This is a genomic window from Vibrio sinaloensis (assembly GCF_000808535.1).
In the GTDB taxonomy this organism is placed as follows: domain Bacteria; phylum Pseudomonadota; class Gammaproteobacteria; order Enterobacterales; family Vibrionaceae; genus Vibrio; species Vibrio sinaloensis_D.
Window position 1 is genome coordinate 403700 of sequence record NZ_JWLV01000001.1, and the last position, 115343, is coordinate 519042.

General features: G+C 46.2%; 97 protein-coding genes and 1 pseudogene (2 of these 98 running past the window's edge). 41 read left to right on the top strand and 57 right to left on the bottom strand.

What is annotated here, in order from left to right; translation table 11 throughout:
• Positions 1 to 2493: the 5' portion of a M16 family metallopeptidase gene (locus RJ47_RS01785; protein WP_052237894.1), read on the bottom strand. It extends 261 nt beyond the left edge of the window; the window shows 2493 of its 2754 coding nt (coding positions 1–2493); its start codon is at positions 2491 to 2493; the stop codon falls past the left edge of the window.
• 155 nt (positions 2494 to 2648) lie between these two features.
• On the opposite strand from RJ47_RS01785, the gene RJ47_RS01790 reads away from it, so the two are divergent.
• A complete protein-coding gene (locus RJ47_RS01790) occupies positions 2649 to 2990 on the top strand; it encodes an ArsR/SmtB family transcription factor (protein ID WP_039480822.1) in 342 nt (113 codons plus the stop codon).
• A gap of 86 nt (positions 2991 to 3076) precedes the next feature.
• On the top strand, positions 3077 to 4135 hold the full coding sequence (gene arsB / locus RJ47_RS01795; protein WP_039480825.1) for an ACR3 family arsenite efflux transporter: 1059 nt from the start codon (positions 3077 to 3079) through the stop codon (positions 4133 to 4135).
• A 55-nt stretch (positions 4136 to 4190) separates the two neighbouring features.
• On the opposite strand, the gene RJ47_RS01800 is transcribed toward arsB, so the two are convergent.
• The 14 genes and pseudogenes from RJ47_RS01800 to RJ47_RS01860 form a co-directional block, all read right to left on the bottom strand.
• Entirely contained in the window at positions 4191 to 6248 is a 2058-nt protein-coding gene (locus RJ47_RS01800; protein ID WP_052237895.1) for an EAL domain-containing protein, read from the bottom strand.
• A 303-nt stretch (positions 6249 to 6551) separates the two neighbouring features.
• The gene (locus tag RJ47_RS01805) at positions 6552 to 6947 is read right to left on the bottom strand and encodes a GFA family protein (protein WP_038141108.1); all 396 of its coding nucleotides are present in this window, start codon (positions 6945 to 6947) and stop codon (positions 6552 to 6554) included.
• A gap of 24 nt (positions 6948 to 6971) precedes the next feature.
• The gene (locus RJ47_RS01810; RefSeq protein WP_005472427.1) at positions 6972 to 7820 is read right to left on the bottom strand and encodes a mechanosensitive ion channel family protein; all 849 of its coding nucleotides are present in this window, start codon (positions 7818 to 7820) and stop codon (positions 6972 to 6974) included.
• 194 nt (positions 7821 to 8014) lie between these two features.
• On the bottom strand, positions 8015 to 8482 hold the full coding sequence (locus tag RJ47_RS01815; protein WP_039481642.1) for a DM13 domain-containing protein: 468 nt from the start codon (positions 8480 to 8482) through the stop codon (positions 8015 to 8017).
• Between the two features lie 78 nt (positions 8483 to 8560).
• Positions 8561 to 9790 carry a peptidase T gene (gene pepT / locus RJ47_RS01820; protein ID WP_039480828.1) on the bottom strand — a complete coding sequence of 410 codons (1230 nt, stop codon included), beginning with the start codon at positions 9788 to 9790 and terminating at the stop codon, positions 8561 to 8563.
• A 116-nt stretch (positions 9791 to 9906) separates the two neighbouring features.
• Positions 9907 to 10467, bottom strand: a pseudogene (locus RJ47_RS21620) (IS1595 family transposase); the annotation flags it as partial.
• Positions 10468 to 10676: 209 nt separating this feature from the next.
• Positions 10677 to 11987: a BatD family protein gene (locus RJ47_RS01825; protein ID WP_039480831.1), complete on the bottom strand. Its 1311-nt coding sequence runs from the start codon at positions 11985 to 11987 to the stop codon at positions 10677 to 10679.
• Positions 11984 to 13729 (bottom strand): vWA domain-containing protein, encoded by a 1746-nt coding sequence (locus RJ47_RS01830; RefSeq protein WP_039480834.1) that lies wholly within the window; start codon positions 13727 to 13729, stop codon positions 11984 to 11986. Before RJ47_RS01830 ends, RJ47_RS01825 begins: the two co-directional genes overlap by 4 nt.
• Positions 13722 to 14813 carry a vWA domain-containing protein gene (locus RJ47_RS01835; protein WP_039480837.1) on the bottom strand — a complete coding sequence of 364 codons (1092 nt, stop codon included), beginning with the start codon at positions 14811 to 14813 and terminating at the stop codon, positions 13722 to 13724. The genes RJ47_RS01830 and RJ47_RS01835 overlap by 8 nt, the downstream gene beginning before the upstream one ends.
• Positions 14806 to 15357, bottom strand: coding sequence for a DUF4381 domain-containing protein (locus RJ47_RS01840; RefSeq protein WP_039480840.1), 552 nt, complete (start codon positions 15355 to 15357; stop codon positions 14806 to 14808). Before RJ47_RS01840 ends, RJ47_RS01835 begins: the two co-directional genes overlap by 8 nt.
• The gene (locus tag RJ47_RS01845) at positions 15358 to 16320 is read right to left on the bottom strand and encodes a DUF58 domain-containing protein (protein WP_039480842.1); all 963 of its coding nucleotides are present in this window, start codon (positions 16318 to 16320) and stop codon (positions 15358 to 15360) included. It lies immediately after the preceding gene.
• A gap of 12 nt (positions 16321 to 16332) precedes the next feature.
• On the bottom strand, positions 16333 to 17316 hold the full coding sequence (locus tag RJ47_RS01850) for an AAA family ATPase (protein ID WP_039480845.1): 984 nt from the start codon (positions 17314 to 17316) through the stop codon (positions 16333 to 16335).
• 65 nt (positions 17317 to 17381) lie between these two features.
• Positions 17382 to 18698 carry an anaerobic sulfatase maturase gene (locus RJ47_RS01855; RefSeq protein WP_039480848.1) on the bottom strand — a complete coding sequence of 439 codons (1317 nt, stop codon included), beginning with the start codon at positions 18696 to 18698 and terminating at the stop codon, positions 17382 to 17384.
• Positions 18699 to 18793: 95 nt separating this feature from the next.
• Positions 18794 to 20311: an arylsulfatase gene (locus tag RJ47_RS01860; RefSeq protein ID WP_039480852.1), complete on the bottom strand. Its 1518-nt coding sequence runs from the start codon at positions 20309 to 20311 to the stop codon at positions 18794 to 18796.
• A gap of 127 nt (positions 20312 to 20438) precedes the next feature.
• Here RJ47_RS01860 and RJ47_RS01865 point away from each other — a divergent pair, with 127 nt between their 5' ends.
• The gene (locus tag RJ47_RS01865) at positions 20439 to 21308 is read left to right on the top strand and encodes a LysR family transcriptional regulator (protein WP_039480855.1); all 870 of its coding nucleotides are present in this window, start codon (positions 20439 to 20441) and stop codon (positions 21306 to 21308) included.
• A gap of 243 nt (positions 21309 to 21551) precedes the next feature.
• Here the strand turns inward: RJ47_RS01865 and RJ47_RS01870 are convergent, their stop codons facing one another.
• Entirely contained in the window at positions 21552 to 22760 is a 1209-nt protein-coding gene (locus tag RJ47_RS01870) for a NupC/NupG family nucleoside CNT transporter (protein ID WP_038188795.1), read from the bottom strand.
• A 520-nt stretch (positions 22761 to 23280) separates the two neighbouring features.
• Between RJ47_RS01870 and RJ47_RS01875 the strand changes: the two genes are divergently transcribed.
• The gene (locus RJ47_RS01875; RefSeq protein ID WP_038214216.1) at positions 23281 to 23724 is read left to right on the top strand and encodes a hypothetical protein; all 444 of its coding nucleotides are present in this window, start codon (positions 23281 to 23283) and stop codon (positions 23722 to 23724) included.
• Positions 23725 to 23800: 76 nt separating this feature from the next.
• On the opposite strand, the gene RJ47_RS01880 is transcribed toward RJ47_RS01875, so the two are convergent.
• The 9 genes from RJ47_RS01880 to RJ47_RS01920 form a co-directional block, all read right to left on the bottom strand.
• The gene (locus tag RJ47_RS01880) at positions 23801 to 24382 is read right to left on the bottom strand and encodes a hypothetical protein (RefSeq protein ID WP_039480858.1); all 582 of its coding nucleotides are present in this window, start codon (positions 24380 to 24382) and stop codon (positions 23801 to 23803) included.
• 12 nt (positions 24383 to 24394) lie between these two features.
• Complete coding sequence (locus RJ47_RS01885; RefSeq protein WP_039480861.1) at positions 24395 to 25708, bottom strand: transglycosylase SLT domain-containing protein; 1314 nt, start codon at positions 25706 to 25708, stop codon at positions 24395 to 24397.
• Positions 25709 to 25734: 26 nt separating this feature from the next.
• Positions 25735 to 26499, bottom strand: a complete 765-nt coding sequence (locus tag RJ47_RS01890; RefSeq protein WP_039481644.1) for a hypothetical protein — start codon at positions 26497 to 26499, stop codon at positions 25735 to 25737.
• Entirely contained in the window at positions 26489 to 27790 is a 1302-nt protein-coding gene (locus RJ47_RS01895) for a hypothetical protein (RefSeq protein WP_039480864.1), read from the bottom strand. Before RJ47_RS01895 ends, RJ47_RS01890 begins: the two co-directional genes overlap by 11 nt.
• An 18-nt stretch (positions 27791 to 27808) precedes the next feature.
• The gene (locus RJ47_RS01900; RefSeq protein WP_039480867.1) at positions 27809 to 29206 is read right to left on the bottom strand and encodes a hypothetical protein; all 1398 of its coding nucleotides are present in this window, start codon (positions 29204 to 29206) and stop codon (positions 27809 to 27811) included.
• Positions 29188 to 30366: a hypothetical protein gene (locus RJ47_RS01905; protein WP_039480872.1), complete on the bottom strand. Its 1179-nt coding sequence runs from the start codon at positions 30364 to 30366 to the stop codon at positions 29188 to 29190. Before RJ47_RS01905 ends, RJ47_RS01900 begins: the two co-directional genes overlap by 19 nt.
• On the bottom strand, positions 30366 to 31082 hold the full coding sequence (locus tag RJ47_RS01910; RefSeq protein WP_039480875.1) for a hypothetical protein: 717 nt from the start codon (positions 31080 to 31082) through the stop codon (positions 30366 to 30368). Before RJ47_RS01910 ends, RJ47_RS01905 begins: the two co-directional genes overlap by 1 nt.
• 11 nt (positions 31083 to 31093) lie before the next feature.
• Positions 31094 to 31990: a hypothetical protein gene (locus RJ47_RS01915; protein WP_231565924.1), complete on the bottom strand. Its 897-nt coding sequence runs from the start codon at positions 31988 to 31990 to the stop codon at positions 31094 to 31096.
• Between the two features lie 603 nt (positions 31991 to 32593).
• A complete protein-coding gene (locus RJ47_RS01920; protein ID WP_039480878.1) occupies positions 32594 to 33313 on the bottom strand; it encodes a carbonic anhydrase in 720 nt (239 codons plus the stop codon).
• 278 nt (positions 33314 to 33591) lie between these two features.
• On the opposite strand from RJ47_RS01920, the gene RJ47_RS01925 reads away from it, so the two are divergent.
• From RJ47_RS01925 to RJ47_RS01950, 6 genes are all read left to right on the top strand, one after another.
• Positions 33592 to 34017, top strand: coding sequence for an antitoxin Xre/MbcA/ParS toxin-binding domain-containing protein (locus RJ47_RS01925; protein ID WP_005472201.1), 426 nt, complete (start codon positions 33592 to 33594; stop codon positions 34015 to 34017).
• Positions 34017 to 34466 (top strand): RES family NAD+ phosphorylase, encoded by a 450-nt coding sequence (locus tag RJ47_RS01930; RefSeq protein WP_039480881.1) that lies wholly within the window; start codon positions 34017 to 34019, stop codon positions 34464 to 34466. The genes RJ47_RS01925 and RJ47_RS01930 overlap by 1 nt, the downstream gene beginning before the upstream one ends.
• Positions 34467 to 34742: 276 nt before the next feature.
• Positions 34743 to 35189: a hypothetical protein gene (locus RJ47_RS01935; RefSeq protein ID WP_039480884.1), complete on the top strand. Its 447-nt coding sequence runs from the start codon at positions 34743 to 34745 to the stop codon at positions 35187 to 35189.
• Between the two features lie 64 nt (positions 35190 to 35253).
• A complete protein-coding gene (locus RJ47_RS01940) occupies positions 35254 to 35889 on the top strand; it encodes a LysE family translocator (protein WP_039480885.1) in 636 nt (211 codons plus the stop codon).
• Positions 35890 to 35928: 39 nt separating this feature from the next.
• Positions 35929 to 36375: a GNAT family N-acetyltransferase gene (locus RJ47_RS01945; RefSeq protein ID WP_039480888.1), complete on the top strand. Its 447-nt coding sequence runs from the start codon at positions 35929 to 35931 to the stop codon at positions 36373 to 36375.
• A 70-nt stretch (positions 36376 to 36445) separates the two neighbouring features.
• The gene (locus RJ47_RS01950) at positions 36446 to 36970 is read left to right on the top strand and encodes an AAA family ATPase (protein ID WP_039480891.1); all 525 of its coding nucleotides are present in this window, start codon (positions 36446 to 36448) and stop codon (positions 36968 to 36970) included.
• Positions 36971 to 37034: 64 nt separating this feature from the next.
• Here RJ47_RS01950 and RJ47_RS01955 read toward each other — a convergent pair whose 3' ends face one another.
• The 6 genes from RJ47_RS01955 to RJ47_RS01980 all read right to left on the bottom strand — a co-directional run bounded on the left by RJ47_RS01955 (position 37035) and on the right by RJ47_RS01980 (position 45114).
• Positions 37035 to 37580 (bottom strand): lysozyme inhibitor LprI family protein, encoded by a 546-nt coding sequence (locus RJ47_RS01955; RefSeq protein WP_231565925.1) that lies wholly within the window; start codon positions 37578 to 37580, stop codon positions 37035 to 37037.
• Positions 37581 to 37884: 304 nt separating this feature from the next.
• The gene (gene tdh / locus RJ47_RS01960; protein ID WP_005473627.1) at positions 37885 to 38916 is read right to left on the bottom strand and encodes an L-threonine 3-dehydrogenase; all 1032 of its coding nucleotides are present in this window, start codon (positions 38914 to 38916) and stop codon (positions 37885 to 37887) included.
• 79 nt (positions 38917 to 38995) lie between these two features.
• Positions 38996 to 40189, bottom strand: coding sequence for a glycine C-acetyltransferase (locus tag RJ47_RS01965; protein WP_005473712.1), 1194 nt, complete (start codon positions 40187 to 40189; stop codon positions 38996 to 38998).
• Positions 40190 to 40401: 212 nt separating this feature from the next.
• The gene (locus RJ47_RS01970; protein ID WP_039480894.1) at positions 40402 to 42726 is read right to left on the bottom strand and encodes a putative bifunctional diguanylate cyclase/phosphodiesterase; all 2325 of its coding nucleotides are present in this window, start codon (positions 42724 to 42726) and stop codon (positions 40402 to 40404) included.
• Complete coding sequence (locus RJ47_RS01975) at positions 42723 to 43655, bottom strand: transporter substrate-binding domain-containing protein (protein ID WP_039480898.1); 933 nt, start codon at positions 43653 to 43655, stop codon at positions 42723 to 42725. The genes RJ47_RS01970 and RJ47_RS01975 overlap by 4 nt, the downstream gene beginning before the upstream one ends.
• Before the next feature lie 58 nt (positions 43656 to 43713).
• A complete protein-coding gene (locus RJ47_RS01980; protein ID WP_039480899.1) occupies positions 43714 to 45114 on the bottom strand; it encodes an aminotransferase class V-fold PLP-dependent enzyme in 1401 nt (466 codons plus the stop codon).
• A 762-nt stretch (positions 45115 to 45876) separates the two neighbouring features.
• Here RJ47_RS01980 and RJ47_RS01985 point away from each other — a divergent pair.
• The gene (locus RJ47_RS01985; RefSeq protein ID WP_039480902.1) at positions 45877 to 46824 is read left to right on the top strand and encodes a LysR family transcriptional regulator; all 948 of its coding nucleotides are present in this window, start codon (positions 45877 to 45879) and stop codon (positions 46822 to 46824) included.
• A 2-nt stretch (positions 46825 to 46826) separates the two neighbouring features.
• Here the strand turns inward: RJ47_RS01985 and RJ47_RS01990 are convergent, their stop codons facing one another.
• The 3 genes from RJ47_RS01990 to RJ47_RS02000 all read right to left on the bottom strand — a co-directional run bounded on the left by RJ47_RS01990 (position 46827) and on the right by RJ47_RS02000 (position 48531).
• Entirely contained in the window at positions 46827 to 47183 is a 357-nt protein-coding gene (locus tag RJ47_RS01990) for a hypothetical protein (protein WP_005473658.1), read from the bottom strand.
• A 141-nt stretch (positions 47184 to 47324) separates the two neighbouring features.
• The gene (locus tag RJ47_RS01995) at positions 47325 to 47708 is read right to left on the bottom strand and encodes a cytochrome b562 (protein ID WP_038136418.1); all 384 of its coding nucleotides are present in this window, start codon (positions 47706 to 47708) and stop codon (positions 47325 to 47327) included.
• A 79-nt stretch (positions 47709 to 47787) separates the two neighbouring features.
• Positions 47788 to 48531, bottom strand: a complete 744-nt coding sequence (locus RJ47_RS02000; RefSeq protein WP_039481650.1) for a phosphatase — start codon at positions 48529 to 48531, stop codon at positions 47788 to 47790.
• Between the two features lie 155 nt (positions 48532 to 48686).
• On the opposite strand from RJ47_RS02000, the gene RJ47_RS02005 reads away from it, so the two are divergent.
• The 5 genes from RJ47_RS02005 to RJ47_RS21365 all read left to right on the top strand — a co-directional run bounded on the left by RJ47_RS02005 (position 48687) and on the right by RJ47_RS21365 (position 55956).
• Positions 48687 to 51566 (top strand): HD domain-containing phosphohydrolase, encoded by a 2880-nt coding sequence (locus RJ47_RS02005; RefSeq protein WP_039480905.1) that lies wholly within the window; start codon positions 48687 to 48689, stop codon positions 51564 to 51566.
• Between the two features lie 362 nt (positions 51567 to 51928).
• Positions 51929 to 53431 (top strand): glucose-6-phosphate dehydrogenase, encoded by a 1503-nt coding sequence (gene zwf, locus RJ47_RS02010; protein ID WP_038136413.1) that lies wholly within the window; start codon positions 51929 to 51931, stop codon positions 53429 to 53431.
• The gene (gene pgl, locus RJ47_RS02015) at positions 53428 to 54144 is read left to right on the top strand and encodes a 6-phosphogluconolactonase (RefSeq protein WP_039480908.1); all 717 of its coding nucleotides are present in this window, start codon (positions 53428 to 53430) and stop codon (positions 54142 to 54144) included. Before zwf ends, pgl begins: the two co-directional genes overlap by 4 nt.
• Before the next feature lie 35 nt (positions 54145 to 54179).
• Positions 54180 to 55628 (top strand): decarboxylating NADP(+)-dependent phosphogluconate dehydrogenase, encoded by a 1449-nt coding sequence (gene gnd / locus RJ47_RS02020; protein WP_039473728.1) that lies wholly within the window; start codon positions 54180 to 54182, stop codon positions 55626 to 55628.
• A 190-nt stretch (positions 55629 to 55818) separates the two neighbouring features.
• Complete coding sequence (locus RJ47_RS21365; protein WP_005473628.1) at positions 55819 to 55956, top strand: hypothetical protein; 138 nt, start codon at positions 55819 to 55821, stop codon at positions 55954 to 55956.
• Positions 55957 to 56022: 66 nt separating this feature from the next.
• Here RJ47_RS21365 and RJ47_RS02030 read toward each other — a convergent pair whose 3' ends face one another.
• Entirely contained in the window at positions 56023 to 57783 is a 1761-nt protein-coding gene (locus RJ47_RS02030; RefSeq protein WP_039480911.1) for a sigma-54-dependent Fis family transcriptional regulator, read from the bottom strand.
• Between the two features lie 243 nt (positions 57784 to 58026).
• Here RJ47_RS02030 and RJ47_RS02035 point away from each other — a divergent pair, with 243 nt between their 5' ends.
• Entirely contained in the window at positions 58027 to 59547 is a 1521-nt protein-coding gene (locus RJ47_RS02035) for an aldehyde dehydrogenase family protein (RefSeq protein ID WP_005473641.1), read from the top strand.
• Between the two features lie 29 nt (positions 59548 to 59576).
• Here RJ47_RS02035 and RJ47_RS02040 read toward each other — a convergent pair whose 3' ends face one another.
• From RJ47_RS02040 to RJ47_RS02050, 3 genes are all read right to left on the bottom strand, one after another.
• Positions 59577 to 59789 (bottom strand): hypothetical protein, encoded by a 213-nt coding sequence (locus tag RJ47_RS02040; RefSeq protein WP_038136403.1) that lies wholly within the window; start codon positions 59787 to 59789, stop codon positions 59577 to 59579.
• 125 nt (positions 59790 to 59914) lie between these two features.
• Positions 59915 to 60676: a sulfite exporter TauE/SafE family protein gene (locus RJ47_RS02045; RefSeq protein ID WP_039480915.1), complete on the bottom strand. Its 762-nt coding sequence runs from the start codon at positions 60674 to 60676 to the stop codon at positions 59915 to 59917.
• A gap of 89 nt (positions 60677 to 60765) precedes the next feature.
• Positions 60766 to 61599 (bottom strand): DUF6279 family lipoprotein, encoded by an 834-nt coding sequence (locus RJ47_RS02050; protein ID WP_039480918.1) that lies wholly within the window; start codon positions 61597 to 61599, stop codon positions 60766 to 60768.
• A 259-nt stretch (positions 61600 to 61858) separates the two neighbouring features.
• Between RJ47_RS02050 and RJ47_RS02055 the strand changes: the two genes are divergently transcribed.
• On the top strand, positions 61859 to 62203 hold the full coding sequence (locus tag RJ47_RS02055; RefSeq protein WP_038136396.1) for a DUF3316 domain-containing protein: 345 nt from the start codon (positions 61859 to 61861) through the stop codon (positions 62201 to 62203).
• A 49-nt stretch (positions 62204 to 62252) separates the two neighbouring features.
• Here RJ47_RS02055 and RJ47_RS02060 read toward each other — a convergent pair whose 3' ends face one another.
• Complete coding sequence (locus RJ47_RS02060) at positions 62253 to 63173, bottom strand: endonuclease/exonuclease/phosphatase family protein (RefSeq protein WP_038136394.1); 921 nt, start codon at positions 63171 to 63173, stop codon at positions 62253 to 62255.
• A gap of 197 nt (positions 63174 to 63370) precedes the next feature.
• Here RJ47_RS02060 and RJ47_RS02065 point away from each other — a divergent pair, with 197 nt between their 5' ends.
• Both RJ47_RS02065 and RJ47_RS02070 read left to right on the top strand, forming a co-directional pair.
• Positions 63371 to 65848, top strand: a complete 2478-nt coding sequence (locus RJ47_RS02065; protein WP_039480922.1) for a cache domain-containing protein — start codon at positions 63371 to 63373, stop codon at positions 65846 to 65848.
• A 160-nt stretch (positions 65849 to 66008) separates the two neighbouring features.
• Entirely contained in the window at positions 66009 to 67607 is a 1599-nt protein-coding gene (locus tag RJ47_RS02070; protein WP_197058120.1) for a BCCT family transporter, read from the top strand.
• Positions 67608 to 67627: 20 nt separating this feature from the next.
• Here RJ47_RS02070 and RJ47_RS02075 read toward each other — a convergent pair whose 3' ends face one another.
• Entirely contained in the window at positions 67628 to 68017 is a 390-nt protein-coding gene (locus RJ47_RS02075; RefSeq protein ID WP_038136390.1) for a DUF6559 family protein, read from the bottom strand.
• Between the two features lie 436 nt (positions 68018 to 68453).
• On the opposite strand from RJ47_RS02075, the gene RJ47_RS02080 reads away from it, so the two are divergent.
• From RJ47_RS02080 to RJ47_RS02090, 3 genes are read left to right on the top strand one after another with little or no spacing between them, the layout of a single operon-like run.
• On the top strand, positions 68454 to 69113 hold the full coding sequence (locus tag RJ47_RS02080) for a TetR/AcrR family transcriptional regulator (protein ID WP_039480928.1): 660 nt from the start codon (positions 68454 to 68456) through the stop codon (positions 69111 to 69113).
• Positions 69100 to 70410, top strand: a complete 1311-nt coding sequence (locus RJ47_RS02085) for an efflux RND transporter periplasmic adaptor subunit (protein WP_038136386.1) — start codon at positions 69100 to 69102, stop codon at positions 70408 to 70410. The genes RJ47_RS02080 and RJ47_RS02085 overlap by 14 nt, the downstream gene beginning before the upstream one ends.
• The gene (locus RJ47_RS02090) at positions 70407 to 73508 is read left to right on the top strand and encodes an efflux RND transporter permease subunit (RefSeq protein ID WP_039480930.1); all 3102 of its coding nucleotides are present in this window, start codon (positions 70407 to 70409) and stop codon (positions 73506 to 73508) included. Before RJ47_RS02085 ends, RJ47_RS02090 begins: the two co-directional genes overlap by 4 nt.
• A gap of 46 nt (positions 73509 to 73554) precedes the next feature.
• Here RJ47_RS02090 and RJ47_RS20665 read toward each other — a convergent pair whose 3' ends face one another.
• A complete protein-coding gene (locus RJ47_RS20665; protein ID WP_052132461.1) occupies positions 73555 to 74562 on the bottom strand; it encodes a YadA C-terminal domain-containing protein in 1008 nt (335 codons plus the stop codon).
• 194 nt (positions 74563 to 74756) lie between these two features.
• Between RJ47_RS20665 and RJ47_RS02100 the strand changes: the two genes are divergently transcribed.
• Positions 74757 to 74975, top strand: coding sequence for a DUF6500 family protein (locus RJ47_RS02100; protein ID WP_038136381.1), 219 nt, complete (start codon positions 74757 to 74759; stop codon positions 74973 to 74975).
• A gap of 44 nt (positions 74976 to 75019) precedes the next feature.
• Here the strand turns inward: RJ47_RS02100 and RJ47_RS02105 are convergent, their stop codons facing one another.
• The 3 genes from RJ47_RS02105 to RJ47_RS21370 all read right to left on the bottom strand — a co-directional run bounded on the left by RJ47_RS02105 (position 75020) and on the right by RJ47_RS21370 (position 79883).
• Positions 75020 to 78139, bottom strand: a complete 3120-nt coding sequence (locus RJ47_RS02105) for an efflux RND transporter permease subunit (protein WP_039480932.1) — start codon at positions 78137 to 78139, stop codon at positions 75020 to 75022.
• Between the two features lie 9 nt (positions 78140 to 78148).
• Positions 78149 to 79294 carry an efflux RND transporter periplasmic adaptor subunit gene (locus RJ47_RS02110; RefSeq protein ID WP_039480934.1) on the bottom strand — a complete coding sequence of 382 codons (1146 nt, stop codon included), beginning with the start codon at positions 79292 to 79294 and terminating at the stop codon, positions 78149 to 78151.
• 436 nt (positions 79295 to 79730) lie between these two features.
• On the bottom strand, positions 79731 to 79883 hold the full coding sequence (locus tag RJ47_RS21370; RefSeq protein ID WP_005476051.1) for a hypothetical protein: 153 nt from the start codon (positions 79881 to 79883) through the stop codon (positions 79731 to 79733).
• A 143-nt stretch (positions 79884 to 80026) separates the two neighbouring features.
• Between RJ47_RS21370 and RJ47_RS02115 the strand changes: the two genes are divergently transcribed.
• Positions 80027 to 80512, top strand: coding sequence for an HAD family hydrolase (locus RJ47_RS02115; protein ID WP_039480936.1), 486 nt, complete (start codon positions 80027 to 80029; stop codon positions 80510 to 80512).
• Positions 80513 to 80538: 26 nt separating this feature from the next.
• Here the strand turns inward: RJ47_RS02115 and RJ47_RS02120 are convergent, their stop codons facing one another.
• The 4 genes from RJ47_RS02120 to RJ47_RS02135 all read right to left on the bottom strand — a co-directional run bounded on the left by RJ47_RS02120 (position 80539) and on the right by RJ47_RS02135 (position 84501).
• Positions 80539 to 81147 carry a YitT family protein gene (locus RJ47_RS02120; protein WP_038136373.1) on the bottom strand — a complete coding sequence of 203 codons (609 nt, stop codon included), beginning with the start codon at positions 81145 to 81147 and terminating at the stop codon, positions 80539 to 80541.
• Positions 81148 to 81311: 164 nt separating this feature from the next.
• The gene (locus tag RJ47_RS02125) at positions 81312 to 82670 is read right to left on the bottom strand and encodes a GGDEF domain-containing protein (RefSeq protein WP_005476116.1); all 1359 of its coding nucleotides are present in this window, start codon (positions 82668 to 82670) and stop codon (positions 81312 to 81314) included.
• A 2-nt stretch (positions 82671 to 82672) separates the two neighbouring features.
• Entirely contained in the window at positions 82673 to 83671 is a 999-nt protein-coding gene (locus tag RJ47_RS02130; protein WP_156143291.1) for an ABC transporter substrate-binding protein, read from the bottom strand.
• A gap of 179 nt (positions 83672 to 83850) precedes the next feature.
• On the bottom strand, positions 83851 to 84501 hold the full coding sequence (locus RJ47_RS02135) for a Qnr family pentapeptide repeat protein (protein ID WP_039480940.1): 651 nt from the start codon (positions 84499 to 84501) through the stop codon (positions 83851 to 83853).
• Positions 84502 to 84819: 318 nt separating this feature from the next.
• On the opposite strand from RJ47_RS02135, the gene RJ47_RS02140 reads away from it, so the two are divergent.
• Both RJ47_RS02140 and RJ47_RS02145 read left to right on the top strand, forming a co-directional pair.
• Positions 84820 to 85296 (top strand): peptide-methionine (S)-S-oxide reductase, encoded by a 477-nt coding sequence (locus RJ47_RS02140; protein WP_039480943.1) that lies wholly within the window; start codon positions 84820 to 84822, stop codon positions 85294 to 85296.
• Positions 85297 to 85352: 56 nt separating this feature from the next.
• The gene (locus RJ47_RS02145) at positions 85353 to 86228 is read left to right on the top strand and encodes an AEC family transporter (RefSeq protein ID WP_039480946.1); all 876 of its coding nucleotides are present in this window, start codon (positions 85353 to 85355) and stop codon (positions 86226 to 86228) included.
• Here the strand turns inward: RJ47_RS02145 and soxR are convergent.
• On the bottom strand, positions 86223 to 86666 hold the full coding sequence (gene soxR, locus RJ47_RS02150) for a redox-sensitive transcriptional activator SoxR (RefSeq protein WP_038136366.1): 444 nt from the start codon (positions 86664 to 86666) through the stop codon (positions 86223 to 86225). The genes RJ47_RS02145 and soxR overlap by 6 nt on opposite strands.
• A gap of 215 nt (positions 86667 to 86881) precedes the next feature.
• On the opposite strand from soxR, the gene RJ47_RS02155 reads away from it, so the two are divergent.
• From RJ47_RS02155 to RJ47_RS02200, 10 genes are all read left to right on the top strand, one after another.
• Positions 86882 to 88159, top strand: a complete 1278-nt coding sequence (locus RJ47_RS02155) for an HD-GYP domain-containing protein (RefSeq protein WP_039480950.1) — start codon at positions 86882 to 86884, stop codon at positions 88157 to 88159.
• A 17-nt stretch (positions 88160 to 88176) separates the two neighbouring features.
• A complete protein-coding gene (locus RJ47_RS02160; RefSeq protein WP_039480953.1) occupies positions 88177 to 89769 on the top strand; it encodes a bacteriohemerythrin in 1593 nt (530 codons plus the stop codon).
• A gap of 218 nt (positions 89770 to 89987) precedes the next feature.
• A complete protein-coding gene (locus tag RJ47_RS02165; protein WP_052237896.1) occupies positions 89988 to 91151 on the top strand; it encodes a glycosyltransferase family protein in 1164 nt (387 codons plus the stop codon).
• A 27-nt stretch (positions 91152 to 91178) separates the two neighbouring features.
• Positions 91179 to 92381 (top strand): glycosyltransferase, encoded by a 1203-nt coding sequence (locus RJ47_RS02170; protein ID WP_039480956.1) that lies wholly within the window; start codon positions 91179 to 91181, stop codon positions 92379 to 92381.
• A complete protein-coding gene (locus RJ47_RS02175) occupies positions 92378 to 93535 on the top strand; it encodes a glycosyltransferase family 4 protein (RefSeq protein WP_039480959.1) in 1158 nt (385 codons plus the stop codon). Before RJ47_RS02170 ends, RJ47_RS02175 begins: the two co-directional genes overlap by 4 nt.
• A complete protein-coding gene (locus RJ47_RS02180; protein WP_052237897.1) occupies positions 93535 to 95322 on the top strand; it encodes an ABC transporter ATP-binding protein in 1788 nt (595 codons plus the stop codon). Before RJ47_RS02175 ends, RJ47_RS02180 begins: the two co-directional genes overlap by 1 nt.
• 3 nt (positions 95323 to 95325) lie before the next feature.
• The gene (locus tag RJ47_RS20670; protein WP_052237898.1) at positions 95326 to 97545 is read left to right on the top strand and encodes a phosphotransferase; all 2220 of its coding nucleotides are present in this window, start codon (positions 95326 to 95328) and stop codon (positions 97543 to 97545) included.
• Positions 97546 to 97956: 411 nt separating this feature from the next.
• Complete coding sequence (locus RJ47_RS02190) at positions 97957 to 98268, top strand: helix-turn-helix domain-containing protein (RefSeq protein ID WP_038136351.1); 312 nt, start codon at positions 97957 to 97959, stop codon at positions 98266 to 98268.
• A gap of 235 nt (positions 98269 to 98503) precedes the next feature.
• The gene (locus RJ47_RS02195; protein WP_231565926.1) at positions 98504 to 99658 is read left to right on the top strand and encodes a substrate-binding protein; all 1155 of its coding nucleotides are present in this window, start codon (positions 98504 to 98506) and stop codon (positions 99656 to 99658) included.
• Positions 99651 to 101441, top strand: coding sequence for a GGDEF domain-containing protein (locus RJ47_RS02200; RefSeq protein ID WP_039480965.1), 1791 nt, complete (start codon positions 99651 to 99653; stop codon positions 101439 to 101441). The genes RJ47_RS02195 and RJ47_RS02200 overlap by 8 nt, the downstream gene beginning before the upstream one ends.
• Before the next feature lie 42 nt (positions 101442 to 101483).
• Here RJ47_RS02200 and RJ47_RS02205 read toward each other — a convergent pair whose 3' ends face one another.
• Positions 101484 to 101678, bottom strand: a complete 195-nt coding sequence (locus RJ47_RS02205) for a hypothetical protein (RefSeq protein ID WP_005474617.1) — start codon at positions 101676 to 101678, stop codon at positions 101484 to 101486.
• A 389-nt stretch (positions 101679 to 102067) separates the two neighbouring features.
• Here RJ47_RS02205 and RJ47_RS02210 point away from each other — a divergent pair, with 389 nt between their 5' ends.
• From RJ47_RS02210 to malE, 3 genes are all read left to right on the top strand, one after another.
• On the top strand, positions 102068 to 103864 hold the full coding sequence (locus RJ47_RS02210; RefSeq protein WP_039480968.1) for an alpha-amylase family glycosyl hydrolase: 1797 nt from the start codon (positions 102068 to 102070) through the stop codon (positions 103862 to 103864).
• Positions 103861 to 105714, top strand: coding sequence for a maltodextrin glucosidase (malZ, locus tag RJ47_RS02215; protein ID WP_039480971.1), 1854 nt, complete (start codon positions 103861 to 103863; stop codon positions 105712 to 105714). The genes RJ47_RS02210 and malZ overlap by 4 nt, the downstream gene beginning before the upstream one ends.
• A gap of 183 nt (positions 105715 to 105897) precedes the next feature.
• Positions 105898 to 107076 (top strand): maltose/maltodextrin ABC transporter substrate-binding protein MalE, encoded by a 1179-nt coding sequence (gene malE / locus RJ47_RS02220; protein ID WP_038136334.1) that lies wholly within the window; start codon positions 105898 to 105900, stop codon positions 107074 to 107076.
• Positions 107077 to 107169: 93 nt separating this feature from the next.
• On the opposite strand, the gene RJ47_RS02225 is transcribed toward malE, so the two are convergent.
• Positions 107170 to 108066 carry a LysR family transcriptional regulator gene (locus RJ47_RS02225; RefSeq protein WP_039480974.1) on the bottom strand — a complete coding sequence of 299 codons (897 nt, stop codon included), beginning with the start codon at positions 108064 to 108066 and terminating at the stop codon, positions 107170 to 107172.
• A gap of 149 nt (positions 108067 to 108215) precedes the next feature.
• On the opposite strand from RJ47_RS02225, the gene RJ47_RS02230 reads away from it, so the two are divergent.
• On the top strand, positions 108216 to 109847 hold the full coding sequence (locus RJ47_RS02230) for a glycoside hydrolase family 13 protein (RefSeq protein WP_039480977.1): 1632 nt from the start codon (positions 108216 to 108218) through the stop codon (positions 109845 to 109847).
• A 60-nt stretch (positions 109848 to 109907) separates the two neighbouring features.
• Here the strand turns inward: RJ47_RS02230 and RJ47_RS02235 are convergent, their stop codons facing one another.
• The 6 genes from RJ47_RS02235 to RJ47_RS02260 form a co-directional block, all read right to left on the bottom strand.
• Positions 109908 to 110699, bottom strand: coding sequence for a LytR/AlgR family response regulator transcription factor (locus tag RJ47_RS02235; RefSeq protein ID WP_039480980.1), 792 nt, complete (start codon positions 110697 to 110699; stop codon positions 109908 to 109910).
• A gap of 317 nt (positions 110700 to 111016) precedes the next feature.
• Positions 111017 to 112054, bottom strand: coding sequence for a sensor histidine kinase (locus RJ47_RS02240; protein WP_039480983.1), 1038 nt, complete (start codon positions 112052 to 112054; stop codon positions 111017 to 111019).
• Positions 112054 to 113322 carry a hypothetical protein gene (locus RJ47_RS02245; RefSeq protein ID WP_039480986.1) on the bottom strand — a complete coding sequence of 423 codons (1269 nt, stop codon included), beginning with the start codon at positions 113320 to 113322 and terminating at the stop codon, positions 112054 to 112056. Before RJ47_RS02245 ends, RJ47_RS02240 begins: the two co-directional genes overlap by 1 nt.
• Entirely contained in the window at positions 113323 to 114090 is a 768-nt protein-coding gene (locus RJ47_RS02250) for an outer membrane lipoprotein-sorting protein (RefSeq protein WP_039480989.1), read from the bottom strand. It abuts the gene before it with no gap.
• Complete coding sequence (locus RJ47_RS02255) at positions 114083 to 115342, bottom strand: ABC transporter permease (protein ID WP_039480992.1); 1260 nt, start codon at positions 115340 to 115342, stop codon at positions 114083 to 114085. Before RJ47_RS02255 ends, RJ47_RS02250 begins: the two co-directional genes overlap by 8 nt.
• Positions 115330 to 115343, bottom strand: the 3' end of a protein-coding gene (locus tag RJ47_RS02260) for an ABC transporter ATP-binding protein (RefSeq protein ID WP_038188603.1). The gene runs 670 nt beyond the window's last position; 14 of the gene's 684 nt are visible here — the last part of the coding sequence; the start codon falls outside the window, past its right edge; the stop codon is at positions 115330 to 115332. Before RJ47_RS02260 ends, RJ47_RS02255 begins: the two co-directional genes overlap by 13 nt.

A 115343-nucleotide genomic window follows, 5' to 3' on the forward strand; every position in this document is an offset into this window, starting at 1 on the left:
AAGCTCGGTAACCACTTTATCGACGGCGACTTCAATTTTACCGATATCATCAGGGGCCACTTGCGCCTCAATAAACCAATCCGTGCTTGGCTCTTGGTCTACTGCAACCGAATACGCGTCAGGCGCGTAGTCTAATCCTAGTTCTTCACGAACGTAGCTCGTGAGTCGTCTAGACAATAAGCGCTGAATCATATCATCCACAAACGCGGTTTTGGCGCTGCTTACCTGTGCGTTAGGGTTGACCACACGAAGCAGGTAAATGCCGTTCTGTTCATTGTGGATAGCCAAGTCGACACGAGGCGCCCAATCCTGATTGTAGTGTGCCTGATAGCTAGGCGCCGGCACCTTTTCTAATGGGATAGAGGCAATAAAATGCTTCAGCAGCGGTGTCACCTCTTCTGGCTTCATGTTTGCCACGATCACAAGCTGAAAACCGCGATCTTTCGCAAACAGCTCATGGTGAACTTGGCGAATTTGCGCTTCATCAATCGCAGCATAAGCAGGTGCCGTCAGGAAGTAGTGGCTACTTGTCGGTTGGTAGCTGTTGCGGTTAATGGCACGCTCCCATTGACCATATGGCGTCGCTAGATAACGCTCCTGATTGTCATACGTCTCCTGCTGGAGAACACGAATTTGCCTTGGTTCCACATTGATGTTGGTCGAGATGTTATAAATCACTTTCAGCGCATCAGCGAGTTTATCTTTCGCCGCTCCCATCTCGATACCGTGATGGGTGAAATTAATAAACGGATAAACCTCTAAGTTGTTCTTGGTTAGAAATGCATCAAACTGAATGCCAGTAAACTCCCCAACACCACTTCTCACCACAACGGGGATTGCAAGCTGAGCAGCAGCAAATAAATCCGGGTTTAGCGCGGCTTTCCCCCCTTGACTCGCATAGACAATGTTAACGGTTTCTAGCGTCGTAGGATCATTCTCGAGCCTAACTTGAATGCCGTTAGAGAGCGTCCAAATGTGATCGCCAAACTCGTCGGTTTGTTGAGATAATATCGAGCCCGTTTGCGAAGGTTCCACCAGTTCTTTTGCCGTAGGCAGGAGCGCAACGGGTGCAGTGCCTGGCTGTTTAAGCGCTTTACGAAGTAAAGGAATTTGCTCTGCAAGTTGATCCACTGCCTCTTGCTCATCCGCGCCAAAAATCACAGAGTAGTCACTTGTTAACAGTGACTGAACCTGTTCATTGACTCGTTCTAAGCTAGCCAGAGCAATAAGCGCTTGTAAGCTTTCTTGGTAATCTTGCTTAGACTGACTGCTTTGCTGGGTAGAAATTCCCCTTACGCGATCTTCAGCAAAGGTAATTGCATCCCGCTTACTCCAGTTGTAATCGAGATCATCGACCAATTGCTGATAGTAAGCCAAGGAAGTGTCTAGCTCTTCCTGAGTCACGCCGAAGTCCCGCAGTGAGGCAAGCGTTGCAACGAACTTGTCTTGCACCTGCTGACGAAGCTCCATATTAAAGGCGACAGAAAATAACGCATTGCGTTGATAGTTCATGTAGTAGGGAGTAATCGCCATACTCTGAAGTGGGATGGCCGCTTCTTGATATACCGAGGTCATGCGTTGTTGCATGATTTGTAGGGCAATCTCATCCAGCCATGACGCAAGCAACTCTTCTCGCGTTTCTACTTTGGCTGGCGCTCGATTCATAACCAAGCTTAAACTCGGTGCCTCAAACTCGCCTACCGTGTCGGTATAGTCAGTAAATGCGAGTGTTGTTACCTCGATGTGGTTGTCACTTACCGATGCTTTTTTTTCCCACGTAGAGAAGTGTTTACCAAGTAACTGCTTAGCCTGCTCGACCGTTACATCGCCTGTAATAACAACTTCAGTAAACTGAGGCTGATACCATTTGGTGTAGAAAGCGCGGATTGACTCAGCCGTCGCTTCATCGACTGACGACTGATTGCCGACAGGGTCAAGGTTTTCTAGGCTCGTCTCTGCAATCAAGTGATCGTAATACTTTTCCGCTAAACTTTTGTGTTCAGGGCGGGTCCGACGAATTTCTCCTTGAATCACACCCTTCTCTTTGTCGATTTCCGTTGCTGACAAGGTTAACCCATCGGCAATGTCGCGAAGCCACAATACGCCTTCATCAAGCTGATTCTTGTTCGGCAAATCAAGCTTATAGACGGTTTCGTAATAACTGGTGTAGGCATTGATGTCAGCACCAAAAGTTAAGCCCGCTTTTTCAAACAAGTTAATCACGTCATTGGAGCTGAAGTTCTTACTGCCGTTAAACGCCATGTGCTCTAGAAAGTGGGCGTATCCGCGTTGCTCTGCAGTTTCATGTGCAGAGCCGACATGAACGTACATACGCAAAGAAACAGGTTCACTGGTGGTTGGATAAATGTGGAACTTTAGCCCGTTGCCAAGCTCTCCTTTCGTCCAATTGGTGTCAGGTTGGATCGGTGTCGTCATTTCGGGTTGAGAGCAACCGACCAAGATCAATGAAAAGAACAATAGAATAATTCGCATAGCCATACTTCTGTTGGTGATTTGCTTTGAAATATAACCCAAACAACTGTTTTTGTTTATAAAATTCAGATCATTTATAGAACATTACCCGCAATTGCAGCAAATGATGTTTGGTGATAATATTAATCGCAATTCGACGATAGACTATCTATATTATGTCCCGACAATGTAATCTCACCAATCAACAGGCGCTCGCATCAACACAAGCGCAACTCGAACAAGAAGCACAGCTCGCTATGCAAGCAAAGGCGTTGTCGCACCCTGCTCGCGTTCGAATCCTAAAAATACTGTGCACACTCGATAAACTCGGTGGTTGCCTCAATAGCGATTTGGTCTCTGAACTTGGCTTAGCTCAATCAACGGTCTCAGAACATCTTCGAATTCTCAAGCAAGCCAACTTTATTCATGCACAGCCCAACCCACCCAAGGTGTGCTATCGCGTGAATCGAGAAACGATCAGCCAGTTCAACCACTTGTTCGACGCTATTTTTAATTAATCTGACATCTCCTTGGCGTATAACGGTTTTCATCAAAGCAGAATGAAGATATCGCCATTCGACGATAAACGAAACAAGGCAAGATTATGACCACACAAGCATTAACCGAGAATGCCGCAAACAATATGAGTTTTTTGGATCGTTACCTAACCGTCTGGATTTTCGTAGCCATGGCGTTAGGCGTTGCGATTGGCGTCTTTTTCCCTGCAGTGGCGCAGTTAAATGAAACGCTATCAGTAGGCAGTACCAATATACCGCTGGCGATTGGACTCATCCTGATGATGTACCCGCCACTTGCAAAAGTGGATTACTCATTGCTAGGGAAAGTAAAGCAAGATAAGCAAGCCATCGCGCTTTCTCTTATCATGAACTGGATTGTCGGCCCTATCTTGATGTTTATTCTGGCGATTACGTTTTTGGGTGATCACCCAGGTTACATGGTCGGGATTATTTTGATTGGCTTGGCGCGCTGCATCGCCATGGTTTTGGTTTGGAATGATATCGGAGGTGGCAACAAAGAGTATGGCGCAGCGCTAGTCGCGATTAACAGCGCTTTCCAAATTGTGACTTACAGCTTTATGGCATGGCTATTCATCACAGTATTGCCTCCTCTTTTCGGGTACCAAGGGTTCGCTGTCGATATTTCTATGGTTGACATCGCGCAAAGTGTGTTGATTTATCTTGGCATTCCCTTTATCGCTGGCTTTTTGAGCCGTAAGATTCTGGTCAGTCGAAAAGGCGAACAGTGGTACAACGAAGTGTTTATTCCGCGAATTTCGCCAATCACTCTTATCGCGCTTCTTGCGACTATCGTTCTGATGTTCAGTTTAAAAGGCGATATGATCGTTGAACTTCCGATGGACGTCCTGCGTGTCGCTTTACCACTGGCCATCTACTTTGTTGTGATGTTCTTCGCCAGCTTCTACATCGGCAAAAAACTGGGTATCGACTACGATAAAAACGCCTCTATTGCGTTCACCGCAACAGGAAACAATTTTGAACTGGCCATCGCCGTGTCGATCGCGGTATTTGGCATCAATTCCGACCAAGCGTTCGCAGGGGTGATTGGTCCACTGATTGAAGTGCCTGTGTTGATTGCGCTGGTAAATATCGCCTTAAGATTGAAAGCCAAGTACCACCAATAAAAAGCGAATGTGATGAGAGGAGCTCAGTGCTCCTCTTTAACAACTTGATGATGCATTAGCATTGATGGCCGTCACACGAATCCATCAGTTCGCACACCTCTTCTAACGGCATCGGTTTGTAAAAGTAGTAACCTTGAATCAAAGAAATACCTTGCTGAGTCACGAAGTCTAACTCTTGCTCTGTTTCGACGCCTTCAACAACCGTTTTTGCCCCCGTTGCTCGAACCAACTCTGTGGTTAAGCGAAACAGCTCTCGGCCTTTCTCCTGCGTCAAGTTCACAACCAAAGATCGGTCAATCTTGACCTTATCAAACTCGTACTTACACAGATAACCGATCGACGAATACCCCGAGCCAAAATCGTCAAGCGCGATTTGAATACCAAGCTCACGAAGTGATTTCAACACACTACTCGTCGCTAACTCATCTTGAATCAGTAGCTCTTCGGTGATTTCAAACTCCACCTGAGTAAAATCAACATCGCTCTGTTCGATAAGTTTACTCACACTCGCAGCAAATCCGTTGACTAAAAACGTTTCAGGAGAAACGTTAATTGATACTTTAAAGTTAGGGTTACTCGCAAGATCTCGCACTTCATAGAGCGCTTGCTTGATCACCCACAAATCCAGTTCAGATGTCAGCCCCAACTTGTTAAAGTAAGACAAAAAGGTCGGCGGAGTAATCACTCCATCGTGACTACGGTGCCTTACCAAGACTTCCATCGAGCAAACACACGAGTTTTTAATGTCGTACTGAGGTTGATAGTAAAGTACAAAATCGCCATTTTGCTGCAAGTCTCTGATTGCCTTTTGCGCCACAAGATTACTGCTGACGTGCGGGAACAAGCCATTTACACTGCGCCCGCTTCCGACCTCCTCGTAGTTGAAAAAGTCATCACAAGTCTCTTTCGAAAACAACCTGTTTGAGCCAGCCACTTGATCCATCTGCTTAAAGAACGGCAAGTAGATTGCCATACCAATCACTATGATCGCGACTTGAAGAATGCTCGCGGCAATATCGCCACTTGTCGCAAGATACCCACTCAACAGTGGAGGCGTCATCCAACTGATAAATTCAGAAACCGGTGCCACCCAACCCATCGAAATCGCAAAGTAAGCGAGCAAGATTCCCGTGATCGGCGCGAGCATGAATGGAACAAGCAGCACCGGGTTAAAGATGACGGGCAAGCCGAACAGTACAGGTTCATTAATGTTAAACACACTCAAAACCAGTGCTGCCAAAGCCAGTGCGCGATACCCTCTATTTTTGGCAAAGAACAACATGCAAAATACCAAACTGAGCGTATTGCCCGCCCCGCCGATACCCGCGTAAATGTCGTAAAAGTTACTGGTGAGAATGGGCAACGGCGTACCAAACTGCGCATTCATCTCAAAACTTGATTGAGTAAGTGCATACAGCTCAGATTTGTATGGCGAGAAAATAATGTGCCCATTGATGCCAATCGACCAGAACAGATTCCTTAGGAACTCATACCAAATCGCGTCAAACAACGAGTGTGTATCTAGAGTTGGCAACAAGCTTTGGATATACGAGTTGGTTTCTAGCCAGTAGCCAACCGCATAGCCCGCGCAAACATACAAGGTGACCAGCAACAATGTGCCCAATACAAGGTTGAGTGACTGATCGACAACATTTGGCAACTCCGAACGGATGATCCAATTCTTAGAGATTAATCCCCTCACGCTAAACGCTATTAATGCAGGAGTGATGATCGCCAAAGGATAGTTGGATGGCAGCACAGAGCCCGCATGCAGCAATCCCCACTCGTTACACAAGATGATGTAAATAAGCAAAGACGGAGTAATGACGGTGGTGCGGGACAGACGATGGAGACGCGCCAAAAAGTCTGAAAAATAGACAAGCAGCAAGATCGGAAACATTTTCCAAACTAAGGTGCTCACAAACAGAACATGGCTGCCGATTTTTTCAAACCCGATGACGTTTAACCCATTGCCAATCAACATACTGAATGCAGAAAGCAAGGAGACTGGCAGCAACATTACAAATACATTACACAAGCCATTTAAGTACGCGTTTTCTGATACTCGCACGAAAAACGCATACATGGGCTTGTTATCAAACAGGAACTTCATTGACTAAGCCTAAGGTCAAATCACAGTTTACGACATGCTCCCGTCTATGAGTTACCCTACCAAATCGGTCTAACTGCCCATTTTGATAGCTCACCCACGGGTGCGTTTCTGCCCTCTAATCAAGAGCAAGGCTTATATAAGTAGCGAGTCCTTAATTGTAATTATTCCTGAGCACTGCACGAAGTGAGCGCTGCGCAAATATCAGATATAAGCAACCAGGCGCACCATACTCGTTTTCAATCATCAGATCGAATCATAGTTTCTATCGTAACAACAAAACTCACCTTTGCTGAATCGATATAGCTAGCGGTCAGCGGGATGATTAACCCCATCGTGAGTGACGACGTCACCAATATCGAACGGGTTAACACCCTCAAGGCACCCTAGGTTATAACCGAACTCATCGGGTGCCGAGCGTCTTTGATGATGGGTGTAAATACCGCAGTGTTTACAGAAGTAATGCTTAGCAGTATGAGTGTTGAATTGATAAAGCTGAAGCGCCTCTTCTCCTTTGAGAATTTTGATGCCGTCGAGCTTAACCGACGCAACAATAGCCCCTCGACGTCGGCACATAGAGCAATCACAACGCCTTGGTTTCTCGACACCATTAGGCAATGTCAGCTCAAGCTCCACACTGCCACAATGACATGTGAGCAAATGCTTCTCTTTGATTTCCGTTGGACCAATTTTCTTGAACATCCTTGTTCTCCTTAGCCAGTCTTATTATTCGTCGGTTTCTTTGGGAAACCTTTCTTCATAAAGCGCCATAAAATCAGCACGAATGTCCTGCTCTAGATGGGTCGCTTTATCGGTTGGACAAAACAGCATGAAATGCACAATCTGCTCACCCGTTGCTCCACTAGTAATGTGGATATGTGGCTCAGAGCCAGGCAAGTCAACGCCTGCATGCTTTTCGATCACCGTGTTGTACCTTTTCGCTACGTCGCTGAAATAGCTGATGTGCCCGTCGATTTTCTCCATGATGTCAGGAATCATTGGGTATAGATTGACAAAAGACGGCACAATAATTGAGAAATCATGGTAGACATAACGCTTCATGAAATTGAGATTTTTAACTGGGTAGGTGAAGAACATGCTGTTTGGCAGCGTTGCCGTTTTGCCGGTGTAATGGTAGTGACCGTGATATAAGTCGATTTCTTGGATAACCGTCGCCATCATATTATGCTCAATGACTTCACCACATATTTTCCCCACCTCAATCCAGTCGCCAATTCGGAATGAACGAGAGCTGGCTCTTTGAATCGAGCCCGTAAAACAGAGAATGATCTCTTTCGATGCGACAACAATAGCAACAGCAATGGCCGTCACCGATAAGGCAAATTCATTAATCTCAGATTGCCAAAGGACAAATAACAGTAAAACGGTGAGGACAAACGAGCCATTCTTGGTTCTCGACATCCAATGACGCTGCTTTTCAGAAACAAAAGCGACATCGCCTCTGATTTTCCATAATATGGTTCGGCGAACCAATACTACCAACACCACAATCAGTGCGGTAAAGACCAATTTATGAGTGAGAAGAAAATCAATAACGACCTGTACTTTCTCCATACTCGCTCCCTCTCTAATTATGATTAAAGGGGCACATAGCCCCTTTAAATTATTCGTATTTCAGAAAGGTAACTTCCCACACATCACCACTCGGGTCTAGTGCAATATGCCAATATTGTCGAATGGTTGGCGCACTTTCACTCCCAATGATGTACTCGGTAGTGTCTAACAAGCCAAACGGAATAGCGGCTTAATCATTTATAGCGGGCAGAGGTAATAAACTGACCAAACGTTTCACACCACACAATAACCGTGTTGTAGTTGGCCGTTTCTACACTTTCAGGGATCGGTAACGAAAAACGATCGAAGGTTTTAACATCGCCAATTTGCACCATGGTGGATTTGTTTTGCAAGAAAGCCTGTTCTGTTTCAATGAACAGTGGCGAAAGGTAGAGCTTGTAATCAGGGCCAGGGGCAAGTTTGCCAACAAAACCAATATGGTCATCACTGATGGAGACGGATCCTTCTCCCCAATGCAAAAAATCGCTGTCTTGTCTGTCGCGTTGAAACGTTCCAGTGTACAACGCGTTGTTCGTTACGCTTTGTACTTCGTGCATCGCGGGGGACTGAGGTTGGGTAAGGATAGGCAGCGCGTAAATACCAAGAGCAAAGCCTATCCCACCAACAAGTAGGTGGCTGGCAACAAGTAAGATCCGTTTCATCATTATCGTGTTCATTTCCAATGGGCCTAAATTTAATGTACACGATAATCAACAAGATATCAGTGTTGCACCAAGTAATTATTGATAGCGCAACGCGGTTTTCTCTGCCAATGTGACAATGACTTGCACCGCTTGCTCCATCCCTTCAATACTGATGAATTCATGAATGCCGTGGAAGTTGTACCCGCCGGTGAAAATATTCGGGCATGGTAGCCCCATAAATGAAAGTCGAGCGCCGTCGGTGCCGCCACGAATAGGTTTAATTTGAGGCTGAATATCACAGGCAATCATCGCCTCTTTAGCGAGCTCAATAATGTGCGGATGAGGCTCAACCATCTCCTTCATGTTGAAGTAACTGTCAGTAAGTCGAAGTTCCACACGTCCTTTTTCTAACTTTTCGTTAAGTTCTGCGACCTTTTGCTCCATGAACTTCTTGCGCTTTTCTAAGCCGTCTCGCTCAAAATCACGAATGATGTAACCCAGTTCACTGCGAGCAACGGACATTTCCGCAGATTTTAGGTGATAAAAGCCCTCGTATCCTTGGGTTGTTTCTGGAGTTTCATCGGCTGGCATCATAAGTTGAAACTGAGCCGCGATATTCATAGCGTTGACCATTTTATCTTTCGCGGTTCCAGGGTGAACATTGGTGCCATAGCAGATCACATCCGCGCTGGTCGCATTGAAGTTTTCAAACTCCAACTCACCAACAGGTCCACCATCAATGGTATAAGCCCACTGCGCACCAAACTTTTCAACATCAAACAGGTTAGCGCCGCGTCCAATTTCTTCATCTGGAGTGAAACCGATGCAAATGTCACCGTGAGGAATGTCAGGATGAGCGATCAATTCGGCGATCGCAGAGATGATTTCCGCGATACCCGCTTTGTTGTCTGCGCCCAGTAGCGTCGAACCATCTGTCGTGATCAAATTGTGCCCATGTAACTTGTGCAGTTCTGGATACTGAATCGGTGAGAGCACCTCATCGCCCTTCCCTAGCGCGATATCTCCCCCTTGATAATCTTCGATAAACTGAGGATTCACATTCTCACCCGAAGCATCAGGGGCGGTATCCATATGAGCGACAAAGCCAATTGCAGGCACCTCGTAAGCTACATTACTGGGTAGTTTTGCCATTAGGTAGCCGTTTGAGTCGAGCGAAACATCCGCCAGACCTAACTCAATGAGCTCCTGCTTTAAGAACTCTGCAAACGTATATTGGCCTGGGCTGCTTGGGCATTCTAGATTATTCGGGTTCGATTGAGTGTTAAACGTGACGTAGCGTAAAAAGCGTTGAACAAGTTCATTCATAGCAATATCTCTAACTTTTATGGTTTTAGTTCGTAATCTGGCCCCCATCCTACGCCTAATGTTTTAGAAGATTTTGCTATAAATCAGGTTTTAAGCGATCAGCAACCGTTACGCAAAAGGGAATGCTTTAGGTTTTTCGTCACCACTCCATGAGATCTCTTATCCTTTTTTTGGTTCCACTGTGGTAGACATTCACATTTTGAACATAGAAAACTCGGCCAATAACCCTTATTCCTGCTAATACCTCAGTTGCTTGCACACTAAGTAATTGATAAAAAGACTAATGTAAGATTTACGAGAATCAGAACAGGGCACGCTAACTTTTTATAGTTAGCCAGCTTCTTAGCTAAGGTTTCCTCTTTTATATCAGGAAAGATGGGCTCAAACGTATGCTTGCCTCGGCCACTGACCGTTAACACTGGAACCCAGTCCTCCAACGATTAAGCGCTCCCATTCCTCGCTTTCTTGGTTTGCGTGTTAGCTTTTTGGAACCTTTTCAGAGTACGGATACAGGGTTTCATCTGCTTCAATAATGCCCTCAAGATTTAAGGCGTTTAGCGTTGCTGGGAGTTCGAGAAAACGGTGTCGCCAGAGAAATGATTTTTTAAGTCAAGACCACAATCATATGCACTTACATGTAACACCTTACGATCAAGCATGCATTTCATGCAGTTAACTCTTTATTCAAGTTCACGAATTAATTGTGGGGCAGATCCAGCACCTCTCAAGAGTCAATCGAGCGGTACAGATTGATTGTCCGTGAGCTTACATTCGTTGTCTACTTTGAATATAACGACAATTCTAGGGAATATCGCTAATAGATTACCAAATTACCTCATGGCATTTATTCAGGAGTCCGGCCAATGATTTGTTTTTATGGTATTTTTTACGTAGCACGCCTGTTTGCTTGCTTATCGAGTTGCGGCAAGGCCTTTGGTATCGCCCACTTAAGGCGTTTTGGCTTCAGCGCTTGTATCCCTTTCCAAAGCGCATTCATCAAGCTTGCGTCCTCCTGCCCCTCTTGTAGGCGCTGTGAACGCTTCTGCCAAACGTCAGTATTACTAGCTTTACTCATTTCAAGGCCACCCGTGTTACTTCTCAGCTGCTTATACAAGCTTGCTCTAGCAGCGCCCCATCGATTCGCTTTCACTATTCGCCTGAACACTAACCATGGCGGCGTAGGACGAGAACGATAATAACGGTGAATGCTCAAGGCGGCGATAACGAGAACAAATAGCGTCACTGCGCTGCCAATCAACCAGCCAGAATAAGCTCTAACAAACGATTTAAATGTATGCTTGGCTTTGAAGGTCTTACCCTCAATCACCACCGTTTCCAGCGCTTTACTCTTGCTATTCCACCATTGGAACTTGTGTTCAGGCAAGGTGAACTCACCGCCTTGCTGGATCACATACACGCTTTCTTCGATGCGACTCGATTGGTAGTCGCCACGCGTTTGCGTATCATCTAAGCGGTTTGGTTGAGGGTAGGCTTGATAACTGGCGGTAGAATCATTGGATAACAAGTCTGGAAGCAATACTGACAGGCTGTCTTGTGCATTGATCGTAATGGTGCGAGTAATCGCATCACCGACTTTCAGCTCATCGTTAGACGCTGTCCATTTCTGATCCACATTCACCTTAGTCGCGGTAAACCATGCTGATTCATCACTGAGCAATCCAGAAGGCATAGACGCGTCGAACTTAATTGGCTGCGTATAAAGTGTACCAGCCACTTTCGAACCATCAGGCGCAGAGACTTGCACACCAACGGCGACCGGTGGAATCACGAACTGCCCTGAGGCTTGCGGATACAAAGTTATTTCCCAACGCTGGCGAGACCACGTTTGCCCACCTTTACGCTCGGTATAGTTGGTTGCTAATTGGTTACGCTGCTTTGCAATCACGTTAGGGATTTCTACGCTGCCAATGCGTGTACCACCAGTGAACCAACGAGGCGTTGCGACTTCGATGTACAAGATCACCTGCTCATTCACACTGAACTTAGGGGCTTCCTTCGTATCGGCCCCTGCTCCCTGCTTGCCAACCCACGCTAATAACTCTACGTCATTGCTGCGCTGTAAGTCTTGAATATCTTGTGCGTTCGCCAAGCCAGTAAAAAACAAAGTAAACATCATCAAGATGGTGCTTAAACGCCCAACCACGGTGTCAGCGCCAAGTTTGATTGCATTCATCATTGTGCTTGCTCCTCTTCTTGTTGTGGTTGCGGTTTCGGATCCGTTGTCACGGGCTCACGCAGTTGAATTTGGAATTTAGCGCGCAAGAAGTACTTAGGATCGGCCTCTACGCGTTTTAACCACTTATCCGCCAATTCTTGGCTGCCAAGGATTTCGTTCGCATTGAGTTTCTCTTTCAGCATTAATTCAGCCGCGGTTTTTTCGTCCGCCCCATCTGCCGTTTGCGGGTTGTCACCCAGTTCAAACGACTCTTCGGGTCCGTCTGTTGTCCCCGCTTGGCTTTCACTGGTGCGGTTTATCTCTTCGACAATGCCACCAATGACTTTTAGGTTGTGCTCGACGTCTGGTCGCAATTGCTCACTCAAGATGTCTTTGTCTGCCAGTGTTTGCAACAAATTACGCGCGGCTAAGTATTCACGTTGACGCGCCAACGCACTCGCAGCGTTGTACAAGCCATAGTCTTTTACCGCATCTGATGGATCGTTTTGCATCTCCAAGAAAGCGGTATGAGCCAGTTTGTATTCGCCTGCGTAATAATAAGCTGTCCCTTTACGCAACGGATCCGTAAAGTGCTTTGCTGCCTCAAGGTATTCGTTATTGTTGAACAAACGCTGTCCTTGCTGATTTGGCGTGAGCCATAAATCCCACCACCATTGAGACGCTTTATCCCGGGCGGTTACCTCTTGCACCACTTCGGGTTTATCCGCTTTGAGCGAGACCGTTTCCGCCATTGCTTTTGGCGTCATAAATAGGGACGTTGATACCATCGCCACCACACACCATTGCACTAGCCAGCCTTTGCGGAACCAAAGCATCATAATGAGCGCAATTGGGAACAACAGTTGATAGCCCATGTCTTTCCAAGGCATTGATGATTCGCCATTGAGTTGCATGTTTCGCTCAACAAAACGATTCAGCTTCTCTATGTCGCTGTTGTCGACCGTCACTTCAACAAGGCGTCCACCTGTCGCGCTGGCAAGATTATTTAACGAGTCCAAATCGACCGGGTTGTTAGAAACAATATCCGAGTTACCCGCAGCCAAGATAAGCAATTGATAAGGCTTGTCTGCAAAGTAGTTTTTGTAAGCGGTAATGGTTGCCGGGTTCACGCCATCTGTAACCAACAGAACCGTAGAACCCGGTTGGCCTTGTAATTGTTGGTCAATCAAAGGCAAAGCCGTTTCAGCAAGTTTACCTTCAACTGGCATGATTTCTGGTGTTATCGCCGCTAGAAACGGTTCGAATACTTTACTGTCCTGCGTAACAGGCATCGCGACATGAGCAGAACCCGCATACACAACCAACCCAGTGCTGCCACCTTTTCGTGCTGCCAATAGGTCACGGATCTTTTGCTTTGAGCGTTCCAAACGGCTTGGCGGAAGATCTTTTTGCAACATTGAATCGTTGGTATCTAACACCACCAGCATGGAGGCTTTGTCTTCGCCAAACGGTGAAGCTTGGCGCTCCCAAGAAGGTCCGGCACAGATGATGCTGGCAATCGCTACTATCACCATAAGTAGCTTGAGCGGCAGTTGTTTTCGCCAACCATAGTCGCCAATCGTTAAGGCTTTACGTAAATGCTCAGGAAGAATGTCTTTCCAGCTTGGTTTGGATTCTTCTCGCCATCTTAACCAAAGCAAAAGAAACATTGGGATGAACGCCAATAGCCACATTGGACGAATGAAATGGAACTGTGTGACAAACTGTTCTAGCCCCATGCTAGAGAAAGGAGAATCAAACATGGCGCTCTCCTTCTACGTTGTCTGATTGTGCTGAAGATTCACTGTTCACTGATAGTCGACGACGCTTAAATGTCGCCAATGAGAACGCGGTTAAGTACATCGCAACCACCAAAGCCATTAAGTAATGATGCAAACTTTGCTTAGGACGGTAAGTGGTACTTTCATAAAGCTGGGGCTCTAACTTACCAATCTCATCATAGGCTTTAGCAAGTTCGTCACGGTTGAGCGCTTCAAACGCCTCACCACCGGACTCTTTCGCAATACGTTTGATCGTATTCATATCTAGTGCAGTTTCACCCACGGTTTGTGGATCACCCATTGCAATCACGTGGATGCGTACATCTTTGGCTTTCGCGACTTTCGCCGCATCAATCGGCTCAACGAAGCTTCCGGTATCATTACCATCCGTTAGAACAATGGCGACTTTTTCTTTACTCTCTTCCACGTCGGCACGCGACTTTTCGCTTTGCTCAAACACCTTAATCGCCAAGCCAATTGCATCACCTAAGTGGGTGCTCTGTCCTGCCATCGCCACATCCGTTTGGTTAAGCAGCTCTAACCATACTTTTTGGTCTGGTGTGAATGGGGTTTGCACAAATGCCGCATCACCAAACAAGATCAAACCTAAACGGTCACCTTTGCGCGTTTTGGCAAAGTCACTCAAAACTTCTTTGGCTGCATCGAGACGAGAGATCTTTTCACCGTTTTTGGATGTAAAGTCTTGCTCTGCCATTGAGCCAGACAAATCGACGACAACCATGACATCACGCCCTAAGCTTTCACGCACCTGTGGCTCGCCAAGTACTGTCGGCTTTGCCATTGCGGTCACGACCAAAAGCCAAGAGATGATGAGCGTTGCGCGCTGCCACCAGCTCGGAGTCAGTTGGCTTGCGCCTTCTGACGGCGTTTCACCAATGGCGTCCACAAGCTGACTAAAGAACGGCACTTTGATGGCCATTTGTTTGGTGCGGTAAGCTGGGACGAGGAAATACATTACTAAAGGCAGCGGCAAGATGATGAACCAAAGCGGATGCTCAAATTCAAAACTGCTCATGCCTAGCCATGAAGCAAGAAGATCACCCATGGCGACCTCCTTTTAATGCACGCGCTTTGTAGGCAAGCGTGCGCTTTTCAATATTGCGAGCGTTCTCATCGTGCTCTTTCACCCACTCAGTTGCGCGTTCAAGAAGTTGTAAACGCTCTGTTTTCTCCAGTTCAACACTTGGGTCAACGATACTTTGCAGCCATCGCTTCGAAACTTCATCATCAAACATTTTATGCTTGGGGTTAAGCTCATCTAGCTTGCGTAGGAACGCAGTATCAAACAAGCGAGCATGAGAGCTATCAAGATGAATCAAGACGATTTTCAGAATCGAGAACAGCGCTTTCGGCATGCTGGCGTCATCGGGTTTTAAACGAGAAATCGCTTCAATGGCTTCTTTACGGTAACGGTTATCGAACCAATGGTGTGCCAAGCGGTAGCCTAAATACATAAGTACAATCGCGCCAACGACAGCAAGGATCTTCCAACCGAGGGTTTGTGGTACCCAGCTGACGCTTTCTGGTACCGCGACGTCATGCAGCTCACGCAGAATATACGTGCTTGGAGGCGTGTGTAAGTCTGTCATTTATCGGCCTCCTACGAGTTTTTGGAATTGAGTAATGTGGTCACCTGTTGTATCGATTTCGATATGAGGCAGCTTTTTGATCGCCATGAGTTGTGCCAGTGATTGACGTTGTAACTGAGCTTTCTCAACCAAACTGGCGCTGGCTGCATCGACTTTGGCTTTACTGTCTAGGTTGAGTTGGTAACGACCATCACCAATCACCCATTTCACTTTCGCCAAATCTTGCGGAAGCGACTGCTCTAAAGGATCGCTTACCATCACCGCGAGCACATCGTTGTGCTGTTGAAGTTGCTTAAGATGGTCAAGGTGGTGCTCTTCGCAATCGCGCCAATCACTGATGAAAATCAGCGTGGATTGTTTTAGCTTCATCCGTTTGATGAGCTCAATCCATTTACTGAACGTCACTTTGTCTGAATCTAACGAGTCCACATTTAAGCGCTGATTGGCCTGAGAGAGTCGTTTCAATTGAGCGAGCAAATCGTTTTGGGAACGCTGAGCTTTGCTATGATATAGAGCGGAGTCAGAGGCGATAACAAATCCGACTCGGTCACCGTCTTTCAATACTCGCCAACCACACATTGCCGCCACTTCAGCAGCAACCACGGATTTCATGACCTCGGTAGAGGCGAAAAACATCGCACTGCGCTGATCAACGCAAACAATCACATTGCGGTCTTTTTCTTCGGTGTAACTACGCACATGGGGCTTGCCTGTGCGCATGGTGACTTCCCAATCTAGGTTTCGGATGTCGTCCCCTAGCTGGTAATGACGCAGCTCTTCGAAGTTCAGTCCACGCCCACGGAATAATGAGTTGTGCCGCCCAGAAAGCACACTGCCCGCTTTTAAGTGAGGCAGCAGGCTGAAGGATTCGGCTTGTGCTTGTAAACGCACCAATCGTGAGTAATCGCAATACAAGCGAGGGTCGAGCCCTTGGGATTGAGGAGCAAGCGTTGGCTTTGCCATAGTCCCTCCCGCTTATCCGATTTCTACACAATCAAGCAACTCTTGCACGACACGTTGATGATCAACGCCATCGGCAAGTGCATCGTAAGAAAGTGAGAAGCGATGTCCCAGCACCGATGGCACCATTGCACGCACATCATCAGGCGTTACATGGTCACGCCCTTGTAGCCACGCATAAACGCGCGCACATTTGTCTAAGGCAATTGAGGCGCGAGGACTTGAGCCGATTTCGATCCATTTTTGTAGTTGGGAATCGGCGTAACGTTCTGGTTTACGTGTCGCCATCACAAGCGCCACGATGTAGTTCTCGACTAAATCGGAAACAGTAATGTTTGGTAATTGGCGTCGCGCTTCAATCACGAGCTCTGGTTCAATGTGTTGTGGCGTCACTAATTCGCTACTGATTTCTGAACCCAACTCTTCGCTGCGCACCAAGCGAATAATGTCACGCTCTGCTTCATCTTCTGGGTAGTCGACGGTCACTTTCATAATGAAGCGGTCCATCTGCGCTTCTGGCAATGGGTAAGTACCCTCTTGTTCAACTGGGTTTTGCGTTGCAAGCACCATAAACAACTCAGGCAAGACGTGCGTCTTATCACCCACCGTAATCGTACCTTCTGCCATTGCTTCTAGCAGTGCAGCTTGTACTTTAGCTGGAGCACGGTTTACCTCATCCGCCAACACAATGCTGTTGAAGATTGGTCCCGGTTGGAAGTGCAACTGAGGCTTACCATCCAACTCTTGGTACACTTCGGTACCTGTAACGTCTGAAGGTAACAAGTCGGGGGTAAACTGAATACGACCAAAGCTGGTATTAAGTAGATTGGCAAGCGATTTCACCGAGCGCGTTTTTGCCGTTCCCGGTAAGCCCTCTAAAAGTACGTGACCATTGGTCAGTAACCCTATCACCAAAGCCTGAACCACATGGCTTTGTCCAATGACGCTTTTTTCAGTTTGTTCGATTAATTCATTAATGGCTTGTTGTGCGTGGTTCATAGTCTACCTATTGAGTTTACGGGAGCCTGAGCGTTAAAAGTTGAGTATAAGACTGAAAGTAATAACTAAAGGTTATATTCGCTATATTCACTTGAGTTGTAAGACTTTATTAACCTTGATATGCCAACCAGAATTGGTAGCGAATGGTCAAAGAACATTTTTATTCCCGGACACAAGTAGTTCAGACCAGCCTCACCATTCGGCGCGGTAAGTAGCCGATTTTTTGGGCATTCTCCCCAGCAATACTTCAAATATGGGCAATCAAGGCAGTATTGCGGCAAAGAAGACTTTTTCGCCATGCCAAAGCTATATTGACGAGTTGAGATAGCAATTTCATTCAGAGATCGGTCATGAATGTTAGCCAGTTGGTATTCCGGATAAACGTAGTGATCACAGCTAAACACATCTCCATTGTGTTCAATCGCTAGACCTTTACCGCAGAACTCTGCGCTAACACACAACTGCGAAGGCATGCCCATCACTTGCGCGACGGCGGTTTCGAACAGGTTGACCAAGACTCTGCCAAGATCGTTGTTCACCCATTCTTCAAATACAGCAATCAGAAACTCGCCCCACTCTTCTGCATCGACCGACCAATCCGTAACAACCGACATCAAATGCCCCGGCTTTGCTAATTCGCTGCCAAGTTTTGGCGACATGTTTTCTTTCCAGAAATGGGGAGCGGTTTGAGTGAAAGATCGAGGTTCAACACAAGGTGTGAATTGGATATAAGTGACACCGAGTTCTTGAGTGAGAAAGCGATACACTTCGAGCGGATATTTGGTGTTAAAGCGGTTTACTGTCACCAACGCATTGAATGACACATTATGACGCTTCATCAGATCAACGGCTTGCATGACGCGTTGAAAGGTAGGCTTCCCACTTCGGGTTTTGCGGTATTTATCGTGGACAAATTCAGGGCCATCTATCGATAGACCAACCAAAAAACCATGGTCATGCAGAAACTGACACCAAGCCTCGTTCAATAAAAGACCATTGGTTTGAAGGTCGTTTTCGATGCGAACACCCGGTTTAGCATATTTGTTTTGCAGTTCGACAATCTTTTTGAAGTAATCCAGCCCCAACAGTGTTGGCTCACCACCCTGCCAAGAAAACACAATCTCGTCACCGTCTTGGCTTTCGATATAGCTCTTTATGAATGCCTCAAGTGTTGCATCATCCATTTTTGGTTGAGTGCCTTGATTGAGTAATTCATCTTTGTGCAGATAAAAACAGTACTGACAATCGATATTGCATTTCGCCCCGCCAGGTTTCGCCATCACGTGAAAACGTCGTTCGACTTTATCACTATTAGATGCAAACGCTGTTTTGAGAGGAGTTAATGCCATTTGAGTAGTATGAATGTGAGTTTGTTTTTTCATAAAGAACGATCTCGAAAGCAGAAGAAAGTCAGCGCCCAAGTTGGGCGCTGTATTTAAGGGCAATAACTAGGGCCTATCGCCCTAAGGACAAAACGTTATTTCGGTACAAACGAGCCTGGAGCCATACGCGGCGGGTACTCTTTGAAGGTTTCCATGACCTCTTTTACTTTTTCGACCGCAGGCATCATCAAGAATGAACGCTCGTACATCCAACGGTCGTAACCCAAACCAGTATCGCCACGCTCAAATGGGTCGATACTCAAATCATAGATTTGTGGTACACGGAGTTTGGTAAATGGTTTCTTCCAGATATCCAAACCGGTTTCGTTTTCTTGGATCATGAAGTGGTACTTGTAATTACCGTAACGCAGAGCCAGTAAATCGCCGTCATCACTCCAGTAAACAAACTCGTTACGCGCAGACTTGTCCGTTTTACCTGTTAGGTATGGCAATTGGTTGTAACCGTCTAAGTGAACGTTGTAGTTCATATCGCCCACTTTCTTGCCTTTCAACAGTTCTTCTTTGACGTTACTGTTGCCCGCTGCAGCCACCAAGGTTGGTAAGAAGTCTTCCAGAGACACAATGCCGTTAAGCGTCGTACCCGCTTGGATATGGCCCGGCCACTTAATCAATGCGGGAACGCGGAAGCCACCTTCCCAACCGGTGTTTTTCTCACTACGGAATGGCGTCATACCAGCATCTGGCCACAAGTTGATCATTGGACCGTTATCCGTGGTGTAAACAATGATTGTGTTGTCATCGACGCCAAGCTCTTTAATCTTATTGAGCAAGTGACCAATTTGATCATCATGTTGCTTCACACCATCGGCGTAGAAACCTGCGCCTGTTTTACCTTTGTAGTCGTCTGGAACATGCGTGAAGTTGTGCATGCGCGTGGTGTTAAACCACGTAAAGAATGGCTTGTCGGCTTTGACTTGTTTCTCGATAAACTTCTCAGCTTCATCTAGGAACTCGTCATCAACCGTTTCCATGCGTTTGCGCGTCAATGGACCCGTATCTTCAATCTTGCCATCCGCATAAGAGTGGATCACACCACGAGGACCGAACTTCTTCTTAAATTCAGGATCTTGTGGGTAGTCTACGTTCTCTGGCTCTTCTTCTGCATTTAAGTGGTAAAGATTGCCAAAGAACTCGTCGAAACCGTGGTTGGTCGGCAAGTGTTCATCGCGATCGCCAAGGTGGTTTTTACCAAATTGACCCGTTGCGTAACCAAGGTCACGTAGCAGTGTCGCAATAGTTGGATCTTTCTTAGAAATCCCTTCTTTCGCTCCTGGCAAACCTACCTTAGACAAGCCGGTACGTTTTGGCATTTGTCCCGTGATGAACGCAGAGCGACCTGCGGTTGAGCTTTGCTGAGCGTAGAAATTGGTAAACTTAGCACCGTCTCTTGCAATGCTGTCAATATTTGGTGTGCTGTAAGCCAGCATGCCACCGTTGTATGCACTCAAGTTCCAGTAACCGACATCATCACCAAAGATAACGAGAATGTTAGGCTGTTCTGCCGAATAAGCGGTCGCTGATGCCGCTCCAATCGCAAGCGTACAAGCGTTTAATACCAGCTTTTTGCCGCGTTTTTTATCGTGGTTTGCCATAAAAGGGCTCCATAAATCCGTTGCTGCGAATCTTGGTAGAAAATCAGATACCAAGATTTGATTAAGATAAAACTTGTTATTTGACGGATAAATAGAGTTCAGATACGTTGATATATAAATTTAGTTTATGAGTAACAAGATGGACTTAAACTTGATTCAAACATTTTTGGTGGTGGCTGAGTATCAGTCCTACACCAAAGCGGCAGACCATTTAGGCCTTACGCAACCCGCGGTGAGCGCTTCGATTAAACGGCTCGAACAAGTGGTCGGAAAACAGCTTTTCGTCAAACAAGGACGAGGGATCGCCCCTACTTCGACTGCGTATCAACTCATGCCGCAGTTTCGTCAGGCAGTGAGCATCGTAGACAACGCCATTTCAGAAAGAACCACTTTTCAAGTTTGTTGCTCAGAAACCTTACTCCACAGTTTAAATCCGATTGAAAACGTGGTGTTCCACGAGTCTCCACCAGAAAAATACTTACTTTTTGAACAGATTCGTCAACAGAAAATGGACCTGGTGATTGATACCATCATCACTAAGGACTCCTCATTCGTGATAGAAACGGCTTACGATGAACCCGCTATGGTGATATGTCGCCAAAGCCACCCTAGGATTCAAAGTTCGCTCAGCAAAGAAGCCTTCTATCATGAGAATCACTGTATATTTTCAGGCAAATGGAATAACACGTCTGGTTTTGAACAGTTGGCAAAAGTGCCGATTCAAGAGCGAAATGTTGAGATCGTGACGTCATCATTAGCAGGTATGGCAATGTATGTAGCGCAACGTGATTGCCTCGGTGTGGTGTCACGCTCGTTTGCGATGAAATGGAGTAAAGCACTTAAATTACAAGTGCTTGATTGTCCAATAGAGATAGAGCGTATTCCTTATAAATTTGTCTATCATAAGCGTGACGAGCACAACCCGACCCATCAACGCTTAAGAGAACAAATTAAGCATCAGTTGGAGTCTACCTATCCAGCACCTATTGACTTATAGAAGTTCTCAAGCGCTGAGCTTTGTTGTACTGTTTTCAGCTCCTTGCTTTGTAGCGAGGTTTCGTCATGAGACCAAGGTAGTTAACTTACTTAGCCGTTCAGGTCGTAAGTGCCTAATTTAGTTCCCTCGAATTACGCAGCAAAGCATTAGACAAGTAATTACAAGAACTAAAGGGAATATGGCGACGCAAAAAAGCCCAAGAAGTTTCCTACTTGGGCTTTCAATGCGTCATTTAGTTAGTACTTAGAGAAGGATAAAAATACCCGCTAAACATGCACTCATTAGGTTGGCTAATGTACCCGCAAGCACAGCTTTGATACCGAGGTTAGCAACTTCAGCACGACGCTCAGGAGCAATCACGCCAATCGAGCCAAGTTGGATTGCAATCGAACCGATGTTTGCAAATCCACACAGCGCAAAAGTAATGATGACTTGAGTATGCTCAGACAAGGTTGCTTTATGCTGGACAAAGTCAATGAATGCCACAAACTCGTTCATCACAATCTTTTGACCAATGTAAGAGCCTGCCATCAGCACTTCATTTGAAGGAACACCGATCACCCATGCTAATGGCGAGAACAAGTAACCAAATAACGCTTGTAGGGTAATACCGCTAAATCCAGCAACTTCACCAAGGCTTTCTAAGCCAGTGTTGACCATCGCGATAACACTCACGAATGCGATTAGCATGGTACCCACCGCAACCGCTACTTTCATACCGTTCATTGCGCCGCTTGCAAGTGCATCAATAACATTGCTCTCTTGCGCTTTATCCATCTCAATATCAGATTGATTGATTGGTGTATCGCGTTCAGGAACGATGATTTTCGCCATCATCAAACTACCCGGAGCAGCCATGAAACTCGCGGCGATAAGGTATTTGAGCTCTACACCAAGACCGGCATAACCACCCAAAACAGAGCCCGCTACCGAAGCCATGCCACCAGCCATAACAGCAAACAGTTCAGAACGAGTCATACGAGATAGGAATGGACGAACAAGAAGTGGCGACTCGCCTTGAGAAAGGAAAATGTTGCCGGTTGCAACCAGTGATTCAGCTTTACTTGTACCCAAAAACTTTTGGATACCGCCACCAATAAATTCGATGACTTTTTGCATAATGCCAAGATAGTAGAGAGCGGAGATTAGAGCACTGAAGAAGATAATAATAGGAAGGACACGAACAGCGAAGATAAATCCAGTATTGGCCAAATCACCAAATAGGAAGCCGATACCTTCATCAGCAAACCCCAAAAGACTAGAAACACCACTACTCAAACTGGTGAGTGCCGCTTGTCCCCATGGGAAATACAAAACAAGAGCAGCAAATCCAACTTGGAGCATAAGTGCACGAGACACCGTTTTCCAATTGATCGATTTACGACTCTCAGACAGCAGTACTGCGCACAACAATAGAACGACAACACCGATTAAACCGAATAAAACATTCATTAAAGATCACCTCTACAAGCATTCAATAGGTAGCTGGTCCGGTCCGTGGGGTCATTCACCTTTCCGTGTGACGGCTTGTATTGGCAGAGCACTCGCTCTTAACCGGGCGGAAAGTATAGCGAACGATATGAGATATTCATCACATTTTTTGACGCAAACGTTCAAGCGTTCATTCTGTAAACGATTACACCGACTATTTAGAAGATTTGAGAAAATTCCAGCAAGGGAAGACAAAGGAAATACGCACTTAATTGCATTTATTTTCTGGAGCAAGATCACAACGCTTACTATGTAATCGTTATCATTTCAAAATAAATTTGGGCAAATATCATTTCGCCATCTAGTTTTATAGATGTGTCAACTAACGTACTAGTGAACATAATCTATTTCCTAACAACGTCAGCGGCTTAGACAAACACAACAAATTTTGCCCCACTTCAACGTGGGGCTTTTTTATATCGAGACTTGCACTGTGCTGCATGCTCATTACAATGCGGGGAAAACACAATAGTGAGCCATTATGGAACGAGATTACACATACGCCTCGCTCTCGCAATTACCGCGAGAAGAGCTCGAAGAACTGAGTATGCGCTTGATACAGCGCTTGATTCCTGAAGACTCAATGACGGAGCTGTTTACGTTTGATGCAGAAGAAGCGGAGTCAGAAGACAAGCTGATGGAAGCGCGTTTTGATGCCATGTTACGAATGAGCGCCATCGCACTGAGTCAACTGCCTGAACTGTTCAGTGAATCAGAAAACAAAGAGCAAAACACGCTTCGTATGCAAAGACTGCTCCTTTGGCACTTTTATGCTTCTTCGTTCCAGTTAGATCGCGCCATTCCTTTAGAAACACATTGCAACCACGCTGAGGTGATTCTTAAACAGAGCCCGAATAGCGCCCTTGAGTGGGTCACAACTCTTACAGACTTACTGCGCCAATACGCGCAAATTGCTCAGAAATAAGTAAAACGCCAGCATTGCGCTGGCGTTTTTCTTTTTCGAACTCAATCTAACAACACGAAAGCATCTATCTGTAGACTTAGAGATCTTCAGCTTGTTTCTCAAGTTGCTTGCTTGTCTTTTGACTCACAAACTCTTTGTATAGCGCTGCTTTATCCGTTGGATCAATGTCTGCACCTGCCGTTACAGCAGAGTTAAACATCTTTTCTGATTCAATCTTTGGCATGACTACTAGCGCACAAATTTGCTCTACACCACCAATTTCAACCAGTGTTACTTGCTCAACTTGGCTCTTTTGAATTGAAGTATTAGTTATTTGCTTAGCGATTTGCTCAAAAGATGTGCCAGAGGTTTGACCGTCAACTGAACTATCAATTTTTTGATAGTTCTTCTCTAACACACTGACTTTAATATCAAGGTTTTGCGCAAGCGTGTTACGCGCTAGAGAGATAGCGTGGTTACGATCAACAGAAAAGTTACCTGACGCCGTAACACAGTTTGACGCTGCAAAGCCATTCGCTGAAGTTGGGTTTAGTACCCAACCAGGCACATTGCTGCCTTTGTTGGTTTCCACTTTCGCCGTGTTTTCAGAACCACTTTGACTCGCACAACCAGATAAGATCACTGCGCTGATTGCAGCGGTAAGAATTTGATATTTCATCTTCAATTCCTTTTAGATAATTGAGTTGGACTGCGCATGATAGGTTTTCATTCTATCGTTGACCTTTTTGAGATATTTGCGAGTCTCGTTATAAGGTAAGTTCTTGATAAGGTGCTCATATACTTCATCAGAACTCATGGTATTGATTTTCTTAATCGCACTAGAAACACGTCGCTCACCAAATGCTTTGGCCACGTTACCTGACCCGGTGTTGTAAGCCGCGATCACACTGTAAGTCGCACTTTGTGGGTCTTTAATGCCTTTTAGGTATCGACTCTGAAGAATTTTTAGATACGCAGTGCCAGTTTCGATATTCAAATTGGGATCGTATAAGTCATTCGCTCTCATCGGCTTATCTTTACCGCGATATAGCTTATTCACGTCATGACCAGCGGTTGTCGGTACGATTTGCATCAGCCCGTATGCTGGTACATGAGATTTTGCCTTCGGGTTGAAATGCGACTCTTCGTGCATGATTGCCAAAACAAGTGCAGGCGGTAGTTCTCGCTTTGCACTTTCTTGTTGAATCGCAGGAAGGTACTGATTGGCGCGGTTCGCCAGTGATGATTTTGGAATCTTGACCTTATACTCAACAATCTTTTTAGGCTGTTGCTTTAGCTGCTTTTCTTGCTGAGCTAATTCTTGCTTTACAGCAGCAATGCGTTTTTCTTCCTGCTTCACCATTTGTTTCTTTTGCTGAACAATCACTTGCTCTTGCTTTTGTTCACTTAACACCGCACTTTTTTCAGCAGCAAAGATGTCAAGTTGACTCATTTGGCGCTCAGTTTGCGCCTCAATCTCTTTCTTCACCTCTTCGAAAGTCTTTGGTTCTACTTTAATTTCCTCAACGAAAACCATAGTGGGCTCAGCTTTTTTAGGTTGAGTTACACCAACTTCTTCAAACACCTTGGCGTTTTTCTCGATAACGGCATTGACGACTTCAGCTTCAACAACTGAAGCTTCGGCTTTTTCTTCTTCCGCAGGCGGTATGTAGCTAACCGTAATCTCACCTTTCTCCAAATCAACAACGGTTCGTGCGTTATGCTTCTCGTCATAAACCACGACTACATCTGGAGAAGATATTTTGGTGTCACCCCATTTTTGAATAGAGGCTTTCTGTTTTTTGTCCCAATCCGCTAAGTAAGCTTGCTGCCATTGATTGAACTCTTGAATTTGGGCGGCATACCATTGCTCAAACTCATCCGTATCATCAGCGGTTAATTGTTCGATTTCTTGGTCCAGTTCAGCAAACGGATCATTTGCAAAACTTGGTTGCATCACAATTAGGTTTAACAACGCAGCCAGTGCGCAATATTTCAATTTCATAAATTGAGTTACCGTAATTTGTTAAATCAGAAATAAGAAGACAGATCTCCGACACTCTCAGCTTGTTGCTCAAACATTTGATCTTCAATGTCTATCACCAAACGCTCGCACTCTTTGCTTGAGCACTGCTTTGCGATGAACAAACTTTCCTCAAGTTCTCCCTGCTCAAACTGCCATTGAGCTAGCCAGTGCTTGATTTCACTGTTGGAGATTGCGTGAACATCGACATACTGCTGATAGTAATTTTCAGCTTTGGTCACGTCTGATTGAGATAAGAGCAAGGTGACTAAACCTGCGGCATCCATTGCAACGCTAGGTTCTTTGATGATCAACGGTAATATCGGCTTAATGTGTTGGTATTGCTTAGTTGAGTAATACGCAACGGCATAGTTCAGCGCTGTGGTTTGGAGATTGGTTTTGTAGCCAGTATCATTCACATTCGCACGGCACTGAGCTTGACTCTTACTCACTGAAGAAAACTGAATATTGGTCAGTTCGTAAGTTAGACTCGCAAAAGGCCACGAATCTAAAGTTTCACGTATGAAACCACCTTGAAGCAACTTGTCTTCGTATTTTTTGCGAAGCTCTAAACCGAGCCCTTTACGACACAATGACTTCATATGTTTCGTGGTCAGTTCATGCTGTCTTTTCACTTCAACTGACACTTCTGCATCACTGGTTTTAAGCTCATAATCCGTGCCGTTGAACGACCAAGAATGAGAGTCGGAAGCAAAAACTGGTAGACCTAAAAGGCCTACCAGAACAAGCAAGTATCTGTGATTACAGATCATTTGCATTACTCACTTGACCCGATGGTCCTTGAGTATTGTTGCTTCCGTCAGTCAGACCACCAGTTGTAGAAATTTTGTGGTCTGAGCTTGCGTTTTGACCTTCACGAACGCGCTTTTTGTTTTCTGCAGCTGCTTGCTTTGCCGTCGCCTCTAGAGAAGGGGCATAAACCGCAACGGCTAACATCCAGTCACCATCGCTACTCTTAAAGGTTTTAACAGAAACACCTGGAGGAACTTGACCCGCTGCAAATGACTTGTACGAATCAAAGCTCTTGATGTTGTTCATGAACGTATGTTTGTCTTCTGCCAATACTTTCGCATCTGCTGGGTTCACGCTCTCAGGTGGGTACTCGAATTGTTCATTCTTCTCTAACTGGTTCTCTGTGAAACCACCTTCCCAGTAAACTTGTTCACCTTGCATTACTGCAATCAGACCGTTTCTCGCTTTGGCTTGCGCTTGAGATTTAGACATACCAAGCAGCTTGCGTTTCACGCTCTTATTCTTGTTGTCACGAATGATCGAAGAACCGAAACCAAGTACAAACGACTCGCCCGTTTCAGCGTTGGTAATCACTTTCGCACCAACAGGAGGCATCACACCCGCCTGCAGATCAGCGATGATTTGTTTGAAAATCACGTTTGGTTCTGTAGTCTGAGTCAAAGCGCCCACTTTACGCTTCGTTTGTTCACGTGTTTTCGGCGTTGAAATCAAACTAACACGAACTAGGTTTTCACTCGGATCATCATACACGTCGAATGTCACGTAACCTGCCAACGCGCCTTTTACTGACTCAGCACAGTTATCGCTCATCATGCTTGTGGTGTTTGCCGCGCCTTCTGTCGCAGTATCAATCACGTCCATGGTTTCGTTAATTGCTGTCGCACACATGTTGCTCATGCCTTCCATGTTTTCCACTAATTGCTTTTTCGCAATTTGGAAAGCTTTCATGTACGCACCACGCTTAGACAACAACGTCGCGTTACGGTTTTCGTAAGTTTCGTAGCTGCCAGAACCCGTAGATAAAATGCCGATACCCGAGCCGACTGCGATCATCTTAACGCCATCACCTTCATCTTCGATCAGGCTTTGGTGAGCAACAAGTACCGCAGCTTTCGGGTCTGCAGCCACAACGAGATCACCCACTTCTTTTACGTCACCTGTATTTACAGCTTGCGTTTCAGAGGGTGCATCGGTTGCAGGAACGAGATCATTAAGGTCAAAATCCACATTTGCATGTGCAGAACCGAAGGCACTTGCTAGTACCAATGAAATAAGTGTTTTTTTAAACATAAATATCCTGTAGAGGTCTTAAAGCACGTTTATTTGGTAATCGTTCAAAACACGTAGCTTGGACTGATAATTTGGCTGATGGATGCGCAACGTTGGCTGGATAAACTGAGCGAGGTCATTGGCGTTGTTTAATGAGCGAAGTCGTACAATCACCTTGCCAGAGCGGGTTTCAATCTTGATATCAGAAACGCCATTGATCGCACTAAGCAAGGTATATAGTTGGCCTTGTTGACCTGCTGCTTTCGGCGTAAAGATCAATTCCCGAACCGGGCCACCACGCATAGCCATCTTTTGGACGGCGTTATGTAACGCTTGAGTTAGCATTTTCTGGTTTTGGTCAACAGCCAAGTGCACTGAAGCTAGTTCATTCAACATCCCCTCCTTGTTTGGAAGAGTCATCAATGTTGGATCGTTTTGCCAATTGCCGTATTCATTACCCGCTCGGTCCAATAGCTTAGCCGCCAACTCCAACTGCAAGCCGGAAGGTGTCACTTTCTCTTTTTCTTGAACTTGAAGGATGATGGTTGCTTGCTCAGGAGAATCAGAGAGATCGAAACCCATCTGAGCGAGAGCGCTACTAAACGTGGTTTGAACAACCGGAAGGCGCGCATCCACGTAAACGGCAGGCTGCCCTAGGCTCTTGATAAGTTGAGCAATCTTAGCCTCAACTTTTTGGCGTTCAACAGATACATCGAGCGTCACGACAAGCACACCATTTGGCTTAGTTTTGCTAGAAATTTCGCTCCAACCAGTAATCATGCCTTGCGATTGCATTGATAAGGATTGGACAGCCACATCATGCAAGTTAAAGTCATCACTGACCGCATTTGCCGACATGCTTGAATAGGTTTGCTGAAGGTAGCCAGATTTAACCATCACGCCCAAAACTTGGCTGATAGCACGACGAAATGCATCTTGCTCAGCCGCTTGGCGCGCACTTAAACCTTGCTTAGCGTTCGGGATACCCTCACCGATGACCACAACAGAAACCGTCGAGTCAGAACCCCAAACAATACCCTCGTCTGAGTCTTCTTCTGTTTGCGTTGGTGGCATTAGACGCACATTCACACAGGTATCATCGCCGTAGATTTCAGGTTGCCCAAAATCCGCAGTGATCATCCCTCTCTCGATTCCAGTTACTAACATTTCTCGAGCAGCTTGGTTAAACTGTTCGTTGAGTAATTCGGAGTCTTCAGAAGATAAAGAAAGTGAAACCTGCCCATTTAAAAACAGTCGCAGGTTATTGATCGCATCCGCTTTCGCACCCTCTATCGCTAACACACCACGACCATAGGCACATCCCTGCTCAACAAGAGCCAGTGTTGACTGGCTCTTATCAAGTTCAAGCGCAACTACAGGCGCAGCCGAAAGCAATCCACCGAGGGTAAGACTAAGACTTATCCCTTTTGCGCCCATGTACTGCGTTCCTTCATGAATTCCATCGGGACACCGACGCTAACTGCAAAGATTCGACGCTGACGATCTGGACGGTAAATACCCTGCTCTGCTTCGTCTTTCACTTGATCAGCAAGCTTGCTGTCTTTCCAGCGTACGATTTTGCCTTGAGCACTTTGCTGGCTAGGGTTAACTGTCGCCACACCGATTGGCTCAACAAAACCTGCGCTGTACTCAAACACAACCATGGTTTCATTTGGTAATACACCAGCATTTTGGCCACGATCTAACGAGATTCGATCACCTTTGATTCCCATAACTTGTGCTGTTGCTGGCATCTCTTTTAGCAGACGAGTCAACATGATATCGAAACCGCGTGACGCCATTTCGTTCATCACTGAATCAACGTCTTTGCTACTGGTGTAGTTAAAGCCGCGGTAGTAATCACCATTTGCGATTACAGTTGTGAAGCTTTCTTTATCGCGAACATCAAAGTTAGAAACGCGGATCTTACCGATATTTGGGTAGCTCAGTTTTTCACGAGTGTACGGGTCAATAACACCCGTTGTCATTTCCATTGATGTTTGGAATAAAGACTGCGTAGAACCAAAGAGCATATCGCCAGTTTTAAGCACGTCGATCTTCATGATGTAGTCCGTTGATAACTTGTCACGGCCACTCATTTTTTGTGCAACTTTTGCTGCACCTTCATCAGCAAGAATCTCTTCCATCGCCGCGTTTACTGACTTAGTGTCACGCGTCAAGATACGGAAACGGTTCACACCCGCAAATTGGTTTTCTAACGTGTTCTCTAGCGCTTTCGTTTCGAACTTACCAATACTTGTGTGCATTGCATTAAATACATCAGCAGATTTGCCTTGAAGGTTCTCGCTAACGTCAGTTTGAACATCACCGAAGTAAAGGCGAATCGTCTTTTTAGCAAGCGGACAACGGCTGTCTTTCTCATTTGCTTCGTAAGTACAGAATTGAAGGCCTTGAGTGTTGAAGTATGCAGGGACTTCAATATCACTGTTGGAAAATTCAAATGCCGACTTACCAATGATTAAAGACGAGTTGCCTGCGTTGCTCTCAACTGCGTAAGTTTGTTGACTGGGCGTACTATTACACCCAGCCAAAACAAGACCAGCAGCGACAAGTGTTGCGATCTTTGAATACTTCATTACGAGTTAACTTTCTCTGCTAAAACTTTGTCTAGGTTCTCTAGTTGCTCGATTGTGTTTTGGTCTAGAGAAATCATGTTGTTTGCATCGTAAACAAGAACAGAACGAGCTTTCATCTCATTGTAAGCTTCAACTACTGGCACTTCTTCTTTTGCTTCTTCATCTTCCTCAGACTCACTTGAGAAGTAAGACACTGCGTTGCCGAACCCTGCCATTGCAGACTCCTGAGCAATAACTGACGCGTTTTCTGAAGCGATAAGAGCGATTTCAGCAGCTTCCAATGCAATGTCTTTAGCCAGTTCTAGGTTCTTGTCGAAAATTGAGTCAGACGCAGCTTTGTACGCTTCAACTTGTGGACGAATTTTCTTGTTTTCAGCTTTGCCTTCATCGAACTCATTCATCGCAACAAGAAGCTCTTCATCACTCTTATCAGCATTGATCTTTAGGAAACCTGCCACTTCTGCATGCTTGTCTGCTAGTGTGCGGTAGTCTTGGAATACAGCACATTGACGCTCTTGAATCGACACCATCACTTTAGACACTTTGTCTACAGCGTAGGATACTGGTGTGTACTCAGAGCCTAGCTCAGCACAAGATTTAACAAGGGCAGCACTCATTTCGTTGCGGTCAACGGTCGCAGACTCCATACCTGGCATTGAAGAACAACCTGCTAGTGCTGCAGTGAATAGAGTAGCCATGACGGTTTTTTTAAACATTTCTGTATCCTTTAGATCAATACTGAATAGATAGATTTATTAGTGAGTTTTTTAATGATTTTTTGCTCAGCAGCGTGTTTTGCCTCAGCTGAGCTAGCTTGAGATTTACCTAACACGGTGATCACCTTTTGGGTCACCATATGAGATGAATTCGAATCGAAGACTTTAAGCTGAATACTTTGCTTGACGACAAAGTCGTTTCCTTGTCTTCCCTGCTGGGATTTCGTCTTGATGTAAACCGAGATACCACCTTGATTCGACGCAAATGCGTGACGCGATAGCAACTCGTGAATTTGATGAGAAAAAGCATCATTCGATGCGACAAACGAAATTGAGAGCAATTCTCTCTTTGCGTTCATCTCCTCGCTAATCTGTAGGTGTTGTGCACGGTATGACTCTGCAGCGTCGGAATCTAAAATTCCGAGCACATCGAGCTGTACGGCACTTTTTGATACTAGCTCTTCTGCATGAAAATAGTCCTTCACACCACGCCAGTTGTTGTTGATGTTTTTGAGTTTTATCGCAGCCGTTTGGTACGAGGCCGTTAAATTATGCTCAACCTGTTTCTGCCAGTTTTCCTTACTCAACCGATAGCGATACTCACAACCTTGTTCGCTACATTCATGACCTAGAACTTCCAAGTGAGGAATTTGAATAGGGAGCGAGTCAATAGAAGAACTTTGAGAGAAGAAATATTCCGATCCATGTTCTCCCTTGGTCATTGATGACTTTTCATTCACTTCAACGACGCTTAGTAAGTTAAGAGCAATCTGTATTTTTGCATCCTGCAATGCTTCCGATTCTGATTCTCCGTATCCAAGCGCATACAAATACCGCTCATCATCAGAAGCAAAAATAGCATTATTAATCAACAATGTAGAAACAAGGGCAAGAAATAAACGGGACAAGAAAATAACCCAAAAGTACTAGTTAAAATCGGCAGGAACAATACTTAATAACGACTATTAACACAATTGACCACATAACCACCAACCCTCTCGCCGAGTGAATTTTTATTCACAGAGAAAAGTTGTGATGTTCATTCCATAACCAGAAAAATAGACAAAACTATGACAATGTAAGCCTTTGTAAGGGCGCATAAAAAACGCGCAACCAAAAACATATTCAACAAATTGAATTAATGTGTATTTTATTATTAGCGTATTTATTCTATAAATGTGATCTATATCTTGATCGACATAAGATTCATCGCAGTAATTTCACATTCCTCGCTTATAAAACAAACCAGATTGTGGCTATTTTTTAGACGATAACCCTATCAAAATAAAATTTAGTCAGGTTATTATCAAGTGCAGCACAGACATATCGAGACAATAATCCACTCAAATGGTAGAGCTTTAATACTCTTGTGGTTGATTCAAGCTTAAAAGCAGCATGATATGAAACAGCTCCATTGCCTTCGTTTTAGACGATTTCAACAGAACTCTCGACTCGCATGGGGAAGTAAGTAGTACAAAAATCACAACGCCAGCATTGCGCTGGCGTTCGTTTTATTGAGTTTGAGTGATGAGCCGGGCATTGAGCTTTTGCAGCGGGCGATTGTTGTTACCCATAATCTTATTGAACAACGCAGCTTGTTTAGCAGAGACCGTCTGAGGTGTTTTCAACACTAGCCATCTTACGCCCTCGGAACACGGCGGAGTGGTCAACGAACCACTAAAGCGATAGTAATCATTGGTATCGCTTAACAAAGCGCTCGCATTAATGGGAACATCTATCGGTGAGTCAGCACCTTTCTCTGGGATATTATCAAGCAACTTCGCGAGCTCACTATTGTCGTCCCCCAGTTCGAAAAAGACGGCAACGACCGCCAAATGACCGGCTTTATCGGCATGCACAAAATGCGCTTCCAATGGGTACTCTTTTCCGTCTACGTGATTTTCAGATGGGGTGTGAAAATGAAACTGCTTAAGCGTAAACGACTTTCCATCTATCGCTAAAGTGTTGACCCCTTCAAGTTGGGTTTGCAACGTATGACCATTATTAAGTAGCGATACAACCTGCCCCTGATAGTCAAACGACAGTTTTTCCAGTTTGGCCTCTGTTGCTGACTCTATATTAATCGGGCTTTGGTTTGCCCCGTTCGCACATTCGGACGAAAATTCTCCCCAGTGCGATGGACCATGTTGCCCTTCGTAACCCCATTGCGCTGCGTTTGCGTTGCTCATAAATGCGGTGCAAAGCCCTAGTGCGAGTAGTGTCCTTTTCATACTTGTTCCTTTTATTTGCCAACAGTGAGTCACGCATCATAAAACGGGCAGAGGCTAGAAAAGTAGTCAGTAATCTATGTTTGCAGTTTACTTTGGAGCCAGATGCTAACTCGCTGAAATTAATTTGATTATCAATGGAATTATCTGTGCTACAGGATTGATTACGCGTCAATCTTCTTGGAAACATTTCATTGCTACTTTGCTTTAGCAAACAGAACAAGTTGAAAAATGAGCAATATGCGCTAATATTTAGGCATATTGCCAAGAGGTACAAATTTATGTCTACAGCAATGGAAATGGCAGCAAATGCCAACCTCAATGCTTGGTTTGGTTGGTCGATTGACAATGAGTTAGATCTGTCAAACCTAGTTCGTGATGGTGTGGATCCGTCGGTAATCAATACCTTGATGGAACATGGGTTCAATAAACAAGAACTCAATTGGGTGATACCGAGCCGAACGCTATCTCATCGCGTTAGTAAAGCCGAGAAACTGACCCGTGATGAAAGTGCCAAAATCATCCGAGCAGCACGTTTAACAGCGCAAGCGGTCGCGGTTTTTGGCAATGAGCAAAAAGCCAACAACTGGCTCAGCAAGCCAAAGAAAAAGCTCGAAGGTCGTACGCCCAAAGAGGCAATGCAAGATGAGTTTGGTGCAAGCATTGTCGAGCAACTGCTGCTAAGAATCGAATCTGGGTATTTTTAATGGCAATCCTTTGGCGCATATCTGACTTCGAAGACCTTCACGGCATCGGAGGGCTAAAAGCAAGCGGGCGTTGGCACTCACAAGGGCACTTAATCGTCTATTTGGCAGAACACCCTGCCCTCGCGCTTCTTGAAGTTATGGCTGGATTAGATATTGATCTCGAAGACCTACCCGACCGATTTAAACTGCTCAAAGTTGAAGTCGATGACGCAGAACTCAGCCAATGTCATGTTCCAACCTTACACAATGACTGGGTGAAGAATGAGAGAGGCACACAGAGTGAAGGCAATAGCTGGCTAAAAGCCAACCAAACCTTACTTGCCAAAGTGCCTAGTGCCATTCTTCCCGAATCGACGAATTACTTATTTAACGCCAGTCACCCCAACGCGAAACACGCAAAAATCATCGACGTAATACACTTCCCATTCGACGAACGCCTGGTTTCTTAATGAATACAAATAGCCCCGAGTCCGACTCAGGCTTTGCCTTTCCCAACCCAGGATGGCTTTCTCTCGCCCTAAAATACGTAGTGCTTTTGCACTCGGCCGCCTGAATTAAGAATAAGACGTCAATCGCAAGCTCCGCTAGCGTTCTCAAATCCGTAACAACCTATTGATTGGAAATTGAACAGACGCTTGAAAAGCGGCATCATATATACACGATTGGCGAGTGTTAGTCGCCTAATTTGCTTTGTATACTTCAAGAATTCATAGGTTAGGTGTGATGTGAAACTATTTAAAATAGTTGGATTTCTTTTAATAACAGCTCTAACCCTAAACCTTTTTATTTCAACATTTTCGATCTTCCAGTTATCACGTTATTTAGATCTGCAAAATAGTAATAGGCAGAATGGTATCCATTATTACATTGAGGCAAGGCATAGCGAACAGATTTCAGCTAAAGACCGAACTGCAGTAACCAAGCTTCTAGCTAAAGAACTCTTTATTTTGGGGCATGAGAACACCTATTATGTCGATAGCGATGGCAATGAAAAGATGTTTGAGCCCAGCGAAGAGGATCGAATTACAAGGCTGCTAAATTTTGAGACGCAGCAAGTGTCGATTACATATATACACGAACAGCTTTGTCTGAATGCACTTTATATTACGATGCTTTTGGTTATCGTATTCATAAAAGGCAAGCTTAAAAAACGCATAGAGGAAAGCGTTTAGGGGTAAATTCCTCACGCACAGTATTTGCGTTTTGGTGCGTTCGCAATACCAGGAAGGGACGAAAATGGACTTGAATAATCTCTTAACTTTTATGGCGGTTGCTACATTGCTCGTTATCTCTCCGGGACCTAATGGATTCCTAATAGCGAAAACGGTACCCATTTCAGGACGAAAAGCAGGATTTGCTAACATCTGGGGATTTGTCGTTGCATTTTATGTGCATGGTACCTTATCAATTTTGGGTATCTCGGTGATCCTGTCTAAATCATCTCAGGCGTTTTTCATTTTTAAAATGTTAGGCGCCACTTATTTGGTTTGGATTGGTTTGAAAGCGATAGCAAGTGCTTTTCAAGGAAGTTCAATAGAACCCGATGTTAAACCGAACAGTAACAAAGCATCTTCCCTACGTGTATCCTTCTTGGAAGGACTCATGACAAACGTATTGAATCCGAAAGTGTCTATGTTCTATTTGGCAGCCTTTCCTCAGTTTATTCCCAATACCGAAAGCCCAATGAGTGCATACGTTCTAGTAACGGCACATTCTATGGTCAATTTTGTATGGTTCACCATCATGGTTATGATCCTTGCAAGAGTTAAGACGGTGACCAATAGTGCGAGGTTTAAAGCGTGGTTAAACTCAATAACGGGTTTGGTATTTATAGCTTTCGGTACAAAATTGGCCTTGATGAAAAATGACTAGCAAAGCGTTCATAACGGATTCACTGTGCTTGGAGCAAAAATGCAATATATCGAAGTAGAAAGTAGCCAGATTCCTATTGATTTACTGCTTGAAGCTGATCCTTCTGAAACGAGTGTTTCTTCATACTTATCCGACTCTTGGTGCTTTGCCGCACTAGACAATGGGCGCGCTTTAGCCGCCTGCATAGTAAAGCCACAAACTGATAGCATTGCTGAGATATTCAATATTTCTGTATATCCAAACTCACAAGGCCAAGGTATTGGTTCGGCGTTGCTTAAGTCCGTTCTGTCGCAGTTATCAAGTAAAGGAATCAAACGAGTTGAGTTGGGTACGGGAACCTTTGGTTATCAGCTAACTTATTATCAACGCCTCGGCTTTCGGGTTGATTCAATCCTCAAAGATCACTTCTTGCTGAATTATCCAGAACCGATCTATGAAAATGGAATTCAACATAAAGACATGCTGAGATTGTACTTAACGCTTTAGTATCGACATAGCCAGCATTTAAAGCGGGTATGTAACGTTTGACGACTTTGGGTTCATTTAAGGAGATACATTGGAATCCTCGACTTTATACATATTTTCAGGGCTTCCGGCTTCTGGGAAATCAACACTGGCTAAATTGCTTTCACATCGGATTGGAGCAACATACGTTCGTATCGACACGGTAGAGCAAGGAATTCGAGACTTGTGTAATTACCAAGTTGAAGGCGAAGGTTACAGGCTTAGTTATAGAATTGTCAGAGACAACCTAGCACTTGGACTAAGTGCAGTGTCTGACTCATGCAACCCAATCGAACTGACACGAAATGAATGGCAAGAAGTCGCAGAAAGTGTGGGAGCTAGGTTCGTCAATATTGAAATTCGGTGTTCAGATGCCAAAGAGCATGAGTGTCGAGTGAACTCTCGAAAAAGTGAAGTGGAAAACCTTAACCTACCCAACTGGAAACAAGTTCAAAGTCGATACTACGAACCGTGGAGTGATAGCGTGATTACAATCGACACGGCAGGCCAAACAATAGAAGAGTCTTTCGAGGAACTGATCGACAAGCTAGGCATTAACAGGCCAACCGATAAGTGACACTAGGTCAGCGAGCGAGAAGTGACAGGAGATCCATTGACCTCATGCCACCGAGCCCTACTCGTTATTCCTCGCAATAAGTTGTGTTTGGTCGCGAGGCATCGCAGATAATGCCTCCCCACTGATAGGCCGTTTTTCCAGATACCAGCACCTTGAACCAAGGGTAGCCGTTCCAATAAGCGGCTTCTTCTTGCAAGATAACGATCGCCTGTCTCTCATAGGTTGAGCCCACTTGCTCAGAATCCAATGTCGGTGATTCGCGAAGGACGCCGCCCCAAGAAAAGGCAAACGACTCTATCGCTTTTAAGGTTGTGAGTCGCTCTAAGCTTCGTTCTTTAAGGCAGTCAAAACTGTACTCACACTCGTTTCTCTCTGTTACCCACGCTCTCTGCACTTGGCGTAGAGTCTGTTTGTCTTTATCTAAAGCGGCGTCGCTAAGCGATTGACGATACTGTTTGGCGATCAATCGATCCAGGCTAGAGAGTTCTTGACTACCGCAAATGACGTGCTCTGCTACATGGCTGGCGTTGTCACAGTTATAACTCGGCTCCGCGTTGACGAGCATAGGAAAGGCCCCTATCAATAGAGCGGCCAAAGAGTACATTCGCATAGGTACCTCAATGATGGTCAGGATATTTGCCTAGTGTATGACGTTGCCAGCACTGAGCCAATCACCGATTTGTTTTGGGTAAGTTGTGTGGTAAGTGACGGCCAAAGATTGGGATAATCAGAGCTACCGTGACCTTGGTCAGGCTTAGGGTTCCAATTGCTCTTATTGTAAAAAATGACGCCTCGAATTCAATCGAGGCGTCATTCGTTTTCTTAGGATGCTCCATGTACAAATAATACTGTTTTGGGCATCCACTTTTCTAATAGCCATTAAGTGGCTGAGCCTTTATTGCCCTAGTCGCAACCTATTCCCAATCAAGGATAACTTTGCCAGAAAGCCCGCTACGCATGGCGTCGAAGCCTTTTTGGAAGTCATCAATCTTGTAGTGGTGAGTGATGATTGGCGTTAGATCTAGACCTGATTGAATCAGTGAAGCCATCTTATACCACGTCTCGAACATTTCGCGGCCGTAGATGCCTTTGATAACCAAGCCTTTGAAGATAACTTGGTTCCAGTCGATGCCCATGTCTGATGGTGGAATACCTAGCAGTGCAATGCGGCCGCCGTGGTTCATTGTTGCAAGCATAGAGCTAAACGCCGCTTGAACACCTGACATTTCTAGACCTACATCGAAGCCTTCTGTCATGCCTAGCTCAGCCATAACATCTTCTAGCTTCTCTTCAGCAACGTTTACTGCGCGCGTTACGCCCATCTTACGTGCAAGGTCTAGGCGATATTCGTTTACATCTGTAATAACAACGTGGCGAGCACCAACGTGTTTCGCGACTGCCGCTGCCATGATGCCGATTGGGCCAGCACCTGTAATAAGTACGTCCTCGCCTACTAGATCGAAAGAAAGCGCTGTGTGTACTGCGTTACCAAACGGGTCAAAGATAGACGCAAGATCATCAGAGATGCCTTCAGGGATTTTGAACGCGTTGAACGCTGGAATCACTAGGTATTCTGCGAATGCACCTTCGCGGTTAACGCCCACACCAATCGTGTTACGACATAAGTGAGTACGGCCGCCACGACAGTTACGACAGTGACCACAGGTGATGTGACCTTCGCCAGATACACGGTCACCGATTTCAAAGCCACGCACTTCCTGACCAATTTCAACCACTTCGCCCACGTACTCGTGACCAACAACCATAGGCACTGGGATGGTCTTTTGTGACCATTCGTCCCAGTTGTAGATGTGTACGTCTGTACCACAGATCGCGGTTTTCTTAATTTTAATCAGAATGTCGTTGTGGCCAACTTGCGGTTTTTCAACCTCAGTCATCCAGATGCCTTCTTCAGGCTTTAGCTTAGAAAGAGCTTTGATTTTCATATTGTTACCTAATTCATCTCGCCCAGCATTTGGGCGAGAATCAAAAATAGTGGTTATCTAGATTCGACTTGAGTCAGACTTAGATGATGCCCATGTCTTTACCAACTGCGATGAACGCGTCGATTGCACGGTCTAGTTGCTCACGAGAGTGTGCTGCAGACATTTGAGTACGGATACGCGCTTGACCTTTTGGTACAACAGGGAATGAGAAGCCAATTACGTAGATGCCTTTCTCTAGAGCTCGCTCTGCAAATTCTGCTGCGACTTTTGCGTCGCCAAGCATGATTGGAATGATTGCGTGGTCAGCACCACCCATTGTGAAACCAGCGTCTTCCATGCGAGTACGGAAGTGTGCTGCGTTTTCCCATAGGCGGTCACGTAGGTCGCCGCTCTCTTCTAGTAGGTCTAGTACGCGGATAGAAGCGCTTACGATTGCTGGTGCAACAGAGTTAGAGAATAGGTATGGACGAGAGCGCTGACGTAGCCAGTCAATCACTTCCGCTTTACCAGACGTGTAACCGCCTGACGCGCCGCCCATTGCTTTACCTAGCGTACCAGTGATGATGTCGATACGGTCAACCACGTTGTGGTGCTCGTGGGTACCTGCACCTGTTTTACCCATGAAGCCAACAGCGTGAGAGTCATCAACCATAGTCAATGCGCCGTACTTCTCTGCTAGGTCACAGATAGCTGGAAGGTTTGCTACAACACCGTCCATTGAGAACACGCCGTCCGTTACGATAAGAATGTGGCGTGCGCCTGCTTCTTTCGCTGCGATCAGTTGTTGCTCTAGCTCTTCCATGTTGTTGTTTGAGTAGCGGAAACGCATCGCTTTACATAGACGAACACCATCGATGATTGACGCGTGGTTTAGCGCATCAGAAATGATTGCGTCTTCTTTGCCTAGAATCGTTTCAAATAGGCCCGCGTTTGCGTCGAAACATGATGTGTAAAGAATCGTGTCTTCTTTACCTAGGAACTTAGAAAGCTTCTGTTCAAGCTCTTTGTGGATGTCTTGAGTACCACAGATGAAACGTACTGAAGCCATACCAAAACCGTGCTCATCCATGCCAGCTTTACCCGCTTCGATAAGTGCTGGGTGGTTAGCAAGACCAAGGTAGTTGTTCGCACAGAAGTTTAGTACTTCTTCACCAGTAGAGATTTTAACAGCCGCTTGCTGTTGAGACGTGATGATACGCTCTGCTTTGTAAAGGCCTTCCGCCTTCACTTCTTCAATTTGCTGCTGAATCTGTTGGTAAAATGCAGAAGACATTCGCAATTCCTTCCTGTTTATAGTATCGAGTATTCACTCGATTAGAATTAGGTTGAGCCTTTACGTGACGGGCATCACAGGCACTTACTTATCAATTAAGTGTAGTGTAATTCAAGGAAGGAAAAACGATTATCCCTCGAGGTGGAAAAGCATTAATGAATCCGAGGCACGAATCCAGTTAATGCTTTTCTATGAAGTTGTAATGAAAGGAGTTATAGCCAAGTCGGCTTCGCTAAAAGTGCTTCAAAATCCTTAGCTGGTAATGGTCGACTATAGTGGAAACCTTGTCCGAACTCACAATTTAGGTTTTTCAGGTAGTCCACATGACGTTGTTCTTCGATGCCCTCTGCGACGATCTTAAGATTGAGCGCTTTCGCCATCGCAATAATCACGTTCACAAGTTCACGGTCGGACTCATTTTCAAACATGTTCTGCAAGAAGCTGCGGTCGATCTTAAGGCGATCAAACGGGAACTTCTGCAAGTAACTTAATGCGGAATAACCGGTACCGAAATCATCAATGGTGAGTTTCGCGCCAAGTGATCGTAGGTTGTGTAACATTTCCATCAGGTCGCCACTGTGATTGAAGAGCAAGCTTTCCGTAACTTCCACATCGAACATTTCAGCAGGCAGTGTCGACTCTTCGAGGTGCTGTTTGATCTGGTCAAAGAGGCGCTCACAGTATCTAAACTGCACACTTGAAAAGTTTACCGACACAAACAGAGGTGCAACAGATTGCCAGTGAGCCGCCTGTTGGCACGCTTGGCGAATCGCAAAATCCCCTAGCTGATGAATCAAACCGTTCTTCTCAGCTATCGCGATAAATTCTTCAGGGTTAACAAAACCGAACTTATCGTCGTTCCAACGCATCAAGGCTTCGGCACCAACAATCTTACCGCTATCAAGTTCAATGATTGGCTGATAGTAAAGCTCAAGAAGATTATGAGATATTGCATGACGAAGGCGGCTTTCTAGTTCTAAGAAGCGCTGTAAGTCTTGGTTCATGTTGTGGTCATAGAAGCAGAATGCATTGCGACCATCTTGCTTCACGCGGTACATTGCCATGTCGGCACAGGCAAGAAGCTGTTCCACATTGGCTCCATCCTGAGGATACATCGACATTCCGACACTTGCCGAAAGGAAGAACTCATGGTTTTGCCAAACGAACGGTTCATTGAAAACAGACAGGACAGTTGTTGCAAAACGTTTTGCGCTGTCAGCATCTTGTAAATCAGGGATAACCAAGAGGAACTCATCACCGCCAATACGTGCGAGTAAATCGGTCTTACGTACTGCATTTTGTAAGCGTTCTGCCGCCAGTTTCAACACTTCGTCACCAACAAAGTGCCCCATGGAGTCATTGATTTGTTTGAAGTGGTCGAGGTCAATGAACATAACCAACACGTTGGAACCCATTCGCTCGGCGCGTGACAGTTCCAAAGCCAAACGATCTGAACCATAAACGCGATTCGGCAGACCTGTTAGCGAGTCATGTTTCGCTTGAAATGCGAGTTCTTCTTCCGACGCTTTTCGGCGTTCGACTTCACTCGCCAAACGCTGATTTTGCTCAGACAAAAATTCTTTGCGCTTTTTCTCTTCTTCTAGCTTTATTTTAAGCCCGACACGCGTGTTATTGAGATTAAACGCGTAAAGTAGGCCGACCACAATCATTATGGCTAGCACACTCAGCCCGGTAATAAAGGCTTGTGAGGTATATAGGTCGCGCTCGCCAAACGATTCAAACCATGCCATTAACTTAAAATGGTGGTGGTCGACGGGCACTTCAAAGTAGATCTTCTCCGCGAGTGCTGCATCCAGGGCCTCGGTGGATGTGGTGTCAATATCTAGAGTCCGGCTGATAGAATCCCAGACTTTCATCTCTGCGTCGTTGATTTGCAGCACCAGTCGGCTATAGCTGTCCTCATGTTCTTGATTGGTTAGCTGGGCAATGACCACCGCTTTGTTGATGTCCGCGATCAGATAACCGACCGCTTTACCAGAAAACATAACGGGTTTGACGACTTGAATGACAACGCCGGACGCACTTTGAAACGCAGTCACCCCATCAGACCTTGACTCTACGTCTATAAAACGGGAAGTATCGATAAAGGAACGAGCGCTTTTTTCAGTACTGGCGATGGTAGAGCCATCGAGTGCGGTCAAGGTTATCTGTCGGTAAATTATTTGATTGTTGACCGCTTTACTGCTCGACTTCTCCACGAGCTTGCGTTTCAGATTAATTAAGCTGGCGCCAAGGCCATACTCCATGGACATACCCGATGCGAGGTTGGCGAAAAACGTTTGTACCGTCCTATCGGTCGATAAATGGTCAATATCTTCACTCGCTAGCGTAAACAAATTGTCCAATGTGCTCGCGTAACTTTTAACTTTAAGGTCAAGTTCTCTATATTGGGCCGCTTTAAGTTTATCTTGACCCAAGCTAGTGACCGTAATAATCATCGCCAAATAAAGCGACACTAATATTGCGCAAACGGAAATGATCTTCTGGCTTGATATTTTTCTTGCAGACTGCTTCATATACTTTTCTTACTGTCTTCTAAGAAGTAATCATTATAAAAGTAGTAAATCGACGGGTAGTATTTTTCGACCAATGCTTGGTACGTACCATCTTGTTTAATTGATTGTAAATATTGATTGAAAGCCGCTTTTAATTTTGGAGAGCTTTTACGAAATGCCACCGCCATGCGCTGATGCTCAGAGATAGGACCGATCACTTTGATTTCTCCAGGCCATTTCTCCAGTGCAATCAATGTATCGGCAACATCAAGCAAGGTGCTCTCCGCGTCGTTTTTCATGATGGCAGGCACCATTTCATTCAATCTTCGTTGGACACTAGGTAAGATAACGTTGGCACCGGTATCGTACAAATTGTAGAGATTTGGATCTAAGCATGAGTGCTCCATCGCCAACACGTCTCTACCTGAGATAAGCGATTTGACCATCGCGATATCTTGTTGGATTGAGCCCGTGGGCTTAATGGGTTTCAACGTGGAATCGCTGCGAGCAACCAACCAGACTGCGGAAGGAAAGTAGTCATCCGAGAAATCTAGAACTTCTTTTCGCCAATCAAGAATGGTCACACCATTAGCGATTAAGTCACCTTCGATGGGCATGTCATCACCAACGACCAATCTAGCGTTTTTATACTCCACTTGCTGACCAGTCAACTTACCCACAACGTTGTTCCACTTGCCAGGAACGTATTCATAGCGAACGTTTAAAGAGCGTGCGAACCCTTTAATGATCTCAACATCCAGCCCCGTTAGAGTTTGAACTTCTCCTTGGTCAATATACGAAACAAAGTTTGCGTACGGAACGCCAATATGGCGCAGCACTCCGCTCTCCTTAATTCTCTCCAGATCACTGGCTAATGCTGATTGTGATAGCAGAGAAGTTAAGCCAACAACAAGCGCCGTTAACTTTCGTGTCCAGCGTTTCACTGACATGGTGAGATTTCCTCTCTTTGACAAAGCGCCCTACATCGGGCGCTTTCATTTATCTTTATTAGAATGAGTAATATAGGTCGACGATCGCTTCAACCAATCCATCAACGTCTCTTTCATCGTGGAATAGATGAGTCGAAATTCGCAGAGCGTGGGTCTGGTGTGCATCGTCTTTATGCACCTTGAAGCTTGTTGTGCGAACAATGTAGCCATACTCTTCACGTAATCGGTCACGGAACAGGGTTAAGCGCTCTTTGTCTGTCACATCACTGAGTGGGTTAAAGGTGGTTAGGCCACTCATTAGCCCTTCTACGTTAGGTGAGTACATTTTGGCATCAGGCAGCGCATAACTCAGTTGGGTTTTACATTGCTGGCTAAGCTCTAGAATGCGCGCTTCGATTCGATCACGGCCGATCTCATCCCACATCTTGCAACTCTCAACAAGCGCTTGCTTTGCCGGGTAGTTGTCATTACCTATGTATTGCATTTGCAACTGCTTACCTAAGTGGTCAGCGTGTGATAGTGAGGAGTTAATCAACCACAATGGATTGTCTCGATCACTCCAATACTCATTGAGGCGGTTGCCGTTGTCACGTACATACAAGATTCCCGTTGCGCCTGGGCCACATTGCCATTTGTGTCCAGAGCCAGCATAGAAATCACAATCCATATCATGAAAATCCAAGTCAAACATACCCACGGTATGAGCGCCGTCAACCAGCGTAGGAATTTGATGTTGTTTAGCTAGGGAGCAGATCTCTTTTGCTGGTAGAGCCGTTCCGGTTTTGTATGTGATATGTGAAAACACGATTAAACGAACGTTCTGGTGCGCTTCAATCGCTTCTCGAAACGCTTCAATATAGTCTTGTTGCGTCACCTCTTCTGTACCAGTAAAAACTGGAAGCTGGATTTCGACCACCTCCACGCCAAACCGGTGCTTAACAACGTTTAATGGCGACGTTGCCGCAATGTGTTCATGGTGGGTGGTGAGGATGACGTCACCCGGTTCAAAATGGAGACCATTAATAATAGAGCACAGACCATCAGTGGTGTTTCTGCTGAGAATAATTTCATCTGGGTTGGCGCCAAACCCTGGGGCGACATCAGCGACCATCTCAGCGACATAAGGCCAAGAGCCAAATTTGTTCTTCATATCCCAAGGATATTTCGCCACCAGCTTATTGTTATCTTCATAACCTTCAAGCACATGTTTAGGCATGGAGCCAGTGGTGCCAATGTTCATGTATGTCGTTCGTCTATCCAAAACGAACTGCTTTTTCACTTTTCGCCAAAAACGTCGACTGTTTCGTTGACGCTGTTGATTCCAATCAATTCGGGGTTGCTGCGCTTGAACTACACCAGAAAAAGCCGAAGCACTGACGCCAGCCACAACGGCACCCGTTGCACCTTTCAAAAAACTACGGCGGCTACGATTGGTTTGATTAGATTCCTTGTCGCTCATGTTTTAATCCTTGTCGGAAGTTTAGCCATATCATTTTATTATTAATTATCACTCACTTGCTAAGCGCAGATTATCACTGAATAGTCCTATAGTTTATATTTCCTACGGCTATTAAGTGAGGTTAGTTCCAACAATCACCAATGGCGCTGATATAATGAGCAGCTTTATAAAAAATAAATAACATCGATAAACGCAAAGCCATCGTTAAATAATTAACCAACACGTCAGTCGTGTTAATTTTATAAACACCCCCTAACCTGCACTTAAATTTATATTTAACTACTCGTATTTCTTGATATTAATTTATGCATTGTCATTGGCTATAGTAAATTGCGTCTAGATTAAATGCATACACCAAACATTTAATTGATACTGCACATTTAGGTAGTAAAAACAAAACTGAGAACGTACTGACATGATGTCGTTTGGATACAGAATCATCCAAACCGGTGTTCTTCCAAGTGATCAACAACAATCATCACACTTCACCTCTCGGTCAAGTGTGATTGTTGAATTTGAGGCACAAATGAGGTGTACTAGCGGCGGTCTAGAGCAATCGTGACGCCGAAAAGGAAAAAGACAACCAGGGCAGCCAGTAGAATGTTTTCAAGCATTGCCCAAAGATCGAGTAAATAATATGCCTGCTGCATTGGATTACCTCCATAGGTCAATGGCAAGTAAAATACCTTACGCAGGCAGAGTAAAACCCGATCATTCTCTCAAAAAATCCTTATTTATAAACATTTTAATATGTGAAGATATATGAATAACACCAAGCTCATTGCCCTTCTCCCTGATTTAGCAAGCTTCATTTTAATCGTTGAAGAAGGCAGTTTTACCGCAGCAGCAAAGAAGCTCGATGTCACGCCATCCGCGTTGAGTAAAATGGTCACAAGGCTAGAACACTCACTGTCGGTGAAACTTTTTGAGAGAACAACGCGTAAACTGATCATCACGCAATCTGGGCAACAGGTGTATGACCAAGCAATCATCATGGTGAATGCAGCAAAGCAAGCCGTGGAACTGTCGACCTCCGATCACACTGAAATGCGCGGCGCGCTGACCGCTGCAGCGCCAGAAGCCTTCCTCAACTCTGTCCTTCAACCTTTTGTTGTGCCCTTCCTCAAGAAGTACCCTGACATCCAACTCAAACTGCGCGCTGCCGATGGTGAAATCGACATTATTCGCCACAACATCGACGTCGCATTTAAACTCACCGACAAACCGGATGAAAATCTGGTACTCAAAGAGATTGGCAGTACGAATCTCGTTCTTTGCGCGAGCCCAGAATACCTTGCTCAGCGCACTACCCCCATGCACCCAACCGAACTCTCTCATCACGATTGCTTGTATCTGGCGGAAAACGATCGCGATCATATCTGGGACTTTTTCAAAGACGACGAATACCATTCCATCGCAGTGAAAGGGCGATACGCCGTCAACCACTCGCAAATGCGTTTAACTGGCGTTAAGAACGATCTAGGAATCGGGATTTTTCACGACTTCGTGATTGCAGATGCGCTCAAACGAGGCGAAGTGATACAAGTATTGGAAGATTGGACGATAAAAAGCAACTATCACGGCGGAGTTGCGATGCAATATGCGCAAACCAAATATATGCCTGCTAGATTGCGAGCCTTCATCGACTACGTGACAGAAGAGTTGAGAGGCCGCCTGTTTGATAACGGGAATAACAGTGGAACAGAGTAACGTTAAGAATTAGCGGTGTGCGGAGGCGCTCTCGGGACGGCTAACTCATAACGCAAGCTTAGAGCCAAATAAGCATACGCATGAACCTTAGCCAAGCGATGGTTGGTTAAGTAGAGTGGTGTTGGAAGCGAATCCTGATGGAAGGTCGAAAAGTGACTAAATGGACAAGGTTTGCTGTGCTGAGTGGTCGAACTGCCCTCTTCAACTTGAACAAGAACGAAACCGTTAATGGTACAGAGCGTCGCCCATACGCCCGCCGAAGAGCCGTGCGCATTGATCACAGGCATCAGAGTGACCAGTACCCAACTTAGAGCACTTGCCGCTAACATGATTTTCTGGAACTTGGCGATGTGTCTCATGACTGCCCTCAGCAATTAGAAGGTCACTATATAACGAACGAGCAATAAAAGCCCGAATAGAGCGATTAAAACTCGTTCGCTGTCATAAGATTTTCAATAAAGAGACGTGCTCACTCAAAGCCGTCAACTGTAGATGACGGTTTAACCGAACAACTTGCTCCAAATACTTGGATTACGTTTGTCGTGGTATTCTTCACGCAAAGCATCAACCTGTCGGAGTTCTTGCTTCGCCGCGTCCAGATCACCCTGTTCTAGTTTCGCGTCCACTGCGTCGAGCGCTTGAGATAACTTTGTGAAGCCCTCAAAGTAGAGATCAAATTTTTCTGGTGGGTAATCACCACGTTTTGATTGCTCGACCAAATCAGAGAGATTGTCGACAGCGGCTTGCATACGTACGATCTCGGTTGCTTCTGCAGCCTGTTTAAATTCCACTTTCATCTGCTTCATTGTTGCTTTCAGATCAAAGTCTGACGCATAGACATTCGCAGACAACATCAGAGCTAGGGCTGGTAATAACTTTCTCATCTCGTTTTTCTTATTAGCTATTTAGGGAGTTGCAGTGTACTGAAAAGAAAAGTCTCTGTGTAACGAATTTTGTTTCGACTTATAAATGCTCGAACTCCTCAATTGGAGCTCGCCCGCGACGCGCTAAAAAGTCTAAAAACTGACGCGCGCTATGGGTAATCACTTGCTCCTTCGGCACCGCAACTTTTTCAAGCAAGTCTGAAACCAGATCCAGGTTGCCAATGTCTTGGCAGAAATGGGCATCACTGCCTGTGGTAAAAAAGACGCCGATCTCTTTGCCTAATGTGGCGATTTCATAGCACCGCTCGACGCTGCCCACACGGCTGTTCCCGCGCAAGGTCGTATTGTTGATTTCGATGGCCACATTGTGGGCTTTGGCACAGGTTAGCACCGCCTCAAAATCAAAGTCGTAATTGGGATTGCCTAAATGGCCAAGAGCGTCAACACGGCCACCTTGAATCACATTGATCAAAGCTTCGGTATGTGCAGCCTTGCTATCCGGTTTAAACACCGCCTCATGGAAGCTGGCGATCGCCCAATCAAGATGACGATCAGTAGTGGGATGGATATCCACATCACCATTTGAATTTAGAATATTCGATTCTACGCCTCGGATAACACCAACATCCTCTATAAATCGAGGCAGAACACGTTGATTGGTAAAAAACCAATAGTGTGGTGCACCCGGCATGGACTCCGCGTGGTCCGTGGTACAAAACAGAGTTAAGCCTTTTGCTTTCGCTGCCTTCGCATTCTCTACGAGTGTGCTGTATGCATGACCACTTGCATAGGTATGAGTATGAGTATCGATCTGTAGTTTCATTCTGTATTCACGCCCTTGAATCAAAGAAGCTTCATGGTAACAAGGTTTTATTTCAGTTTCTTCCATTCCGCCTTTATGGACAAATATCGTAATGATTTTATGCACTCCCATCACTTTCGGCTAATACTTAGTTAGTTAATCACTAAAGGTGAACCATGAGAAAACGCAAATACTCACTCAGCATTCACATTACGAGCTTATTTTTAATCCTCACCACATTAGTAGGATCGGTGCTGATTGCGATTAGCTACCGCCATGCCCAAGAACTGTTAGCTGGCAGCGCCAAAGCTCTGAGTGAGGAAAACAGTCGACAGCTTGAATCCACGTTTCAGCTAAAAACGGGGCCCATTTTAACGACACTGGATTTCATGGCATTCAGTACTATTGTTGAAAAAAACGTCAAACCAGAAAAAGAGCGCCGACTTCTAACTTCCATCAACCTTATATTTCAACGCAGCCCTGGCTTGGTCGCACTATATTCCGCTAATGAACAAGGCCACCTAACACTATTTCGACCTTTACGCTCAAATCAAGATCGCGACCAATTTAAAGCTCCAGATGGCGCGACATTTATGATCAACCAAACCGCCGTTGACGGAACCAATGTGTTCTTCTTTCTCGATGAGAATTACGCCACGATTGAGACAAGGAAAAGCAACGACAACCAGTTCGATCCTCGCAGCAGACCATGGTTTCAAAACGCCAAACAAGATGGCAATATTCGCCTGACCGAACCCTACTTTTTCTACTTTTTAAAAACCAATGGGATGACGTTTTCCAGGCGCAGTCCCGATGGCAACTCTGTCGTCGGTGCAGACTTCACACTGGACTCTCTCTCTGAACAAATCGCCCAACTCGGTCACTCACAGTCAAGCAAGCTGATTCTTTTTGATAACCAGTTTCGTGTTCTGGCTCAGCACAAAAGTGGCGTTGAGCTTGGCGGCGATGACCAAGTCGCAAGGGAAATGTTAGAGAAGAGCCTTTTCGCTGGCATACTCGATCGTGTCTCGAGTCAAATATTGTATGAGAAAGCCACCGCAAAGGGCATCGACTGGTCTATCACTCTCACGCCTGTCAATTTAAACCGACACACTCGCATCCTTTTAGCGGAAGCGACCCCTCAAGATGACTTGCTCTCTACCTTATTGTCGCTACGAGACAAACAGATTACCGTTGCGTTCTCACTAATGTCGATGAGCTTCATCGTCGTGTGGTTTGTGGCGCAAAGGCTTGCAACCCCGTTACAAAATTTGATGTATCAGACTGACAGCATTGCCCGCTTTGATTTCAAGAAAACACGATACTCAAAGAGTGTGATCAAAGAAGTAGCCAACTTGACCACATCAATCGAACTGATGGAACACACGCTGCACGATCTTCTCCGCCTACTGCGTGAAACCGCAAGCAACCAAGATTTCTCTGTATTGGCAAAAACCATTACCCATCAAAGCTACTTGGTTACCCGAGCCGAAACCATTGTGCTCTATACGAAAGAGTCTTCAGATAGCCCATTTGATGTCGCCGCCAACCACGCGATTATCCCGTTTAAAATCGACATCAACGCATTTCTAAAATCGACCGCTTGGATACTCAAGGATTTATCAAAAGGCGACGTGCTTCACTTTAACCGTGCAGACAACACGGTCGCCAAGTACAAAGACAGCCTCTACAACTCCGACTTTTATTTGTTCCCGTTGATTAACCGAAACAATGAGCTGGTCGGTATCCTGTTACTTGGATATGAACGAGCCATCACTCAAGAGCAAAGCGATAAGCACGCTTTTTTACGTGAGCTGCTCAGCTTTGCTCAACTCGCGAAAGAAAACATCGATAAAATCCGCGAACAAAAAGAGATGCTCAATGCCTTTGTGGAGCTTATTGCCTCAGCCATTGACACCAAATCTCCCTACACTGGCAGCCACTGCCAACGTGTGCCTAAGCTGTCTAAAATGCTCACTCAAGCGGCATGTGCAGACAAACAGTATTTTTCAAACTTCTCGATGAATGACAGCGAATGGGAAGCGCTGCATTTGGCTGCTTGGCTTCATGACTGTGGCAAAGTAACCACACCTGAATACGTAATCGACAAAGCGACCAAACTAGAAACCATCTACGATCGCATTCATGAAGTCCGAATGCGCTTTGAACTGCTAAAAGCGCAAGCAGAAATCGACTATTGGCAAGCACGAGCAAATGACCAAGGCAATGAGGAGCAACGGATCGCGGATCTCAACGCCACCCACCAACAATTAGATGAAGACTTCGCGTTTGTCGCTCAGTGTAACATAGGCGGCGAAAGTATGGACGATGACTCGATTCAAAGGCTAGAGCAAATTAGCCAGTATCAATGGAAGCGCACATTGGATGATCAGCTCGGCGTCTCTTGGATTGAAAAACAACGCGCTGGGAAACCGCAAACTTTACCGGTAATGGAGCCGTTGCTGTTCGACAAACCCGTTCATCATGTCCCGTGGCCAGATAACGTGAACCCTAAAGATGTTTGGCAAGAAGCTTTTGTTCTGCAACCTGGAGAGCTCAAATACAACCGTGGCGAGCTGTACAACCTATCCATCAAACGTGGCACATTGAATGACGAAGAGCGATTCATTATCAATGACCATATTATTCAAACCATCACGATGCTCAATCGCTTGCCCTATCCTGAACATCTGAAACAAGTGCCCGAAATCGCTTGTGGTCACCATGAAAGAATCGATGGTAAAGGCTACCCGAAAGGATTAGCGGAGCATCAGCTTTCTATTCCCGCACGAGTCATGGCGATCGCTGATGTTTTTGAAGCCTTGACCTCAAGTGACAGACCTTACAAGAAGGCAAAAACACTCACTGAGTCAATCAATATCATGACCGATATGGCAACGTCTGGACATATCGACCCGAAACTCTACTTGCTGTTCTTGGAACAATCGCTCGACCAAGAGTACGCATCACTCTTCCTTCACGAGGATCAAATCACGGACTTTGACAGGAGCGCGCATATCTACAAAGTCAAAGCGCATCTAAAAGACAGATTTTGACACCGTACTGCTTGCCCTTTTATAGAGTTTTAACTCTAAACAGAAATGAGTAACCAACAAATAACTTCACCCATAAAATCAATGCATTACAAAAAAACCAGTCATAATTTAATCGATTGCCTTCTCAAAGGTTGATGTATATCAAATAGTCGTAGACAATACGCTGCCGAATCGAGAGTGAACTCGCTTTGCATAGGCACTACCTTGCTCAACAGGTCGTGCCAAGATGCACTGTCGGTTTTACCTATCAGAGCAATAGGTAAGACCAATTATCAAAAACTTATTACCACTGTTAGGTTTGGCTGCATGTAAGCGGCCCTCAATGGTCACAGAATAACTACCTCGTTTTTAAGGGAAAGATGATGGTAATACCAGAAAACAGCAGCATCGTTATTTTTGGTGCTTCGGGTGATTTGACGTATCGAAAGTTGATCCCCGCGTTATACCACCTTTACGCGAGTAAGCAGCTTCCAGAAAACTTCGCTATTCTTGGTGTCAGCCGCACAGAGTACAGTGATGACTCTTACCGCGACAAGCTGAAGAAATCACTTCAGGAAATGGAAAAAACTGAGCCTGCTACGCTTGACGCATTCATCAATCATTTGCACTACCAAGCGATCAATACTTCCGATACCGCAGACTACAGCAAACTGGTTACCCGTCTTGATCAACTGTCTGACCAATATGGTTTTGAGCAGCGCAATACCCTTTTCTATCTTGCTACACCTCCTAGCCTTTACAGTGTTATTCCTGCAAGCCTCGCTGCGCATGGCTTAAACGGCGAGCAAGATGGTTGGAAGCGTTTGATCATTGAAAAGCCATTCGGCTACGATTTGGAATCGGCGCAAAAGCTCGATAAGGAAATTCACGAGCATTTCCAAGAACATCAAATCTACCGTATCGACCATTACCTAGGTAAAGAGACAGTGCAAAACCTGTTGGTTTTCCGCTTCTCAAATGCGATGTTTGAGCCGCTTTGGAACCGAAACTTCATTGATTACGTGGAAATCACAGGCGCAGAATTCTTAGGCGTAGAAGAGCGAGGCGGCTACTACGATGGCTCTGGTGCGGTGCGCGACATGTTCCAAAACCACCTACTACAGGTTTTGGCTATGGTTGGTATGGAACCCCCAGCGCAGATCAACGCAGACTCTATGCGCGACGAAGTGGTCAAAGTCCTTCAATGCCTAAAACCGCTTGAAGAAGAAGACCTACGCAACGATCTAGTTTTAGGTCAATACACCGCCTCTGATGTGCGTGGCCAGCATTTACTTGGTTACCGTGAAGAAAACGGTGTGGCTGACGACTCTCGAACTGAAACCTACATTGGTTTGAAAGCGCACATCAACAACTGGCGTTGGAACGGCGTGCCATTTTACGTGCGTACAGGCAAACGTCTCCCAACTCGTGTGACTGAAGTCGTTATTCACTTCAAACAAACGCCACATCCAGTGTTTGGTCAAAATGCCCCTGAGAACAAGCTGATTATTCGTATTCAGCCAGACGAAGGCATCCAAATGAGCTTTGGCCTGAAAGAGCCGGGCGCAGGCTTTAAAGCGAAGGAAGTGAAAATGAACTTCCACTATGCTGACCTGCAAGAAACCCAAATGCTGACAGCTTATGAGCGCCTACTTCTTGATGCGTTAAACGGCGATGCAACCTTATTTGCACGTAGTGATGCGGTTGAAGCATGTTGGAAATACGTGCAACCTATTCTAGATTTCAAACAAGATCCTCAAGCGCTCTTTGGCTACGCTTGTGGTACATGGGGACCAAAAGAAGCGGATGACCTGCTTCAACGAGATGGCCGCGCTTGGCGCTTCCCGTGTAAAAACCTAACCGATACGGATTACTGTGAATTATGATCAACCATAAGATCTTCCAAACAGCCGAACAGGTTGTTGAAAGCCTAGCGAACGATATGAAAACGTACAGCGAACTTGATCGCCCAGTTCATATCTCGCTCTCGGGCGGTAGCACACCAAAAATGCTGTTTAAGCTATTGGCAACCGAGGCGTACGCAACTTCAATTCAATGGCAAAACCTACACTTCTGGTGGGGTGATGAGCGATGCGTAGCGCCTGATGACGCGGAAAGTAACTACGGTGAAGCAAATGCGCTGCTCTTCTCTCAAGTAAATCTACCTGCTGAGAACATCCACCGCATCCGTGGTGAAGATGAGCCAAAAGCGGAAGCAGAGCGTTTCGCAAAAGAAATGGCGGAAGTAATTCCAACTGAAAATGGCACGCCTGTTTTCGATTGGATCTTGCTTGGCGTTGGTGCAGACGGGCATACCGCGTCGCTATTCCCAGGCCAAACAGACTACCAAGATGCGAACTTATCGGTACTGGCTTCTCACCCAGAGTCTGGCCAAATCCGTGTGTCTAAAACAGCAAAAGTTTTGGAAGCCGCTAAACGAATCAGCTACCTAGTACTTGGTGCAGGTAAAGTTGACATCGTAAACGAAATTCATACTACTCCGGCGAGTGAGCTGCCTTACCCTGCAGCGAAGATTCAGTCTAAGACTGGAGAAACGGAGTGGTACTTAGATTCAGACGCAGCAGCAAAAATCGCGTAATGCGAGCGTCCAAATAGGAAAATTGGAGAGAAACAATGAAAGGTGATATCGGTGTAATTGGCCTAGCAGTTATGGGTCAAAACCTTATCCTAAACATGAACGACCATGGCTTTAAAGTCGTGGCTCACAACCGTACTGCTGCGAAAGTAGATGAGTTCCTAGAAGGTCCAGCAAAAGGCACCAACATCGTTGGCGCATACTCACTAGAAGAACTCGTTGAGAAGCTAGAAACGCCTCGTAAAGTGATGTTAATGGTTCGCGCAGGTGACGTTGTTGACACGTTCATCGACAACCTAATCCCACTTCTAGACGAAGGCGACATCATCATCGACGGTGGTAATACTAATTACCCAGACACAAACCGCCGCGTAGCGCACTGCCGTGAGAAAGGCATTCACTTCATCGGTACTGGTGTATCTGGTGGTGAAGAAGGCGCACGTTTCGGTCCTTCAATCATGCCTGGCGGCGCAGCGGAAGCTTGGGAAGCGGTTAAGCCTATCTTCCAAGGTATCTCAGCAAAAACTGACGCTGGTGAGCCATGTTGTGATTGGGTTGGTAACGACGGTGCGGGTCACTTCGTTAAGATGGTACACAACGGCATCGAATACGGTGACATGCAGCTTATCACTGAAGCATACCAGTTCATGAAAGACGGTCTTGGTATGTCTGCAGACGAGATGCAAGCAGTATTCGCTGACTGGAACAAGACTGAGCTAGACAGCTACCTAGTTGAAATCACAGCTGACATCCTTGGCTACAAAGATGAAGACGGCGAGCCTCTAGTTGAGAAGATCCTAGACACTGCTGGTCAGAAAGGTACTGGTAAATGGACGGGTATCAACGCACTAGACCTTGGTATTCCACTAACGCTTATCTCTGAGTCTGTATTCTCTCGTTGTTTATCTGCACTTAAAGATCAACGTGTTGAAGCTGAATCTCTATTCGGTAAGACAATCACACCAGTTGAAGGCGATAAGCAAGAGTGGGTTGATGCACTGCGTCAAGCTCTACTAGCGTCTAAGATCATCTCTTACGCTCAAGGCTTCATGCTAATGCGCGAAGCGTCTAACGAAAATGGTTGGGACCTAAACTACGGTAACGTAGCCCTAATGTGGCGTGGTGGTTGTATCATCCGCTCTGCATTCCTAGGCAACATCCGTGATGCGTACGAAGCGAACCCAGACATTGCATTCCTAGGTTCTGATGAGTACTTCAAAAACATCCTGCAAGGCAGCCTAGCGGCATGGCGTAAAGTCGCAGCGAAATCTCTAGAGTCTGGCATCCCAATGCCATGTACGATTTCTGCGCTGTCTTTCCTAGACGGTTACACAACGGCTCGTCTACCAGCTAACCTGCTTCAAGCTCAACGTGACTACTTCGGTGCTCACACTTACGAGCGTACTGACCGTCCACGTGGTGAATTCTTCCACACTAACTGGACTGGTACAGGCGGCGATACAGCGTCGACAACTTACGACGTTTAAGCAAAAGGATGAGTTTAGTGTTTATTCAACCCTAAGACTCATACTATAATTAACGATTCATGGAGGATGTTAACTGAGTTAGCATCCTCTATTTTTTGAAACCTATACAAGGAACCGCGCACGTTTGTGCCGGCTATCGGTGGCTACTCTAACCTGGATGGTTAAAAAACATTTAATTGAGGTTCTTAAGATGACTATTAATAAGTACTTTGTATTCGTTCCACAGGCTGAGGAACACAACACTTCAAAGGACAACAAAGTGGTAACAGATAAGGAAGCTCAACGTCAGGCTTTAGTAAAACAAGCGCAGCAGCAAGGCGGCTTGTAATCGGCTAGGTTTCAAAACAAAGAGGAGCAGAAATGCTCCTCTTTTTATTTCTTCAACAAACTAGGCTCAACCGGAAATTAAACCCAGCGCCTTTAACTTGCGATACACCGTGTTTCGGCTCACACCAAGTATCCGCGACACTTTACTGACATTCCCGTTGTGCGCTTGATAGGTTTCGATTAGCGTTGTATTGAGCGTAGACTGCAAATCACCGCCCTCTCTGCTCGCTTCTTTGATTGGTTGGCGCTGTAACAACTGCGACAAGTGAGCTGGTATATGCTCCAAACGCAGTTCTGGCTCATCGCTAGCGATCACCGACGAGACTTTGATTAAGTTATCTAACTCTCTAAAATTGCCCGGCCAATGGTAGTTGGTCAACAACTGCATAAGGCTGCTTGAGATAGTTTGCCGATTTTCTCGATGTTTCGCATGGATCGCCTCAATCACTGCCGCTTTGTCTTGGCGATCATTTAGAGCTGGCAACTTCACCATCAAACCATTCAGTCGATAGTACAAATCCTCACGAAATCGCCCTTCTGCGACCAGTTTGGGGAGGTCTTGATGCGTTGCAGCAATCACTTGAATATCAACTTGATGACACTGCGTTGAACCAACAGGCATAACAACCTTGTCTTGGAGTACCGACAACAATCGACATTGTGCATCTAGCGGCATTTCTCCAATCTCATCGAGAAAAAGAATGCCTTTATCCGCTTGTCTAATACGACCTAAATAACCTTGCTTACTCGCCCCCGTAAAAGCCCCCGCAGCATGACCAAACAACTCAGACTCTATCAACTCCTTGGGCAGCGCACCACAATTGACGGTAACCAAAGGCTGGCTGCGTCTGGTGCTCTGTTTATGCAGGGCTTTAACGAACTCCCCTTTACCGACCCCGGTTTCTCCAAGAATCAAAAGGCTAATGTCTTTTCCTATCACTTTAAGTGCCTGCTGCCACGCTTGCTCCACGTAGTGATCCCCATAATGAAGCTCGCAAGAAGCAGACAAGGGAGATTTTCGGCTGCGCTGTTTGTTCAATGAACGCTTTTCAAACACCAGATCGGCGTTGTGGTCGGGCTGTTTTACAACAGTTTCAAACGACTCACCAAGCAAAGGGAAATCAGGCATAAGCTGGCTAGCCACTTGATTGTGCGCCACGATCTGGCCATATTCATCGGCAATCACGATGCCTTGCCAACCACTGTTTAGAACCGATTCATTTTGCGCCAAATTGATCTGCGTTACCCCACCGGGCGCACTTGTGAGTAATTGGTTCTCGACCAGTTGGACCATGTTTTGTACCAACAGTTGGGTCGTCACATCGTGCTTGCTTTGCTCACTTGTGATATCAAGTATCCCGACCAACTCTCCTTGATAATCAAACAACGGACTTGCCGAGCAGCTAATAAAGCGATGCTGTTTAATAAAGTGTTGCTCACCAATAATGGAGACGGCTTTTTTCTCGTAAAGCGCCGTCCCTATCGCATTCGTGCCTTTAAGTCTCTCTTGCCAGCAAGTGCCTGACTCTAGCGCAATCGACATCAAACGCTCTCGAAACCGCTCTTGTCCCCAGCTCGCTAGGATCACCCCTTCTGCGTCGGTCAGAATCAAACGACTGTCTGTTCTCGCCAGGACCTGATTAAAAAGTGGCAAAGCGCACTGCTCCACCGCTTCAATTACCGAGCTTGAATTGTGCATACGCTCTTTTAGGAGTGCACCCGTTACATTGATATCGTCCGGCTTTTTAACCTGTTTCAATCCTGCATTTGAGCTTCGCTCCCAAGAAGAAGCAAGCCAAGACTCTAACTGACGCGTTTGTATATCCATAGCTGTTCCATTTGTGAACAATTAAAGTGTTCCATTTTGGAACAGGTGAACATTTTGTTAACACCTGTTCGCCACATCTGCGTTTTAAACAACACTCTCTACGCCCTGACAACTCTAGCGCGACAAACTTTTTACAACAAGTTTTTAACATCTGGTCTGTGATTTGCGTTATCTGATGAGAAACAATAAATGAGCAACAACGAGTGCTCATCTAACCAAACGAGAAATGTATAAGGATATTTTATGATTTACGCACAACCTGGCAGTCCGGACTCTGTTGTTACCTTCAAAACTCACTATGACAACTTCATCGGTGGAGAATGGGTTAAGCCAACCCGTGGTGAATACTTTGACAACACCTCTCCGATCAATGGTCAGCCTTACTGTAAAGTAGCACGCTCAACCGAAGAGGACATCGAATTGGCACTGGATGCCGCTCACAATGTCCGCGCGACCTGGGCGCAAACCAGTGTCACTGAAAGAGCCAATATCCTCCTCAAAATAGCCGACCGAATTGAAGCAAATCTCGAGGAGCTCGCAGTGGCAGAAACTTGGGAAAACGGAAAACCTGTTCGCGAAACGCTTGCGGCAGATCTGCCACTCGTTGTTGACCATTTTCGTTATTTTGCAGGCTGTATTCGCGCCCAAGAAGGTAGCGCAGCAGAACTGGACGTAAACACCGCAAGTTACCACTTCCCAGAGCCGATCGGCGTGGTTGGTCAGATCATTCCATGGAACTTTCCAATGCTCATGGCGGCTTGGAAACTGGCGCCTGCATTGGCTGCAGGCTGTTGTGTCGTCCTTAAACCAGCGGAGCAAACCCCGACATCAATCTTGTTGTTAATGGAAAAAATCGGCGACCTCATCCCTGCGGGCGTTGTCAACGTCGTCAACGGTTTTGGTAGCGAAGCGGGACAAGCATTGGCCACCAGTAACCGCATTGCCAAGCTTGCATTTACTGGCTCAACGGAAGTCGGTAACCATATTCTGAAATGTGCCGCTGAAAACTTGATTCCATCGACGGTGGAGCTAGGGGGTAAATCACCAAATATCTACTTCCCCGATGTGTTTGATCACGAAGACGAGTACCTAGACAAGTGTATCGAGGGAACTCTGCTCGCCTTCTTTAACCAAGGCGAGGTGTGTACCTGTCCATCACGCGTTCTGGTTCATGAATCTATCTACGACAAATTTGTCGCTAAAGTTGCCGAACGAGCGAAATCGATCCAACAAGGCAATCCATTAGATACCGATACACAAGTGGGGGCGCAAGCCTCTCAAGAACAATTTGACAAGATTCTGAGCTACTTGGAAATTGGACGACAAGAAGGGGCGAAAGTGGTGTTTGGTGGCGATATTGCCAAGCAACAGGATGATTTGGCGTCAGGCTACTACATTCAACCAACGCTGCTTCAAGGTCACAACAAAATGCGCGTGTTCCAAGAAGAGATCTTTGGTCCGGTCATTGCCGTGACGACGTTTAAAGACGAAGCAGAAGCACTGGCGATAGCTAACGACACTGAATATGGCTTGGGCGCTGGTGTGTGGACACGTGACCAAAACCTCGCCTACCGAATGGGGCGCAACATTGAAGCTGGGCGAATCTGGATAAACTGTTACCACGCCTATCCAGCTCACGCGGCGTTCGGTGGATACAAAAAATCAGGTATCGGACGTGAAACCCACAAGATGATGCTAGATCACTACCAAAACACCAAAAACTTGCTGATCAGTTACGATGTCAATCCTTTAGGGTTCTTCTAACGTTGAGAGAAACGAGTGATAAGAGCGCTTTAAGCGCTCTTTTTTTGCTTGGAAGAACCTGAAGAAGACTCGTTGCTTTTGTACTTATCGTAGAGATAGAGCGCAGCGCTAAAGAACAAAGCAACAATAGAGACCGTCAACAGCGCAGGCATTTTGAGCACCCACGCGAACACAGCAGCCAAAAATGCAACGAAGCTAACCATTCGGCTGTTGGACATAACACGACCGAGTTTTCTGTTCATACATCCTCCCATCTTGCGAGATGATTAAACCGCTTTTTCTCGCATTAAGTATCTGACAATTGGACAAAAATAACTCTAAAAGAACCTCAAAAACTATCGCAATGTGATGACTAACACATGATCGCCTATGCGTACGTCGCCCAGAAAAAATAACACGTCATGCCAATACTAGACAGTGCGACAAAATTTTTGATGTGGTGCTGCGCGATGTTTCTTGATACCCGAGCCGCCGCATAGCCCCCTGCTAGTGTGCCAAGCATTACAACAAACCCTCGCTGCCAGTCGACCGCTCCATTCGCAACAAAAAGCACAATGGCGATAATCGAGACGCACGATGAAACAAGCAACTTGATGCCATTCATCTGATTGATATTGCTGTATCCGGCAAGTACTAGGTAGCTGAGAATAACAACACCCAGCCCCGCATTGAAAAAGCCACCGTAAGCGCAAACAAGCACAAGACAAATGGCCAGCGACAATTTGGCCCAAATCGGCGAAATCGTCGAACGACTGGCGAGACGGACGAAAAATTGATTGATATGTTGCCCACAAAGAAAAAGAGCCGTGGCGAACAGTAATAGCCAAGGAATCGACTCGAGGAATGCGCTCTCATCAATCGTCAGCAGAAAGTAAGCGCCTAGCCCTCCGCCGACCAGACTCCAAAGTATGATCGAACCAATCTGCTTAGTCTGTGAGATTTCTTGTTTAAAGCCATAAGCGCCGCTGATGTAGCCGGCACACACAGCAAAGGTATTGGTTGCGTTTGCGGAAATGGGAGGGACACCAACGAAAAGCAGCGTCGGAAAGGTGATAAAACTGCCTCCGCCTGCCACGCTATTTAGAACGCCCCCCAACACGCCCGCGACAAATAACAGAATCCATTCCATAGTATTGTTGCGAAACTGGTTGTTGATGATTTAATGTACTGCACCAACCCTTGGCGGTAAACAACCTATCGACCACACTGAGCTCAAACTCACTGTATCGCCAAAGCTATCTCCTTCCAGTCGCTCAATTCTTTTCGGTAGTGCTCGATTTGTTTATCCGAGGCTTGAGTGGCGATTTCGACAATATAGCGAGTCGCAACATCACGATTGTGTTCAATTTTGCTCCGTAGCATAGGCGAATACAGACTCTCAGAGTCGACAAGTAAGGTGCTCATTTCTCGCTCTGTCGCGTTCAAATCTGACCGCTGGTTCAGCAGTTGGCTGATTCTGATTCGTAAGTTGGTTTGGTGGTCGCTCCAATCCGAAGTCGTAATCTGCAAATCGTTTGACCACTGTTCAACCAAGCGCTCTTGATCCTTTGTTAATCTGCCTAACCAGTTTTCCATGCTTTCTGCGATTCTCTCAGCGTACACTTGGCGAACTTCTTCCTCGTTAAGTTGGCTGTATTTCGCTTTGTATTTGCTGTGCCTGACTCGAATGTTATCCATTAACTCATCCACTTGCTCGTCAGACAGTTTATGTATCAACTGGGCAAGATCAGGCGCAACCCGTTTGACGATGCGATCGGTATGCGCACGCAGCTTCTCCTCCTGCGCGTTTAACTGAGCGGCGGTCAGATTTTTAAGGTCAAGCGTCATCAGCTCGTCCAGATGCTCAACATAGTTAGGTATTTCTTCACTCCGGTGCCACTCACTCAGTAGCGCCACCCTCTGCTCAATCAGCGACTCTTGGTCACTGTTTAGGTCGACATAGTCTTCCAAGTACTCGATCAACAACCAGTCCATGTTGTTGTAGACAAACTTGGTTCCACACCCTACCAACAGCAAACAACACATCAGTGTTACCAACCCAGCTCTCATCATTCATCCTTGCTTTTTATGGTTGCAGAGCATCGTTAACGCCCAATATCAGTATCAAATATCCCATACTCTGATGTCACTATGTCGTCTCTCTGACAAGAAACGAAAGAAAAACACCAATGTCAGGATCGAGCAATCGGCATGTAATCATAATCAACAAATCCTTTACGAAACCTAGGATTATCTTTACATACCTTGACTGACCTCTTACGTAACTGAAGATAGTATGGTTCTCAACGGTTAGCCAAGAGGAGAAACCCGTATGAAAAAAATCATTCTATTAGCATCACTGGTTTTGAGCACATCGGTATTTGCAGCAACGTCAACGGTACAGTCAGAGCGCACCTTTACAACAGATAGTTACGCATCAAAAGAGCAAGCGTATCAAGCGGGTTTTGGCCTCGTGGAGGAGTTCAAACAGATGTCACAAAATGAACTAGAAAATAAACTCGTGACTGGGCCAAATGACGCGATTTACCAGAGTATCATCGTCAACGATATGAACGTCGCGGTGAAAGAGTTTGGAACGATTGACGGCAAGATTGAGTATAAAGCCGTTGTCGATGTCGACTACCAGTACAAACACAGAGAAAGCAACCACAGCTAATCTGCGCTGATTAACCAAACCGCCACTCCTAGAGTGGCGGTTTGCGTCTCTAATACCCGATTTCAGTCACAATCAAACGGTGATCCGATCCACTTGGGCTTTGCTTGCTGTCTCGCTGGCAAATTCTCCGTCCTTCATTCGTGGATTTTAGCCACAAGTGATCAATCGCTATCATAAAGCTTGCTGGCACATACCACTGCTTTACTCGATTAGGCCAACTTGCCACTGGCGCGGTCTGGAAACTGGGGAAAAGACGTGCGAATCGCAAACTAATCGCCGACAGATTAAAATCACCGACGATCAAAACCTCATCATTGGAATGACTGGACAACAAAGAACCCACTTCACTCATTAACGCATTGCGCCGTTGCCACAGCTCTAACGACCTCGGTGAAGGAGGATGAGCCGTCATCAACTGAAAGGCTTGCTGTTTGTTTGGTCGCCATGTTCCTTGAATAATCGCCTGTCGATCGGACGTCCAATACACCGACAAACCACTGAGTTCCGTTTGGCTGAGTATCATCTGCCCAGAAGGATAACCAACGCCCTCTTGTCCCCCGTACATATAAGGATAAATATCGTCCAGCAATTGGATTTTTTCCCCAACAGGCGGCGAGACTTCTTGCAAAACAACCAAATCAAAAGCGTGATTGTGAAGATAGCTGAGCACTTCATTCAGATTTTCGTTGTCATAAAGCAAGTTGTACTGCGCCACCGTAATCGCATTGGCGCATTCATGGGAGACTTTCTGCACACTCACCGGGCTAAGCAGCCAAAAAACAGCAGCAAAACAGCAACTGATGAGCGACCACACCCATCGTTGGCAAAACAAAAGCACACAGGCAACAAAAAGATAGGTGATAAAAAACAGGCTAGGAAATGTGACCACATTTTCCGCCCACCAAGTCACCTCATAAAACGTCAGCGTGACCCAAACTAAAGAGGGAGCAAACACGCCTATCCATATCATCCACCTCAGTTGAATCACTCCTAAGTTGCTAAGAACTCACTCAAGTATGAACAAACTTTCGGGTTATGCACTCTGTATAACCACTTAATTGTGATTTTTAACATTGCAGAATTTGGCGAGCCCGATATGATTGAAACATTTTGAAATATATTTGTTATTCTTTATAACAATTACGCAGCAAGGACCGCCTCTACTTCATGGCTGAGATTACCGATAAAAAGCTCCTCAAGTTAATCACTTATGCTCCTGCTAGCATCGTCGGTGCATTCACGTTGCTTTGGGTTGTGCTTGCTGTAACTGACGTACTGATGGGCTCCCAAGAAAAACTTCTTGCACTCAAAGAGGAGTACCAGCAGCGTGAAAATCAGATCTTAACTAAACAAGTCGAATACGTTGCACAACAGGTCAAGTTTGCCCGTGAACAAACAGAGCAACAACTCGAAGACACCATTCAGTCGCGTATCTATGAAGCACACAACATCGCAACGCGACTCTACGAAAGCAACAAGCACCTACCAGAAGCCGAAGTAACCAAAATCATTACCGATGCCCTTCGCGACATCCGCTTTAACAATGGACGCGGCTACTTTTTTATCTACAAAACCGAAGGGCTCAACGTGATGCATCCGTTGCTTCCGCGCGTGGAAGGCACCTCTCTTTGGGACTTTAAGGACGTTCGCGGCAGTTATATTGTTCGTGAAATGGGCGAACAAGTGAAAGCGAATGGCGAAGCCTTCTATCGTTGGTGGTTCGTCAAACCCGACAACAAAAACAAAGAGTTTGAGAAAATCGGCTTTGGTAAGTATTTCGAACCCTACGATTGGTTCATTGGTACTGGTGATTATGTGGTTGATGTGGAGGACGACATAAAACAAACCGTCTTAGCATGGATTAAAAACCTAAGATTTGGTCAGTTTGGCTATGTCTTCGTATTAGACGCGGACGGCACCATTTTATCGCACATTGATGCCAGCTTGATTGGCAAAAACGCACTCACGCTTGGCAGCGAGATAAACATCGAAGGGGTGCGAGACATTCTTCAATCAGACCAGCAGTTTGTCCACCACCAAGCCATTTACGCCCCACCAGGCGTGTCTGACTTCGCTAAGAGCAGTTACATCCTGAAAGAACCCAAATGGGAATGGCGCATTGGTTCTGGGATTTACGATGAAAATAGCCAACGTTTTATCTTGGAAAGGCAGCAAAAAACGGAAGAAGAACAGCGAAAAGCCGTCGCTCAGATGATCACTATCGGCGTAATTACGACGCTTATAGTGGCCCTGTTCTCGCTTATGATGAGTAAACTGATCGCTTCTCGGTTCGAACGATTTCAAAGCAAGATCAACAGTGACTTTAGCCAGCTGCAGAAGACCAAAGACAAGCTAGAGCACATGGCACTGCACGACGAGCTAACGGGTTTGCCTAATCGCTCTCTGCTGCACGAACACATTAATGCTGGCATCGAGCGCTCGAAAAGCCAATGCCAACAGCTTGCAGTGATGTTCGTCGACTTGGACGATTTCAAAAAAGTAAACGACCTATATGGCCACTCGGCTGGCGACCGTTTATTGAGTGAAATTGGTAAGAAGTTTGAAGCCTTTTTACAACCCGATGAGTTTGTCGCTCGATTCGGCGGAGATGAGTTTATTTTCTGTTTTCCTGAGCTCAATAACTTGGCAGAAACAGAGAAGAAAGTGGAGTTGATCAAAGACGTGTTCAAGCAACAATTTGTTATTGATAACAAAGTCTTATACGCAAGTTGTTCGATCGGTGTCTCCATGTTCCCAACCGATGGTGATGAACCAGAAGATTTGATCTCAAAAGCAGACATTGTTTTGTACAAATCTAAAGCGAGACAAAAAGGCGATGTGTTGTTTTTCGACAGTACCATCAATCAACAAGTTCAGTATGACTTCCTGTTAGAGCGAGAACTTCGCGGTGCCATTGAACGCGGTGAGCTTTCTGTTGTTTACCAACCGCAAATCAACGCCAAGACGGGCAAGATTTACGGTGTCGAGAGCCTTTTGCGTTGGCACAACCCTCAGCTTGGCCATGTTTCCCCTCTCGAATTTATCACTCTGGCGGAGGAAATCGGCCTGATCAGCGAGCTTGGCGAATTTGTCCTTGAACGTTCATGCGAAGAGATCAATAAAATATTCCCCGACAGTGACTTGGCACTCTCTGTCAACATTTCACCCATGCAGCTAGTCAATGAGTCCTTCGTCACTCAACTGCTCTCGGCGAGTGCAAAACACGCGATGCCACCTAATCGCATCACTTTAGAGATTACCGAAAACGTACTCATTAACGATCTGCCCAAGGTGACACCAATCATCAATCAACTTAAAGAGCTGGGCTTTACCATTTCACTCGATGATTTTGGTACCGGTTATTCTTCTCTCAGTTATTTGAGCAACTTGCCACTTGATGAGCTGAAAATTGATCGAATATTCATAGACAAGATGCTCAACTCTGAACAAAGTAACTCATTAGTCAAAGCGATCTTGGCGATTGCTCGCTCTTCGGACATGCGAGTCGTCGCCGAGGGCGTCGAAACACAAGCGCAAAAAGACAGGCTAATAGAATATGGCTGCGATTTATTGCAAGGCTACTTTATTGAGAGACCGCTATCTGCCGATTTGCTGGCGAAGAATTATGCAAGCGGCGCTCAATAGATGAATCATTCACCACTTGTTGGTAATTCGCTGCGAATCTATTAATAAACATGTTAGTATCACACGCTTTTTGACGCACCTCACAGTTATTGTTTATTTCATATGGGGATACATGCATAGGTCATTCATGACGACTGACCAACAAATAGCGAACTTATTGATGTCTAATTTAACGCAGCCAATGGATGGTGACAGTATCAACACCACCAGTGCCGCTGCTAACCGCTCGCAAACTCAACACAACCCGTTCTTCTACAAACTCGACCTGCATAACCCAGTATTTTGGTTAAGTGGTACGTTCCTAACCGCCTTTGTCTTGTTAGCACTGTTTGATGCAGAAAGTCTAACAGGGCTTGTAAACCAAGGCTTCTCTCTGTCAACTCGATACTTTGGTGCGTTCTGGCAAGTACTGCTGCTTGCGAACTTTCTGATTGGCTTATTCATGGCATTGAGCCGTTTAGGAGACGTCCGACTAGGCGCTCTATCTGCCCCTGAAATCGCCAACAGCAAGTGGCTTGCGATTGTTCTGTGCACACTGCTCGCAGGGGGTGGCGTATTTTGGGCGGCTGCGGAGCCTATCGCCCATTACGTTTCTCAGCCACCTCTGTTTTTAGACGGCACCTCGCCACAGAATATGGCTATCAACGCTCTGGCTCAGTCGTTTATGCATTGGGGCTTTTTGGCTTGGGCAATACTTGGCGGCTTGTCGTCCATTGTGCTAATGCACCTGCACTACGAGAAAGGTTTGCCACTAAAGCCAAGAACCTTACTCTATCCCGTTTTCGGTGATCGCATTCATGGTGTCCTTGGCCATATTGCGGATGCCTGTTGTATTGTCGCTGTCGCAGCGGGAACCATCGGACCTATCGGGTTTCTTGGTCTGCAAATTAGCTACGCGCTCAATTCGCTTTTCGACGTTCCCGATACCTTTGCCACTCAAAGCATAGTGATACTCTTTGCCATTCTAGCGTATACGCTATCGGCACTGAGTGGACTTAGCAAAGGTATTCAAATTGTCAGCCGTTACAACGTCATTTTGGCAGTGCTTCTGGTTGGATACCTCTTGGTCTTTGGCCCTACTGGTTTCATCATCGATGGCTATGTGCAAGGTATTGGACGCATGGTGGACAACTTTTTCCCAATGGCACTGTATCGAAATGACAGCGAATGGCTGAGTTGGTGGACGGTCTTCTTCTGGGGATGGTTCATCGGTTACGGCCCAATGATGGCCATTTTCATTGCTCGGATTTCACGAGGCCGCACTCTGCGTCAAATGATTTTGTCTATTAGCATCGCCGCCCCACTGATCACATGCTTTTGGTTCAGTGTTGTTGGGGGAAGTGGCTTAGCGTTTGAGCTCGAATCGCCTGGGCTCATCTCACAAGCATTTGAAGGGTTTAACTTGCCTGCAGCCTTGTTGGCGATTACCGAGCAACTGCCATTTGCTACAGGGATTTCCCTGCTATTTTTGGTACTCACCACCACCTTTATTGTAACAACAGGTGATTCGATGACTTACACCATCTCTGTTGTGATTTCTGGCTCAACGGAACCAAACGGCTTGATGCGCTGCTTTTGGGGTGTGATGATGGGGATCGTCGCGCTCGCGTTGATTTCGGTCGGTTCTGGCGGAATCTCTGCTTTGCAATCGTTTATCGTGATTACCGCAGTTCCCGTATCATTTATTCTGTTACCGAGTCTTTGGGCTGCTCCAACACTCGCAAATAAAATGGCTAAATCACAAGGGCTACTGCGATAGTAGCCCTTACTTAGCCAAAGTCAGTATCGACTGTTCATTCCATAACGATTGGAGAAGTCGTCTTCCATTGCCCCACCTTTCCATTGGGATGGGGCAACAAGTTTGAGTATGTCCATTGCCGTATACTCTTCTCCTGAGAAAATCTTGTTCGCCAGTTCAACACGTAGCTTGTCAAGCTCAGCCTGACTCAAGTCGAGTTTCTCACTTGCTTGCTCGTCAAGCTCATTGCAGAAAAGCGCAACATTGTAGTGCAGGTAACGTTTAGAGGCATTCACTCGTTTCGAAGTCTGAATAACCTGTCCGCAAGAGTAAAATTCTCTTGAACCATAGCCTTTGATCAATTCAGGTGACATCTTTGCAATCATCTTACGTAAGATTCTGCGTTTAAAAAAAGATCGAAATATCGGCATTTATACTCCTCGATTATGGTTATCCGGCCACTATACCACGCAACATGTCGCGATCGATATCACTCCCCATGCGTCTTTTTTGCTTTTCATTTTTGGAAATTATCTTTGCACATTTGATGTTTAACGCATAATAACAAAAGTGTTACTTTATCTCTCATTGGTTACACCGTTTTAAAATCACGCTCAAGCGCTTAATCTTTTTTAACGGCGAGTATATGGATGTAAAACCAAACATTTCCAACTAAACAATTGACTAATTGTTACCTTTTGCCCGCATAGTCTTTGCTATGCGGGCTTTTTTCTGATGAGCGCGACTTCCTCTTCAACCAATTGGCATAAATTAATCAATTGATTAAATAGTGTTGAATTAATCACCTGTTAACTTGCGTGCAACCCCCTATAATTAATCATCTGTTTAATTATTAGAGCGAATCACATGCCCCCCGTTCAACGAAAAGTCGGCAGGCCAAGCGAAAAGACACAAGCACGAGAAAGCTTGATTACGCAATCTCGAGAGCTGTTTACCGTGATGCCTTACGAAAAAGTGTCAACGCGCTTGATTGCCCAGCGTGCTGGCGTCAATGTCGCCATGATTCGCTACTACTTTGGCAGTAAAGAAGGATTGTTCGAGGCAATGCTTCGCGAGACGATGGCGCCTATGCAAGAACAAATGGCCAAGTTACTCGCCAACGGTTCCCAAGCCAATTTCTTGGATATTATGCGTACCTATTACCGTGAAATGATCAAAGTGCCACAGTTTCCTCGTTTGGTGATGCAAGTCATGAACATGTCACCATCTGAGACACAAAGGAAACTGCTTGAAAAAGTGTTCATGGATGTCACGCAGCCCATGCAGCACCTGATGTTTGAGAAAATGACTGGGGGTGGGATTCTCAAACCCGGCGCGGATCCGAAGCTGTGCAAAGTTTCTTACATTAGCTTGATGGTCTTTCCGTTTATCGCTCCCCCCGCGATGCTTGCCATCCACGGGATCGAACTCAATCAAGAATTCCTCGACAAATTACTCGAACACAATATTGAAATGATGAAATTTGGATTTCTCAATACGCAAGGTATCGCCGATGAAAATCAATAAGAAACTTCTGTTCTTTCCCGCCCTTGCTGTGGGAGTTATCGCACTGGTCACAGCGATAAAAATGAAACCTCAATTGCCAGTCAAACCTGCTGGCGATCGCGCTCGAATCGTTGAAACCATACCACTTGAGCTGCGTGCTAGCGCCCCACTCGCGATTGGCTTTGGAAAAGTTGAGCCAAAAGTGGAATGGAAAGCGATCGCCGAAGTGTCGGGAAGAGTCGTATACAGAAACCCGATGCTACAAAAAGGTCAAGTACTCCAAGCCGGTACTGAAGTCATTCGTATCGACCCGCTCGACTACGAGCTCAAACTGGTTCAAGCCCAAGCTGATCTCAAATCTGCCCAAACTTCTTTAGCTAAGCTAAGCCAAGAAGAAGCCAACCTAAAGCAAACGCTAAAAATTGAGAAAAACCGCCTCGCGATTGCCAATAAAGAGTTGGAGCGCAAGCAAAACCTGCGCAAAAAAGGGCTGACTTCTCAATCCGATGTTGACCAGCAAACCCAAAGTGCGTTGTCGCAACGTAAGATCGTGCTGGATATTGAAAATCAAATTGGTCTCATGCCCGATGAGAAAAGAGTGGCTCAAGCTTTGGTGAAAGTGAACGGTTCTAAAGTCGAAGAGGCGCAGCGCTCGCTAGAAAAAACCATCATCACTTTGCCCTACGACCTGCGTATTGCAGAAGTAGACATCGAGCAAGACCAAGTGGTCAATCAACAGCAAACGATGATTGTTGCCCACGGCATCAACACCATGGAGGTGGAGGCGCAATTGTCCATTCACGACATGCATACGCTCGCGTCCAGCCTTGGCGAGTTCGAGCGTGACACGTCGGGCATTCCCAAACCTGATACCTCCTTCATCAATGCGCGTATTGAGCTAAATAGCGGCAACGTTACCGCCACTTGGCCTGCGAAAGTCTCGCGTATCAGTGAAACCGTCGACCCAAATCAGGCGACTGCGGGCGTGATTTTAGAGATCACTCAAGACTATCGCGATCTCAACCCAGCCTCTGCTCCACCACTGGTTAACGGCATGTTTGTGCGTGCCTATATCGAAGGACAAGCCAACCCAAACTGGGTGATCCCTGAGCGCGCACTGCATGGCAACAAAGTCTATCTATTGAATGATCTTAATCAGCTGGATATCCGCCCGGTGGAAGTGCTGTATCGCCGCGATAACCAAGTAATCATTGATGGTGATTTCGAACAAGGCGAAAAGTTGATTCTGAACGATTTGCTTCCCGCAATTGAAGGGATGCAACTGAAAGAAGCCACCGCAGAGGAGCCAAATGTATGATTCGCTTCTTTGCCAAACACCCAACGGCAGCCAACTTGCTGATGCTGACTTTGCTGCTTCTTGGTATTACCTCATTGCCCAATATCAAACGCGAAACCTTCCCCGAGTTTGATCCTCCGTACATCATGGCGGGAGTAGTCTACCCGGGAGCCTCCCCACTAGAGGTTGAAGAGAGCATCTGTGTGCGTATGGAAGACGCCGTTGATGGGCTAGCCAATATTGAAGAGACCCAATGTGAAGCGGTAGAGGGCTCGGCTCGATTAATACTGAAGCTTAATGAAAAAGCCGATATCAGCCGGATGCTCGTCGATGTCCAAACGCAGATTAACGCCATCAACGACTTCCCTCAAGAAATTGAGTCGCCCGTTGTTCAAGAGTTAGATTGGAACGAACCGGTTGTTGATGTGGCGATTACCGCAGACACTACTTGGCCAGAACTCAAAGCGTACGCAGAGCAGCTTAAGCGAACGTTAAAGCTCGATTACGATGTCTCCTTGGTCGATGTAGCAGGCTTTTCTGACCATCAATATCGAGTCGAACTCGACACTCAGGCAATTCGTCAGCTCGGGTTAAGCGTCGGTGATATTGCTGAGCAAATTGGGCGTCAAAATGTCAAATTACCCAGCGGTAATATTGAAACGCCCGATAAGCACTTTCTGATTCGATTTGATGAGCGTCGTATAACACCTGAAGCGCTAGAAACCATTGTGGTTGGTTCGGGTCCAAATGGCTCTCTCATTCGCCTCAAGGACATTGCCACCATTACAGACCGTTTTGAACTTGATGAACAAAAGGTGCTGTTTGATGGTCATCCGTCTGCCCTGCTGAAAATCAGTAAAAATAAAGAAGATGACGCGCTGCGAATCAAAGAACGAGTCTCCCAGTTTGTTCTCGACCAACAGGCCATCGCTCCCGATGGTGTCACGTTAGAACTGACCAATGACCTATCCTCTGTCCTTTGGGATCGTCTCACCATGATGGTCAGCAACGGCTGGCAAGGTATTGTCTTGGTGTTTGCGACCATGTGGCTTTTCTTTAGTCTACGCTACTCTTTTTGGGTGGCGGCGGGATTGCCGGTTGCCTTTTTAGGAGGTTTGTTCCTAATGGCGCAACTGGGGCTGTCGATTAACATCATGTCTTTAGTCGGGTTGCTCATGGCGATTGGTATCATGATGGACGACGCCATTGTGATTGCCGAATCGATTGCTGCCCACCTAGACAGAGGAGAAGAGATAGATAATGCGGTTATCAAAGGCGTTAAAAAAGTACTCCCGGGCGTTATTTCATCGTTCTTAACGACGGTGTGCATCTTCGGCAGCTTACTCTTTTTACAAGGCGAAATGGGCGCGGTGCTCAAGGCGGTGCCTCAAGTTCTCATTTTGGTCCTCACTCTCAGCCTTGTGGAAGCCTTTTTGATTCTGCCAAACCACCTCTCTCATTCACTTCACAAAGAGAAGCGAGAAAAATCACCCGCTAAATTCAAGAAGAAGCTGCTTGATGGCTTTGAGAATTTTCGTAATACCAAACTGGTGTCAGCGGTGGATAAAGTGGTCGAGTATCGCTACGCCTTTATTGGTGGCGTGATTACCCTGTTACTGATTTCGGTGGCAACGATAGTCGGCGGGATACTCAAGTTTCAGCCATTCCCGGAACTCGACGGCGACATCGCTGAGGCGCGCATCATTTTGCCTCCAGGCTCTTCGCTCTCGCAAACCGAATACGTGGTAGAAAAAATCGTCGCATCGGCGGAGAAGCTCGGCAAACAGTGGAGTACAGAAAAAGAAAACGGCACGCCTTTGGTCGAGCACATCACAAGCCAGTTCAACGCCAATGCCGATGCCAATGAATCTGGACCTCACATCGCAACGGTTAGGCTAGACCTACTTGGTGCGGAAAGCAGAAATACCCTTATCGACGAGTTTATCTCCGCATGGCGAGCAGATGTCGGAGAGCTAGCACAGCCGATTTCTTTGGTGTTTAAACAACCCACAATGGGCCCCGGTGGTCGCGCCATTGAGATTCGAGCCAAGCATGACGATCTTGAAGCATTGAAAGCAGCCTCGATTGATATCCAGCAATATTTGAACGAGTTTGATGGTGTTCATGGCGTGCTCGATGACATGCGCATGGGCAAAGAAGAAGTCTTGGTCAAATTGAGACCGGGCGCAGAAACCTATGGTGTCAATGGTCAACTCATCGCGAGCCAGCTCAGAGCCGCCTTCTTTGGCCAAACCGCGGATGAAATCCAAGTTGGCGTTGAGAACATTTCCATCGAAGTTCGTTTGGATAAAGTACAAGCTGGTGACTTACAACAGTTGGCAAACTTCCCAATCATAATGCCAGATGGTAGCCAAATTCCTCTGGCGTCGATTGCAACGCTCGATTTTCAGCGTAACTATGTGCGTATTCAACGTATCGATGGCCTACGTACCATCAGCGTGTTTGGCGATACCGACAATACCAAAGCCAACTCGACCGCAATCATTCGCCAATTCCAGCAAGAAGAAGCCCCTAAGCTACTGAAGAAGTATCCTGGGTTACGTTTCGACTTTGAAGGTGAGGCAAAAGACACCGCGGAAACGGGCGCATCCATGGGTAAAGGCTTTGCATTGGGACTGTTTGGCGTTTTTGCCATTCTTAGCTATCAATTCCGCAGCTATCTCGAACCTTTTGTTGTGATGCTGGCCATTCCTCTCGCCTTTATTGGCGTGGTCTGGGGGCATATCCTTCTTGGCCACTCACTGAGTATGCCAAGCATGATGGGATTTGTGTCTCTGGCTGGTATCGTGGTCAACGACTCCATATTATTGGTGCAATATATAAGGCATCACGTTGATGAAGGGGACAGCGTTCATGACTCTGTGGTTAAAGCCAGCAGAGAACGGTTTAGAGCGGTATTTTTAACCTCGATGACAACAGCGGCGGGGCTATTACCTTTGCTAACAGAGACAAGTTTACAGGCTCAGGTGATTCAGCCTCTGGTGATTTCCATTGTCTTTGGTATCTTCGCCTCGACACTCCTCGTCCTGTTTATGATCCCAGCAGCCTATGCGATTTTGGCTGACTTCGGCCTCGTTCATAAACATGAGGAGATTTAACTCATAGTAAAAAAGCGGCTATCAAGCCGCTTTTTTAAACCCTAATTTACCATGAGAACTGCACACCAGCGCCGCCCATGACATCAGAAGAAATGTTTTTCGTTCCGCTTGCGTAGTTAACAGTGCCTGACACACTCCAACCAGTTCCTTCAAATGAGTGAGCCACACCAATTGCAACCGCTTCAACATCACCAGCGAAGCCTACACCTGCACCAAATGCCGTTTGACCGTTTGCAACCATTGGGCGAGCGTTAACCGTCGCATGTAAACTCGCACCTACTTGGTCCATTCTATCTTCCATTTTTAGAAAACGTTGATTGGTTTCCGCTGCAAAAGCTTCAAAGTCGGCACGAAGGTCATCCACATCACTACGAGGTAAGCCTGCAATCACATCATCGTTAATCGGAGCCTCAATGGATGGTTCCTCTGGTGATGGACGGTCTGGGCTGTTATCTACTGGCGGTTGAGTTGGCGCTTGCTGATTCGCTTCACCTTGGTAAATGGTATTGCCGTCAGAATCCGTCACTACCCAATCACCATTGGCATCTTTAGTTGCGTAGAATCGGTCTCCGTCCGCGTTCACACCCTCCCAAACACCATCTTGGCTTCCAACAATTCGATAGTTTTCACCGTTTACTAAAATATCGCGATCATTTTTGCCACTCACAACATAGTCCAACTTCCCTTCTGTCGTGTTGTCACCGCCCCACATTGGTGGCTGTTTTTCTGGGCGTGGTGGCTGAGGCTCAAGACCAAATCCACCATCAAAATCGACATGATCGCCGTGGATTCTGTTAACCAGGTTTCCGTCAGCGCCAAAAACTTCATAGTGGCCTTCTTGGTTTTTCTTCACATAGAATACATTGCCATTTTCATCTTGAAGCGCCTGAACTTTATCACCCAGCCCACTATCAACCGCGGTGTAAGTGTTGCCATTTGAGTCAGTGACTACGCCAGTGCTGTCATCGACTGACCAGTTGTACCATGCCATAGCAGGAGCTGCAGTGAGTCCAAATGAAGCGATGATTGATGTGATAAGTAATTGCTTTTTCATATGTGTGACTTCCGATTGATGTTCAAAGTTGATATGTGCATTTTGAACATTCACTTGAGTTATTAGAAATCACAATTCAAAATAACCTTAATAAGTATCACTTATCACCAATCAAGCTTGATTTCACCGTCACTTGTTATCGATATTGAATATCGTTACCCTTCATTCAACCAATCAAAAGGATAAAAACTGATATGAGAACGACTCTTAGGGAAAAGGTCATTACAGTCTGCAACAAGAAAATCGCGCAGAAAGGCGATAATGTCGGCGTCTCATTCTATGCATTTTTTGCTAACAAGAATGATGACCCAGAGTTACTAATGGAAGCAGCTACTTGGTGGATTCAAACCCACAAACTCGATCATTTTGAAAAAGCACATAAGATTATCGAAATGGTCGAAGCGGGGAAATAGTCGAATTAAGAAAAGAAAGGCGGAGAACAACTCCGCCTTTGATATTAGTTGGTTAGTGCCGGTTGCTTACGGCTGAACAACCGTTTGATGCGACGAAAAACATTTTTAATGTCTTCCAACATCAAGTAGAGACAAGGCACAAGTATCAGGGTAAGCAAAGTAGCAAACAGAACGGCAAAGCCCAGAGCCACCGCCATAGGAATCACGAACTTGGCCTGCAAGCTGGATTCAAACATGATCGGCAATACCCCAACAAAAGTGGTAATGGACGTGAGTGTAATCGCTCTAAAGCGAGCACATCCAGCTTCAATCACAGCTTGCTTGATCGCCACGCCTTCACTTCTCACTTTGTTGACATAATCGGTCATCACTAACGAGTCGTTAACCACTACCCCCGCCGCCGCAATCAAGCCAAAGGTGGACATCATGCTCAAGTCAAGACCAAACCAGTAGTGCCCCCATATTGCACCAGTAAGGCTAAATGGAATCACCGACATAATGATCAGTGGCTGGGTGTAGCTCTTGAGTGGAATGGCCAACAGCATATAAACAATAATCATGCCCGCGACAAAAAAGATTTTCTGCTCATCTTGTTGGGCTTGCTGCTCTTCAATGGTGCCGCCAAGCTCACTCTTCACGCCCGGATATTTAACAAGGATCTGAGGAATGATTTCTCCGTTGACTTGCTCCATCACCGCACCGGGTTCGACTAATTCCTCATCAATTGAGCCGTATACATAGACGCTTCGGAAGCCTCCTTCACGGCGAATGGTACTTACGCCCGGTTTCTGAGTGATTTCGACGACATCCCCAAGCATGACTTTTTTGCCTTCCGGAGTTGTAATGATGGCGTAACGCAATGACGAGAACGCTTCGCGAGTCAGCTTAGGATAACGAACCATCACTTTGATCTCTTCACCATCACGAAGAACTCGTTGCGCTTCACCTCCGTAAAAGCTTCCGCCAACCTGACTGGCGATATCAAACAAATCCAAGCCTAAGTCGTACGCCACTGGCGCAAGAGACAACAATACCTCTTGGCTTCCGGCATCAATAGAAGAGGAAATATCAAACAAGCCTTCTTGCTGCTTCAGCGTTACAATCAGCTCTCGCCCTGCTTCATTCAATGTGTCGATGTCAGAGCCAAACAGCAAGAATCCAAACTCATCCCCTTTGCCGTCATCGTTAACATTGTCAGAGATCGTCAGCGTCTTTAGACCGGCAATTGCAGGCATTTGCTCACGCCAACGTCTGGCGAGCTCAAAGGTATTAAACGGTCTTAGCTCTTCATCCACTAACGGAATCACCAAGCGCCCTTGTTTACGCCCTTCGTTGAAGGTCAAGATATCCTTGATCATCTTCTGACCGGTTTCTTCGGCGATCACGTCATCAATTGAAAGCACCGTGCTCTCAATCTGTTTTAACGCCGAGATAGTTTGCTCACTCGATACATTGTCATTCATTACCAGCTTAATGCTAGGAAAATCATGAGGCACTTTAGGCGAAGGCACGATACGTACATAGTTCGCCATCACCATTGCAATACTGATGACCAGCAAAGCGACAAAGCCACTAAACACACTCCAACGCCAGTGCGTACATAGCGTGACAAATCGTTTGTACGGACCATTAACAAAGCTGAAGAAGCGAGTATTGAATCGATCGCGCCAACTCCCCTTCTTAATAGGCTTGAACTTTGAGTGCGCCAAGTGAGACGGCAAAATCAGTTTTGATTCGATCAGGCTGAATAACAGACACAAGATCACAATTGAGGCGATGCCGAAGAAGAAAGCACGCTCAATCCCTTTGGACATCAAGAACGGGGCAAACACCGCAATCGTGGTAAGCACGCCGAATGTCGCAGGGGTTGCGACACGTTTTACACCGCGAACGACGTTTTCAACACCACCACCATTTTTCTCTATTTCAGTGTACGCACTCTCACCAATGACAATGGCATCGTCGACCACGATACCGAGTACCATAATGAAGGCAAACAAGGACACAATATTGATACTAACGCCAATCGCTGGCATCAACATGACCGCACCCAAGAAACAAACCGGTAAGCCTACCATCACCCACATTGCCAGTTTGAAGCGTAAGAATATACTCAACATCAACGCGACCAACACCGCGCCTTGAAGTAAATTCTTCAGCATCATGTCGAGACGCGCATTAAGGTAGTACGTCATGTCGACCAAGGTTTTGATGGTCAAATCCGATGGCAACGCTTTGTTTTTCTCTTCGATGTAACTCTTCACCGACTCCGCAACTGCCACCATATTTTGATCTTTGGTCGCTTTCACTGAGAGGTAAATGGCATTTTCACCCGAGTACTTAAAGTATCGATCGTCTTCGGTAAACCCATCTTTGATGGTGGCAATATCTTGAAGTAAAACCTTGCCCCCATTGGCGCCTATTTTGACGGGGATTTGGCGAAACTCTTCGCCGCTGTAGTATTGATTTTCAATACGCACGGAGATCATCCCAGCGTTCGTACGCACTTCACCCGCAGAATAGTTAGCCGAATAACGTTGAATCGCTTTGCTGACATCATTCAACGTTAAGCTGTATTTTTGCAGGATGCGTGGTTCGATCTCGATTGCGATCTCATATTCAGGCGCGCCCAACTCCACCAAAGCGACATTATTGAGTTGTAGCAGTTCATCTTCAATTTGCTTGGCAATCGGTTTTAGTTCAAGCAGCGAGCGATTACCGACAATCGCCATTTCAATCACATCTTGTCGAAACTCGAATTGGTAGACCTGCACCGGCTCCATTCCTGCGGGAAAGTTGGCGATAGAGTCGACTTTTTGCTTCACTTTGTCGAGAACGTCTTCGATCTCCTCATCCACATCGATTTCAAGTTCAATGGAACCTTGACCACGACTCGCGGTTGAGATCGCTTTCTTGATGCCTGTGACATCTTTAAGCGACTCTTCGACCTTGATTAAGATGCTCTCTTCGATTTCTTGCGGCGACGCACCTGGATACTGCGCACTCACGTTGATGTAGTTCACTTCAATATTGGGGAACATCTGCCTCTGAATGAAGAAAAAGCTCGCGGTTCCTACAATCAGAATGAACACCATCAATAAGTTCGCCGCCACCGAATTGTTGGCGAAATAAGCAATTAAGCCCTTTTGCTTAGTCTCTTCCATGTGGCGCTCCTAAAAAATAATCGCTTCATCTGACACGTTAACATCAACAAGCAGACCTTTTTGCGGATACTCCGGAACGGTCAGCACGATTTGGTCATCATCTGAGAGACCTCCCGCAATCAACATAAACTCTTTTTCTGCTCTCACTACGTTGACCGTTCTTGGCTCTAGCTCGTTGTTCTCGTTGACTACCCAAACCTGCTGATTGTTGACCAACTCTTGTGGCAAGCGATAGATCTGCTCTAGCTCTTTGCCAACAAACTGAACCTCGACATAAGAACCGAATTTGACTGGCTTCTTGTCTGAGGCGATCCCATAAGGGTCTTCCACTCTTACGACGACATTAATCATTCGGGTACTCGTGTCTACCACGCCAAGATCGCGCTCAATCGCGCCTTCACGTTCAACCGTGTTTAATCCTCGTAACAACACTTTGGCTGGGAGACCTGCATAGCTTTCAGGCAAGAACGCGCTATCAAACCCAGCAATCGGAATGTGGATCTCTCCCGCTTCAACGTTATTGAGTGTCGCGACATGCGCCCCTGCGGTAATGAACTGACCGACACCAATATCTCGCGCGACGACCAATGCATCATAAGGGGCAACCACTTTACAGTTGTCTAGGTCTCTCTTGGCGCGTTTCAATGCCGCTTGTGCTGATTTAACTTGTGCGGTCGCACTCAACACCTGAGGTTTGCGTAGGTAGAGATCTGTGACCTGCTTTTGAGGGAGATTTTTGGCTTGGCGCTTAGCAACTTCTGCCTTCGCTTTCTCTTCGATCAGCATTGCCTGAGCACTTGCCAATTGCGCTTGAGCTTGAAGAACCGCCGCTTGGTAGTTGTCGCTTTCGATCTCAAACAACACTTCTCCACGTTTGACGACGCCACCGACAACAAAGTTACGGTGCCAACTGATCACTTCACCGGAAACCTGTGCAGAAAGCTGGGTTACCTCGACAGGTTGTAGCTCTCCGTGGCTCGAGATAACAACGTTATAGTTGCTTGAACGAATCGGTGAAACGGTAACAACTGGCAAGCTCTTGTTTGGTTTAGCCGAATCAGGCTCTGGTTCGGTTGACGCAATCGCACTGTAGCCTCCGTATGCCCCGGCTAAAATGACACATGGCAGTAACCAACGTAACGACTTAGATATCATGACTATTCCTTATCTAGGTATGGTGCATAGCATTCTCTGACGCTGAGCGTGCGCTAAGAATGAGAATTATAATTTTTATACGTTCAGACTCATGCTTCGACATCAATAGAATCAAAACTATCCATAAGAATGAGAGTATTTATAGAACTCATTAATATTGATTTAGCCGCTCAGAACTTCCAGCTATACAGCAAAGTACATGCCACTAGATTATTTGATAATAATCAACCACTTATAGTATGAAATATCTCATTTAAACTATAGACATGGCGAATATAAAGCAGTTTAGGTATTTTTCACCAGTATCAAGTTCGGCATATTGGTGACAGATCAGCAAGAAAGAAGAGAATGAAGAGTATAAACAGCAGAAATGAAAAAGGAGCCTGTATGAGGCTCCTTCTAGAATGCTTGGATTTCCAAAGAGTTTAGGAATCGATTAAGCTTTTTTTAGGCTTTTCACTGGGTAAGTCAGAGTCATGCCGTCAACGCTAACGCGAATGTACGCGCCGCCACTGCTAATACCAACAACGACCATTTGGCCTAGATCGATACCTTGTGTAGCCACTACTACATCATCAATAGAAAACATATTAAACACCTTAAAGAAAGACGATGAAAATCTAGGTGCGTATTTAATATGAACTGCGCCTCATGTACTAATCGGGTATTTTGTCGTTAGGATAAGATTTTGTATTCATATACTTAACGCTTAAGTACGGCAAAGGAATCACAATGAAAAACTTGGATGTAATCTACCTATTTGATTGGGGCAACACCTTGATGTTCGATGACCCAACCCAACACGGCAAGATGTTACATTGGCCAACCATCTTAGCAATGCCGGGGGCAAAAGAAACGCTAAAGCACCTTTGCGCTTCCCACTCCATCTATGTTGCCACCAACGCTCAAGACTCAAACGAGTCAGAAATACAGCAGGCATTTCAACGCGTAGAGCTGGATCAGTACATCAGTGGTTATTTCTGCAAAGCCAATCTGGGTATTGATAAAAATGATTCTGCTTATTACTCACGCGTTGCTGAAAAACTTAATGTGCGCTGCAATCAACTTGTCATGGTCGGTGATACGCTCGAGAAAGATATTGTTCCCGCATTAGCCGCGGGGTGCCAAGCCATCTATCTAAACCGAGAAAACAGGAAGGTGTCAGACGCTATTCCACAGATTCACTCTTTGGACGCGCTCATTAACAAAACGGCTTAGCATCATGCTAAGCCGTTTATTATACTTTAGGCGTTGCTCGGTTGAGGCTGATATCGGCCAGGCTTGTGATTCATCGCTAAGATGAGGTTGGTCGCAACAGCACCTAGTATAGATAGCGCAATCAGAGACACATCAACAATGAACAGCGACATTACTACAATCGAACAGTCTAGCGCCATTTGAACCTTGCCAGCGCGAATGCCGAAACGCTCTTGGAGGAAAAGCGCAAGGATGTTAAATCCACCTAAGCTCATTTTGTGGCGGAAGATGACTAACATACCAATGCCGATTAAACCGCCACCAATCAAGGCTGCGTACAGGGGGTCGATTCGCGCAATTTCAATCACGTTGTGCAAATGGTCCACGGCTAAAGAAACGATGGAAACCGCGATAAAGGTGTTAATCGTAAATCGCCAGCCCATCCGCATCACGGACAATAAATAGAAAGGTAGGTTCAAGGCAAAGAAAACTTGCCCGAAACTAAAGTCGGTCACTTTCGTCAAAAATATTGCTAAACCTGCGGTTCCACCAGTAAGTAGCCCTACTTGGCTAAAAAAGATGACTCCAAGTGACACCAATGCACTGCCTAAAGTGAGTGCAAGTAAGTTTTCTCGTAAGCTGTGTTCATTATCCATAATGTACTATCCCTGTATAACTGGCTTAAAAAGCAGACATAAGCCAAAACAGGGATAAGATGTCTATTATTGGAACTAAAGTCGAGTGACTAAGGCCATAAAGCATTTATAAAAGATGTTAAAATTTATTTACACCTTGCATGTAAGGATACTTAGCGGTTGAATCAACTGGGGTGTTTTCTAACCTGAGCGAGCTCCACAACATCACTTGTGGAAGATTGACACTGCATGGTTTCGCCATCGTAACAGCAAGGTCCTTTTACATGCTTAGAACGATACATGGCTTCGTCTGCCATGCTAAGCAGTACTTCTTTGTTTCTCGTACTGTCGGGGAAGTGGCTCACGCCAATACTGGCGCTGATCGACAGCTCTCGTCCATTGAAACCAATCGGCTCACATATGGCTTGCATAATTTGCTCGACCTTTTGCGGTAGAATGTCAAAATTGTTCAGCAAATCGAGACAAATCACAAACTCATCGCCCCCTAGTCGCCCTACAAAATCTGACTGACGAATCGCGTTGCTCAATCGGTTTGCCACGTTGACTAAAATGGCGTCTCCCGCATCATGCCCGTATGTGTCGTTGACCACCTTAAAGTCATCAAGATCAATAAATAGAATCGCCAATTTGCACTTGGTTCGATTGGCTTTCACGATCGCATTTTCGAGCGATTTATCGAATGCGCGGCGATTGTATAACCCCGTTAGCGGATCATGCTCTGAAAGGAAAATCAATTGCTCGTGTTTTTTCTCAAGCTGCATGGTTTGGCGTTTCACCTCTTCTTCTAACTCATGTTTGGTCACCGTTGATTCACGCAGCGAGATAGTCATTTGGTTAAAGAAAAACGCGATGCCTTTAAATTCAGAGTCCATGGAAGCGGTGTCCACTTTTGCTTCAAGATTGCCTTTGGCCAACGCAACAATGGCTTCTTTGACCGACTCGGCATCGGATTTGAAACGCAGCAGAATGAGCCAGGCAATAAAACTGACCAGCAGTGAACAGACGATCAACCACGCCGCGGCGGATTTCATGACATTAGAAAGGTTGCTCGCGCTTCGGTCGACCACCACTTGGTGAACATGCGCCAACTCTTCGGTCATGTTCTGTACAATCATGTTGTAGCGCGAATGAAGTAAACCAAACGCATTGATCCCCTCCTCGCTTGCCACGTCTCGGTCATAGAGCTGCTTCTCTTGGGTCAATAAGGCTTGTAAGCTTTGGTTCATCCTTTGCAAATTGTCGAATCGAGCGCCCTGTTCGCCATAAGCTGTAAGCTGCGTGGCAAGCTCCGCTTGGGCATACTCCACCTGCTTAAGACTGGATTGATCACCAAACTGCAGAAATACCCATAACTGGCTGCGAAGTAGGTCGACTCTTAGTTGAAGGTCAATGATGGTATCAAGCTCAGATTTGGTCTGATTTTGTTCGCTGTTAATCTTGGCAAACGACGCCACAATCAGTAGCGTCAACAACATGGTGGTTGTCGACAGCAGAAACAGTTTTTTAAACAGTGAACTGATCATCGCTAATATCTCTGCAAAGTGGCCTGTTGGTAAGGACGAGAATAGAAAACGTCACGAAAATCTGGGTTCGGGCCCGCGACAAGTCCCGCTTCGTCCGCCCAGCGGGCTTGAAACTGTAAGTTAGACAACAACGAATTACCCAACGAGAGTCGAAACACGTAATCTTGCCAAGACCATTCCACTTGATTAACCGGAATGTTAAGCCGCTCCGCGACTAAAATGCGTGCTTGCTCTGGATTGATATTTATCCATTGAATCGCCTCATTTAGCGCGCTAAGCAATCGAGTTGGCTCGTCACCAACAAACTCAAGGTAAGGCGTAGTAGAAAGAAGATTGAACGAGAGTTGATACACTCCGCGAGTACCTAAATTAATCACTTCAGCAGCAGAGTGAAGGTTGGCTTGATAGCCCATCGGCTCCCAAGCAGAAATCGCTTCAACACGGTAAGAAAGCAAAGCAGGAACGAGATCATTAGCATCTAAGTAGACTTTCTTCACATCCAACCCTTTTAGATCGTTAGCCAGCAGAATGGAATCAAAGTAAAACTCGCTTGCGGTTCCCTTTATAAGGCCGACTCGCTTACCTTTAAGTTGAGCAACATTACGGATGTTGTTTGGCCCCAAAGTGAGCAACTTGAGGTCATTGTCTGACTCAACAAACGACACCAACAAAGCAAGTTCATTGTGCTCGTGACTTTGAAACATCACTACCGATTCTGAGGCGGTGGCATAATCTACGTTGTGGTCTAGCATCAGCTGTGTGCACGCACTACCAGAAACGCAAGGAAAGAGGCTAACGTCGAGAGAATGTTTTTCGAACAGTTTGAGCCTTTCAGCAATAAGAAAAGGAGACGCGGTCGGAGTCAAGGAGACTCCAACCCGAACCGTCGACATTTCTCCTTTCTGCTTTGAAAGAAGAAAGTACCCTGTCGCTCCTATTAAAAATAGACACACTGAACCTAGCCAAAAGCTCTTGCGTTGTAAAAGCAGCATGTTCCCCATACTTATTTTTTATGCAAACGAAACTTTTATTACATTAGCCTATGATTTGAGTTGCACATCAAAAATCACATCGTAATGAAGAAATCTTGCTACACAATTGCTTTAAACGTGTATTCCGTCACAAAAGGTTGGAAATTAACGACATGGTTATAGAATTTGATACAGGTAATTTTGACTCGTCAAAGAAGAATAATCCCAAGCTGGGACAGAAGCTGCTCTTGCTGCCAATCGCAGATCTTCGCGCCGAACAACGACACTTTCCGAACATCGACGCCTTCTAGGTCGACATGGGCTAGGTTACACTCTTCAAAGTTGGCGCTTTCCCACTGCTCAGAGCTGAACTCACCACTAGACAGATCGGCACCTTTGAAGTTAACACCAAATAGGTGCGCGCCATTCCAACGATTTTCAAACAATTCGCACTTTTCCAACACTGCGCGCTCAAAGTTTGTGTATGAAAGATTGCATCGTGTTATGTAAGCCGAGCAAAAATAGGCTTTGTGGCTGATTCGGTTGGTGAAATTCGCCCGAACAAAGTTGGCACCTTTCAAATCGCAGTCTCGCATTTCGATGCCAAAACATTCCGCAGAGACAAATTGGCTCATCGCCAACTGACACCCTTTAAAACTTGCGTCCTTTAGATTGGCATGGTTAAAGCTGCACCCTTCAATCGCACCTGACTCAATAAAGCGGCAGTCAACAAATTGTGCCTCTCTTAAGTCGGCATACTCAAAACTGCAGTTGTAAAACTTACACGCTTCAAATTTGGCTGAGTGAAGCTCTTGTTTTGAAAAGTCTTGGTTTATGTATGTCTGTTTGTGTTGGATCATATTCCCTCCGTTTAAGAGTCGACAACCTAGCATCTTCCCAACCGTTTACACCAGCTTCATAAGTGCATGAAAAACATAACAATAAAAATCGCTCAAATCGCCAATTTAAGCCACCAAATACGCACGCTAAGCCCTCTGTTTTTGTTTTTTGATATGCGCATATGGCTCATTTATTTTCTGCATCTTTAAAAAGTGTTAAAACGATCACACGCCACCCGAATAATTTATCGACATCAACAAACAAATAACCGTTACAGACTTGCCTATTATCAAGATTTTGCTCTAATTGATTCACTGTTTAATAACGATTAAAACTCAATGCAAACAATCTATCTCGCAGGTGGCTGCCTTTGGGGCGTTCAAGAATTCTTAAGACATCTACCGGGCGTAATATCGACCCAAGCAGGTAGAGCAAATGGGACAAGCTCAACCACAAGTGGCCCCTATGACGGATACGCTGAATGTGTGCGGGTTGAATTCGAACCCACCCAAGTGAGTGTGATAGAGCTGGTTGACTATTTATTTGAGATCATCGATCCATACAGTCTCAATCAACAAGGCAACGACGTCGGTGAAAAATATCGAACTGGCATTTACAGTGACGATCCCGCACATTTGTCGGCGGCGAAGCGCCATATTGAGCAGCGTGAAGACAGCGAACGTATTGTGGTAGAGATAAAAACACTGACAAACTACGTCAAAAGTGACGATGAACACCAAGATAGGCTGTCTCGTTTCCCCAATGACTACTGCCATATCCCCATCGATTTGCTGCACAAATACCGAGAAAACTAGTCACCTAATTATAAAATAGATACGCCGATGTCGCGTACAAGCGGAGCTTAACCCCTATGCTGCAACAAGTTATTGGTATCCTATTCCCCGTGTTTGCTTTGATTGCAGTGGGCTTTTCCGTCGGTCGCTGGCTTAAACCCGACTTTCGCCCCATTAATCGAATCAACATGGATACCTTCACGCCGGCGTTAGTGTTTTCATCCCTCGTGTCGATGCCACTAGATACCCAGCAGCTTCCTCTACTTTTGGCATCACTCATCGCGGTACTGTTACCCGGCGTTATTATGCTGTTTTGGTGCCGAGTGTCAGGACTGAACTTTAAAGCATGGGCTCCGCCGCATATGTTCAGAAACAGCGGCAATCTAGCGATCCCTCTATTTACCTATACCTTTGGTGATACGGCACTTGCCCCCGCGGTTTTGCTGTTTGTGGTATCAGCATGTATCCATATAAGCCTTGGGCTCGCCTTACTTAGCGAAGGCAATCCATTTAAGCAGATCATAAGAATGCCTATTTTTCTCGCCGCGGCATTGGCGCTCACGATCAACTTGCTGGGGATGGGGGTGTGGGCTCCCCTCTATGAGGCAACGGCTCTGCTCGGTCAGGCAGCGGTTCCTGTCATGTTGCTTTCACTCGGCGCGCAAATGTGCAACATGAGATTAAGTGGCTTAAAGGTCGGCTTGCTCTGTACGTTACAATCGCTGATAACCGGTGGCATCGCGTTTGCCACCATCTATACGTTTATCCCGCTGCCAAAGTTGGAGTTGCAGATGATGGTACTGTTCTCCATGCTCCCACCCGCGGTGATGAACTATCTGTTTGCTGAGCGTTTTAGTATCGAGCCTGTCAATGTGGCCTCTATGGTCTTGTTTGGCAACTTTTTCAGTATTTTAACCTTGCCGATACTGCTGACATTTGCACTCTCGCTATGACCACTCCTCTGGGTTAGTCAGCATGGTTTTTCCTTGATACGCTTCTGCGCGAATGTCTTGTGGATTGTATATCGCACAAGATTTCATCGATAAGCAGCCGCAACCAATACAACTACCGAGATCATCTTGCAGGGCTTTCAACTGGAGAATTCGGTGCTCTAACATCGCCTTCCACTCAGACGCCATCTCTTCCCATTGCTCTTTGCTCGGTGCTTGATGCTTGGGTAGATAAGCCAATGATTGAGCAATTTCCTCTAAAGTCAGCCCAACCTCTTGAGCCGCTTTGATCACCGCGACACGGCGAAGAACACTGCGGTGATATCTTCGTTGGTTACCTTGGTTCCGCCAACTACTGATTAACCCTTTCTGCTCGTAAAAATGCAACGTAGAGACCTTAACTCCCGCCCGTTTCGCCACCTCGCCAACACTCATATCCATATCCGAACTCCTTAACAAATCCATTTATTCCTCAAGTTTACTTTAGGTATACCATTACGCCTAGATCAGGGATCGCACTTTCGACGTACCCTACATTTTCGCCAAGCTGTTGAAAAATTGAGGGTACGCTGAGCCAGTTGGTTAAAAATTACCGCCGAATCATTGAGAGTTTCCTAAACTAAAGTAAGAATAAAAAAATAGTCAGGAAGGCGAATATGGAAGCCATTGGAAATATCAACAATGAGAGCTTTTCAGTAGACTTAAAACACGCTCTCATCTGGGTGGCGAGGGCGCTCGATTATGTGGGCGTTGATGACATTCACCACAATCATCGTGTTGGATATATCAGCTATGAATGCGCTAAACTTCTTAAGTGGGACGTTAAGAAGCAAGAGTTTTGCTTCTTAGCAGGTCTCATTCACGACTGTGGTGTCTCTCAAACCGAAGAGCACACCAAGCTGGTGAGTAAATTCAAACCCGACGACCCCAGCATCCACTGCATTCACGGCTACAATGCCCTGAAACAATGCAACATCCTTGCGCAGTTTTCGAATATTGTCCGCCACCACCATACGGCTTGGGATATCTTGGAAGGCATTCACTTATCGCCTTTCGAAAAAGATATTGCGGCACTTATCTTTATTGCCGACCGACTCGACGTACTACGCGCCCGACACCTCGATAACGAGCATAGCGATCTCATTACTCTCAAAAAACGCAGTATCGCCGAACAACTGCGTCAATATAAAGGGACGCTCTTTCGTCCGGATTACATTGAAGCCATGTCCGAACTGACCAACAGAGACGGTTTTTGGTTCTCAATGGAGCCAGAAAACATTGAAGCCATTCCTTTGAGTTTCACTCATCTTGACTGGCTCCAGCAAGACTTAACCATTGAGAACCTTGTCGAGCTCGGCACCTTTATCGCCGGTATTGTGGACGCAAAAAGCCCCTTCACCTACCAACATTCAATCAAAGTGGCTGAACTGTGTAAGTTTCTCGCCACAAGGTTGAAACTGCCCGCCAAAACGACCGAACAGTTGTACGTTGCCGGCCTTGTCCACGATATTGGAAAATTGCGAACGCCAGACGAAATCCTTCATAAGCAAGGGAGCTTAACCAAGGAAGAGTACACTCGCATCCGCAGGCACACCATCGACACAGAAATAGCTCTAAAAATGGTGTTCCCCGGTTCAAAAATTGGTGAGTGGGCGACCAACCACCATGAGCGCATTGATGGCAGCGGTTACCCCAACAATAAGCAAGGAAACGAGCTCGACCTCCCCTCACGTATTATCGCGATCGTGGATGTGTTTCAGGCACTGTCACAAGACCGCCCCTACCGTAGCCGACTATCAAAAGAAGAGATCGTCGAAATCATGTACCCGATGGTGAAGCGCAATGAGCTCGATAAAGATGTCTATCATTGCTTAGAGGCTCATCTAGAGCAGTGTTATCAACTGTCTACGGACTTGTCTATGAACGCCATCTAACCGATAGAGAGGTAAACATGTACCACCGCTTGCTCGACAAACTCACCCATTTATCGGCGCTGCAAATCGTTGTTTTCTGTCTCGTGCTGGCATTACCTGTGACGCTATATCTCGCGGCCACCAGCGCGTGGTTGGCGCTCCTTCTTGTTCTTATTTACTGTCTTTGCTTGGCCATTATCTTAAGCTCAATTACCCAGATTCTGCATCAAGTGAAAGACGCCGCGACGCACCTTTCCGAAGGGGACTTAACCCAGAGAATTGCCCACCAGCCGGGCGTGACTCCACCGATTTACCACACCATCAATCGAATCGGTTCTGATATTTCACGGACAATCCATGCCCTAGGCAAATCGACTAAGCACCTGCTAGACGTGGCGGACACTGTGCAAAAGGACTCTCAGGAGTCCAAATCAGGCGCGATTGGGCAAAAACAAGACGTCGATAAAGCGGAAATCATCATTCGTGAACTGTCCGACATCACCCATCAAGTGTCCGATCACTGCGAAACAACCGCAACGGTCGCCAACCAAGCAAAACGCCAAGCGGATCAAGGCACGCACGACATGATAGATCTCGAAAACGCCTTAGACAGTGCCAATCAACACATCGACAACTCGAACACACATTTTGAATCCTTGATGGCAGAAACAGCGCAAATCAGTCAAGTAATGGAAACCATCAGCGGCATCGCCGAACAAACCAACCTTCTTGCCCTTAATGCCGCAATAGAGAGTGCTCGGGCGGGAGAACAAGGACGAGGATTTGCAGTCGTGGCCGACGAAGTTCGTAATCTCGCCATGCGCACCCAAGAAGCAACAGAAGAGATACGCACTAAGATAACCAATCTGCAAAACAAAACCGATGATGTGATGCAAACCATGCAAGAGAACAAGTCCAGCATGCTTCATTCACTCGAAATTGCCTCAACCGCGGAAAATACCTTCAAAGCTCTGAATGAGCAGATTGAGGAAATCCAATCCTTAGGAAAACAAATTGCCGCCTCTTCTGAGCAGCAGACAGCGCAAACCAATGAACTCAGTCAGTGTCTGGATCTGATAGCGTCTGAATCGGAAAACAACGTCAAATCAACCCAGGAAACCTTGATCGCCAGTATCACAGTACGCAACCTGTCAGGCGAAATTGATTCGCTGTTGCACCGCTTTGCCATTAATCCTCATCAGGTTGAGCAAGAAGATGGCCGTCGGGATCGGTTGATGGACTGGAGCGACAATCTGGATATCGGCATCGAAGAGATCAATCGTCAGCACCAAACACTGCTACATTTGGTCAATGAACTCCATCACCTCCTCCATAACAACTATGGTTTGGCTTCGATCAAACGCGTTGTTCAAGGGCTTATTGACTACACCGCCAATCATTTCACCTATGAAGAAACCCTATTCGACCAAGTTGAATACAGCCAAAACCAACAGCATAAAGAGAAGCACAAAAAGTTGGTCAAAGAAGTGCTTGAGTTCCAACGTCGCGTTGAGAAAGGAGAAGAAGTCGGCGATGAGTTAATGCAGTTTCTTAAAAACTGGTTGGTTCAACATATCATGCGAGAAGACAAAGCCTACGCCGATGAGTTCAAACACGGAGGCATCCACTGAGCTTACCATCGCCGCTTGCTCCAAAGCGGCGTATCCCTTCACACCATGATAATGACAAATCTATAAATTAAATTATTTGTAGATTCATCGTGTTACCAACACTCCCAACATTAGCACTCACTAACATTCCAATCGAAGTCTATACTTTTTTAGTCATACTAAAGCATTAGTTATTCCAATCGGGCGAATTAGACATATCGTCAATCAGTGGGTTTACAATGAAAAAGCTACTCTTTTACTCTCATGACAGTTATGGCTTGGGCAACATCCGCCGCATGGTTGCCATAGCGACTTACCTCGTGAGTAAGCATCAAGATTTGTATGTCTTATTGATTACCGGGTCTCCCATGTACCATGCTTTTCGTACCCACCCACAAATTGATTATGTCAAACTGCCCTGCTTGAGCCGAGATACTACCGGCGCTTACCATCCACGTCTTAAGTGCTTTGATACACCTAAAGTCAAATCCCTAAGAGCCCAGCTTATCCTCGACACTTATCATCAATTTCAACCCGATGTCTGTGTCATTGACAAGAAGCCAACGGGTTTATCTGGCGAGCTCTTACCTTTATTTGAATATTCCTCAACGCAACACAAATGCAAACACCTGCTGTTGCTCCGTGATATTTTAGATAGCCCAAACAAGACAATCCCAGTGTGGTGCAAGCATCACTATCACCAAGTGATCGAACAGTATTATCAAGAGGTGCTGGTCGTTGGTGACGCAAGCATTTTTGATTTACCTTTAGAGTATGATTTTCCAACTACTGTCCAGAGTAAAACCACTTTCTGCGGCTATTTAATTCCGCCAACAGAACACCTTTCAGCTCACAAGCACGACACCCCAAACCAAAGAAAGAAAGTGCTAGTTGCCGTTGGAGGAGGCAACGATGGTCAGTTGCTTATAGAGACTTACCTACAAGCCGTTTTGCTTGCGGAGTTTCCTTCTCACCTTGAACACCACATTGTGTTGGGTCCAGAGATGGACGAGCAACAGGCCAATCAACTCACCCAGCGCGCGAAACAACTGGCTCATTTGACCATTGAACGCTTTAACCCCAATTTGGTCTCGCTTATCCAAGCGGCCGATCTGGTTATCTCAATGGCTGGGTACAACACAGTTTGTGAGCTGATTAGCTGCAATACCCCCGCAATTTTGCTGCCAAGGACAACCCCTGTCGAGGAACAGCTTATTCGCGCTCAACGCCTCGCAAAACGTGGGATATTTGATTACCTCAATCCAGAGACGTTAACCCCAACAATGTTAGTCCATAAGGTCTGCGCTCTCATGGAGTGCCATAAGAAGCCGCAGCAGAATGCCGCCATCAATCAAACTGGGATGCAGGTTGTTGAAGATAAGATTTTGTCCCATTTACTGTAAATTGCTGAAAAATAAGGATACTGCACGATGCACCTAGCCTACGTTGTGAAGCGATACCCACGATATTCAGAAACCTTCATCGTTAATGAAATTCTCGCTCATGAACGTGCAGGTGAAAAAGTACGTATTTACGCCTTATTACCGCCTCAAGATAGCCATTTTCAAGACATCATCGCGCAGGTGAGAGCTCCCGTGACGTATCTATCGAGTAAAGCTGACAGGGCGAGCGCATTTTGGGAACTTCAAAAACGCGCGGCTCAAACCTATCCCAACCTTTGGCACGTTCTCGCTCAATACACCGAAGCAAGCGCACGCGAAATAACTCAGGCACTAGAGCTCGCTTTACATATCCACAGACATAAGATTGAGCACATTCACGCACACTTTGCGACAACGGCCACCACGGTATCTCAAATTGCGGCGAGCTTGTGCCAATTGCCGTCAAGTTTCACCGCTCACGCCAAAGACATTTTTCATCAAGACAACGATTATGAGCAGATCAAAAGGAAATTCGCCAAAGCCGATTTCTCTGTGACCGTTAGTGACTACAATGTCGACTACCTTAGCCACTCACTTGGAGTTGAACAAGGCAAACTTGTTCGCATCTACAATGGGCTCGATCTGACTCAGTTCCCCTTCCACCCCTACCAAGACCGTCCTCCTAAGTTGATTGCCGTTGGTCGTTTGGTCGAAAAGAAAGGTTTCGATGATTTGATTCGCGCCTGCGCTATCTTGCGCGACAAAGGCACGCCGTTCAGTTGTGAAATCGTCGGCTCGGGGGATCAGCACGATCGACTCTACACACTCGTCCAAACACTCAGCTTAGAGAATCACGTTGACTTGCTCGGGCCAATGCCGCAGGAACTGGTCAAACAAAAAATCACTCAGTCGGCCATGTTCATTGCCCCTTGCGTCGTCGCAAGTGACAACAACAAAGACGGCTTACCAACGGTATTGGTCGAATCCATGGCGCTTGGCACCCCTTGTATCTCAACCGATGTCACTGGCATACCCGAAGTGATACATGACAATGATACTGGGCTGATGGTGAAGTCACGCAGCCCAGAACTGTTGGCCGCCGCCATTGAACGCCTGCTTCTTGACCAGACTCTGGCTCAATCCATTGCGACCAACGCGAGATACCACATTGAGTCGCATTTCAATATAGATATCAACACTCGTACGCTACGCAACTGTTTCCAAACTCATTCAGCGAGGTCGCAATCATGAAAGGCGCTTATGTGTGTTCAGACAGAGGAGTGCCAGCTTTCGGCACCAAAGGATGCTCACTTCATATACAGGAAGTGATTCGAGCGATGAGAAACAAAGGCGTGGAGCTGTCACTGTTTGCGGCGGCCAGCGGAGACCAATGTCCGAACGACCTAGCGAGCGTAGAGTTTCACAAAGTACGCCACACCAAAATTCGCGATCGCTCCCTGCGTGAGCAGTCGGATATTCGCGACAATGATGAGACCATTCGCCAGCTTAGCCGATACGCGCCCTATGAGTTTGTCTACGAGCGCTACTCACTATGGTCGCACGCTGGAATGAGTTATGGGCATCAACACGGCTTGCCCACCATTTTGGAAGTCAACGCCCCTTTGATAGAGGAGCAAAAGAAATACCGCAGTCTCTGTGATGAGCGAGCAGCGCGTTACATTTCTCAGATCTGTTTTGATCATGCTGACACCATCATTGCCGTGTCGGAACATGTTGCCGATTACCTCAATGAGTTTGCCGAAGCGCGCGGGAAAGTGCACGTGCTACCCAATGGCGTCAACGTTGATACCATCAAAAAACGATCGCTCCCCCACGCTCAAAACCACAAAACAACCATTGGTTTTGTGGGCACGCTAAAGCCTTGGCACGGTGTCGACTTACTGATAGAGGCGTTTTCCTTAGTCCTACGCTTGCACCCTGAATGCCACCTACTGATCGTGGGAGATGGGCCAGAGAAGCAAAAATTGGAGAGCTTGGTTCACCAACTCAATATCGACTCATCTGTCACGTTTACAGGAGCAATTTCCCCAGAAAATATTCCTAGCTACTATCAACAAATGGACATTGCGGTTGCGCCCTATCCAAAACAGCCCGCGTTTTACTTCTCTCCGTTAAAAATCTACGAATATATGGCAGCAGGCTTACCGACGGTGTCCTCCAATCTGGGGCAGATCAACACCATATTGACCCATGGCGAAACCGGGCTTTTGTACGATGCCGAACACCCAGAGGCCCTGCTGTTTTCGCTCTCACACTTGATTCAAAATCGAACGGTCAGAGAAACACTTGGTAGACGCGCCCGAATTGAGGCTGAAAACAAACACAGCTGGTCATTGAGGGTGCAGTCTATACTCTCTTTAGCAGGGGTTTCAGAGGTGGCTTAATGGCCAGGCCAAAAGGGATTAAACAAAGCTTACCCGGGCTGATTAAATTTGCTCAATATACTCAGCCTTACATTCGTGAAAAACGCGGGTTAATCTTTTTAGCCTTTGCTTGTTTGTTCGCCCAAGCGGCACTGAGAATGGTCGAACCTTGGCCACTTAAGTTCATTATTGATCGTCTGGTGATCAGTAACCCAAGTAGTAAAGAACACTTTCAGCCTCTCGCAGCGCTCAACCCTATCGAATACATCGCGTGGTTTGCGGTCATTTTAGTCGTCATCACTATGCTGCGTGCCATTGTCACCTACATTGCCACCATCAGCATGGCCGTTGCGGGCAATCACATCATCATTCGCCTTCGAGAAAAGCTGTTCACCCACCTACAAGGGCTATCGGTGCTCTATCACCAAAAGCAGCGCAGTGGCGATCTGATCGTTCGGTTAATCGGCGACATGGGAATGATTAAGGAAGTCTCTGTAACCGCTATTGTCCCACTACTTAGCAGTGGGCTTATTTTTGTGCTCATCTTATCCGTGATGTTGTGGCTGAACTGGCAACTTGCTTTGATCGCGTTAATTCCCCTTCCCATTCTTTGGCTAGTGACGCTAAGCAAAAGTAAACGCATTCATTCCGTGGCCAAGAAGAATCGCCAAAGAGAGGGGGACATGGCCGCCACCGCCGCGGAATCCATTGGTGCGATTAAATCCGTTCAAGCGCTTAAAATCGAAAATCGATTTGGTGATTCTTTTCGACAAGCAAACAGTAAGAGCTTAAAAGAGGGCGTCAAAGGCAAAAAGCTGGTAGCCAGTTTACAACGTACCGTCGAGATTTTGGTCGCCCTTTCCACCGCTTTGGTCCTCACGTTTGGCTCGCTGGAAGTTCTCGCTGGACGCCTCACTCCTGGGGGGCTCATTGTGTTTGTTTACTACCTGCGCCGCGTCTTTCGTCCGATCCGCGATTTTACCAAATACACCGCTCGCCTAGCGAAAGCGTCAGCCGCGGGAGAGCGCGTACTCAAGGTTCTAGACGAGGAGCACGCCATCAAAGAGAGCAAAAACGCCACGCCCGCTCCAAATTTTATAGGCCACATTCAGTTCTCCAACCTCAGCTTTACTTACCCAGGAAAGCAATGCCCTGCCATTCATAATGTTAATCTAACCGTTCCGAGCCAACAACGCCTGGCGATAATAGGCGCATCTGGCAGCGGTAAGTCCACTTTGATTTCTTTGTTGTTAAGACTTCACGACCCTTCCTTTGGCAAGGTTAAAGTGGACAACCAAGACATTCGCCAGTTTACGCTAGAGAGCTACCGCGAGCAGTTTTCTGTCGTCATGCAAGAGACTGCGCTGTTCTCGGCATCCATTGGAGAAAACATCGCAATCGCAGACCCAAATGCCACGCCGGAACGCATTATTGCCGCGGCAAAGTTGGCGAAAATCGACGATTTTGTTCAGTCGCTACCAGAGGGGTACGACACTCACGTCAGTGAACGTGGCGTGACCTTGTCTGCCGGGCAACGTCAACGCATCGCCATCGCAAGAGCCGCGCTAAAAAACAGTCCAATACTGATTCTCGATGAACCCACAACCGGGCTGGATCCAGAGACCGAATCATCCGTCAGTGACGCGCTTTTAGAACTATCAAAAGGCAAAACCACACTTTGGATCACCCACCGCCATCAATGTGCAGAGTTGTGTGATGCACAAGTTGAGATAAAAAACGGACAGGTTATCGTGGCAGATAGCACCTTGATGACAACCGACGCACAACGATTGTGTGAAGGAGGTTAGGCGGTGTCGTTTCAATCAAAACCTCAAGACAACCAAATTCCAGGCATCGACACTCTTTTTGCTGAAGAACAAGTGCTCGCCCTAGTCAAAGAGGTGCTCGGCTGGTCGAACGTGACCGAGCTCCGACGCGAATACCTCAGATACAAACCAAGCAGCAGTTGCCTATGCCTCTACCAAATAAAACACAATGAAAGGCACTTTCTGTTTTATCTAAAAGCGTATTCGGACAAAGTTAAGGTAAATAAAGCGCAGCAAAAAGCCCAATCTGGCAGCCTTTTTGCCGAAACGCATAGCCATATCATCGAAACGGGTAACCTTGTCTTCAATCGATATCCTTATGACACACGCTTGCCTACGCTAGAGCGACTTGTCGATGTCACAAGGCGCCGTGAGTTACTGCAACGTGCTTTTTTCAACGCTACCGATGCAGACAATACGCTGCTCACGCCATTACAGTACAAGCCAGAAAGACGCTTTGTCGCCAAATTGACCTTGCAGGATGGAACGCCTTTGGTGGTCAAACTCTATACTCCTGAGCGATACAAAACGCTAAGTGTGAGTTATTTAAAGCGTCCAAACAGTCCGTTTGGCAACATCGTAGGTAAAAGCGACAAACACTGCATGCTCATTTATGAATGGATTGAAGGCTCGCCGCTCAATCAAGAAGATCCCATGACCACAGACCAGCTTAAACATTATTATCTGTGTGGAGCGCGCCTAGCGGAATTTCATCATCGAACGGTATCGAAAAAAATACGGGCTGTGGATACCCGCCACTTTGCCAACCTGATTCAAAACCATGCCCAGTCTATAACCCAAATACTTCCGCAACAGAGTTCACTCACCTTATGGCTCGCCGAGCAACTCGCTCAACAAGTCACATCAATTGAAAACGAGAAGTGTTTTATTCACGGCGATTTTTACGCCGATCAGGTGCTCGTCACATCAGAACGTATCGAGTTTATCGACTTTGATAATCTCACGACTTGGTTTAGTGCATTCGACTTGGGTAACTTTCTCTCTCATTTACGTTATAAGTCGGAGATAGGTTTAATCTCAAAAAACAATTACGCCAAAATCGCGCATATCTTTCTTGATGGGTATTTACAAAAACGAAATGCAGATCGACGCCAAATCGATCTGTTTGTTGCAATTGGCGTATTCCAACTTATCTACCATCCGCTAAGATTTGGGCTCGCTGATTGGCAGTTCGCTTGCCAACGATTACTCACGGCGACCTTTGCTTACTTAACGCAATCTTTAGGTACCCAAGACTCGTTCCGCCATTTAGTGGCGCGCTGCCTGGACACACACATCGTAGAGCAGCAAATCAATGCTCAAATGAAAGCGCCCTTATCAATTGAACACGCAACCTTGGTGAGATTCAAAGAGGATAAACGAGCCATCGTCGAATACTCGACCGCCGCTGACAGCCCGGAGGTGATTATCGGGAAAATTCGAGCCAAAGGATTAGACAAACACAGCTTGAAAACTCAATCTACTCTGTTCCAAGGAGAGTTCGGAAACAAAGCCTCAGATAATATTCATGTCCCCGAGCCACTATTTGCGATGCGAGAGCTGAACATGTGGTTTCAAAAGAAAGTCTCGGGGGACAACGTGTTTAAACCATTTTGTGAAAACGTCGAACCAGCACTTGCTCACCAATTGGCGCTTGCGCTATACAAACTTCACAATTCCGAGTTACCCATTAAAAAAGAACACACGATGGCTAAAGAGTTGACGATCTTACATGACGGTTTGTACAAAGTAGCAGAGCAGCAACCTAGCCTAGAAAGTCGGCTACGTGCACTGATCCAGCAAAGCATCACTCTGAGTGAACAGCTTTTAGCATCCGAGTTGAAACCCATTCATCGAGATTTCTACCATGACCAAGTGCTGTGGGATGGACACAAACTGCACTTGCTTGATTTCGACTTAATGTGTCTGGGCTCTCCATACCTAGATCTAGGAAACTTCATCGCCCATATACAAGAACAATGCCTGCGCGTGTATGACGATCCTCTCTTTGCCCAACACAATATCAACCAGTTTGTGACACGCTATCTTCTCCTTTGCGGACACAGTGACGCAGAGAGAGAAATAGAGATCTACCGAGTCCTCAGCTTAATTCGACATATATCGATCAGCCAACGAATTCCAGAACGCCGGAAATTTACTGGAAGTATTATCACGCTTTGTGAGGATCAAATAGAAAATTTGTAGAATAAAATAAGCCAAACTATTTGATCAATATTTAACCACCAACCATTTCCATCCAACTCGTAATAGCCAACAAAAACAATTTATATTTAAAAAAATAGCGAAGATCAGTCTTATATACCTAAACGAAATAACCATTCCAATATTGACAATGTCTATTGTCGACGTCATTCGTAGAATTAACCTAGTACTAAAGCATTAATTTTCAAATACTTTGATCTCAACATGATAAAACTAACAGTAAAAAGTTTGGCTATATAATTAAATCTAAGCTAGATCTATTACATATAGTTACCCCGCTCCTTTACAATCAAAATAATCCACCAAAGACATCAGATCTAAAAATTCCTTAGTAATTTATCTAATGCTATAAGGTTAATATAACCATGCTACTAATATGGAGGTGCCAACTGAATGACTAGCCCATTACCTAGACGGCTAAGATCTATTAGAAAACAACAAGGAATAACCCAGGAAGAGCTGGGAAATAAACTAGGGATGGAGCCGGCAGGCGCAAGTGCACGAATCAGTCAATACGAAACAGGAAAACATGCTCCAGATTACGCCACCATAAAGCGTATTTCTGAAGTGCTTAATGCACCTGTTGCCTATTTCTATTGTGAAGATGACTTAATGGCAGAGATCGTAATTCAAGTGTCGAGCTTACACACACTCACCAAAATTGAAATACTCGATTTTATCGACACTTATGACCCCGCCAATTAGTCGACTGGCATAAGGCAGGCAACCAACAATAAGCCAACGTTCTTTTGCCACTAGATCGATCACTTTGTATGTGCGCGGCTAAGTCTCAGCAATGTTAGAGGCGAGAGAAGACAGAGTGTTGGCTCAACCAAACTAAAGGGGTTACACCCGTTTTCTCTCTCCATCTATTACCTTCTCGATGTCTTAGCCTAGACTATAACTATGGCGTTAAAAACTATAAGAAATAATCAATATTATGAAGATTCAAAGCTTTCTTTTATCTCTGCTTGCACTGCTCAACACCAGCTGCTCTCCTGAGAAAAGCAGCATCAAACTCGGGGCTGTACTGCCGCTAACTGGCACCTTTGCAATCTATGGTGAACAAGCCTTAAAGGGTGCGCAACTTGCGGTTGATGAAATCAATGCCAATGGGGGCGTTTTAGGACGTCCACTTGAGCTGATTGTCCGCGACAACCAAACCAACCCAGCGAAAAGCGTTAAGCTCAGCCGAGAGCTGATTCAACAGTACCAAGTATTCTCGCTCCTCGGCCCAGTTAGTAGTGCTTCACGCTACGCCATGACGGAAGTCGCAGAAGAGTTCCAAACCCCTCTTTTTTACGGTATTGATTATGAAGGACGCCATTTTAGCCGTTACCTCATTTGCTACAGTACCATTCCTGAACACTACATTGAGCCAATTGTTCCTTACCTAGTTAACAATGTCGGCGACAACTTTTACATTTTCGGCTACGACTACATATGGCCGCACCGTATGTCAGAACGCATTATTGAGTCGGTAGAAAAGCACAACGGCAAGGTATCAAATACCGAATTCACGGCCTTTGGTGTCGGAGACTACACGCCAGTTTTTGAGCGAATTAAGCAATCACAAGCAAACAACCTCATGCTGATTTTGCCCGGTCAAGACGGCTTCAACTTCCTCAATCAAATGGCATCATTCGATTTTGAACGCGAGATACAGGTCGTCGCTTTTGCTGCAGATGAAACCTACCTAACTAACCTTCCCTCCTCTGCGCTCGACGGCGTGCTCACTGCATTGCACTTTTTCAGTAGCTTAGAGGCAACCGCCGCCCAATCTTTTGTTACCAACTATCAAAAACACTTTGGCCAAGAGTCGGTGGTGACCTATTCCAGTAAAGCGCATTACGATCTGATCTATCTGATTGCTGCCTCACTCGAAGAGGTAGGAGAAGTCGACAAAGAAAAGCTGATCGATGCTTTGCCTAATACCACCCTGTATCTTGGTGATTCGGAGCTTAGAGTGAGAGAAGACCACCACGTCGATCTCCCTATGTATCTGGCGCAGTTTCGTGATGGATCTCTATCCGTGATTAAAAACCTTGGCACCATCCGACCCGGCGATCAGCGAAGTAAGAGTGCTAATGAATAAACTGCGGACCAAAGTCTTTTTCATTCTTCTCCCGCTGGCGGCGAGCATACTCGGTTTTGGTTATGCGTATTATCAATCTCGAGAAACGTTAACCATCGATCATATATTCCGCTCGAGTCAGCTTTCCGCGCTGTTGGGTGCCAATGAGATCAGCCACTATATCGAGGGCAGGTTCACCGAGTTTGATCGCCTAAGTTCAGCAATGTCACTTTGCCAAGAACCATCAATATCTTGGGCAGAGGCCTCTTCCAATGCGCTTAGCTTTAGTCGCGGTTTTTCGGCGCTGATGATTTCAGACCTATCAGGAAGGGTGCAAAACTTTCACCTTTCTTCCAATAAGAGTAATCGCTACATACTGAGGCAAGACCTCAGAAATGCTCGAGTATTACCTGCGGAAACCATTGAGTTGCTCAATGGCGCCTTTGAAGAGTGGCAAGTTAATTACCCAAGGAATATCGCGCTAGAACAAAGTACATTGAAGAAACTCAACGAACTGCAAGAACATGGTGAAGCTAACTCTCAAGCGAATCGAGACCTAAGCAATCAACTGAGCAGATTGCGAGAGAAACGAAATCTTCCCAAACAAGTCGTCAACCTCGCCTCAAGCGAAGTGGTGTCTCGCCTTGGTCTGATCTTCGACAATGAAACCTACTTTTTCTCAAGACCTTTAATCGACTGCAATAAGGAACTTATCGGGTATTACACGGCTGTTCTGGATCGAACGCTTATCGAAGACCAACTTTTCGACATTAAACGCTCACTCACCGAGAGTGGTTTAGAGTATGTCGATGTTTTCGTTGTGCGAAATGATAGCCTGGCCTCTCTGTCACGCTCTAACTACATGCGCTTAGATCAGCTCAAGCGAAACGGGCTGAATGAAGTTATAGAGCCCGTGTTTCGAGAAGATCTTGGGGGCATCATGATCAACCAGCCGATTGGAATCAATATCAAGCAACACCTTGTCTTTCATGACAGTATCAATCTCAAAAACGGCAAGCACTCCGTCACTCTCGTCGTCTTTGTCTCCAAGCAAGAAATTGATAAGCAAAACCAAACTCTGATTCGTGAAATCTCAGTGTATTTAGTATTAGCTGCGCTGTTATTTGTTGGGCTCATCAGCTATCTGTCTCACTATATCGCCTCACCGATTACTGATCTTCGAAGGCGAATTTCAACGTTATCACGCATGGGGAAAGCCGATACAAAGTTCAGCAATCGCGACGATGAGATCGGTGATTTGTTTCAAGCATTCTCGGATATGGCGTCCAAGATAAAACAAAAAGAAATGCAGCTTACTCGGTTAGCTCGTGAAGACCCACTCACAGGCATACTCAATCGACGCGCGCTGGTTGACGGAGCCGAAGAGATACGCCGCCTCGCCAGTTCTTGTTACATCTGTATGATGGATTTAGACCACTTCAAACAAATTAATGACCAGTGTGGCCACTCTGTGGGTGACGATGTACTGGTCGCATTTTGTGACGCGGTCGCTAAGGAAACTCGAGAATCGGATATGTTTGGCCGACTTGGCGGGGAAGAGTTCGCTCTATTGTTGCCAAACACCACACTGCACGAAGCGGCACAAATCGCTGAGAGAATTCGCGTCCGGGTTGAACGTGATCTCGCGGAGAAGCTCTGTTCTAGCCACCCCCTCCCTGTAACCGTCAGTATGGGGTTGGTCAGTTGGCCTAACGAAAAAGCATTCACCCAAGTTCTAGACCACGCAGACAAACTGCTCTACAAAGCCAAACAAAGTGGCAGAAATCAGATCGTCGCAGAATAAAAAACTCGCCACGTGTGTGGCGAGCTTTTTAATAATGTTTGGTTAAGTGTCTATCGACAAACCAATTTGACTGAGCTTAGATTTGAACTCATCAATACTGCCCGCTTGGTAGGTTGGAGCGCCGTTAAAGTATCTCGGTTTTTCAGGAAGCATCGCGTTTTTAAGCGTATTTTCTTGTTCAAGATCATCGTGGTAGACCGTGACGCGATTTGGAATGTCCTGTTTTAATGTCGCCATTCATGTTCTCCTTTTCTTCTGACGTTGTTCCCAATTAAGGTTAGAAAAGAACGCTTTGATGTCAAAACCAACGAAAGTAGTAATCAGAGAGACCTGAACAATTTAATTACATGAATTTATTGGTTTTATTCATCTTAAATCAAGCTAAGTCCCATCTATCCAATTATCCAAATTGTGAGCTTGAATCCACTATTCATTTCCTCAATTACTTACCTTTGCACTGCACGCTTTTTGTCTGGATAACATGGACATGACCACAGCGCTTATAATTACTACTCAAGTCACACTTTCGTTTTCTACGCCCCCAAATACATGCAAAGGGATGAGTAGAGAGAAGCAGCCTTGTTTTAGCCTGCGAATAACGTTGAAACGAGGAAGATGCATCTCAAATGAAAAAAGCCAACATCTACCAAGTCTTTACCCGCCTCTTTGGCAACACCAATACCAACAATAAGCCGTGGGGAACCATCGAAGAGAATGGTGTCGGCAAGTTTAGCCACTTCTCTGACCGAGCATTAAGTGAAATTCACAAACTGGGGATCACGCATATTTGGTACACAGGTGTCATGCACCATGCACTAATCAACGACTATCGCGAGTTTGGTATCACCGATGATCACCCTTCGATAGTCAAAGGTCGTGCTGGATCTCCCTATGCCGTTAAAGACTATTATTCCGTCAACCCAGATTTGGCGGATGATCCAAGCCGTCGCAATCAAGAGTTTTATGATCTGATAGCGCGCACCCACCGTGCTGGCATGAAGGTGATTGTCGATATCGTGCCAAATCATGTCGCGCGCGTGTATCAAGGCCTGAACAACCCTGAAGGAGTGGAAGACTTTGGCGCTAGTGATGATACCTCTGTCTCCTATCGACGCGACAACAACTTCTACTATCTGCCAGAGCAAGCGTTTAAGTTGCCAAAACAACTCGCGGCAGAGCCTCCCCTTGGCGGCGAGTCACACCCGAGTAATGAAACGCCCTATACCGAGTACCCGGCCAAGTGGACAGGCAACGGCTCTCGGCTTGCCCAGCCAAATTTCGATGACTGGTATGAAACGGTCAAAGTGAACTATGGCGTTCGACCAGATGGCACAAAAGAGTTCGACACGCTACCGGACGACTACCGCCACAAAGACCACGCTGCCCATTTTGCATTCTGGCAAGATAAGGACGTGCCTGATTCATGGAAAAAATTCCGCGATATCGCGCTGTTTTGGACCGAGAAAGGCGTCGATGGATTCCGTTACGACATGGCAGAGATGGTGCCGGTAGAGTTTTGGAGTTACATGAACGCCTGGATTAAACATCGCAATCCAGAAGCGTTTCTGATGGCAGAAGTGTATCAGCCCGATCTATATCGAGATTACATTCAACTCGGTAAAATGGATTACCTATACGACAAAGTTGACCTGTATGACTCGTTGAAAGCTGTCATGCAAGGTCATGGCTCCACGGGAGAGATTGGCCGCATCCAGCATGAGCTGCGCGATATTGAACACCATATGCTGCATTTTCTCGACAACCATGATGAGCAGAGAATCGCCTCGCCAGAATTTGCCGGCAATGCAGAAAAAGGCAAACCTGCGATGCTTGTTTCCGCTTGCCTGTCGAGTTCACCGACCATGATCTATTTTGGCCAAGAAGTGGGCGAACCTGGGGCTGATCTGGCTGGATTTGGCCAGCCCTCACGTACTTCAATCTTTGATTACATCGGCGTACCACACCACCAGCGTTGGATGAATGATGGCGCCTTTGATGGTGGCCAGTTGAGCGCAAGTGAACGAGATCTGCGACACTTCTATCAAACCCTACTCAATCTTGCTCATCAAAGCCCTGCACTGTGTGGCGATTACCATGACTTGTACGCAGCCAACTATGACAATTTCGCCCCGATGCAAGACAAGCTGTATGCCTTTGCACGCTCCTCTGCTAAACAAAAACTGGTGCTAGTCGCCAACTTTTGTGACCAAAATGGGCGTTCACTTTCACTGATACTGCCACCGGAGGTTATCAGCTCTTGGCAGCTTTGCGATGGAGACTACAACTGTATTGACCGCCTGAGTGACACTCATTACACCTTAAAAGTCACCGGTGGTCAGGGTGCGATCGAGGCTGAGTTGCCCCCTTTGGCGAGCCTGTTTCTAGAAATTGACGTTTCACCTAGCGAGGAGTGCCCAGCATGACGCAACCTTTTATTTTTCATGGTCAATCTTCAGACTGGGTAAGTCGACATGACCAGAAGCTGACCGTCAGACTCGCGGTCGAAAAAACCGCGGCATTCAACAAAATTGTTGTCCGCCATGAACCAGACAACGAAGAATACCTCGTCGAGATGACGCTTAGCGGCGAAACAGAGCACCTCAACTACTGGACAGCAACCTTTGAGCTCAATAGCGACCGAGCCATGACTCACTATGTGTTTAAGCTCGTCGCAGACAACCATCAATACTGGCTGGATGGCAAAGGAGTGAGCCAACGTGTCCCGAGTAAGGAAACTCACTTTAAATTCAACGCCGAACATCAACCACCAGAATGGGTAAGTGAGCAGGTTTTCTATCAGATATTTCCTGATCGCTTTTGCAATGGCAATCCTGATATCAGCGTGAAAGATGGCGAATACCTTGTCTCTGGCGGTCATAAGTCGGTCACCTCAAAAGCGTGGGGCTCGCCTGTCGACACAGAAAATGGCTACGGTGGATGCGAGTTTTACGGCGGTGACTTGTATGGTGTTGAGCAAAAACTCGATTACCTACAAGCGCTTGGCGTCAGCGCCTTATACCTTAATCCTATCTTTACGGCGCCAAGCAATCACAAGTACGACACGTCAGATTACACGCAAGTCGACCCACATCTCGGCACCAACGAACATTTCGCCAGCTTGTGTGAAAAACTCCACCAACGAGATATGAAAATCATGCTGGATGCGGTGTTCAACCACACATCGACTGAGCATCCTTGGTTTAACTTGCAAGGGCTTAGCCCGGCGACAGGCGCATACCAAAGCGTTGACTCTCCTTACCGTCACTACTACTTCTTTGATGGAGAGAGCCAAAACTACATTGGCTGGAAAGGCATACGCTCTCTACCCGTGTTGAACTTTGAGCATCCCGAAGTGCGCGATTATATCTACCAAGGGGAAGACGCTGTCATCAAACATTGGCTCAAACCACCTTACTGCATTGACGGTTGGCGATTTGATGTAATACACATGCTAGGCGAAGGTGAAGGCGCGAAAAACAACGCGCATTATGTCAAAGCCTTCCGACAATCCGCGAAAGACGTAAACCCCGATTGTTATGTCTTGGGCGAGCACTTTTTTGAAGCGACCCAATGGCTGCAAGGCGATCAAGAAGACGGCGCCATGAACTACTATGGATTCGCCCACCCCGTTCGAGCGCTGTTGGCTCAGCTTGATATCTCGTTTGATCCGATTCAACTCTCGGTCGGCGATTTCCTTGATTGGCAAGCCGAGGCTCGCGCCAAGATCCCGTGGCACAACCAACTGTCGCAGCTCAATCAACTTGATAGCCACGACACCGCTCGATTCCTTGAGCTAGTGAAAGACGATCCACGCCGCTTCAAATTGGCGGCGACCCTACTCTTTGGTTACGTGGGCACGCCTTGCCTCTACTACGGGACAGAACTTGGTATGATGGGCAGCCATGATCCGGACAACCGACGCTGCATGCCTTGGGACACCGTTGAAAACAACTCGTATCTTGCTTTCTTCAAGCAACTGATTGCGCTGCGGCTATCAAATCCGGCATTGCAAAAAGGTGACTATATTCCGCTCTATCAAGACAACGAGAGTTTTGTTTTTGCCCGCCAGCTTGGCGACAACACGGTAATCAACGGCTTTAACCTTTCTGACACACCAAAGACACTCTCTATCGACTTATGGAAAACCGCTGTAACCGACGGTGAGTTTATCTCTTCGCTCTCAGGGCAAAAAACATCGGCTTGTAACGGTCAACTCCCCCTTACCCTTTCACCCATGTCTGGCGATCTGTTGGCTTTGCAACGGGGTAGTTAGAGTTCACATAAATCGGTATTGATATAAACGGCGCAACCTAATCAGTGCGCCGTTTTTGTTGTATATATGAGCTCAAGCCCTCGTTGATATAGATTTTTCCTATAACTGACTATCGATTATCTATTTTTGTTTTATATGCATTGGGTTTAGATTATCTGCAAACCTAAACAAGGATTGATAATAATGAAAAAGTTCGTGAAACCTCTTTCTCTCGTCGCTCTTGCTATTATGGCAGCGAGCCCTGTTGCTGCCATGACCGAAGGTGAAATCACTATCTGGATCAATGGTGACAAAAGCTACGAAGGCCTAGCCAAAATCGGTAAACAGTTTGAAGAAGATACTGGCGTAAAAGTGATCGTTCAGCACCCAGAATCACTGGAAGCTCGTTTTGAAAAAGTGGCAGCAAAAGGCATGGGCCCAGACATCATCTTTTGGGCACACGATCGCTTCGGGGGTTATGCAGAAGCTGGCCTTTTGAAAGAAATCAATCCGAGTAAAGAATTCAAAGATAAGCTGGTCGACTTTAGCTGGGATGCCGTCACCGTGAATGGTAAGTTGATGGGCTACCCGATGGCGATTGAAGCACCATCGCTTATCTACAACAAAGACCTACTGCCAGAGCCACCGAAAACATGGGAAGAGTTGGCAGACATCCACAAGAAGATGCAAGCACAAAACAAAACCGCCATCATGTGGGATGTGAAAAACGCCTACTTCACTTGGCCAATGATTTCATCGGGCGGCGCATACGCATTTGAAAAAGTCGATGGCGGCTACAACGGTGCGAAAACAGGCGTAAACAACGAAGCCGGTGTCAAAGGCTTGCAGTTCCTTGTTGATATGGTCGACCAAGGCGTCGTTAACCCAGACATGGATTACTCGGTTTCTGAAGCGGCATTTAGCAAAGGCGAAGCTGCCATGACCATTAACGGCCCTTGGTCTTGGGGTAACTTAGACAAGATGGGCGTGAACTACGGCGTTGCCGTTCTACCGACATTAAACGGTGGTAAAGGGAACCCATTTGTCGGTGTATTGAGCGCAGGCATCAACGCAGCAAGCCCGAATGGCGATCTAGCGGTAGAGTTTTTAGAGAACTACCTGTTTGTCGATGAAGCATTGAAAACCATGAATGATGACAAGCCACTGGGCGCGGTGACACTGAAGTCTTTCCAAGCCATTTTAGAGAAAGATGACCGCATTAAAGCGACCATGACCAACGCCGAGAATGGCGAGATCATGCCTAACATTCCGCAAATGACGGCTTACTGGTTCGCAGAAGGAGCGGCCATCGACAACGCAATGCAAGGTAAACAGACGGTAAAAGAAGCACTCGATACCGCCGCTAAGCAGATCGTTAACTAATTCGTACACCAATACTGTTTTTCATTGAAACCAAACTCAGCGCGTTACAGCGCTGAGGGCGGAATGTCCTTTTGTTCAATACCTTACCGGAGTTTATGCTCCGGCTTTTTTTGTAATCAATTCAATCAAAGCCGTGGTTGGCTCTGTCAATGTTCCCACTTTGGTGTAGATGCCGACTTGCCCCAACTGGTCTTTGTTGAGCCAAAGCTGCACCAGTCCTTGTTCGGCTAACTCTTCGGCAATCTTGGAGGTATATGGCATGATCGCATCGCTCATTTTCACCATATCGATGCTGGCAGAAAGTGAGTCCATCTCGTAAATCACCCGTGTCTCTTGAGCCGCCACGGTAAAGAGCTCTGCCCCTTCTTCCGTTAACACGTCACCATGACGAGCGTGATCAGGTGTCACTTTAAGTAATGGGTAGTGGTGCGCCTGCTCTTCAACCTCTTTGACTTCGAGCAATGGGTGGTCAGGTCGCACATACCATGCTTCATGCTCTTGAAATAACGGGATAAACCTGACTCGATAGCGGCTATTGATGCCGTTGATCTCATGACCAACAAAAAGATCGATATCATCGTTAACGAGGTGGTGCAACATCGACAATCCATTACCAAATTCAATGTGCATCGAGCTCGCTGGGTATTGCTGACAAAATGCCTGCATCGCGTCTGCCGCAAAACAGTTCCACCAAGCCTCACCAACGCCCAGTTTCACTTTTCCGCCACTGCGCATTCGCATGTCTGCCAGTTGGTGAATCATCTGATTGTGCTTTTCTTGCACCTCTTGCACATAGCGAAAGTAAACCCAGCCGTATTCGGTCAGCTCTACCCCCTTGGAGCGCCGAATAAATAAGTCGGCACCGAGCTGCTGCTCCAACTTTTTAATCGCCGTAGTTAGCGAAGGTTGGCTAATAAACAGCTTGTCCGCAGCAGCTTTAATACTGCCTTGGCGAGCAACTTCATAAAAATAGCGGTATTGCTTATCCATTTTCTATATCACCACACATATTATCGGGCTAAGGTTAACGTTTGGTATTGATTTTTTCTATAACCAGATTCAAAGATTCAATTATTTTTGTCGCAAAATGTCGGCTATAGTCATCATCAGTTTCTATTTGATTGAAAAGGTATAGAGCAATGGAACAACGTTGGTGGCATAACAGTGTCGTCTATCAAATTTATCCACGTAGCTTTTGTGACTCCAACGGAGATGGCATTGGCGATCTACAAGGCATCATCAGCAAACTCGACTATTTAGAGCAGTTGGGTGTCGACGTTGTCTGGCTCTCACCAGTGTATCAATCCCCGATGGATGACAATGGTTACGACATTTCCGATTACCAAGCCATCGCACCCGAATTTGGTACCATGGACAACATGCGAGCACTGCTTGATCAAGCCAAGCAGCGCGGGATTCGTATCGTGATGGATTTGGTGGTTAACCACACCTCTGACGAACACCCTTGGTTTGTGGAAGCCAAGGCGAACCCAGACAGCGACTATCGTGATTTCTACATCTGGCGTGATGCAAACCCTGATGGCAGCGCCCCAAGCGACATTGGCTCCATTTTTGGTGGTAGCGCATGGCAATGGGACGAAGAAATTCAGCAGTACTATTTCCATCTTTTTTCCAAGCGCCAGCCAGACCTTAACTGGGAAAACCCTGCCGTACATAACAAAGTCTTTGACATGATGAACTGGTGGATTGACCAAGGTATTGGTGGGTTCCGTTTGGATGTCATTGACCTGATTGGCAAAGAAGTCGACAAAGGCATCACTGGCAACGGTGAAAGATTGCACCCGCTATTGAAGCAAATGAATCAAGCCACATTCGGCGATAAAGATCTTTTAACCGTCGGCGAAACATGGGGAGCCACACCCGAAATCGCCAAGCTGTACAGCAACCCTGAGCGCAATGAACTCTCGATGGTGTTCCAATTCGAACACATTACGCTTACTTGGCAAGATGGGGATAAATGGCAACCTAAGCCGCTGGATTTGGTCGAGTTCAAGCAGGTGCTCACCAAGTGGCAAGTTGAGTTGAAAAACGAAGGCTGGAACTCGCTGTTTTGGAACAACCACGATCTGCCGCGTGTGGTGTCTAAATACGGGTGCGAGAACGAGTACCGCGTGAAGTCGGCGAAAATGCTCGCCACAACGTTGCACTTTATGAAAGGAACGCCTTACATCTATCAAGGTGAAGAGATCGGTATGACCAATGTCGCCTTTGACTCACTCGAGCAATACAAAGACATTGAGACGCTCAATTTCTACAAAGTCAAAACCGAGTCTGGTGTGAGCCACGAACATATGATGCAGGCAATCCATGAAAATGGCCGTGATAACGCCCGCACGCCGATGCATTGGAACAGCGACAACCACGCTGGCTTCACCACAGGTACGCCTTGGATAGAACTCAACCCGAACTATCCAGAAATCAATGTTGCTGATGCGCTTGAAGATAAAGCGTCCATTTTCTACCACTACAAACAGCTCATTGCGCTGCGCAAATCGCACCCGGTGATTGTCTACGGTGACTTCATTCCTCTGCTTGAAAACGATCCTCAGGTGTTTGCGTATGAGCGAAAAGACAGCCATCAACACATCGTGGTGATTAACAATTTCAGCAACCAAACGGTTGAACTCAGTTTACCTGCCCATTTGGTTGAGCAAGAGTGTGAAACGCTAATCAGCAACCATCAACACTTAAACAGATTGCCAGCACGCTATTCGTTGACCCCTTACGAGTCAATCGCCGTCAAACTATAGAAATAAAAAACAGGATATAAGCCGCGTGCTTATATCCTGCCTTTTCCATCCCCTTTTGTACTACCAGCAAGTGTTAAACTTGGCTTGCATCGCCCGACTGACAGGTAGCTTTTCACCGCCCACTATCACTACCATCTTGCCGGTAAACTCCTTTTTGACTCGCTCTATAGCTGACACATTGACAATGGTTGAACGATGAATCTGCCAGAACTGGTCTGGATCTAACTGAGTCAGTAACTCTTTGAGGGAGGTTCGCAAAACGTACTCGACGGTTTTGTTTTGCTCCTGCTGGAACAAAGACACATACTTATCTTCGGCTTTAAAATAGAGCACTTCTGAAACCGAAATAAGGTGAATGTCCTCCCCTTTGCTGGCTCGAATCCAACTCAGGTAGTTGGGTGTTTTTTGCTCAGCAAGCTGCTGCATCTGTTGAAACAGCGCCTGCATATCGGGCGCTTGAGCCGTTGCATCAACACTAAATTTTTGTTTAAGCCGAGCAACACACTGCTCCAGCCTCGTTTCCGACAAAGGCTTGAGCAAATAATCCGCGGCATTGTTTTCAAAGGCTTGCACCGCGTACTCATCGTAAGCGGTAACAAACACAACCGTTGTCGCGCTATTATTTTCCATCAAACGTTTCGCCGCCTGCATCCCATCGCATTTCGGCATGCGGATATCCAAAAATGCGATGGTCGGTTGGTGAGCCTCAATTAACTCAAGTGCCTGCTCGCCATTTTCCGCTAAGCCTTTTATTTCTAGTTCAGGCCAAACATCGGCTAAGGCTTTATCCAAATGAAAACGAAGCAAAGGTTCATCGTCAGCAATAATGGCAGTGAGCGGTGTTTGGCTCATAGCAGATACTCCATTTATTAGGGTCTGTTGACCTTTCGCGGTTAAATTTTGTTCGGATGGGGACGCCTAGTCAAAATCGTTTTAGGCGCGGCAAGGGGTGTGTAGCCTAGTCATTCTAAGTAAATACCCCTTAACAAAGCATAAAACGATTTTAGCCGAACCCTTCGGGCAGCGTTTGTGGTTCATTTCTACTGCGTTATCGGCTTTTCATGTAGGCTAGCTACACTTCAAAGCCTCTGCCTGCTCTTGTTTGTAAAGAAATAGAAATTTCCCACAAACTGCTGCAAAAATCAGCTCGAAAGATCAACAGACCCTCATTAGCTTGGCAGTGCGTGTAGGGGAATCGACACTTTGGCTTTGACGCCTCCAGATTGGGATTCCAAAAGCGATAAGTTGGCATGCTCACCAAACAAGGCTTTTAAACGCTGTCTGGTGTTTTGCAGACCAACGCCGTGACCCGCCTGCCCCAGTCCACTGTTCATTCCCACGCCAGAATCGGCAACTTCAATGATTAAGTCACAATCACTCTGTTGTACCGAAATGTGCACGCTTCCGCCATCGACTTTTGGCTCAATGCCGTGTTGAATCGCATTTTCTACCAATGGCTGAATAACCAAAGGGGGTAGGTTAACTTCTTGCTGAATCGGATTATCAATCGAGTAACTCAAGCGATTACCCAAGCGAATCTGTTGTATCGCCAAGTATGCGTCCACCATCTCCAATTCGGTCTGTAAGGACGAGTATTCTTGGCGGCTCGATTTGAGCGTGCCACGTAACAAATCAGTCAGACGTTCCAACATCAACTGCGCTTGTTTCGGATCTTGTCCGATCAATACGCTCACGTTGGCCAAGGTGTTAAACAAGAAGTGCGGCTCTATCTGGCTTTGAAGCTGTTTTAACTGGCTAAGCAACATCGCTTTTTCGAGCTCACTTTGTTTGCGCTTGGCAATCTCGGCTTCTTTTTGCGCAATCAAGCGTTGCTCGTGCGCATAGAAAAACACAAAGCAGGTGCAAGTAAACACTAACCCCAAAATAACGACGGGCTTTAAATCGCTAATCTGAGCGAACTCGTCATATTTTTGAAGTACAAAGTAAGCATTAGCAGTGCCTATTGTCATCGCTCCAGCCAAGCCAATCGAGGTAACTTGACGCGATGACAATGAGGGAATGAACAGAGCAACAAGGTGAGATGTACCCACCGCGCTGTACCCGTAGCCAATGCTAATCAACAGGTGCTCCATGTAACTGCTCGGCCAAATCGATTGGGTGACAAAGGCAATGACCATACAAAAGAGCGAGGTTAAGATCAGGCTGCGAATGCTGTCTTTGCCATGATGCTTTAATGTTTCGTTCATTAGAACCTTCCCTTAATATTGATAAAAACCATACGCTTATCGGACAAGTTTGCATATACCGAGTCACGGTCTCCGGTCATAAAGCGGAGCGCGGTCTCAATATTTAGTGACATATCACCAGAATCGTACGCTTGATAATCTAGCCATTGCGTTGCGATCAAACCGCCATCTTGCGGCGAGTACAAAAAGTCTGCCGTTGGGGTGAAGTTATTCAGCCACAAGTAATCTTGCGACCATTGCCATTGACTCCATGCACTCGAGTCCAAGCTCCAGTGGACCATCACGTTGTGAGCCATTAAGTTGGCGTGGTAGAGCCCCTGAGCGTAAGACGGTGCTAATGGCGCGGTTAGGTTGGAACCACTTAAACGGTCAACACGATCTAATGCTTGCTGCCAATCAGATTTGTCCCAACTGCGGCTATCATACCAATATTCGACGATGATATTGTTGCCTACCTCGTTCGCCCAGTTCGCCCCAACTAAAGCCTGATACCCGTTCGACTGTTTATCTAAGCTCACCGCGTCCAAAAGCTGTCCTTGCTGATAGCCCAAGTAGTTGCGCTGATAAACGGCAGATGCGTGCACCGCCCACGAGGCATCAAGAACGGTAACAAACGATCCGCCCACAAGACCGTGGCGAACGTCATCGTAGTAGGCTAACCATTGATACTCGCTATCACCCACGAACGCGTAACGACGCAAACCAATGCCATGTTGCTGAGATTCTTCTTCCAGCTCACTGCCCGCTTGCTGAGTGTGCTTAGAGCTCGAATAGACAAGGCTCCAATCCCCTTGGTCGTCAAAATAGGAGGCCATCGCCGTGAGCGTTCCCTCTTCTACTTGAATGCCCACAGGGTTTCGTCGATAGGGTTTAAACACATCCAACGGGCGATAACCATATCCCACTCCCCAATCGAGGCGCATTTTTCCCAAGGTTACATCGATTGACGTCTCCATCAGTGACAGCCCACCTTGCCAGAACAGCTCTTGAATGATGAACTCACCCTTGTATTCACTGCTGTCCGAATTAGAAAGCACGTCACTGCCTTTGGCTGCAAACAAGCCTGTCCATTGATAGGCGCGTAGCTCTACATCAATCAATGCATCGAGCGCCTGAGTCGATGTTTGTTCACGGTCACCCAGTAGCTGGGAGTCTTGATGAGTGGTAGAGCTGCCACTCAAGGTCCAATCCCACTCTAAATTCACCTCGTCAGCATAGCTCGGCGCGACTGACAAACTGGCGACAAGCCCTATCACGACTGTTTTCATCTAGAGCTCCGTCACCGCGTTGCGAGTTAAGTACGCCGGGTTATAGTATTTATCTTCAAGTGATAAGGGCGTAATTTGCTGGTACGTAATGACGGTTTTCTTCGCTGGCTGTATCTTGTCGAGTAGCGTCATAGAGACCACTCGGTTTTCGCCATCTAGATCCCCACCTTCAAAGTACGCTTGTTTGGCGAGTTTGCCTGAACGTAAATATAAATCCGCTTTGACCGGGAAATCGTTGCCTGCATCTAGCCAAAGGTCAATACGATGATAACTGGCGCCCTTAGTGGTTGAACGTAAACGTAGCTGATGGGTCGAGACTGTCTTGCCAGCCACATCGAGTTGATCTTGCGAGACAAACGTCGCGTGGTAATCCTCGCTCCAAGTCAGAGTAGAGATGTCACCAACCGACGCTTCACCCAGCAGCTTTTGCATGGGCGTGATTCTAATGGGTCGACGGCTTTTTGGCATCACTAACCAGTAGTTATCCCCGAGCATGAGCATCTTTTGCCCTTGCTCAACCTGAGATTTAAACACCACCAGTGACTCTCGGTTTTCACGAGTGTAGACATGGTACTCGCGTGTTTTATCAAGCGTGTCATTTTCGTATAGCGCCACTTCTGAAACCACTTTGGCTGACTCATACCCTTGGCGGAAGCTATCTGCATTGCGCACCATGGTATCGACATCCATAGGCGCAGATTGAGCACTTAGCGCCTGACTAACCAGCAGCAAACTGACCGCACTGAATCGATTGATGAGCTTAAACATAAGTAAGAGCCTCCGTGATAGGTTTGTTCACGCCTTTACGCGCCGATAACCAAGCGGCTACCGTACAAATTAGAGCCACACCCAAGGTACATGCGAGGACAAGCTCAAGAGAGAAATAAATAGTCAGTGGGTAACCGTCCGTTCTGCCTGGCGGTGGCGGCATTTGAACATCAACCACCATCAGAAACAGCGCCGCTAGCGCACTCAACAAGCCACCAACTACCGAGCCGATCAACGCCAAAAGACCTGCTTCTTTCACAAAACCTGAGACGATTTCACTCGGGTAGGTGCCCAGCGCTGACAGAGTCCCTATCTCACGAGTACGCTCAGTGACCGACATGGTCATGGTGTTAAACAAGGCAACAAAAACCACCAGCGCCATAACCGCGCCCATGATGCCAAAGATGCGATCGTACAAATCTTTTACTTTGCTGTAGAAAAAGGCTCTATCTTGCCAAGGGGTCAGCTCAATGTCTTGCGCCAAATCGATGTTACTCAGCGTGGTATCGATCCAGTTCTGCACGGTTTGGGTTTTCTGGGTATCAAACAAAAACACCGATAGCGTGCTGACTCTGTCTGAAGCCAATAAATCTTGCGCAGAGAGAATATGTAAGTAAAGCTGGCGCTTATCCAACTCTGGAACACCTGTTGAGAAAATGCCTCGAACTTTAAAATCAAACGCATTGAGCGCACCGTCACTGGTGGTGGCCAGCAGTGTCACCCAATCGCCAACCGACACTTTCAGGTTCTTAGCCAAATCCACACCAAGCATCACTTCAGGTTCGCTTTCATCGTAGCGCGGCGAATTCACATTAGATAATGTCTTGCCTTGGCGAATATCCAGAAATGGTCCCTTCATATCAAATTCACGGTCATTCACACCTGAGCCAACAAAAATGGTCGACTTGCTGCCATTGGAGATCAAACCATTAAACTCGATTCGTGGCTGAATCCCTCGAATCGCTTTATTGGCAATTAACGCTTTTGATATCGTAGCGCTGTCAGCCAAACCATTTTCGAGCGGCATTTCCTCGTCCATTTCAAAATAGTTGGGCTGGCTGATGGTGATGTGGCCAGTTTCTCTCGCAGTCGATTCTTTCAAAGACTCATAGGTGTACAAGCCAAAGCCACCCGCTGCGGTTAAGGCAAATACAGCGATGGCGATAATTAATATGGAAAGCACACTTCTGCGACGATTGCGCTGTAGATTCAAAAACGCCACACGGATAGATAAAGGAATCAACTTGCCCATT

Coding starts and splice junctions, on each gene's coding strand:
- RJ47_RS02115 (WP_039480936.1), top strand. CDS start 80,027: ATGAAAAACTTGGATGTAATCTACCTATTTGATTGGGGCAACACCTTG.
- RJ47_RS02250 (WP_039480989.1), bottom strand. CDS start 114,090: ATGTTTAAGCTCATCAATCGATTCAGTGCGGTCAGTTTGCTGCTGGTT.
- RJ47_RS01790 (WP_039480822.1), top strand. CDS start 2,649: ATGTCCCGACAATGTAATCTCACCAATCAACAGGCGCTCGCATCAACA.
- RJ47_RS01815 (WP_039481642.1), bottom strand. CDS start 8,482: ATGAAACGGATCTTACTTGTTGCCAGCCACCTACTTGTTGGTGGGATA.
- RJ47_RS02235 (WP_039480980.1), bottom strand. CDS start 110,699: ATGAGCCAAACACCGCTCACTGCCATTATTGCTGACGATGAACCTTTG.
- RJ47_RS02030 (WP_039480911.1), bottom strand. CDS start 57,783: ATGGATATACAAACGCGTCAGTTAGAGTCTTGGCTTGCTTCTTCTTGG.
- RJ47_RS02105 (WP_039480932.1), bottom strand. CDS start 78,139: ATGGAAGAGACTAAGCAAAAGGGCTTAATTGCTTATTTCGCCAACAAT.
- RJ47_RS01840 (WP_039480840.1), bottom strand. CDS start 15,357: ATGACAGACTTACACACGCCTCCAAGCACGTATATTCTGCGTGAGCTG.
- RJ47_RS01925 (WP_005472201.1), top strand. CDS start 33,592: ATGTCTACAGCAATGGAAATGGCAGCAAATGCCAACCTCAATGCTTGG.
- RJ47_RS01800 (WP_052237895.1), bottom strand. CDS start 6,248: ATGAAGTTCCTGTTTGATAACAAGCCCATGTATGCGTTTTTCGTGCGA.
- RJ47_RS21370 (WP_005476051.1), bottom strand. CDS start 79,883: ATGTTTTCTATTGATGATGTAGTAGTGGCTACACAAGGTATCGATCTA.
- RJ47_RS02255 (WP_039480992.1), bottom strand. CDS start 115,342: ATGGGCAAGTTGATTCCTTTATCTATCCGTGTGGCGTTTTTGAATCTA.
- RJ47_RS02110 (WP_039480934.1), bottom strand. CDS start 79,294: ATGATATCTAAGTCGTTACGTTGGTTACTGCCATGTGTCATTTTAGCC.
- RJ47_RS02125 (WP_005476116.1), bottom strand. CDS start 82,670: ATGATCAGTTCACTGTTTAAAAAACTGTTTCTGCTGTCGACAACCACC.
- RJ47_RS01805 (WP_038141108.1), bottom strand. CDS start 6,947: ATGTTCAAGAAAATTGGTCCAACGGAAATCAAAGAGAAGCATTTGCTC.
- RJ47_RS02145 (WP_039480946.1), top strand. CDS start 85,353: ATGCTGCAACAAGTTATTGGTATCCTATTCCCCGTGTTTGCTTTGATT.
- RJ47_RS01930 (WP_039480881.1), top strand. CDS start 34,017: ATGGCAATCCTTTGGCGCATATCTGACTTCGAAGACCTTCACGGCATC.
- RJ47_RS02165 (WP_052237896.1), top strand. CDS start 89,988: ATGAAAAAGCTACTCTTTTACTCTCATGACAGTTATGGCTTGGGCAAC.
- malE (WP_038136334.1), top strand. CDS start 105,898: ATGAAAAAGTTCGTGAAACCTCTTTCTCTCGTCGCTCTTGCTATTATG.
- RJ47_RS02240 (WP_039480983.1), bottom strand. CDS start 112,054: ATGAACGAAACATTAAAGCATCATGGCAAAGACAGCATTCGCAGCCTG.
- RJ47_RS02135 (WP_039480940.1), bottom strand. CDS start 84,501: ATGATCCAACACAAACAGACATACATAAACCAAGACTTTTCAAAACAA.
- RJ47_RS01940 (WP_039480885.1), top strand. CDS start 35,254: ATGGACTTGAATAATCTCTTAACTTTTATGGCGGTTGCTACATTGCTC.
- RJ47_RS01990 (WP_005473658.1), bottom strand. CDS start 47,183: ATGAGACACATCGCCAAGTTCCAGAAAATCATGTTAGCGGCAAGTGCT.
- soxR (WP_038136366.1), bottom strand. CDS start 86,666: ATGGATATGAGTGTTGGCGAGGTGGCGAAACGGGCGGGAGTTAAGGTC.
- RJ47_RS01895 (WP_039480864.1), bottom strand. CDS start 27,790: ATGTTTAAAAAAACACTTATTTCATTGGTACTAGCAAGTGCCTTCGGT.
- RJ47_RS01850 (WP_039480845.1), bottom strand. CDS start 17,316: ATGAACCACGCACAACAAGCCATTAATGAATTAATCGAACAAACTGAA.
- RJ47_RS21365 (WP_005473628.1), top strand. CDS start 55,819: ATGACTATTAATAAGTACTTTGTATTCGTTCCACAGGCTGAGGAACAC.
- RJ47_RS01945 (WP_039480888.1), top strand. CDS start 35,929: ATGCAATATATCGAAGTAGAAAGTAGCCAGATTCCTATTGATTTACTG.
- RJ47_RS02230 (WP_039480977.1), top strand. CDS start 108,216: ATGGAACAACGTTGGTGGCATAACAGTGTCGTCTATCAAATTTATCCA.
- RJ47_RS02140 (WP_039480943.1), top strand. CDS start 84,820: ATGCAAACAATCTATCTCGCAGGTGGCTGCCTTTGGGGCGTTCAAGAA.
- RJ47_RS01835 (WP_039480837.1), bottom strand. CDS start 14,813: ATGGGTGATCTTCTTGCTTCATGGCTAGGCATGAGCAGTTTTGAATTT.
- RJ47_RS02035 (WP_005473641.1), top strand. CDS start 58,027: ATGATTTACGCACAACCTGGCAGTCCGGACTCTGTTGTTACCTTCAAA.
- gnd (WP_039473728.1), top strand. CDS start 54,180: ATGAAAGGTGATATCGGTGTAATTGGCCTAGCAGTTATGGGTCAAAAC.
- RJ47_RS01890 (WP_039481644.1), bottom strand. CDS start 26,499: ATGATCTGTAATCACAGATACTTGCTTGTTCTGGTAGGCCTTTTAGGT.
- RJ47_RS01825 (WP_039480831.1), bottom strand. CDS start 11,987: ATGATGAATGCAATCAAACTTGGCGCTGACACCGTGGTTGGGCGTTTA.
- RJ47_RS01880 (WP_039480858.1), bottom strand. CDS start 24,382: ATGAAATATCAAATTCTTACCGCTGCAATCAGCGCAGTGATCTTATCT.
- RJ47_RS01910 (WP_039480875.1), bottom strand. CDS start 31,082: ATGTTTAAAAAAACCGTCATGGCTACTCTATTCACTGCAGCACTAGCA.
- RJ47_RS02100 (WP_038136381.1), top strand. CDS start 74,757: ATGAGAACGACTCTTAGGGAAAAGGTCATTACAGTCTGCAACAAGAAA.
- malZ (WP_039480971.1), top strand. CDS start 103,861: ATGACGCAACCTTTTATTTTTCATGGTCAATCTTCAGACTGGGTAAGT.
- RJ47_RS02045 (WP_039480915.1), bottom strand. CDS start 60,676: ATGGAATGGATTCTGTTATTTGTCGCGGGCGTGTTGGGGGGCGTTCTA.
- RJ47_RS02205 (WP_005474617.1), bottom strand. CDS start 101,678: ATGGCGACATTAAAACAGGACATTCCAAATCGCGTCACGGTCTACCAC.
- pgl (WP_039480908.1), top strand. CDS start 53,428: ATGATCAACCATAAGATCTTCCAAACAGCCGAACAGGTTGTTGAAAGC.
- RJ47_RS02225 (WP_039480974.1), bottom strand. CDS start 108,066: ATGGATAAGCAATACCGCTATTTTTATGAAGTTGCTCGCCAAGGCAGT.
- RJ47_RS01905 (WP_039480872.1), bottom strand. CDS start 30,366: ATGAAGTATTCAAAGATCGCAACACTTGTCGCTGCTGGTCTTGTTTTG.
- RJ47_RS01920 (WP_039480878.1), bottom strand. CDS start 33,313: ATGAAAAGGACACTACTCGCACTAGGGCTTTGCACCGCATTTATGAGC.
- RJ47_RS01965 (WP_005473712.1), bottom strand. CDS start 40,189: ATGTCTTCTGCATTTTACCAACAGATTCAGCAGCAAATTGAAGAAGTG.
- RJ47_RS02190 (WP_038136351.1), top strand. CDS start 97,957: ATGACTAGCCCATTACCTAGACGGCTAAGATCTATTAGAAAACAACAA.
- RJ47_RS02245 (WP_039480986.1), bottom strand. CDS start 113,322: ATGAAAACAGTCGTGATAGGGCTTGTCGCCAGTTTGTCAGTCGCGCCG.
- RJ47_RS20665 (WP_052132461.1), bottom strand. CDS start 74,562: ATGAAAAAGCAATTACTTATCACATCAATCATCGCTTCATTTGGACTC.
- arsB (WP_039480825.1), top strand. CDS start 3,077: ATGACCACACAAGCATTAACCGAGAATGCCGCAAACAATATGAGTTTT.
- RJ47_RS02155 (WP_039480950.1), top strand. CDS start 86,882: ATGGAAGCCATTGGAAATATCAACAATGAGAGCTTTTCAGTAGACTTA.
- RJ47_RS02070 (WP_197058120.1), top strand. CDS start 66,009: ATGTCTAATTTAACGCAGCCAATGGATGGTGACAGTATCAACACCACC.
- RJ47_RS01900 (WP_039480867.1), bottom strand. CDS start 29,206: ATGGGCGCAAAAGGGATAAGTCTTAGTCTTACCCTCGGTGGATTGCTT.
- pepT (WP_039480828.1), bottom strand. CDS start 9,790: ATGAATGAACTTGTTCAACGCTTTTTACGCTACGTCACGTTTAACACT.
- RJ47_RS02200 (WP_039480965.1), top strand. CDS start 99,651: ATGAATAAACTGCGGACCAAAGTCTTTTTCATTCTTCTCCCGCTGGCG.
- RJ47_RS01885 (WP_039480861.1), bottom strand. CDS start 25,708: ATGAAATTGAAATATTGCGCACTGGCTGCGTTGTTAAACCTAATTGTG.
- RJ47_RS01955 (WP_231565925.1), bottom strand. CDS start 37,580: ATGCGAATGTACTCTTTGGCCGCTCTATTGATAGGGGCCTTTCCTATG.
- RJ47_RS01980 (WP_039480899.1), bottom strand. CDS start 45,114: ATGAGCGACAAGGAATCTAATCAAACCAATCGTAGCCGCCGTAGTTTT.
- RJ47_RS01860 (WP_039480852.1), bottom strand. CDS start 20,311: ATGGCAAACCACGATAAAAAACGCGGCAAAAAGCTGGTATTAAACGCT.
- RJ47_RS01995 (WP_038136418.1), bottom strand. CDS start 47,708: ATGAGAAAGTTATTACCAGCCCTAGCTCTGATGTTGTCTGCGAATGTC.
- RJ47_RS02170 (WP_039480956.1), top strand. CDS start 91,179: ATGCACCTAGCCTACGTTGTGAAGCGATACCCACGATATTCAGAAACC.
- RJ47_RS01975 (WP_039480898.1), bottom strand. CDS start 43,655: ATGTCAGTGAAACGCTGGACACGAAAGTTAACGGCGCTTGTTGTTGGC.
- RJ47_RS02000 (WP_039481650.1), bottom strand. CDS start 48,531: ATGAAACTACAGATCGATACTCATACTCATACCTATGCAAGTGGTCAT.
- RJ47_RS01970 (WP_039480894.1), bottom strand. CDS start 42,726: ATGAAGCAGTCTGCAAGAAAAATATCAAGCCAGAAGATCATTTCCGTT.
- RJ47_RS02075 (WP_038136390.1), bottom strand. CDS start 68,017: ATGCCGATATTTCGATCTTTTTTTAAACGCAGAATCTTACGTAAGATG.
- RJ47_RS01985 (WP_039480902.1), top strand. CDS start 45,877: ATGAATAACACCAAGCTCATTGCCCTTCTCCCTGATTTAGCAAGCTTC.
- RJ47_RS01830 (WP_039480834.1), bottom strand. CDS start 13,729: ATGTTTGATTCTCCTTTCTCTAGCATGGGGCTAGAACAGTTTGTCACA.
- RJ47_RS02080 (WP_039480928.1), top strand. CDS start 68,454: ATGCCCCCCGTTCAACGAAAAGTCGGCAGGCCAAGCGAAAAGACACAA.
- RJ47_RS01865 (WP_039480855.1), top strand. CDS start 20,439: ATGAGTAACAAGATGGACTTAAACTTGATTCAAACATTTTTGGTGGTG.
- RJ47_RS02050 (WP_039480918.1), bottom strand. CDS start 61,599: ATGATGAGAGCTGGGTTGGTAACACTGATGTGTTGTTTGCTGTTGGTA.
- RJ47_RS02085 (WP_038136386.1), top strand. CDS start 69,100: ATGAAAATCAATAAGAAACTTCTGTTCTTTCCCGCCCTTGCTGTGGGA.
- RJ47_RS02040 (WP_038136403.1), bottom strand. CDS start 59,789: ATGAACAGAAAACTCGGTCGTGTTATGTCCAACAGCCGAATGGTTAGC.
- RJ47_RS01810 (WP_005472427.1), bottom strand. CDS start 7,820: ATGGAGAAAGTACAGGTCGTTATTGATTTTCTTCTCACTCATAAATTG.
- RJ47_RS02195 (WP_231565926.1), top strand. CDS start 98,504: ATGAAGATTCAAAGCTTTCTTTTATCTCTGCTTGCACTGCTCAACACC.
- tdh (WP_005473627.1), bottom strand. CDS start 38,916: ATGAAAATCAAAGCTCTTTCTAAGCTAAAGCCTGAAGAAGGCATCTGG.
- RJ47_RS01845 (WP_039480842.1), bottom strand. CDS start 16,320: ATGGCAAAGCCAACGCTTGCTCCTCAATCCCAAGGGCTCGACCCTCGC.
- RJ47_RS02130 (WP_156143291.1), bottom strand. CDS start 83,671: ATGGGGAACATGCTGCTTTTACAACGCAAGAGCTTTTGGCTAGGTTCA.
- RJ47_RS02055 (WP_038136396.1), top strand. CDS start 61,859: ATGAAAAAAATCATTCTATTAGCATCACTGGTTTTGAGCACATCGGTA.
- RJ47_RS01875 (WP_038214216.1), top strand. CDS start 23,281: ATGGAACGAGATTACACATACGCCTCGCTCTCGCAATTACCGCGAGAA.
- RJ47_RS02120 (WP_038136373.1), bottom strand. CDS start 81,147: ATGGATAATGAACACAGCTTACGAGAAAACTTACTTGCACTCACTTTA.
- RJ47_RS01870 (WP_038188795.1), bottom strand. CDS start 22,760: ATGAATGTTTTATTCGGTTTAATCGGTGTTGTCGTTCTATTGTTGTGC.
- RJ47_RS02090 (WP_039480930.1), top strand. CDS start 70,407: ATGATTCGCTTCTTTGCCAAACACCCAACGGCAGCCAACTTGCTGATG.
- RJ47_RS02060 (WP_038136394.1), bottom strand. CDS start 63,173: ATGATATGGATAGGCGTGTTTGCTCCCTCTTTAGTTTGGGTCACGCTG.
- RJ47_RS02005 (WP_039480905.1), top strand. CDS start 48,687: ATGAGAAAACGCAAATACTCACTCAGCATTCACATTACGAGCTTATTT.
- zwf (WP_038136413.1), top strand. CDS start 51,929: ATGGTAATACCAGAAAACAGCAGCATCGTTATTTTTGGTGCTTCGGGT.
- RJ47_RS02175 (WP_039480959.1), top strand. CDS start 92,378: ATGAAAGGCGCTTATGTGTGTTCAGACAGAGGAGTGCCAGCTTTCGGC.
- RJ47_RS02065 (WP_039480922.1), top strand. CDS start 63,371: ATGGCTGAGATTACCGATAAAAAGCTCCTCAAGTTAATCACTTATGCT.
- RJ47_RS01855 (WP_039480848.1), bottom strand. CDS start 18,698: ATGAAAAAACAAACTCACATTCATACTACTCAAATGGCATTAACTCCT.
- RJ47_RS02210 (WP_039480968.1), top strand. CDS start 102,068: ATGAAAAAAGCCAACATCTACCAAGTCTTTACCCGCCTCTTTGGCAAC.
- RJ47_RS02180 (WP_052237897.1), top strand. CDS start 93,535: ATGGCCAGGCCAAAAGGGATTAAACAAAGCTTACCCGGGCTGATTAAA.
- RJ47_RS02160 (WP_039480953.1), top strand. CDS start 88,177: ATGTACCACCGCTTGCTCGACAAACTCACCCATTTATCGGCGCTGCAA.